At 60.7% G+C, this 115,343-nt stretch carries 90 protein-coding genes, 10 tRNA genes, 3 pseudogenes and 3 riboswitches (2 of these 106 running past the window's edge); of the genes and pseudogenes, 56 read left to right on the forward strand and 47 right to left on the reverse strand.

Annotated elements, in window-relative coordinates; genetic code table 11:
* Positions 1-1,202 carry the 3' portion of a bifunctional UDP-sugar hydrolase/5'-nucleotidase gene (locus tag FSY45_RS16610; RefSeq protein ID WP_046460344.1) on the forward strand. It extends 634 nt beyond the left edge of the window, so only the last 1,202 of its 1,836 coding nucleotides appear in the window; its start codon lies beyond the left edge, outside the window; the stop codon is at positions 1,200-1,202.
* Positions 1,203-1,347: 145 nt separating this feature from the next.
* On the opposite strand, the gene nrdR is transcribed toward FSY45_RS16610, so the two are convergent.
* The 3 genes from nrdR to FSY45_RS16625 all read right to left on the reverse strand — a co-directional run bounded on the left by nrdR (position 1,348) and on the right by FSY45_RS16625 (position 4,232).
* Positions 1,348-1,824, reverse strand: a complete 477-nt coding sequence (nrdR, locus tag FSY45_RS16615; RefSeq protein WP_003053388.1) for a transcriptional regulator NrdR — start codon at positions 1,822-1,824, stop codon at positions 1,348-1,350.
* A 21-nt stretch (positions 1,825-1,845) separates the two neighbouring features.
* Entirely contained in the window at positions 1,846-3,093 is a 1,248-nt protein-coding gene (gene glyA, locus FSY45_RS16620; RefSeq protein WP_003063740.1) for a serine hydroxymethyltransferase, read from the reverse strand.
* A gap of 35 nt (positions 3,094-3,128) precedes the next feature.
* A riboswitch (ZMP/ZTP riboswitch) is annotated at positions 3,129-3,283 on the reverse strand.
* A 115-nt stretch (positions 3,284-3,398) separates the two neighbouring features.
* The gene (locus FSY45_RS16625) at positions 3,399-4,232 is read right to left on the reverse strand and encodes a lytic transglycosylase domain-containing protein (RefSeq protein ID WP_039048810.1); all 834 of its coding nucleotides are present in this window, start codon (positions 4,230-4,232) and stop codon (positions 3,399-3,401) included.
* Between the two features lie 869 nt (positions 4,233-5,101).
* Here FSY45_RS16625 and FSY45_RS16630 point away from each other — a divergent pair.
* Together FSY45_RS16630 and FSY45_RS16635 are read left to right on the forward strand one after the other, a co-directional pair.
* On the forward strand, positions 5,102-8,998 hold the full coding sequence (locus FSY45_RS16630; protein ID WP_046460343.1) for a DUF748 domain-containing protein: 3,897 nt from the start codon (positions 5,102-5,104) through the stop codon (positions 8,996-8,998).
* 215 nt (positions 8,999-9,213) lie between these two features.
* A complete protein-coding gene (locus FSY45_RS16635) occupies positions 9,214-11,874 on the forward strand; it encodes a DUF349 domain-containing protein (RefSeq protein ID WP_003063734.1) in 2,661 nt (886 codons plus the stop codon).
* A 146-nt stretch (positions 11,875-12,020) separates the two neighbouring features.
* On the opposite strand, the gene FSY45_RS16640 is transcribed toward FSY45_RS16635, so the two are convergent.
* The 5 genes from FSY45_RS16640 to FSY45_RS16660 form a co-directional block, all read right to left on the reverse strand.
* A tRNA-Leu gene (locus tag FSY45_RS16640) sits at positions 12,021-12,105 on the reverse strand.
* Positions 12,106-12,473: 368 nt separating this feature from the next.
* Positions 12,474-12,558, reverse strand: a tRNA-Leu gene (locus FSY45_RS16645).
* Positions 12,559-12,701: 143 nt separating this feature from the next.
* A tRNA-Leu gene (locus tag FSY45_RS16650) sits at positions 12,702-12,786 on the reverse strand.
* A gap of 141 nt (positions 12,787-12,927) precedes the next feature.
* Positions 12,928-13,012: transfer RNA gene (locus tag FSY45_RS16655), tRNA-Leu, on the reverse strand.
* A gap of 145 nt (positions 13,013-13,157) precedes the next feature.
* Positions 13,158-13,242 (reverse strand) — tRNA-Leu (locus FSY45_RS16660).
* A 34-nt stretch (positions 13,243-13,276) separates the two neighbouring features.
* Between FSY45_RS16660 and rnr the strand changes: the two genes are divergently transcribed.
* Positions 13,277-15,910, forward strand: a complete 2,634-nt coding sequence (rnr, locus tag FSY45_RS16665; RefSeq protein ID WP_034362627.1) for a ribonuclease R — start codon at positions 13,277-13,279, stop codon at positions 15,908-15,910.
* Positions 15,911-15,974: 64 nt separating this feature from the next.
* On the opposite strand, the gene FSY45_RS16670 is transcribed toward rnr, so the two are convergent.
* On the reverse strand, positions 15,975-17,570 hold the full coding sequence (locus FSY45_RS16670) for an NAD(P)H-hydrate dehydratase (RefSeq protein ID WP_046462533.1): 1,596 nt from the start codon (positions 17,568-17,570) through the stop codon (positions 15,975-15,977).
* A gap of 97 nt (positions 17,571-17,667) precedes the next feature.
* Complete coding sequence (locus FSY45_RS16675) at positions 17,668-19,056, reverse strand: amidase (RefSeq protein ID WP_046462532.1); 1,389 nt, start codon at positions 19,054-19,056, stop codon at positions 17,668-17,670.
* Positions 19,057-19,283: 227 nt separating this feature from the next.
* Here FSY45_RS16675 and rpsB point away from each other — a divergent pair, with 227 nt between their 5' ends.
* The 22 genes from rpsB (at position 19,284) to FSY45_RS16790 (ending at position 44,298) form a co-directional block, all read left to right on the forward strand.
* On the forward strand, positions 19,284-20,036 hold the full coding sequence (gene rpsB, locus FSY45_RS16680) for a 30S ribosomal protein S2 (protein WP_003067383.1): 753 nt from the start codon (positions 19,284-19,286) through the stop codon (positions 20,034-20,036).
* A 108-nt stretch (positions 20,037-20,144) separates the two neighbouring features.
* Positions 20,145-21,038: a translation elongation factor Ts gene (gene tsf, locus FSY45_RS16685; protein ID WP_003067381.1), complete on the forward strand. Its 894-nt coding sequence runs from the start codon at positions 20,145-20,147 to the stop codon at positions 21,036-21,038.
* 93 nt (positions 21,039-21,131) lie between these two features.
* Positions 21,132-21,854 carry a UMP kinase gene (gene pyrH / locus FSY45_RS16690; protein WP_003053409.1) on the forward strand — a complete coding sequence of 241 codons (723 nt, stop codon included), beginning with the start codon at positions 21,132-21,134 and terminating at the stop codon, positions 21,852-21,854.
* A 37-nt stretch (positions 21,855-21,891) separates the two neighbouring features.
* A complete protein-coding gene (gene frr, locus FSY45_RS16695) occupies positions 21,892-22,452 on the forward strand; it encodes a ribosome recycling factor (protein ID WP_003067379.1) in 561 nt (186 codons plus the stop codon).
* A 23-nt stretch (positions 22,453-22,475) separates the two neighbouring features.
* Positions 22,476-23,213: a polyprenyl diphosphate synthase gene (gene uppS / locus FSY45_RS16700; protein WP_003067377.1), complete on the forward strand. Its 738-nt coding sequence runs from the start codon at positions 22,476-22,478 to the stop codon at positions 23,211-23,213.
* 14 nt (positions 23,214-23,227) lie between these two features.
* Complete coding sequence (locus FSY45_RS16705; protein ID WP_046462531.1) at positions 23,228-24,085, forward strand: phosphatidate cytidylyltransferase; 858 nt, start codon at positions 23,228-23,230, stop codon at positions 24,083-24,085.
* A complete protein-coding gene (ispC, locus tag FSY45_RS16710) occupies positions 24,082-25,260 on the forward strand; it encodes a 1-deoxy-D-xylulose-5-phosphate reductoisomerase (RefSeq protein WP_148748118.1) in 1,179 nt (392 codons plus the stop codon). The genes FSY45_RS16705 and ispC overlap by 4 nt, the downstream gene beginning before the upstream one ends.
* A 91-nt stretch (positions 25,261-25,351) precedes the next feature.
* Positions 25,352-26,722: an RIP metalloprotease RseP gene (rseP, locus tag FSY45_RS16715; protein ID WP_148748119.1), complete on the forward strand. Its 1,371-nt coding sequence runs from the start codon at positions 25,352-25,354 to the stop codon at positions 26,720-26,722.
* Between the two features lie 43 nt (positions 26,723-26,765).
* Positions 26,766-29,081, forward strand: a complete 2,316-nt coding sequence (gene bamA, locus FSY45_RS16720; protein WP_003067368.1) for an outer membrane protein assembly factor BamA — start codon at positions 26,766-26,768, stop codon at positions 29,079-29,081.
* The gene (locus FSY45_RS16725) at positions 29,081-29,587 is read left to right on the forward strand and encodes an OmpH family outer membrane protein (RefSeq protein WP_012839124.1); all 507 of its coding nucleotides are present in this window, start codon (positions 29,081-29,083) and stop codon (positions 29,585-29,587) included. The genes bamA and FSY45_RS16725 overlap by 1 nt, the downstream gene beginning before the upstream one ends.
* 16 nt (positions 29,588-29,603) lie before the next feature.
* Positions 29,604-30,605, forward strand: a complete 1,002-nt coding sequence (gene lpxD, locus FSY45_RS16730; RefSeq protein WP_034362610.1) for a UDP-3-O-(3-hydroxymyristoyl)glucosamine N-acyltransferase — start codon at positions 29,604-29,606, stop codon at positions 30,603-30,605.
* Positions 30,605-31,045 carry a 3-hydroxyacyl-ACP dehydratase FabZ gene (gene fabZ, locus FSY45_RS16735; RefSeq protein ID WP_003053425.1) on the forward strand — a complete coding sequence of 147 codons (441 nt, stop codon included), beginning with the start codon at positions 30,605-30,607 and terminating at the stop codon, positions 31,043-31,045. The genes lpxD and fabZ overlap by 1 nt, the downstream gene beginning before the upstream one ends.
* A gap of 15 nt (positions 31,046-31,060) precedes the next feature.
* Entirely contained in the window at positions 31,061-31,849 is a 789-nt protein-coding gene (gene lpxA / locus FSY45_RS16740; protein ID WP_187427565.1) for an acyl-ACP--UDP-N-acetylglucosamine O-acyltransferase, read from the forward strand.
* Positions 31,850-31,899: 50 nt separating this feature from the next.
* Positions 31,900-33,096 carry a lipid-A-disaccharide synthase gene (lpxB, locus tag FSY45_RS16745; protein WP_012839121.1) on the forward strand — a complete coding sequence of 399 codons (1,197 nt, stop codon included), beginning with the start codon at positions 31,900-31,902 and terminating at the stop codon, positions 33,094-33,096.
* Positions 33,059-33,790 carry a ribonuclease HII gene (gene rnhB / locus FSY45_RS16750; RefSeq protein WP_034362608.1) on the forward strand — a complete coding sequence of 244 codons (732 nt, stop codon included), beginning with the start codon at positions 33,059-33,061 and terminating at the stop codon, positions 33,788-33,790. The genes lpxB and rnhB overlap by 38 nt, the downstream gene beginning before the upstream one ends.
* A gap of 128 nt (positions 33,791-33,918) precedes the next feature.
* A complete protein-coding gene (locus tag FSY45_RS16755; RefSeq protein ID WP_046462538.1) occupies positions 33,919-34,710 on the forward strand; it encodes an RNA methyltransferase in 792 nt (263 codons plus the stop codon).
* Between the two features lie 1,028 nt (positions 34,711-35,738).
* Positions 35,739-37,442, forward strand: a complete 1,704-nt coding sequence (gene ltrA / locus FSY45_RS16765; protein ID WP_148748122.1) for a group II intron reverse transcriptase/maturase — start codon at positions 35,739-35,741, stop codon at positions 37,440-37,442.
* Between the two features lie 263 nt (positions 37,443-37,705).
* A complete protein-coding gene (carA, locus tag FSY45_RS16770) occupies positions 37,706-38,878 on the forward strand; it encodes a glutamine-hydrolyzing carbamoyl-phosphate synthase small subunit (RefSeq protein ID WP_046462529.1) in 1,173 nt (390 codons plus the stop codon).
* Positions 38,871-42,122: a carbamoyl-phosphate synthase large subunit gene (gene carB, locus FSY45_RS16775; RefSeq protein WP_046462528.1), complete on the forward strand. Its 3,252-nt coding sequence runs from the start codon at positions 38,871-38,873 to the stop codon at positions 42,120-42,122. Before carA ends, carB begins: the two co-directional genes overlap by 8 nt.
* Positions 42,123-42,342: 220 nt before the next feature.
* Entirely contained in the window at positions 42,343-42,819 is a 477-nt protein-coding gene (greA, locus tag FSY45_RS16780) for a transcription elongation factor GreA (RefSeq protein WP_003067350.1), read from the forward strand.
* A gap of 128 nt (positions 42,820-42,947) precedes the next feature.
* Positions 42,948-43,367, forward strand: coding sequence for a DUF4149 domain-containing protein (locus FSY45_RS16785; protein WP_046462537.1), 420 nt, complete (start codon positions 42,948-42,950; stop codon positions 43,365-43,367).
* A 46-nt stretch (positions 43,368-43,413) separates the two neighbouring features.
* A complete protein-coding gene (locus FSY45_RS16790; protein WP_003067346.1) occupies positions 43,414-44,298 on the forward strand; it encodes a Kdo hydroxylase family protein in 885 nt (294 codons plus the stop codon).
* Positions 44,299-44,382: 84 nt separating this feature from the next.
* Here the strand turns inward: FSY45_RS16790 and FSY45_RS16795 are convergent, their stop codons facing one another.
* Together FSY45_RS16795 and FSY45_RS16800 are read right to left on the reverse strand one after the other, a co-directional pair.
* Entirely contained in the window at positions 44,383-45,141 is a 759-nt protein-coding gene (locus FSY45_RS16795; RefSeq protein ID WP_012839116.1) for a glycosyl transferase, read from the reverse strand.
* A 62-nt stretch (positions 45,142-45,203) separates the two neighbouring features.
* Positions 45,204-45,674: a YhbY family RNA-binding protein gene (locus tag FSY45_RS16800; RefSeq protein ID WP_003067342.1), complete on the reverse strand. Its 471-nt coding sequence runs from the start codon at positions 45,672-45,674 to the stop codon at positions 45,204-45,206.
* Positions 45,675-45,706: 32 nt separating this feature from the next.
* Here FSY45_RS16800 and FSY45_RS16805 point away from each other — a divergent pair, with 32 nt between their 5' ends.
* The 5 genes from FSY45_RS16805 (at position 45,707) to ppk1 (ending at position 53,358) form a co-directional block, all read left to right on the forward strand.
* Positions 45,707-46,369 carry an RlmE family RNA methyltransferase gene (locus FSY45_RS16805; protein ID WP_003053442.1) on the forward strand — a complete coding sequence of 221 codons (663 nt, stop codon included), beginning with the start codon at positions 45,707-45,709 and terminating at the stop codon, positions 46,367-46,369.
* A 246-nt stretch (positions 46,370-46,615) separates the two neighbouring features.
* Entirely contained in the window at positions 46,616-48,538 is a 1,923-nt protein-coding gene (gene ftsH / locus FSY45_RS16810; protein ID WP_046462527.1) for an ATP-dependent zinc metalloprotease FtsH, read from the forward strand.
* Positions 48,539-48,609: 71 nt separating this feature from the next.
* A complete protein-coding gene (gene folP / locus FSY45_RS16815) occupies positions 48,610-49,458 on the forward strand; it encodes a dihydropteroate synthase (RefSeq protein WP_046462526.1) in 849 nt (282 codons plus the stop codon).
* Between the two features lie 36 nt (positions 49,459-49,494).
* Positions 49,495-50,829 (forward strand): phosphoglucosamine mutase, encoded by a 1,335-nt coding sequence (gene glmM / locus FSY45_RS16820; protein WP_003067335.1) that lies wholly within the window; start codon positions 49,495-49,497, stop codon positions 50,827-50,829.
* Positions 50,830-51,291: 462 nt separating this feature from the next.
* On the forward strand, positions 51,292-53,358 hold the full coding sequence (gene ppk1 / locus FSY45_RS16825) for a polyphosphate kinase 1 (protein WP_046462536.1): 2,067 nt from the start codon (positions 51,292-51,294) through the stop codon (positions 53,356-53,358).
* Between the two features lie 180 nt (positions 53,359-53,538).
* Here the strand turns inward: ppk1 and FSY45_RS16830 are convergent, their stop codons facing one another.
* A complete protein-coding gene (locus FSY45_RS16830) occupies positions 53,539-55,020 on the reverse strand; it encodes a Ppx/GppA phosphatase family protein (protein ID WP_046462525.1) in 1,482 nt (493 codons plus the stop codon).
* A gap of 440 nt (positions 55,021-55,460) precedes the next feature.
* On the opposite strand from FSY45_RS16830, the pseudogene pstS reads away from it, so the two are divergent.
* The 7 genes and pseudogenes from pstS to phoR all read left to right on the forward strand — a co-directional run bounded on the left by pstS (position 55,461) and on the right by phoR (position 62,175).
* A pseudogene (gene pstS, locus FSY45_RS16835) lies at positions 55,461-56,492 on the forward strand (phosphate ABC transporter substrate-binding protein PstS).
* A gap of 173 nt (positions 56,493-56,665) precedes the next feature.
* On the forward strand, positions 56,666-57,604 hold the full coding sequence (gene pstC / locus FSY45_RS16840; protein ID WP_046462524.1) for a phosphate ABC transporter permease PstC: 939 nt from the start codon (positions 56,666-56,668) through the stop codon (positions 57,602-57,604).
* On the forward strand, positions 57,601-58,491 hold the full coding sequence (gene pstA / locus FSY45_RS16845; protein ID WP_003067325.1) for a phosphate ABC transporter permease PstA: 891 nt from the start codon (positions 57,601-57,603) through the stop codon (positions 58,489-58,491). Before pstC ends, pstA begins: the two co-directional genes overlap by 4 nt.
* A 17-nt stretch (positions 58,492-58,508) precedes the next feature.
* Positions 58,509-59,285: a phosphate ABC transporter ATP-binding protein PstB gene (gene pstB, locus FSY45_RS16850; protein ID WP_003067324.1), complete on the forward strand. Its 777-nt coding sequence runs from the start codon at positions 58,509-58,511 to the stop codon at positions 59,283-59,285.
* Positions 59,286-59,295: 10 nt separating this feature from the next.
* The gene (gene phoU, locus FSY45_RS16855; protein WP_003067322.1) at positions 59,296-59,997 is read left to right on the forward strand and encodes a phosphate signaling complex protein PhoU; all 702 of its coding nucleotides are present in this window, start codon (positions 59,296-59,298) and stop codon (positions 59,995-59,997) included.
* Between the two features lie 18 nt (positions 59,998-60,015).
* Positions 60,016-60,711 (forward strand): phosphate regulon transcriptional regulator PhoB, encoded by a 696-nt coding sequence (phoB, locus tag FSY45_RS16860; protein WP_003053455.1) that lies wholly within the window; start codon positions 60,016-60,018, stop codon positions 60,709-60,711.
* Between the two features lie 87 nt (positions 60,712-60,798).
* Positions 60,799-62,175, forward strand: a complete 1,377-nt coding sequence (phoR, locus tag FSY45_RS16865; protein ID WP_046462523.1) for a phosphate regulon sensor histidine kinase PhoR — start codon at positions 60,799-60,801, stop codon at positions 62,173-62,175.
* Here phoR and FSY45_RS16870 read toward each other — a convergent pair.
* The 3 genes from FSY45_RS16870 to FSY45_RS16880 all read right to left on the reverse strand — a co-directional run bounded on the left by FSY45_RS16870 (position 62,172) and on the right by FSY45_RS16880 (position 65,687).
* Positions 62,172-63,545, reverse strand: a complete 1,374-nt coding sequence (locus tag FSY45_RS16870; RefSeq protein ID WP_046462522.1) for an MATE family efflux transporter — start codon at positions 63,543-63,545, stop codon at positions 62,172-62,174. The genes phoR and FSY45_RS16870 overlap by 4 nt on opposite strands.
* Positions 63,542-65,266: a hypothetical protein gene (locus FSY45_RS16875; RefSeq protein WP_046462521.1), complete on the reverse strand. Its 1,725-nt coding sequence runs from the start codon at positions 65,264-65,266 to the stop codon at positions 63,542-63,544. Before FSY45_RS16875 ends, FSY45_RS16870 begins: the two co-directional genes overlap by 4 nt.
* Positions 65,267-65,441: 175 nt before the next feature.
* On the reverse strand, positions 65,442-65,687 hold the full coding sequence (locus FSY45_RS16880; protein WP_003053459.1) for a type B 50S ribosomal protein L31: 246 nt from the start codon (positions 65,685-65,687) through the stop codon (positions 65,442-65,444).
* A 343-nt stretch (positions 65,688-66,030) separates the two neighbouring features.
* Here FSY45_RS16880 and FSY45_RS16885 point away from each other — a divergent pair, with 343 nt between their 5' ends.
* The 5 genes from FSY45_RS16885 (at position 66,031) to FSY45_RS16905 (ending at position 73,182) form a co-directional block, all read left to right on the forward strand.
* Complete coding sequence (locus tag FSY45_RS16885; RefSeq protein WP_046462520.1) at positions 66,031-67,734, forward strand: alpha/beta hydrolase; 1,704 nt, start codon at positions 66,031-66,033, stop codon at positions 67,732-67,734.
* An 87-nt stretch (positions 67,735-67,821) separates the two neighbouring features.
* Positions 67,822-68,295 (forward strand): phasin family protein, encoded by a 474-nt coding sequence (locus tag FSY45_RS16890; RefSeq protein ID WP_003067311.1) that lies wholly within the window; start codon positions 67,822-67,824, stop codon positions 68,293-68,295.
* Positions 68,296-68,477: 182 nt separating this feature from the next.
* Entirely contained in the window at positions 68,478-70,796 is a 2,319-nt protein-coding gene (locus FSY45_RS16895) for a DUF3141 domain-containing protein (protein ID WP_046462519.1), read from the forward strand.
* A complete protein-coding gene (locus FSY45_RS16900) occupies positions 70,793-71,914 on the forward strand; it encodes a bifunctional enoyl-CoA hydratase/phosphate acetyltransferase (protein WP_080944571.1) in 1,122 nt (373 codons plus the stop codon). The genes FSY45_RS16895 and FSY45_RS16900 overlap by 4 nt, the downstream gene beginning before the upstream one ends.
* Positions 71,915-71,985: 71 nt before the next feature.
* Positions 71,986-73,182 carry an acetate/propionate family kinase gene (locus FSY45_RS16905; protein ID WP_046462534.1) on the forward strand — a complete coding sequence of 399 codons (1,197 nt, stop codon included), beginning with the start codon at positions 71,986-71,988 and terminating at the stop codon, positions 73,180-73,182.
* 92 nt (positions 73,183-73,274) lie between these two features.
* On the opposite strand, the gene FSY45_RS16910 is transcribed toward FSY45_RS16905, so the two are convergent.
* The 7 genes from FSY45_RS16910 to trxA all read right to left on the reverse strand — a co-directional run bounded on the left by FSY45_RS16910 (position 73,275) and on the right by trxA (position 82,375).
* Complete coding sequence (locus FSY45_RS16910; RefSeq protein WP_046462518.1) at positions 73,275-73,535, reverse strand: Pathogenicity locus; 261 nt, start codon at positions 73,533-73,535, stop codon at positions 73,275-73,277.
* 89 nt (positions 73,536-73,624) lie between these two features.
* Positions 73,625-74,752 carry an ABC transporter permease gene (locus FSY45_RS16915; protein ID WP_046462517.1) on the reverse strand — a complete coding sequence of 376 codons (1,128 nt, stop codon included), beginning with the start codon at positions 74,750-74,752 and terminating at the stop codon, positions 73,625-73,627.
* A gap of 171 nt (positions 74,753-74,923) precedes the next feature.
* Entirely contained in the window at positions 74,924-77,710 is a 2,787-nt protein-coding gene (gene rbbA, locus FSY45_RS16920; protein ID WP_046462515.1) for a ribosome-associated ATPase/putative transporter RbbA, read from the reverse strand.
* 20 nt (positions 77,711-77,730) lie between these two features.
* The gene (locus FSY45_RS16925) at positions 77,731-78,810 is read right to left on the reverse strand and encodes an HlyD family secretion protein (protein ID WP_034362613.1); all 1,080 of its coding nucleotides are present in this window, start codon (positions 78,808-78,810) and stop codon (positions 77,731-77,733) included.
* An 11-nt stretch (positions 78,811-78,821) separates the two neighbouring features.
* Complete coding sequence (locus FSY45_RS16930) at positions 78,822-80,264, reverse strand: efflux transporter outer membrane subunit (protein ID WP_046462514.1); 1,443 nt, start codon at positions 80,262-80,264, stop codon at positions 78,822-78,824.
* A 232-nt stretch (positions 80,265-80,496) separates the two neighbouring features.
* On the reverse strand, positions 80,497-81,759 hold the full coding sequence (gene rho, locus FSY45_RS16935; RefSeq protein ID WP_012839098.1) for a transcription termination factor Rho: 1,263 nt from the start codon (positions 81,757-81,759) through the stop codon (positions 80,497-80,499).
* Between the two features lie 286 nt (positions 81,760-82,045).
* Positions 82,046-82,375, reverse strand: coding sequence for a thioredoxin TrxA (gene trxA / locus FSY45_RS16940; protein WP_003053480.1), 330 nt, complete (start codon positions 82,373-82,375; stop codon positions 82,046-82,048).
* A 213-nt stretch (positions 82,376-82,588) separates the two neighbouring features.
* Between trxA and FSY45_RS16945 the strand changes: the two genes are divergently transcribed.
* A complete protein-coding gene (locus tag FSY45_RS16945; RefSeq protein WP_080554195.1) occupies positions 82,589-83,875 on the forward strand; it encodes a TIGR03862 family flavoprotein in 1,287 nt (428 codons plus the stop codon).
* A gap of 441 nt (positions 83,876-84,316) precedes the next feature.
* On the forward strand, positions 84,317-84,631 hold the full coding sequence (locus tag FSY45_RS16950) for a hypothetical protein (protein ID WP_003067300.1): 315 nt from the start codon (positions 84,317-84,319) through the stop codon (positions 84,629-84,631).
* Positions 84,632-84,677: 46 nt separating this feature from the next.
* Here FSY45_RS16950 and FSY45_RS16955 read toward each other — a convergent pair.
* The 5 genes from FSY45_RS16955 to FSY45_RS16975 form a co-directional block, all read right to left on the reverse strand.
* Positions 84,678-84,753, reverse strand: a tRNA-Asn gene (locus tag FSY45_RS16955).
* Positions 84,754-84,800: 47 nt separating this feature from the next.
* A tRNA-Asn gene (locus FSY45_RS16960) sits at positions 84,801-84,876 on the reverse strand.
* Between the two features lie 47 nt (positions 84,877-84,923).
* Positions 84,924-84,999: transfer RNA gene (locus FSY45_RS16965), tRNA-Asn, on the reverse strand.
* A gap of 47 nt (positions 85,000-85,046) precedes the next feature.
* Positions 85,047-85,122: transfer RNA gene (locus FSY45_RS16970), tRNA-Asn, on the reverse strand.
* 45 nt (positions 85,123-85,167) lie between these two features.
* A tRNA-Asn gene (locus FSY45_RS16975) sits at positions 85,168-85,243 on the reverse strand.
* Positions 85,244-85,423: 180 nt separating this feature from the next.
* On the opposite strand from FSY45_RS16975, the gene def reads away from it, so the two are divergent.
* Positions 85,424-85,963: a peptide deformylase gene (gene def, locus FSY45_RS16980; protein WP_039050848.1), complete on the forward strand. Its 540-nt coding sequence runs from the start codon at positions 85,424-85,426 to the stop codon at positions 85,961-85,963.
* A gap of 519 nt (positions 85,964-86,482) precedes the next feature.
* Positions 86,483-87,973 carry a nucleobase:cation symporter-2 family protein gene (locus FSY45_RS16985; RefSeq protein ID WP_046462212.1) on the forward strand — a complete coding sequence of 497 codons (1,491 nt, stop codon included), beginning with the start codon at positions 86,483-86,485 and terminating at the stop codon, positions 87,971-87,973.
* Between the two features lie 136 nt (positions 87,974-88,109).
* On the opposite strand, the gene FSY45_RS16990 is transcribed toward FSY45_RS16985, so the two are convergent.
* The 7 genes from FSY45_RS16990 to FSY45_RS17020 form a co-directional block, all read right to left on the reverse strand.
* On the reverse strand, positions 88,110-89,177 hold the full coding sequence (locus FSY45_RS16990) for an NAD(P)/FAD-dependent oxidoreductase (protein WP_046462211.1): 1,068 nt from the start codon (positions 89,175-89,177) through the stop codon (positions 88,110-88,112).
* A gap of 36 nt (positions 89,178-89,213) precedes the next feature.
* Positions 89,214-89,543 carry a ferredoxin FdxA gene (fdxA, locus tag FSY45_RS16995; protein ID WP_003053491.1) on the reverse strand — a complete coding sequence of 110 codons (330 nt, stop codon included), beginning with the start codon at positions 89,541-89,543 and terminating at the stop codon, positions 89,214-89,216.
* A 145-nt stretch (positions 89,544-89,688) separates the two neighbouring features.
* On the reverse strand, positions 89,689-91,062 hold the full coding sequence (locus FSY45_RS17000) for a sulfate adenylyltransferase subunit 1 (RefSeq protein ID WP_046462210.1): 1,374 nt from the start codon (positions 91,060-91,062) through the stop codon (positions 89,689-89,691).
* A gap of 161 nt (positions 91,063-91,223) precedes the next feature.
* Complete coding sequence (gene cysD, locus FSY45_RS17005) at positions 91,224-92,156, reverse strand: sulfate adenylyltransferase subunit CysD (RefSeq protein ID WP_003069699.1); 933 nt, start codon at positions 92,154-92,156, stop codon at positions 91,224-91,226.
* A gap of 188 nt (positions 92,157-92,344) precedes the next feature.
* Entirely contained in the window at positions 92,345-92,992 is a 648-nt protein-coding gene (locus FSY45_RS17010; protein WP_046462209.1) for a phosphoadenosine phosphosulfate reductase family protein, read from the reverse strand.
* The gene (locus FSY45_RS17015; RefSeq protein WP_003080160.1) at positions 92,989-93,375 is read right to left on the reverse strand and encodes a DUF934 domain-containing protein; all 387 of its coding nucleotides are present in this window, start codon (positions 93,373-93,375) and stop codon (positions 92,989-92,991) included. The genes FSY45_RS17010 and FSY45_RS17015 overlap by 4 nt, the downstream gene beginning before the upstream one ends.
* A 24-nt stretch (positions 93,376-93,399) precedes the next feature.
* Positions 93,400-95,184 (reverse strand): nitrite/sulfite reductase, encoded by a 1,785-nt coding sequence (locus FSY45_RS17020; protein WP_012839091.1) that lies wholly within the window; start codon positions 95,182-95,184, stop codon positions 93,400-93,402.
* Between the two features lie 284 nt (positions 95,185-95,468).
* On the opposite strand from FSY45_RS17020, the gene FSY45_RS17025 reads away from it, so the two are divergent.
* Positions 95,469-96,788 carry a hemolysin family protein gene (locus tag FSY45_RS17025; RefSeq protein ID WP_003069691.1) on the forward strand — a complete coding sequence of 440 codons (1,320 nt, stop codon included), beginning with the start codon at positions 95,469-95,471 and terminating at the stop codon, positions 96,786-96,788.
* An 80-nt stretch (positions 96,789-96,868) separates the two neighbouring features.
* Here FSY45_RS17025 and mnmC read toward each other — a convergent pair whose 3' ends face one another.
* Both mnmC and FSY45_RS17035 read right to left on the reverse strand, forming a co-directional pair.
* Positions 96,869-98,815, reverse strand: coding sequence for an FAD-dependent 5-carboxymethylaminomethyl-2-thiouridine(34) oxidoreductase MnmC (gene mnmC / locus FSY45_RS17030; RefSeq protein WP_080944536.1), 1,947 nt, complete (start codon positions 98,813-98,815; stop codon positions 96,869-96,871).
* A 165-nt stretch (positions 98,816-98,980) separates the two neighbouring features.
* On the reverse strand, positions 98,981-99,646 hold the full coding sequence (locus FSY45_RS17035; protein WP_003069687.1) for a trimeric intracellular cation channel family protein: 666 nt from the start codon (positions 99,644-99,646) through the stop codon (positions 98,981-98,983).
* A gap of 52 nt (positions 99,647-99,698) precedes the next feature.
* Positions 99,699-99,818, reverse strand: a riboswitch (glycine riboswitch).
* Between the two features lie 13 nt (positions 99,819-99,831).
* A riboswitch (glycine riboswitch) is annotated at positions 99,832-99,924 on the reverse strand.
* 243 nt (positions 99,925-100,167) lie between these two features.
* On the opposite strand from FSY45_RS17035, the gene FSY45_RS28275 reads away from it, so the two are divergent.
* The 5 genes from FSY45_RS28275 (at position 100,168) to FSY45_RS17055 (ending at position 104,679) form a co-directional block, all read left to right on the forward strand.
* Positions 100,168-100,296 carry a hypothetical protein gene (locus FSY45_RS28275; protein WP_255443341.1) on the forward strand — a complete coding sequence of 43 codons (129 nt, stop codon included), beginning with the start codon at positions 100,168-100,170 and terminating at the stop codon, positions 100,294-100,296.
* 157 nt (positions 100,297-100,453) lie between these two features.
* Complete coding sequence (locus tag FSY45_RS17040) at positions 100,454-101,488, forward strand: fimbrial protein (RefSeq protein WP_080944535.1); 1,035 nt, start codon at positions 100,454-100,456, stop codon at positions 101,486-101,488.
* 349 nt (positions 101,489-101,837) lie between these two features.
* On the forward strand, positions 101,838-102,542 hold the full coding sequence (locus tag FSY45_RS17045) for a hypothetical protein (protein WP_131667135.1): 705 nt from the start codon (positions 101,838-101,840) through the stop codon (positions 102,540-102,542).
* Positions 102,543-102,921: 379 nt separating this feature from the next.
* Complete coding sequence (locus FSY45_RS17050; RefSeq protein WP_003066680.1) at positions 102,922-103,545, forward strand: sugar O-acetyltransferase; 624 nt, start codon at positions 102,922-102,924, stop codon at positions 103,543-103,545.
* Between the two features lie 408 nt (positions 103,546-103,953).
* Positions 103,954-104,679 carry an FAD-dependent oxidoreductase gene (locus FSY45_RS17055; RefSeq protein WP_046462207.1) on the forward strand — a complete coding sequence of 242 codons (726 nt, stop codon included), beginning with the start codon at positions 103,954-103,956 and terminating at the stop codon, positions 104,677-104,679.
* 81 nt (positions 104,680-104,760) lie between these two features.
* On the opposite strand, the gene FSY45_RS17060 is transcribed toward FSY45_RS17055, so the two are convergent.
* From FSY45_RS17060 to FSY45_RS17080, 5 genes and pseudogenes are all read right to left on the reverse strand, one after another.
* Positions 104,761-105,201, reverse strand: coding sequence for a CopD family copper resistance protein (locus tag FSY45_RS17060; RefSeq protein ID WP_003066676.1), 441 nt, complete (start codon positions 105,199-105,201; stop codon positions 104,761-104,763).
* Positions 105,198-105,659 carry an Rrf2 family transcriptional regulator gene (locus FSY45_RS17065; protein WP_046462206.1) on the reverse strand — a complete coding sequence of 154 codons (462 nt, stop codon included), beginning with the start codon at positions 105,657-105,659 and terminating at the stop codon, positions 105,198-105,200. Before FSY45_RS17065 ends, FSY45_RS17060 begins: the two co-directional genes overlap by 4 nt.
* 13 nt (positions 105,660-105,672) lie before the next feature.
* Positions 105,673-106,938, reverse strand: coding sequence for an NnrS family protein (locus FSY45_RS17070; protein WP_046462205.1), 1,266 nt, complete (start codon positions 106,936-106,938; stop codon positions 105,673-105,675).
* A complete protein-coding gene (locus FSY45_RS17075; protein WP_003066669.1) occupies positions 106,931-107,335 on the reverse strand; it encodes a group III truncated hemoglobin in 405 nt (134 codons plus the stop codon). Before FSY45_RS17075 ends, FSY45_RS17070 begins: the two co-directional genes overlap by 8 nt.
* A 136-nt stretch (positions 107,336-107,471) precedes the next feature.
* Positions 107,472-107,708, reverse strand: a pseudogene (locus FSY45_RS17080) (IS5/IS1182 family transposase); the annotation flags it as partial.
* Between the two features lie 772 nt (positions 107,709-108,480).
* Here FSY45_RS17080 and FSY45_RS17085 point away from each other — a divergent pair.
* Complete coding sequence (locus FSY45_RS17085; protein ID WP_034362322.1) at positions 108,481-109,347, forward strand: hypothetical protein; 867 nt, start codon at positions 108,481-108,483, stop codon at positions 109,345-109,347.
* Positions 109,348-109,379: 32 nt separating this feature from the next.
* On the opposite strand, the pseudogene FSY45_RS17090 reads toward FSY45_RS17085, so the two are convergent.
* Both FSY45_RS17090 and FSY45_RS17095 read right to left on the reverse strand, forming a co-directional pair.
* A pseudogene (locus tag FSY45_RS17090) lies at positions 109,380-109,547 on the reverse strand (integrase core domain-containing protein); the annotation flags it as partial.
* A 156-nt stretch (positions 109,548-109,703) separates the two neighbouring features.
* On the reverse strand, positions 109,704-110,237 hold the full coding sequence (locus tag FSY45_RS17095; RefSeq protein ID WP_223305730.1) for a DUF2938 domain-containing protein: 534 nt from the start codon (positions 110,235-110,237) through the stop codon (positions 109,704-109,706).
* Positions 110,238-110,275: 38 nt separating this feature from the next.
* On the opposite strand from FSY45_RS17095, the gene FSY45_RS17100 reads away from it, so the two are divergent.
* The gene (locus FSY45_RS17100; RefSeq protein ID WP_046462204.1) at positions 110,276-110,704 is read left to right on the forward strand and encodes a helix-turn-helix domain-containing protein; all 429 of its coding nucleotides are present in this window, start codon (positions 110,276-110,278) and stop codon (positions 110,702-110,704) included.
* Positions 110,705-110,805: 101 nt separating this feature from the next.
* Here FSY45_RS17100 and FSY45_RS17105 read toward each other — a convergent pair whose 3' ends face one another.
* Complete coding sequence (locus FSY45_RS17105) at positions 110,806-112,131, reverse strand: MFS transporter (protein ID WP_080944533.1); 1,326 nt, start codon at positions 112,129-112,131, stop codon at positions 110,806-110,808.
* A 26-nt stretch (positions 112,132-112,157) separates the two neighbouring features.
* Here FSY45_RS17105 and FSY45_RS17110 point away from each other — a divergent pair, with 26 nt between their 5' ends.
* Positions 112,158-112,931 (forward strand): helix-turn-helix transcriptional regulator, encoded by a 774-nt coding sequence (locus FSY45_RS17110; RefSeq protein ID WP_046462203.1) that lies wholly within the window; start codon positions 112,158-112,160, stop codon positions 112,929-112,931.
* Between the two features lie 311 nt (positions 112,932-113,242).
* Here the strand turns inward: FSY45_RS17110 and FSY45_RS17115 are convergent, their stop codons facing one another.
* A complete protein-coding gene (locus FSY45_RS17115) occupies positions 113,243-113,995 on the reverse strand; it encodes a GntR family transcriptional regulator (protein WP_046462202.1) in 753 nt (250 codons plus the stop codon).
* A 4-nt stretch (positions 113,996-113,999) separates the two neighbouring features.
* Positions 114,000-115,343, reverse strand: partial view of a sigma-54-dependent Fis family transcriptional regulator gene (locus tag FSY45_RS17120; RefSeq protein WP_148748123.1) — the 3' portion only. 360 nt of this gene lie beyond the right edge of the window; 1,344 of the gene's 1,704 nt are visible here — the last part of the coding sequence; its start codon lies beyond the right edge, outside the window; the stop codon is at positions 114,000-114,002.

Below are 115,343 nucleotides of genomic sequence, written 5' to 3' on the forward strand. Positions count from 1 at the left end.
AAGACGGTCTGCGCATAGGCGTGGGCTTCATCGGCATGACGCTCAGGAACACGCCGCATATGGTGCGGCCCAGCGGGGTCAGGGGGCTGAGGTTTGCCGACGAGGCACAGACGGCCAATGCGCTGATTCCACAGCTGCGTGCGCAGGGCGCCGATGTGATCGTGCTGCTGATCCATGAGGGCGGGGCCACCACTTCGGGCCTGCAGGACGATAGCTGCCAAGGTCTGTCCGGTGCCATCGTGCCGATTCTGGAGCAGCTCTCCAGCGAGGTCGATGTGGTGATTTCCGGTCACACCCATCGCTCCTATATCTGCGATTACGCCAGGGTGAATCCCCGCAAGCCCTTTTTGCTGACCAGCGCCGGCCAGTACGGCACGCTGCTGACCGAAATCCGGCTCTCGGTGGATGCGCGCACCGGCCGCGTCAGCCGCAAGTCGGCGCACCAGACCATCGTGCAGGGCGAGGGCTATCGCAGCGTTGGCGGCATGGTGAGCTTGCAGCCCGAGTTTGTAGTCTTTGATGCCGATGCCGAAGTGGCGGCGCTGGTTGCTCGTTACAAGGCTGCGGCCCGGCCGCTGGCCGAGGCCGTTGCAGGGCGGCTGGCCGGACCTGTCAGCCGCATGACGCAAGCCAATGGCGAAAGCGTGATGGGGCGCATCGTGGCCGACGCCATACTCGCGGCCACGCGCGATGCCTCAGCGGGTGGGGCACAACTGGCCTTTGTGAACCCCGGCGGTGTGCGCGCCGACCTGCTGCCTGCGGCTGACGGCAGCGTGAACTATGGACAGTTGTTCAGCGTTCAGCCGTTCGGCAATACGCTGATGGTGATGGGCCTGACGGGCGAGCAGATTCGCCAGGCGCTGGAGCAGCAGTTCGACAGCGGCAGCAACACCGTGAATGCGCCGCGCATTCTGCAGGTGTCCGAGGGCTTCAGCTACCGCTTTGACCGCAGCCAGCCCGCGGGTCGGCGCGTGAGCGAGCTGCGCCTCAACGGTCGATTGCTCGAGATGTCACAGCGCTACCGCGTGGGACTGCAAAGCTATCTGGGCAGCGGCGGCGACAACTTCAGTATCTTCACGCAAGGCATCGACGTGGTGGGTGGCATGCCGGATCTGGATGCCCTGGCCGAGCATGTACGCGAACAAAGCCGCAGCGGGCCGATGGCGCTACCTTTAAAGGAGCGTATTACGCGCGTTCATTAAGGAAACAAGATAGATATCTATTTGATTTCCTTTGAAATAATGCGCATGAAGCTCATGATTTCATAGCAAATGCTTGCCGTCAATCGCGCAAAACAAAAGCCACCCGAGGGTGGCTTTTGGCATGGCATGGCGGTCAGGGCCAGGCCTAGGGCTTTTTGGCGGCCTTGGCCTTGGGGCTGCGAACCTCATCCATGATGTTCTTGAAGTCGTCCACATCCTCGAAGCTGCGGTAGACGCTGGCAAAGCGGATATAGCCGACCTTGTCCAGGCCCTTGAGTTCATCCATCACCAGCTCGCCGAGGCGGCTGGAATCGATTTCACGCTGGCCCAGATTGAGCAACCTGTCCTCGATTCGCTCTATGGCGGCATCTATGAGTTCGGTGCTCACGGGGCGCTTGCGCAGCGCGATCTGAAAAGAGCCTTGCAGCTTGGCGCGCTCGTATTCGATACGGCGGCCGTCTCTCTTGACCACGGTCGGAAAGCTGACCTCGGGGCGCTCGTAGGTCGTGAAGCGCTTGTCGCAGCCGCCGCAGCGGCGGCGGCGGCGAATGAAGCCCCCGTCCTCGGACTCGCGGGTTTCAACCACTTGCGTGTCCGGATGGTTGCAGAAGGGGCACTTCATGACAGCTCAGCGCAGCAGGAATTACTTGCTGTAGACAGGGAACTTGGCGGTCAGCGCGGCCACCTTGGCGCGCACGGCGGCCAGATTGGCTTCGTCTTCGGGCTTGTCCAGCACGTCAGCCACCAGATTGGCAGTGATGCGGGCTTCTTCCTCGCCGAAACCACGGGTGGTCATGGCGGGCGTGCCGATACGGATGCCGCTGGTCACGAAAGGCTTCTCGGGGTCGTTGGGGATGGCGTTCTTGTTCACGGTGATGTGAGCCAGACCCAGGGCCGCTTCGGCAGCCTTGCCGGTAATGCCCTTGGCGCGCAGGTCCACCAGCATCACGTGGCTTTCGGTGCGGCCGGAGACGATGCGCAGACCGCGCTCGGTCAGCGTTTCGGCAAACACCTTGGCGTTGTTCACGACCTGTTCCTGGTAGGCCTTGAACTCGGGAGTCAGGGCTTCCTTGAAGGCCACGGCCTTGCCTGCGATGACATGCATCAGGGGGCCGCCTTGCAGGCCGGGGAAGATGGCGCTGTTGATGGCCTTCTCGTGCTCGGCCTTCATCAGGATCACGCCGCCACGAGGGCCGCGCAGGCTCTTGTGGGTTGTGGTGGTGACCACGTCGGCGTGGGGCACGGGGTTGGGGTACACGCCTGCGGCGATCAGGCCGGCATAGTGGGCCATGTCCACCCAGAAGATGGCGCCGACTTCCTTGGCTATTCTTGCGAAGCGCTCGAAGTCGATGCGCAGGGCATAGGCGGAAGCACCAGCCACGATGATGCGAGGCTTGTGCTCGCGGGCCAGCTCTTCGAGCTTGTCGTAGTCGATGGCTTCGTCGGCATTCAGACCGTAGGAGACGGCCTTGAACCATTTGCCGGACATGTTCAGCGCCATGCCGTGGGTCAGGTGACCGCCTTCGGCCAGGCTCATGCCCAGAATGGTGTCGCCTGGCTTGGCGAAAGCCATCAGCACAGCCTGGTTGGCCTGAGAGCCGGAATTGGGTTGCACATTGGCGGCTTCGGCGCCAAAGATCTGCTTGATGCGGTCAATGGCCAGTTGCTCGACCACGTCCACATGCTCGCAGCCACCGTAGTAGCGCTTGCCGGGGTAGCCTTCGGCGTACTTGTTGGTCAGCTGGGAGCCCTGGGCTTCCATCACGGCGGGCGAGCAGTAGTTCTCGCTGGCAATCAGCTCGATGTGCTCTTGCTGGCGATGGTTTTCAGCTTCAATAGCTGCAAACAGTTCGGGGTCGACTTTCGCGACGGTATCGGTGCGTTGAAACATGGCAGTCCTGTGAACTTAGAAATTCCCTTGAGGCCAAGGGCTGCCCAGGCGAACGGCTGAAACGCTTGCAGGCTGCAGTCGCTGCGGCTCTGGGCGGTACGCTCCCCGGTGGTTCACAGACCTTGCAGTCTGCCGGATTCCACGTCAGCGGCAGAAAATTCTGCGCCTATCGCCAGTTGCGTACACCCGCTAGTGTAGCTGAGCTGGCATGGCTGAAGAACCTATGCCCGTTTTTCCCGCAGGACCTGGCCGGGGCATAAAAAAAGCTGGCCGGAGCCAGCTTGAAAAATGCAGGGGTCTGTCGCTTAGAGGTTGGAATTGGCCAGTGCCACTTGCTGAGCGTGAGAGACCTTGGTGGCTTCGTCGGACTTGGCCGTCATCAGCGGGCTGGCCTGCAGGCCCACGCCCTGGCGCAGGCGCTGGTGTTCGGCAAGCACCTTGGCAGCATAGCCGCCGTCCGAAGGAAGATTGGCTGCACCCACGTAGTAGCGCAGGCCACCCTCGATGGAGCCGGCGCGGGCAATGCATTCCTTGAGCACCTTGACGCCGACCTTGAGATTGGTCACTGGGTCGAAGGCCGCGTGCTGGCCGCCAAAGCTTTCGTACTTGTCGGTGTGCACGGAAGTCATCACCTGCATCAGGCCCTGGGCACCGACCGAACTTTGGGCAAACGGGTTGAAGCTCGATTCAATGGCCATGATGGCCAGAATCAGCGTCGGATCCAGCTTGTTGGCTTTGCCCTGGACATAGGCTTCGCTGACCAGGGCTGCAATCGGCTCGGGCGCCACCCGGTATTTTTTGCTGAGCCAGTAGGCCACAGCCGCCTGCTCCTTGGGCAGGTTTTTGGGGTTGACGGCCGTGGCGCGGTCGCTGGCGACGACGATGTTGGCGGAAGCAGGGGCTTCCTCCACTTCGGCGGTAGCCACCACGGTGCTGGCGGGCAGGCGTGTGTCGAGCCACTCGCGCAGCTCGGTTGCACCGGCCAGACGCAGGTCCGGACGAGAGATCAGAATCAGGGCCGAAATGGCCACGGCCAAGCCCAGCAGGGCGAAACCGTTGTGAGTAAGAGCAAGAAAACCGTGGGCCGTCTTATGGCCCAACGTTCGCGCAGAGGCGATTAATTTTCCTGACGCTGGCATAGCTTGTCCTTTCTTGGCTATCGCCCGAGGTCGCACCGGATCAATCTCGCAGTGCAACCAGGACAACTGGCCGATGAGGTTTGCTGCGGGCCGATTAAAAGCGCCCCTTGGGGCGCCGATCGGTCTGCTCAGTCGTGAGGCAGCGGAAACAAAAAACGCTCATTTCGAGCGCTGGCGGATTCTAGAAGCGCTCTAAATATTCAGTCAACACTAACAAAAATACTTTTTAGATTTTAAAATTATATAAAAACTGTATGAATGTACAGCTTTCTCAAAAAATTACAGCAAAAAATCACGGATTCAAGAGGTGTATACGCTCACATCGTTTTATTTGTCATCAAGGCGAAATAAAGTGCAAAAAGCCTGGTAGCCCTACGCGAGCACAGATATAGTGAATCTGCCTGCACGTTGCAGGTGCTTGCCAAAGGAAAGGAAAAGCAAACTCCGCCGAGGCCTTTGATTCCATGGGTTGTTGGCACTTGCTCTTTATCTTCGCTTGAGGCACAAAAGGGAGCAATCGTTGCTTCCAGCGGCAAGGACCACACCCTCCTTGATCCGCGAAAAACGGCCCGGTCTGGTACCGGCCGTAAAGCCCGGAAGTCGGTTTCGCCACTTCCGGGCTTTGTCATTTCCAGCGTTGTCTTTTTCCTGTAGCGCATTGTTTGCATTTTTCGCGCGCATCTGCCTCTGGTCGGCATTCCTATGGCGCAAACTTCTCCCTGGAAACGCCTCTTGCATCTATCTATATATAGAGCGCAATCTAGATACACCAGGTGCGCTCAAGGTACAGTGGTGTTCCGGGCGCGCGGCGGGTCCCGCCCCTGAGAGTCTTGGAAGGCTTTCAATCTCTGCATCAATAACAATTGCCCATGTCCTTGCTCACATCGAATCGCTGGCTTCGTCGGCTGATCTGGTCTGTTCTTGCTCTTTTGCTGTTATGGCTGTTGCTGTGGGCGGTAGTGCCCTGGGTGGCCAAAAGCCAGCTGGAAAAACGGGCCGCCGAGAAGCTGGGGCGCGGCGTCCATGTGGGCAAGATCGAGTTTGCGCCCTGGGCCATGTCCATCACCTTGCACGAACTGGTGATCGATAAGGCTATAAAAAAAGTAGCTGAAACTGCGCATCCAGAGGGCTCGGCGGCTCAGAAAGATCTGAAGTCTGCCGCCGAGCCACAGCTGCAGATCAAGCGCATCTTCATCAATGCCAGCGCGCAGTCCTTGTTCAGGCTCGCTCCTGTGCTGGATGCGATCGAGGTCGATGCGCCGGTGGTGCGACTGACCCAGCATTCACTGGGCAAGCTCGATATCGACGATGTGATTGCCAGGCTCTCCGAGCCTGAGGACGAAGAGCCGTCCAAGCCCCTGAGCTTTGCGCTCTACAACATTGCAGTGCGCGACGGCCGTATCGAGCTCAATGACGAGTTTGTGCAGCGCAAGCACGAGCTCAAGGACTTGCAACTGAGCATTCCTTTCATCAGCAATCTGGCCTCCAAGCGCGAGATCAAGGTGCTGCCGCATCTGGCTTTCGATCTCAACGGCAGCAAGTTCGACACATCGGGCGAGAGCACGCCGTTCACCGACACCCGCCAGACGGCGATGCAACTCAAATGGGAGCACATCGATCTGGCCCCTTATCTGGGCTATGTGCCTGCCAGCGTTCCCGTGCAGCCTCTGTCTGGCGTGCTGGACACGGATCTGCAGATCAGCTTCGAGCAAAAAGATCAGCCTGTGGTCAGCATCAGCGGCAAGCTGGCCTTGAGCAATGTCGCGGTGCAGGACCGCCAGAGCGCGCCGCTGCTGAACTTTGATACGCTGGAGGTGCAGCTCAAGAATGTTCAGCCTCTGCAGAACCAGGTTGCGCTCGAATCGGTGCGCTGGGTCAAGCCCGAGGTTCATGCCAGCCGCAATGCGCAGGGCGTGATCAACTGGTTGGGTTTGAATGCGCCGGCCGGTGCCCCCGCAGCGCCGCTCGAGAAGGCCGTGCCTGAGCCCGCCTCCGCCGAGGCCAGCACTCCGGCCCAGGCAGATGCGAAGGCCGAAAAGCCTGGCAAGCCCCTGGTCGTCGGCGTGCAGCAGTTCGATATTGAAGGCGGCATCGTGCATTGGCAGGATGCCGCAACAGGCGCGGCGCCTGCGGCGCTGACCCTGGCTCCTTTGGTGCTGCAGGCCAAGAATCTGGCCTGGCCCATGAATGCGCCTTTGCAACTGACGGCCACTGCAGGTTTGCAAGCGGCTGAGCAGGCCCGGGTGGAGGGGGCAGCCAGGCTGGCTTTGGATGGAGAAGCCACGGACAAGGCGGGCAATCTCAATCTCAAGCTCGAGCAGATGCCGCTGCAATGGGTGCAGCCCTATATGCAAGCGCATTTCAAGCCGCAGCTCAGCGCCATGCTCAATACCGATGCCCGGATTTCCTGGGGTGAGGGCGGAGTCGTGGCAGAGGTGGCCGAGCTGACTGCCGACAAGCTGCAGCTGCAGGACAAGCAGGCCCCTGTCAATATCGAACAGATCAAGGTCAGCGGCGTTCAGGTCGATCTTGCTGCCCGGCAGGTGCAGGTGGAGGCCATTGCCGTGCAGAAGCCGCAGCTCGCGGCTCTGCGTGACGCACAAGGGCACTGGATGTACGAGCGTTGGTTGCCCGTGGCAGCGCCTGCAGCCAAGCCGGCAACGCAGGGCAGCAAGGCGGAGCCGGGCAAGCCCTGGTCGGTCAAGCTGGCAGCGATTGCCGTGGATGGCGGTGCGCTGCAGTTTCGCGATGCAGCACCTGTGCAAGGCGGGAATGCACGGCCCGTGCAGCTGGATGTGAGCGCCTTGCGCATACGCATGGGTGCTTTCGAGCCTCTGGCGGCCAAGGCAGCGCCGACTCCGCTGGAGGTCTCGGCTCAGCTAGCTGCCAGTCGCCGTGTGCAGGCTGGTCATATTCAGTTCAAGGGGCAGCTGGGTCTGACCCCTGTTTCGGCTCAGGGGCAGTTGCAGGCCCGTGCCGTGCCCTTGCATGCGCTGGAGCCGTATTTCGGTCACAAGCTCAATGTGGATCTGGTGCGTGCCGACGGCAACTTCCGGGGCAAGCTTAACTATCTGGCCCATGCCAAGGGGCCGCAGCTGTCTGTGTCGGGTGATGTGGAGCTCAACGACCTGCGCGTGCGCTCCACGCTTGCGGCTCCTGTGCAGGAGGAAGTGGGCAAGCCCAGTACTGCCAAGGGTGCGCTGACAGCGGTGCTCAATGACTCCACGGCAGACCGTGCCAAGGCACTGGCTGCGCGCACAGGCCTGGGTCTTGGCGATGATTTGCTGGCCTGGAAAACACTGGTGGTGCGCGGCCTGGACCTGAATATGCAACCGGCTCAGCCGCTGCGGGTGAGCGTGCGCGAAACCGCGCTGAGCGACTTTTTTGCGCGCGTCATCGTGCAGCGCAACGGCCGCATCAATCTGCAGGACATCGTGAAGACCGAAAGGTCCGAGCAGTCCGTCGCACAGAACGAAGAGGCGAACGCCCAGGCGGCTGCTGGCGAGAAGCCCGAGCTCAGCAGACCCGTGGCTGAGCCCGCAAAGCCCGAAGATGTCGGCCCCGCGCCCATCATCAAGGTCGGGCCCATTGTGCTGACGGGCGGCAAGGTGCAGTTTTCCGACTATTTCATTCAGCCCAACTACTCGGCCGATCTGAGTGAGCTGAACGGCCGTCTGAGCGCCTTCTCTTCGCAGGCTCCTGCAGGCCAGGTCGAGCCGCAAATGGCCGATCTTGAAATCAAGGGCAAGGCCCAGGGTACGGCGAAGCTCGATATCAGCGGCAAGGTCAACCCGCTGGCCAAGCCTCTGGCACTGGATGTGCGTGCCCAGATGAATGACCTGGAGCTGTCGCCGCTGTCGCCATATTCCATCAAGTACGCGGGCTATGGCATAGAGCGCGGCAAGCTCTATATGGATGTGAACTACAAGGTGCAGCCTGATGGGCAGCTCACGGCATCGAACAAGCTGGTGCTGCGCCAATTGACCTTTGGCGACAAGGTGGAGGGCGCGCCCGCATCGCTGCCCGTCAAGCTGGCGGTGGCCCTGCTGTCCGACCGCAACGGCGTGATCGATCTCGATGTGCCTCTGAGCGGCTCGCTCAACGACCCGCAGTTCCGTCTGGCGCCCATCATCTTCAAGGTGATCGGCAACATCATCATGAAGGCCGTGACCGCGCCGTTTGCGCTGTTGTCGGGAGCGTTCTCGGGTGGCGACGAGTCGGGCGCAGTCAACTTTGCGCCGGGCAGCGCCAAGCTCGACGGCAAGGCCAGGGAGCAACTGACCAAGATCGTCAAGGCACTCAACGACCGCCCCGCACTCAAGATGACGGTGGTGGGGGAGTCGCGTGAGGCCGAAGACAAGGAGGCCTGGAAGACTGAAGAGTTGGATCGTCTGCTGCTGGCCCAAAAGCGCCGCAACGTGATTCGCGAAGGCAAGAGTGGCGACGAGGTGATGGAGTTCAGCGATGCCGAGCGTCCGGCTCTGCTCAAGGCCGTTTACGGTCGTGCCGACATCAAAAAGCCCCGCAACATGGTCGGAATGGCCAAGGATCTGCCTGCAGACCAGATGACGGCGCTGCTGGTGGCCAGCATCAAGGTGCCTGACGATGCCATGCGCGAGCTGGCGCTGGCGCGCGGTGTGGCTGTGAGGGACTATCTGGCCACGCAACAGCTGCCGCTGGAACGCCTGTTCCTGGGCGCTCCCAAGCTGGATGTGCAGGACAAGGACTGGACGCCACGTGCCCAGTTGAGCCTGTCTGCGCAGTGATGAAAGTGCTGCGAAACACCTTGCGATTTCGCATTTTTTGGCTTGCCTTTAAATAAAGGCGAAAATACCGGTTTGCCCAGGTGCTCATGTGCCTGGGCTTGCGCTTGGAAAGTCTGCCCTCATGTGGGCTGGCACTGGCCAGTTGCAGCGTTGACTGCGCTGGCTGCCAAGCATTTTCTGACCCTTACATGACATCTATTTCTCCTAGCAGCACCATGTCTGATGCATCTGAAGTGAACCCGGCCTCTGCCAAGAATACTGAGCAACATCCGCTGGATGCATTGACGGGTGGTGCTTTCTCCGCCGAGACGTCGGGTGATCGCGCCGCGCGCATTCGCGACTGGTTGGCGACTCAGCCCACGGTCGAGCAACTCCAGGACGTTCACAAGGAACTGAGCAAGGGCGACAAGAGTGCTGCCCGTGCCGTGCGCGAACGCCTTGACGAGATCCGTCGCACCGCGAATCAGGAAAAAATCTCCGTGGAATGGGCCGAGAAGGCTCAGGCACTGCTGGCAGCAGAGCCCTTCGATGCGGCGGCTGCGGCTGCCTGGCAGCGTGATGCCGCCAAGGCCGGTGCCGCGCTGTCGCGCGAGCCTCTGTCGCAGTTCAAGGCCCGATTGGGCGAGCGCGTGAAGGCGGTGGAGGACCTGCAGCATCGCACCCAGGTGCAGCGCGAAGTGGCGCTGCTGCTGGCGCAGCGCATCGAAGTGCTGTCCACCAAGTCCTGGAAGGATGCCAAGGCGGTGCTGGAAGCCCTGGGAGTCGATGTTGCGCGTTGGCAGGAGCAGGCCAAGGAGCTGACCGGTGACGCCAGCTGGGGCAGCGTGGACGGCCGTTTCCCGCCTCAGCTGGAAGCAGCCTCTGCACAACTGGCGCTGGTTTGGGATGCTTTCCAGTCTGCACTGGCACAGACCGAGGCTGCTGCCGCCGACGAGGCAGCGCCGTTGCCCACGGTCCCCGTCTGGGCCGACGAAATCCGCGTGGCCCGTGGTCTGCCTCCCGAAGCCGCTGCTGTGGAAGTGGCCAAGCCCGCCGCACCGCGCGCAGCCGCCGCTGGCCGTGGCAAGCCCACGCCCGAGCAGGTGGAAGCAGCCAAGGCTGGCCTGGGTCAGGCTCTGCAGGCGCTGAAGGCAGAAACTGCAGCTGGCAACAGCCAGGCCGGCTCCGAAGCCGTGCAAGCCATGCGCGCAGCCATCAAGGCCCATGGACGCTTTGTGGACGAAGCGCTGGTGGGCGAAGTGCATGAAGCCCTGTTGGCCGCCGGTGAGGCCGAGGGTTGGCAGCGTCAACTGGCCGAGAAACTGCGCGAAGACCTGGTGGCCAAGGCCGAAGCCTTGCTCAACCGTCCCGAAGGCCAGGCACTGGGTGGTCGCAAGATCCAGGAAACCCTGCGCAGCCTGCGCGAACAATGGAAGCAGGCCGACCAAGGTGCCATGGCCAATCATGCGCTGTGGAAGAAGTTTGACGAGGCCTGCAACGCAGCCTACAAGGTGGTCGAGTCCTGGCACGACAAGATTCGTCAGGACAGCACGCAGGCCAAGGCCCAACGTCTGGCGCTGATCGAAGAAATCAAGGCCTGGGCTGCAAGCAATGCGGCCAGCCAGGACTGGAAGAACATGTTGCGCGCGCTGCGCCAGTTCGGCGAGCGCTGGCGTGAAAGCGGCCATATCGGCGAAAAGCTGTTTGCCGAACTGCAGCCCCTGTTCAAGCAGGCCATGGCTGCTGCCGAAGCGCCCCTGCAGGCTGCACAAAAGGCCAGCTTGGAGCGTCGCCATGCCATGATCGACGAAGCCACGGCCTTGGGGGCAGCCCCCAGCCTGCGCATCGACGCCGTGAAGGCGCTGCAGCAGCGCTGGCAGGCCGAAGCCCAGGTGGTGCCGCTGGATCGCAAGCACGAGCAAAAGCTCTGGGATGCATTCCGCAAGCCGCTGGACGATGCCTTCAATCGCAAGAGCGTGGAGCGTGGTGGTCGCAGCCAGGTGGCGGTTGAGTTGTCCGAGCATGATCGCCGCGTGCTGGATGCGTCCAAGGCGGTCGAGGCGGCCAATGCCAGCGGCGATGCGCAAAAGATCCATGCAGCGCTGGCCGAGCTCGAAGCAGCCATCAAGGCTCAGCCCGCCAAGGCTGATGAAAACCAGCCCCAGGGCCAGACAGAGCAAGCGTCTGAAGCTGTTGAGGCGCAAGCGAGCGAAGCCGCTGCAGTGGCCAAGCCGGCACGCCCCGTGGTGGCCGTGCGTGGCGATGACCGCCCTGGAATGAGGAAGGAAGCGGCAACTGCTGCAGGTGGTCGTCCTGGCGATCGCAAGGATGGCGGCCGTGGCCGCGATGCAGCGCGTGGCGAGCGCGGTGGTCGTGATGGTCGCGACAGCCGCGATGCCGGCCGTGGCCGTCGCGAGTTCACGCGCGAGGAGCGCGGACCGCGTCTGGCCGATCCAGCCTTCCGTGCCCAGCGTGATGCCGTGGAGCATGCCCAGGAGGCTCTGCGCAAGCTGGCAGCCCAGGCGCACGGCGAGGCGCTGACTCAACTACTCGGTGCCTGGCAGGCTCGTGATGCTGCGCAGCTGCCATCGGCTCAGCAACTGGGCAGCAAGGTGACGGCGCCTGTGCGCTCTTCCTGGTCCGGTGCTGTGGCTGCTGCGCCCAAGGGCAATGCTGCAGAGGCCCTGCTGCGCCTGGAAATGGCTGCCGATGTGCACACTCCTGCCGATCAACTGGCGGCACGCCGTGCGTTGCAGCTGCAGATGCTGACCCGCCGCAACGATCCTTCGCCCCAGCAGACCTGGGGTCAGGACGTGGCCACTGTGCTGGGCAGTGCCAGCGATGAGGCATCTGCCCGTCGCCTGCAGACCGCACTCAAGCAATTGCTGCGCAAGTAAGCGACATATCGCCCCGATGGGAGGCGTTGCTCAAGAAAAAGGGAGCCGTTGGGCTCCCTTTTTTCGTATGTGCTGCGTACTGTCAGAGGGAGTCGGGGGCGCCAACGAAAAAGCCGCTGCATTTGCATGCAACGGCTTGTCGTGTTTGGTGCCCAGGAGAGGACTCGAACCTCCACGGAGTTACCCGCTAGTACCTGAAACTAGTGCGTCTACCAATTCCGCCACCTGGGCTTTCAGAGTGGATCGAATTATATAGCGTTCAAAGTAGCCGCCAGGCGAGTTGAGGCACTTTTTTGTGCAAGTTGCCGGCAGAGTGTTCTAGGGCTTGAGCTATTTTCCTCGACCCGCAGGATTGGGGGGGGCAGACGAGGGGCCAGCTTGCGCCAGTGTCTCGCTCCTGGTGTACGTGGTTCAAAGGCGCGGTGCAAAAACGAAAAAGCCGCTGCATTTGCATGCAACGGCTTGTCGTATTTGGTGCCCAGGAGAGGACTCGAACCTCCACGGAGTTACCCGCTAGTACCTGAAACTAGTGCGTCTACCAATTCCGCCACCTGAAAACGAAAAAGCCGCTGCATTTGCATGCAACGGCTTGTCGTATTTGGTGCCCAGGAGAGGACTCGAACCTCCACGGAGTTACCCGCTAGTACCTGAAACTAGTGCGTCTACCAATTCCGCCACCTGGGCATTTCAGAGTGAGTGAATTATATAGCGGCTTGAGTACTGCTCATGCCGGTTTGCGCGGATTTTTCAGAAAACTTTGTGTGGCAGCCGAGATGGCTGCCAAAACGAAAAAGCCGCTGCATTTGCATGCAACGGCTTGTCGTATTTGGTGCCCAGGAGAGGACTCGAACCTCCACGGAGTTACCCGCTAGTACCTGAAACTAGTGCGTCTACCAATTCCGCCACCTGGGCATTTCAGAGTGAATGAATTATATAGCGGCTTGAGTACTGCTCATGTTGGTTTGCGCGGATTTTTCAGAAAACTTTGCGCGGCGGCTGAAGGGCGGTAAAACGAAAAAGCCGCTGCATTTGCATGCAACGGCTTGTCGTGTTTGGTGCCCAGGAGAGGACTCGAACCTCCACGGAGTTACCCGCTAGTACCTGAAACTAGTGCGTCTACCAATTCCGCCACCTGGGCTTTCAGGGAATCTTCGTATTGTAATGCATTTTTTCTGCATTCAATCCGAATCTTCAAATTTTCTAAGATGCCGTCTGGCTTGCGAACATTCCCTTGAGGAATGTTTCCCAAGTTTGTTTCAACCCTTGCAGGTTGTCGTTAAACTTGGTGCCCAGGAGAGGACTCGAACCTCCACGGAGTTACCCGCTAGTACCTGAAACTAGTGCGTCTACCAATTCCGCCACCTGGGCATCTCAGGAAAGACATAGATTGTATATCAAGAAAATGAACCCTCGCGCAAAAGTTGCCGATATGAACGAAGAAATTTTGGGCACTGTGCAGGGCCACCGCGACGGACACGGCTTTGTCGTCCGTGACGATGGTGAGCGTGACATCTACCTTCCCCCCAATGAAATGCGAGCGGTGCTGCACAAGGACAAGGTCCAGGTGCGTATCGCCCGTCATGACCATCGCGGTCGCCCCGAAGGCCGTGTGGTGGAAATCGTGGAGCGTCCAGACCAGCCCATCATTGGTCGCTTTCTGCAAGAAAGCGGTGTGTGGCTTGTGGCCCCTGAAGACAAGCGCTACGGCCAGGATGTTCTGATTCCTTCCAACGCCACAGGTGCGGCCAAGCCGGGGCAGGTGGTGGTGGTCGAATTGACCGAGGCGCCGGCGCTGTTCGGCCAGCCTGTGGGCCGCATCACCGAAGTGCTGGGTGAGGTGGATGACCCAGGCATGGAAATCGAGATTGCGGTGCGCAAGTATGGCGTGCCGCATATCTTCTCCGACGCCTGTCTCGAGCAAGCCAAGGCGCTGCCCGAAAAAGTCCGACCCGCAGACTACAAGCACCGCATTGATCTGACCGATATTCCTCTGGTCACCATTGACGGCGAAGATGCGCGCGACTTTGACGATGCCGTGTATTGCGAGCCCGCCAAGGTGGGGCGCAGCAAGGGCTGGCGCCTGCTTGTTGCGATTGCCGACGTGAGTCACTATGTGACCACAGGCAGCGCCATTGATGTGGATGCTTACGACCGCGCCACCAGCGTGTACTTCCCGCGCCGAGTGATTCCCATGCTGCCGGAAAAGCTCAGCAACGGGCTGTGCTCCTTGAACCCCGACGTCGATCGGCTGTGCATGGTCTGCGACATGCTGATCACGGCGCAAGGTGAGATTCACGCCTATCAGTTCTACCCAGCGGTAATGCATAGCCATGCGCGCTTCACCTATACCGAGGTGGCTGCAATCCTGGCCAATACGCGCGGTCCTGAAGCAGCCAAGCGCAAGGAGCGCGTGCAGGATTTGCTGAATCTGTATGGCGTCTTCCAGTCCCTGCTCAAGGCTCGTGAGGCGCGCGGTGCCGTGGACTTTGAGACGACCGAGACGCAAATCGTCTGCGACGACAACGGACGCATCGAAAAAATCGTGCCGCGCACTCGCAATGATGCGCACAAGTTGATTGAAGAAGCCATGCTGGCGGCGAATGTCTGCAGCGCAGATTTCATCGACCAAAGCGGGCAGCTTGGCCTGTTCCGCGTGCACGACAAGCCTTCGCTGGAAAAGCAGGAAATTCTGCGCAATTACCTCAAGGCCATGGGTGTGAGCATGAGCATCAGCGAAAACCCTTCGACCAAGGAGTTTCAGCAGATTGCCAATGCCACCAAGGACCGTCCTGACTCGCAGCAGATTCACACCATGCTGTTGCGCTCCATGATGCAGGCTTTCTATACGCCGGAAGGCTCGGGGCACTTCGGTCTGGCCTTTGAGGCCTATACCCACTTCACCAGCCCGATTCGTCGTTATCCAGACTTGCTGGTGCACCGCGTGATCAAGGCTGAGCTGAACGGCACACACTACAAGCTGCCCAGCCTGCCCACGCCGGGTGAAGCCGAAGCCAAGATGGCCAAGCGCCTCTCTTCGCGTGTGGTCGAGCCGGGGCAAAAGCCGCGCAAGCGCTCGGCGGCCAAGGAATTCCAGGCCTGGGAGGCTGCCGGCCTGCACTGCAGTGCCAACGAGCGCCGTGCCGACGAGGCCAGCCGCGATGTGGAGGCCTGGCTCAAATGCAAATACATGCGCGAGCATCTGGGTGAGGAGTTCGCGGGCACGGTTTCCTCGGTCACGACCTTCGGAGTCTTTGTGACGCTGGATGCCATGTATGTGGAAGGGCTGGTGCATATCACCGAGCTGGGCGGCGACTACTTCCGCTTCGACGAAGCCCGGCAGGAGCTGCGTGGCGAGCGCTCGGGTGTTCGCTATGGCATCGGCGCACGAGTGCGGGTGCAGGTCAGTCGCGTGGATCTGGACGGACGTCGCATCGACTTCCGCCTGGTTCGCGATGGCGAGGACGGCTTGGTACAAACACCACGCAGCGGTCGTGGCCAAGCCAAGGATGAGGGGCGTGGCCGTCGCGAGTCGCGTGACGAGCGCAGTGCGGGCGGCTATGCCGACAAGTGGAGTCGTCGCGATGCCAAGGCCAATCGCGCGCAGCGCAATGCTGCTACGGGCCCTGCTTCTGCACCTGAGCCCGATCGCGCCAAGCAGGGGCGAAAGGCAGCCAAGAAAGCCATGCTGAAAAGCGTGAATCTGGCCGCACTGGAAGCAGAGTACGCACAAGAGCAAGCCGCGCCCAAGCCTGAGCCTGTGATGGAGTCCGTCATCGAGGTGCAACAAGCCAAGCCTCGCAAGGCGGCAGGCAGGAAAAAGGTTGCAGCTCTGCTTGCGCCTGATGCTCCGGCCGTCTCTGTTGTCAAGGCTGCGGTCAAGCCTGAATCAAGGTCGGTCGCAAAGCCCGCAACCAAGGTCTCAACGAAGTCTGTGGCGAAGTCGGCTCCCAAAGCCGTAAAGGCTGCTGCCAAGCCTGCGGCGGGTACCAAGGCTGCACCGGCAAGCAAAACCAGCAAGCGCAAGACCGAGCGCTGATTGCTCTCCTATCAAGAGCTGAAAGGCCTTGCCCGATAATGGCAAGGCCTTTGTTTTTTGCAGTTTATTGATTGCCCAGACGCAGAGCCAGTGCACTGGCGCTGAATGGGAGATCTGCTGGCCAGCAATCTGCAATGTGGCCATGGCGGAAGGCTGCCTGAGTCGCTGCCATATCGGCACTTTGACCCTGTGCCCATAGCGCCGCTATCAATCCGGCCAGCACATCGCCCGTGCCGCCCGTGGCCAGGCGGGCATTGCCGCTGGCATTGATCCAGACTTGCTGCTGTGGATTGGCAACGACCGTGCCCGAGCCCTTGAGCAGCACCGTGCACTGAAATTTGCTGGCAAGCTGCAGGCAGGATTGAAGGCGGTTGGCTTGTATTTGAGCAGTGCTGGTCTGCAGCAGGCGCGCGGCCTCCAGCGGGTGGGGGGTCAAGACCGTGGTCTGCTGGCGTGCGGCGCGCTGGCTCAGCTGTTGTGCCAGTGCCGGGCTGGCCGCAACGGCGTTGAGTGCGTCTGCATCCAGCACCAGTTGCGGAGCTTGTGCCAGTATGTGAGGCAACCAGGCCTGTACGGCTTCGCCGCCACCGCAGCCGCAGACCGCGGTGGCCTGGCTCCAGTCCTGCGCGGCGGGCCGGCGCAACATGATTTCCGGCCAGGGCGCAATGCCTTGCGGTGATTGCTCGTCCAGCAAGGCCAGCATGACGCGGCCGGCTCCTGCGTGCAGTGCCGCCAGTGCCGCCAGCCAGGCAGCGCCCGTCATCGACAAGCCGCGCATGCCCAGGCCTTCGCCACCGAGCACGGCCACATCGCCAAAGCTGCCTTTGTGACTGGCGTGCGGGCGTGCTCTTGAGGAGGCAAGGCCTGGGCTGATCAGATGTGCCGTGGGCTGTGCTGCAGCGGTTGGGGCGGGCGAGTTGGGTGCATCGGGAGCGCTGGCAATGCCGCAGCCCAGGTCGTCCCACCAGATTTGTCCGCAGGCATCGCGGCCCTGACCGGTGAACAGGCCGGGTTGCAGGGTCAGCAAGGCAAGCGTGTGGCGTCGTTGGTCGGTGGCGATATGGCCAGGCGCGAATTCCCTCAGATATTGACCGGTATCGGCATCGAGGCCTGAGGCAACGTCTACACAGAGTACGTTGCAGGTGCAATGCTGAACCTGGGTCAGCAACTGCAGCAGGCGCTGATCGGCAGCCGAGGTCTTGCCGGAAGTGCGCGAGCTCAGTCCTATGCCCAGCAGTGCATCGACGCACAGGTCTTGTGGTTCCAGATCGGGGGGGGCGTCATCGAGCCATTGCACGCCAGCCTGCAAGGCTTTATTCCGGGAAATCTGTGCATCGGACGGAAGCTCGGCAGCCGCCCGCACTTCGCTGACCATGATTCGCGCATGGGGCAGCATGGCCCTGAGCTGAGCTGCCGCCTCAAAGCCGTCGCCGCCGTTGTTGCCCGGGCCGCAGGCAATCCAGATGCGTTGCGCGTGCGGGGCTATTGCCGTTGTCAGCCTGGCGATGGCAAGGCCTGCGCGTTCCATCAGCCTGTGAGGCGGCAGGCGCTCGGCGCAAGCCTTCTCAATCTGACGCGTGGCGGCAGTGCTGAACAGCGGCCAGCCTTGACCAGCGGAAATGGAGGCGGGCGGGGTGTCGGAGGGAGAAATGCGCAGCATGGTCCGAGGATAGCCTCCGGCTGCGCATTTGTGGGTTTTGATGATTTTTGCCTTGTGGTCCAGTAACCATAAGCGGTTATAGCTGCAAAAATGGAAGTCAGTCGCGATTGAGTATGGCTTCGATGCCCGCGCTGATATTCAGGATGGCATCGTCGTGCAGGGCGGCATGCCAGATCATCAGGCCCATGGGGAGCTCGTTCGGGTTGTGGCACGGCAGTGACAGGGCGCAGCCGTCCAGCATATTGACCACGCTGGTATTGCGCAGCAGCAGGCCGTTGACGCGGAAAAATTCTTCGTCACGCCTGAGGTCGGCTGCAGCATCGAAGCCGTTGGCCGGAGCGACGGATGCAATCGTGGGTGCCGTGATCGGCGTGGTGGGCGAGAGCAGGGCGTCATAGCCAGCAATGGCGCTCTCCATCTTGGCAATCCAGCGCTTGCGCGCGGCCAGCAGATCCAGATAGTCGGCAGCGCTCATGCTCGCGCCGCGCTCTATGCGCGAGCGCACCCGGGGATCGTAGAGCGCGGCTTTGGCGGGATCCTGCAGATGGCGCCGGTGCCAGGCATAGCTTTCGGTGGGCGAGAAGCCGCCGATGGTGTTGACGCCGTCCAGCTCCTCCAGCTCGGGCAGGTCAATCCACTCGATCTGCGCGCCGCCGGCCTGCAGCTTGGCGATGCTGCGTTCGAAGGCGTTGCGAACGGCGGGCTCGATCTGATCGAAGAAGAGGGGGCGCGGCACTGCCAGGCACCACTGGCTCAGGCTGCGTTCATCCCTGGCGACTTTGCGCCCGGCCAGAATCTCGTGCAGCAGCACGGCATCGCGCACGCTGCGGGTGATGGCGCAGGCGGTATCCAGTGTGGGTGATAGAGGCACTGTTCCTTCGGTGGGTACCAGTCTGGCCGTGCTTTTGAAGCCAACCAGGCCATTGAGTGCAGCGGGAATGCGGATGGAGCCGCCGGTGTCCGAGCCCAGTGCCGCCCAGGCGGCGCCGCTGGCGACGGAAACAGCAGCGCCTGACGAGGATCCGCCGGGAATACGCGCCGGCCACGTGGGCGCCAGCTGAGGGTTGGCGGGGTGGCGCGCGTCCAGCGCGGCGGGGGTGCCGAAATGCGGGTTCACGCCAACGCCGGAAAAAGCGAACTCGACCATATGGGTGCGGCCGATGATGGCCGCGCCTGCCGCGCGCAGGCGGGCAACGGCCGTGGCGTCTGTGCGGGCGAGGGGCGCATCCTGCAGCACCAGGGAGCTGGCGGCACTGCGCGCGCCTTGCGTGTCGAACAGGTCCTTGACCGAGATGGCCAAGCCGGCCAGGGGGGTAGTGGATGGCGTTTCTGCAGCCGCCCAGCGTGCCTCGTCAAAAAAAGTCTGGCTGAAAACGTTGGCGCACAAGGGGCTTTGCGCGGCAGCAATGCTCATTTGCATGAGGTTTGCAGCGCTTTGGCGGCCTTCGCGGATCTCAAGAGCGACGTGACTGAGGTCGAGTTGCATGGCAGTGTGCTAAAATTTTGCGGCTTTGCTAAGGGTTAGTCCGTGAGGATTGACTTGAAAAGCTCTGAAAGTGGTTGATGCGATGGCGTTTTTGTGTGTTGCAGCAATTGCTTTTAAGTCGGCAAGGCAAATAGCAAACCGGCCTATTCAAGGTGTTGCGATCGCTTTTTTCAAGGCGGCTGCAATCGTTGGGCCGGATTTTAGACCCAACCTTTGAGGTAATTAACATGGCAGTAACAATGCGCGAGATGCTGGAAGCCGGCGTCCACTTCGGTCACCAAACTCGTTTCTGGAATCCCAAGATGGCTCCGTTCATCTTCGGTGCCCGCAACAAGATCCACATCATCAACCTGGAAAAGTCCCTGCCGATGTTCCAGGAAGCCCAGAAGTTCGCCAAGCAGCTGACTGCTAACGGCGGCACCATCCTGATGGTGGGTACAAAGCGTCAAGCCCGTGAGCTGGTGGCTGAAGAAGCCAAGCGCGCTGGCGTGCCCTTCGTTGACCAGCGCTGGCTGGGCGGCATGCTGACCAACTTCAAGACCGTCAAGACCTCCATCAAGCGTCTGAAGGACATGAAGGCTCAGCAAGAAGCCGGTCTGGAATCCATGTCCAAGAAGGAACAGCTGATGTTCGTTCGCGAACTGGAAAAGCTGGAAAAGGACATCGGCGGCATTCAGGACATGAACGGTCTGCCCGACGCCATTTTCGTGATCGACGTGGGCTTCCACAAGATCGCTATCGCTGAAGCCAAGAAGCTGGGCATTCCTCTGATCGGCGTGGTTGACACCAACCACAACCCCGATGGCATCGACTACGTGATCCCTGGTAACGACGACTCCGCCAAGGCTGTGCAGCTGTACGCCCAAGGCATTGCCGACGCAATCCTGGAAGGCCGTGAAGCTCGTCTGAACGACGTGGTGAAGGCCGCTGCCGGTGAGAACGGCGACGAGTTCGTGGAAGTGGAAGAATCCGCCGCCTAAGCGAAGTCCGGCTGCGCGACCGCATCGCGAGAAAAAGCGGGGCTCTAGGTAGCCCCGTTTTTTTAGCCGGAATCCTGTAACGAATCGAACTGATACTGGAGAAATACGATGGCAATTACTGCAAGCATGGTCGCCGAACTGCGCGCCAAGACCGACGCCCCCATGATGGAATGCAAGAAGGCTCTGACCGAAGCTGATGGCGATATGGCCAAGGCTGAAGAGCTGCTGCGCGTCAAGCTGGGTACCAAGGCTGGCAAGGCCGCTTCCCGTGTGACTGCTGAAGGCGTTGTGGCTGCTTTCATCGACGGCGGCAAGGGCGGCCTGATCGAAGTGAACAGCGAAACCGACTTCGTGTCCAAGAACGACAGCTTCCTGGCCATGGCCAATGCCGCTGCCAAGCTGGTCGCCGAGCACAACCCTGCTGACCTGGACGCTCTGGGCGCTCTGGCCTACGAACAAGACGGCTACGGCCCCACTCTGGAAGACGTGCGCAAGGGTCTGATCGGCAAGATCGGCGAAAACATGTCCTTCCGTCGCTTCAAGGCTTTCAGCGGCGCTGGCCTGGCTGCCTACGTGCACGGCACCCGCATTGGCGTGGTGGTCGAGTTCGACGGCGACGCTGCTGCTGCCAAGGACGTGGCAATGCATGTGGCCGCCATGAAGCCCGTGGCTCTGACTTCCGCTGACGTGCCTGCTGACCTGATCGCCAAGGAACGCGCTGTGGCCGAAGGCAAGGCAGCCGAATCCGGCAAGCCCGCCGACATCGTCTCCAAGATGGTGGAAGGCTCCGTGCAGAAGTACCTGAAGGAAGTGTCCCTGGCCGACCAGGTCTTCGTGAAGGCTGCTGACGGCAAGCAAACCGTGGCTCAGATGCTCAAGGCTGCCAACACCAATGTGAAGGCGTTCACGATGTATGTCGTGGGTGAAGGCATTGAGAAGAAGACTGATGACTTCGCCGCTGAAGTGGCTGCCCAGGTGGCAGCAGCCAAGGCTGGTGCTTAAACCTAAGCCTTAGCAACAATCGCGGCCTAGAGCCGCGATTGATTTATTCCCCTCCCGTTTTCATACTCATTCAACTTCCATCGGAGAAACACCATGTCCAACGCCATTCCAGCCCACAAGCGCATCTTGCTCAAGCTGTCGGGGGAGGCGTTAATGGGAGATGACCAGTTCGGCATCAACCGTGCAACCATCGAGCGCATGGTGGCTGAGATCGTGGAAGTGACCAAGGTGGGTGTGCAGGTTGCCGTGGTGATCGGCGGCGGCAACATCTTCCGCGGCGTGGCAGGTGGCTCGGTCGGCATGGACCGTGCGACTGCCGACTATATGGGCATGCTGGCCACGGTGATGAATGCCCTGGCTCTGGCAGATGCCATGGACAAGCAGGGCCTGACGGCGCGCGTGATGTCGGCTATCGGTATCGAGCAGGTGGTCGAGCCCTATGTGCGTCCCAAGGCGCTGCAGTACCTGGAAGAGGGTAAGGTCGTGGTGTTCGCTGCCGGTACGGGTAATCCCTTCTTCACCACCGACACGGCCGCTGCGCTGCGTGGTGCTGAAATTGGCGCCGAAGTCGTGCTCAAGGCCACCAAGGTGGATGGCGTCTACACGGCCGACCCGGTCAAGGATCCTTCGGCCACGCGTTACGACAAGCTGGCTTTCGATGAGGCCATCTCGCGCAATCTGGGCATCATGGATGCCACCGCTTTCGCGCTGTGCCGCGATCAGAAGCTGCCGATTCGCGTGTTCTCCATCGTCAAGCCCGGCGCACTCAAGCGCGTGGTCATGGGTGAAGACGAAGGCACTCTGGTGTACGCTTGAGCGTTTTGCCGCCACATGCCCGCAAAGGAACAAGAACATGACGATCGCTGAAATCAAAAAGAACACCGAAACCAAGATGGGTCAGTCCATCGAGGCTCTGAAGAACAACCTGGCTCGCGTGCGTACCGGCCGGGCGAATCCCGCGCTGCTGGATGCCATCCATGTCGAGTACTACGGCTCCATGGTGCCTCTGTCCCAGGTGGCCAATGTGTCTTTGCTGGATTCCCGCACCATCAGCGTGCAGCCCTGGGAAAAGAACATGGCCGCCAAGGTGGAAAAGGCCATTCGCGAGAGCGATCTGGGTCTGAATCCCGCTTCCATGGGCGACCTGATCCGCGTGCCCATGCCTCCCATGAGCGAAGAGCGCCGCAAGGAAATGACCAAGCTGGCGCGCAACGAAGGCGAGAACGCCAAGATTGCCGTTCGCAACCTGCGTCGCGATGCCAATGAAGGCGTGAAGAAGCTGGTCAAGGACAAGGAAGCCTCTGAAGACGATCAGAAGCGCTCCGAAGCCGAAATCCAGAAGATCACCGACAAGCATATTGCCGAGGTCGATACGCTGGTGGCGGCCAAGGAACAGGACATCATGGCGGTCTGAGTCTTTCCAAAGGACTTGCACTTTTGACATCCAAGAAAAACGGCGCGGTTCCGCGCCATATCGCCGTCATCATGGACGGCAACGGACGGTGGGCCAAGCGCCGTCTGCTTCCACGTCTTGCCGGTCACAAGCAGGGAGTGGAGTCCCTGCGCCGCTGCGCTCGCGCCTGCGTCGAGCGTGGTGTGCAGGTGCTCACGGTGTTTGCGTTTTCCTCCGAGAACTGGAACAGACCTCAGGAAGAGGTCTCGGGGCTCATGAGCCTGCTGGCCAATGCCCTGGCCAAGGAAGTCGCTCAACTCAGCCGCGACGGCGTGCGCCTGTACTTTGTCGGCGACCGCCAGGGGCTGAGCGACAAGGTTCGGGAGGGCTTGGCAGAGGCCGAGCGCATCACCGCTCACAACACACGTCTGGTTCTCAACGTCTGCTTCAACTACGGTGGCCGCTGGGATATAGCCCAGGCTGCACAGAAGCTGGTGGCCCAGGGGCTGGAGCTGACTCCCGAGAATCTGGACAGGGCCATGGCCTTGGCTCATGTGCCGGATCCTGATCTCATGATCCGCACTGGCGGTGAAACTCGCATCAGCAATTTCCTGCTCTGGCAGGCTGCTTATACAGAGCTTTTTTTCAGCAATGCCCTGTGGCCTGATTTCGACGAGGCGGCTCTTGACGAGGCCATTGCCGTGTTTGGCGGTCGTGAGCGCCGCTTCGGCCAGACTTCCGAGCAGATTCAACCATCATCCACCGTCACCTTGACGGCTTAACCATAAGAGGTGCCATGCTCAAGCAGCGCGTCATTACCGCCTTGATTTTGCTGGCTATTTTGTTGCCGGCACTGTTTTATACGGCCAGCACCGTGCCCTTTGCCGCACTGATGCTGTTGTTCATGGCGGCTGGTGCCTGGGAGTGGGGGCGACTCAATGGTTTTGGACAGGTAGGCTCACTGGGCCTGGGGGCTGTTTGTACAGCGCTGTGCGCAGGATCCTGGTGGGCCGGCTGGGTGGATCAGCCTCTGCCCACGGTGTGGCTGATTGCAGGTTCCCTCTGGGTGCTGGGGGGCGTTTTGCTGCTGCGCGCTGGCGTGGCGGGCTGGCCGCATATTCCGGCAGCAGTGCGTCTGGTCGGCGGCGTGCTGGCATTGTGGCTGGCCTGGCTGGCCGTGGTGCAGGCGCGTAATATCGGCATCAACTTCCTGCTGTCGGTGCTGGTGCTGGTCTGGGTGGCTGATGTCTTTGCCTATTTTGCAGGCCGCACTTTCGGCCTGAAGTTCACCAGGAACAAGCTGGCTCCTTCCATCAGTCCCGGCAAGAGCTGGGAAGGTGTCTGGGGCGGCATGCTGGGGGTGATTGTGCTGGCTCTGGTCTGGAGCTGGGCAGATCGTCACTACGGCGCCGGTGTTCTCAGTTTCTATTCGGTGCTGCAGTCGCGCGGACTTTGGTTCCTGCTGCTGGCTGCGGTGTTTATGGCTGCGATGAGTGTGGTGGGCGACCTGGTCGAATCCCTCATCAAGCGCAGCGTCGGTGTCAAGGACAGCAGCGGCTTGCTGCCCGGCCATGGTGGTGTCCTGGATCGCATTGATGCCCTCCTGCCCACACTGCCGTTGGCGATGATGCTCTCATCCTTTGTGCATCCATGAAGCAGAAAATCACGGTTCTGGGTTCTACCGGTTCCATCGGAACCAATACCCTGGATGTGGTGGCGCGCCACCCTGAACAATACGAAATCTTCGCGCTGAGCGCAGCCACGCAGGTGGATCTGATGCTCAGGCAATGCGCGCAGTTCAAGCCGCAGTTCGCTGTGATGGCCAGTGCGCCTCATGCTCGTCAACTGTCTGAGGCAATCAAGCAAAACGGGCTTCAGACACAGGTTCTCCAGGAGCGGGATGCTCTTGAAGTGATTGCGTCGCACCCTGATGTGGATGCCGCCATGGGGGCGATTGTCGGAGCGGCCGGACTGGCACCCTGTTTGGCGGCCGCCAGGGCCGGCAAGCGTCTGCTGCTGGCCAACAAGGAGGCCCTGGTGGTGGGCGGCGCGCTGTTCATGGATACGGTCAAGCGCCATGGTGCCACCTTGCTGCCCATCGACAGCGAGCACTCGGCCATCTTCCAGTGCTTGCCCGAAGACAGCAGCACCTGGGCTGATCGCGTTGACTCCTTGCTGTTGACGGCATCGGGCGGACCGTTCCGCCAACGCGACCCGGCGACACTGTCCGAAATCACGCCCGAGCAGGCTTGCTCGCATCCCAATTTTTCCATGGGGCGCAAGATCTCGGTGGACTCGGCCACCATGATGAACAAGGCGCTGGAGGTGATCGAGGCGCGCTGGCTGTTCGATATGGCGCCCGAGAAGATCAAGGTGGTGATCCATCCGCAGCAGATCGTGCATTCCATGGTGCAGTTCAAGGATGCGTCCGTGCTCGCTCAGCTGGGCACGCCCGATATGCGTGTGCCGATTGCCTGCGGTCTGGCCTGGCCAGAGCGCATCGAGAGCGGCGCACCTGTGCTGGATTTCGCCAAGCTGGCGGCGCTGACCTTCGAGGAGGCGGATGCGTATCGCTTTCCGGGCCTGCATCTGTCCTGGCAGGCGCTGCGCGCGCCCGAGGGTACGACCACGGTGCTCAACGCAGCGAACGAAGTGGCTGTCGCCGCATTTCTGGAGCGTCGCCTGTCGTTTGACCGCATTCATGCCGTCAATCTGCAGACGCTGGAATCCGTGCAACCCGGTGTCGTGGGCAGTCTGGAAGAGTTGATGGCGCTCGATGAGCGAGCGCGCGAGCGTGCGGCTGACATAGTCAGGCTGTGGGCGCGCTGATCTGGCACCGAGTTTGGTGGCTTGAGGGCTTGCGGTTGAACTTGCGGCCTGCTGCACGCTCCAAGCATTGATTGGCATTAAGGAGTTTCAGGTGTTGCTGACGGTTGTGGCTTTCATCGTGGCGCTCGGCGTTCTGATTGCGGTGCATGAGTGGGGCCACTATCGCGTTGCCGTGGCCTGTGGCGTCAAGGTGCTGCGCTACTCCGTGGGCTTTGGCAAGCCGCTGTTGCGCTGGGTCGGCAAGAAGTCGGGCACCGAATATGTGATCGCGGCGCTGCCTCTGGGCGGCTATGTGCGCATGCTTGACGAACGCGAGGGCGAGGTCAGACCCGAGGAAAAACACCTGGCCTTCAACAATCAGCCCCTGCGCTCACGTGCAGCGATTGTTGCGGCGGGACCTGCGGCCAATCTGTTGCTGGCCGTGGCGCTGCTGGCGGTGGTCAACTGGGTGGGCACCAACGAGCCTGCAGCCCGGCTTGCGGCTCCTCCGGAAGGCACGTTGCTGCATCAGGCCGGTATTCAAAGCGGCGACTGGGTGCAGCGTGCCTCTGTGGGTGGCAAGGAATGGCAGCCTGTGCGTGCCCTGGGTGATTTGCGCTGGCTGGTGACGACAGCTGCCATTGAAGGTGAAACCTTGCAGTTGGAGGTGGCGGCACAAGAACATGGCGCAGCGCGTGTCGTGCCGCTCGATCTCGCTTCTTTGCAACAAAAGGAACCGGATGCAGCTTTCTTTGACAAGGTCGGGCTGCAGGGTGCCTGGAGTCGTCCGGTCATAGAAGAGGTTGTTGCAGGTGGCCCGGCGGAAAAGGCGGGTCTGCAAAAAGGCGATGTGCTGCTCAGCATCGATGGCCAGGCAGCTCAGGATGGTGCTCAGGCGCGTGCCGCGATTCGTGCCTCGGGTGCATCCGGTCGAGTCGAGCCGCAGGCCTGGGCTGTGGAGCGTGCGGGCCGGCGTCTGAACCTGCGGGTGCAGCCGGAAATAGTACCTGGCAAGGATGGACAAGCAGCAACTGCACGTGTGAACGCCTTTATTGGCAGCCAGCCCGAGATGGTGCTGGTGCGCCATGGCTTTTGGGATGGCTTGAGCGCCGGTGTGCACAAGACCTGGGAGCTGTCCTCCATGACGCTGCGCATGATGGGGCGCATGCTGATCGGTCAGGCCTCGCTCAAGAATATCAGCGGTCCTTTGACGATCGCAGACTATGCAGGCAAGTCCGCCAGCATGGGGCTGGTGCAATACCTGTCGTTCCTCGCGCTGATCAGCATCAGCCTGGGCGTTCTCAACCTGCTACCATTGCCCGTTCTGGATGGTGGGCACCTGATGTATTATCTTTGGGAAGGTTTGACGGGGCGCAGTGTCTCTGATGTCTGGGCTGAAAGACTGCAGCGTGCAGGCGTCGCAGTCATATTGCTGATGATGTCAGTCGCCTTTTTCAACGATATCAACCGGCTCTGGGGCTAATTTTTACCGCTACGGTAGGCCGCATTCGCGGCGATTTCCACTCATGAAAAAACATTTCAATCGCTTGGGCGTGCGCTCTGCAACGGCCCTGGCTGCTATGGTTTTAGCTGCGCAAGCGGCATGGGCATTGGAGCCCTTCAAAGTTCAAGATATCCGCGTCGAGGGTTTGCAGCGAGTGGAGCCCGGTACGGTGTTCGCTTCCATGCCTTTGCGTGTGGGCGATGACTACAACGACGAGAAGGGCGCGGCTGCCATTCGTTCGTTGTTTGCCCTGGGTCTGTTCAAGGACGTGCGCCTCGAAGCCAATGGCAATGTGCTGGTGGTGGTTGTGGAAGAGCGTCCCACCATTGCCGAGGTGAACTTTGCCGGCACCAAGGAGTTCGACAAGGACACTCTGCTCAAGGCCATGCGTGACGTGGGCCTGGCCGATGGCCGCCCTTTCGACAAGGCACTGGCTGATCGCGCCGAGCAGGAGCTCAAGCGCCAGTACATCAACCGCAGTCTGTATGGCGCTGAAGTGGTGACCACGGTGACGCCTATCGAGCGCAACCGAGTGAACCTGACCTTCACCGTCTCCGAAGGTGAGCCGGCCAAGATCAACGAAATCCACATTGTGGGCAACAAGGCCTTCAAGGAATCGACGCTCAAGGACCTGTTCGACCAGGACACAGGCAACTGGATGAGCTGGTACACCAAGTCTGACCGCTACGCCCGCAACAAGCTCAATGCCGACCTGGAGTCGCTGCGCTCCTACTATCTGCAGCGCGGCTATCTGGAGTTCCGTGTGGAGTCCACACAGGTCGCCATCTCTCCGGACAAGCAAAGCATCGGCCTGACCGTGAATATTCACGAAGGCAATCAGTATGTGGTCTCCGGCGTGAAGCTCGAAGGCAACTACCTGGATCGTGACGACGAGTTCAAGTCGCTGGTCAAGATCAAGCCCGGTGAGCCCTATAACGCCGACCAGGTTTCCGAGACCATCAAGGCTTTTACCGACTATTACAGCAATTTCGGTTTTGCTTTCGCCAAGGTGGAAGCCGTGCCCGAAATCGATCGTGCCAACAACCGTGTGTCCCTGGTGCTGCAGGCTCAGCCTTCGCGCCGCGCCTATATCCGTCGCATCAGCGTCAGCGGCAACAACAAGACCCGCGACGAAGTGATTCGCCGCGAGTTCCGCCAGTTCGAGGCATCCTGGTATGACGGCCAGAAGATCAAGCTGTCGCGCGACCGTGTCGACCGTCTGGGCTTCTTTACCCAGGTTGAAATCGAAACCCAGGAAGTGCCAGGCTCTCCCGACCAGGTCGATCTGATGATCAATGTGGTGGAAAAGCCCACGGGCTCGATTCAACTGGGTGCCGGTTTCTCCAGCGCAGAAAAGGTCTCGCTGTCCTTCGGTATCAAGCAGGAAAACGTGTTCGGCTCGGGCAACTATCTGGGCCTGGACATCAACACCAGCAAGTACAACCGCACCATGGTGGTGTCGACCACGAATCCGTACTTCACGGATACGGGTATTTCGCGCACCTATGACCTGTACTATCGCACCATCCGTCCCTACTATGACGATGGCGCCTACAAGATCATCACCAAGGGTGCCAGCGTGCGTTTCGGCGTGCCCTTCAGCGAAGTGGACACCATCTTCTTCGGTGCCGGTGTCGAAGGCAACGAGATCAAGCCCGGCACCTATATGCCGGCGGTCTATAACGAGTATTGCGGTGGTCTGGCTGGCGAAAACATTGGTTGCTCCAAGACCGGCATCCCTCTGACGCTGGGATGGTCTCGTGATAACCGCGACAGTGCACTGGCACCCAATGCCGGTCGCTATCAGCGTGTGAATCTGGAAGCTTCGTTCATGAGCGATATGCGCTATGCGAAGGCCAACTACCAGATTCAGCAATATATTCCGCTGAACAAGAAGTACACGATTGCCCTGAACGGCGAGCTGGGCTGGGGCAAGGGCCTGGGCGGTAATTCCTATCCCATTTTCAAGAATTTCTATTCGGGTGGTTTGGGCTCGGTGCGTGGCTTTGAGCAAGGCTCTCTGGGGCGTCGTGACACGGTGAACACCAATCTGGCCTTGGGCGGTACGCGCAAGCTGACCTTGAATGGCGAATTCATGGTCCCATTCCCGGGTGCCGGTAATGACAGAACACTGCGTCTGTTCGGCTTTGTGGACGTGGGTAATGTGTGGGCGGAAGGTGAAAGCATGGATCTGGGAACCTTGCGTGCTTCCACCGGTATCGGTATTAGTTGGATTTCGCCGCTGGGTCCTCTGCGTTTGGCGTATGCTCAGCCAATCCGTAAGGAAACCGGCGATAGAATCCAGAAACTGCAATTCCAAATCGGAACATCTTTCTAATGAAATCTCTCTCTAGCCATCTTTCTTTGGCTGTGCTGCTTGGCGCCATGGCCGTCTCTGCGCATGCACAGGAATTCAAGGCCGGTTTTGTGAACACGGATCGTATCTTCCGTGAGGCATCCGCTGCCAAGGCTGCCCAAGCCAAGCTTGAGCAGGAGTTTTCTAAGCGTGAAAAGGATTTGGTCGATCAGGGCAACTCCTTGAAGAACGCCTCGGACAAGTTCGAACGTGAAGCTACCACCATGTCCGAGAGCCAGCGTGCTTCGCGCCAGCGTCAGCTGGTGGATCAGGATCGTGAATTCCAGCGCAAGCGCCGTGAATTCCAGGAAGACCTGAATGCTCGCAAGAACGAAGAACTGGCCACCGTGCTGGATCGTGCGAACAAGGTTGTCAAGCAAGTGGCCGAGACTGAAAAGTACGATGTCATCCTGCAAGAGGCCGTGTATATCAATCCCAAGTTTGATATCACCGACAAGGTCATCAAGGCCCTGAACGGCACAAAGTAATCCCAAGGATACTTTTGTGAGCGTTCTATTGGGACAGATTCTCGATGCGCTCGGTGGAGAACTGGTAGGTGGCGAGCGCGAGATGCCTATCTCGCGCATCGCTCCACTGGACTCTGCGGGCCACGGTGATCTGAGCTTTTTAAGCAATCCCCGCTATCGCCAGCAACTGGCCGCCTCACAGGCGGCCTGTGTCATTGTGGCGCCGATGATGCGCGATGAAGCGGCGCAGCGTGGTGCCTGCATTGTCACGGCCGATCCTTATGCCTATTTCGCGCGTGCCACCCAGTGGTGGAAGGCGCACCAGCAGGGCGGCAGGCCGCGCGGCATTCATGCCAGCGCAGTGGTGGATGCCACGGCCCAGGTGCATGAAAGTGCTTATGTGGGGCCGCAGTGTGTGGTGGAGGCCGGCGCGGTCATCGGTGCCGATACGGTGCTGAAATCGCGCGTCACCATCAGCCAGGGCTGTGTGCTGGGCGAGCGTTGCATTCTGCATCCCGGTGTGGTCATCGGTGCCGACGGCTTCGGCTTCGCGCCTTCGGCGGGCCAATGGGAAAAGATAGAGCAGCTGGGGGCCGTGCGCATCGGCAACGATGTGGAAATCGGCGCCAACACCTGCGTGGATCGTGGGGCACTTGATGACACAGTCATTGAAGATGGCGTCAAGATCGATAATCTGGTGCAGATTGCCCACAATGTGCACATTGGTGCGCATACGGTGATTGCCGGCAATACCGGTATTGCCGGCAGTGCGCGCATCGGCAAGCGCTGCCAGATTGGTGGAGCTGCCAATATTCTGGGGCATTTGACGATTGCGGATGGCACGGTGATTTCGCCGACCTCCATGGTCACTCGCTCTTTGCCCAAGGCAGGTTTTTATACAGGCATCTTTCCGTTGCAAGAGAACGAGCAATGGGAAAAGAACGCTGCAACCTTCAGGCAGTTGTACACGCTCCGGGAGCGGGTCAAGAAGCTTGAACAAGCGCTGGCTGAGGGCCGGCAAAGCAACAACGGAAATTGATGATGGATATTCAAGAAATTCTCAAGCAACTGCCTCACCGCTATCCCTTTCTTCTGGTGGACCGGGTGCTGGAGCTTGAGCGCAACACGCGCATCAAGGCGATCAAGAACGTCACCTTCAACGAGCCGTTCTTCACCGGGCATTTCCCCGGTCGTCCGGTCATGCCCGGCGTGCTGATTCTTGAAGCCCTGGCCCAGGCTGCCGGCCTGCTGGCCTTCGATGCCATGGGCCAGGTGCCCGATGAAAACAATATCTACTACTTCGTGGGCATCGACTCTGCTCGCTTCAAGCGCCCCGTGGTGCCGGGAGACCAGCTGGCCCTGGAGATCACCATCGACCGCGTGCGTGGCGGCATCTGGAAGTTCAACGCCGTCGCCAGCGTGGATGGCGAAGTGGCCGCTGAAGCTCAGCTGATGTGCACCATGCGTCACGTGGGATAAGCGTTGATGGCGGCTGTGAGCTTGATTCATCCCACCGCCTTGGTGGACCCGGCGGCCCAGCTTGACACCTCGGTGTCGGTGGGGCCGTATGCGGTCATCGGCCCCAGGGTGCGCATTGGCGCCGGCAGCAAGGTGGGGGCGCATTGCGTGATCGAAGGCGACACCACCATTGGTGAAGGCAACCACATCTTCCAGTTTGCATCGCTGGGTGCGCAGCCCCAGGACAAGAAGTACGCGGGCGAGCCCACACGTCTGGTGATCGGCGATCGCAACACGGTGCGCGAGTTCTGTACCTTCAATACGGGGACCACGCAGGATCGTGGCGAGACGACCATCGGCAATGACAACTGGATCATGGCCTATGTGCATATCGCGCATGACTGCATCATTGGCAACCAGACCACACTGGCGAACAACACCACGCTGGCAGGCCATGTGCATGTCGGCGACTGGGTGACGATTGGTGGCCTGACCGGTGTGCTGCAGCGCATGCGCATAGGTGCACATGCCATGGTGGGCTTTCAGGCCCATGTGAACAAGGATGTGCCGCCCTTCATGACGGTGGATGGCAATCCGCTGGCCGCTCGCAGCGTGAATCTGATCGGTCTCAAGCGTCGTGGCTTCTCGGATGCGCGCATTGCCGCCGTGCGTGAAATGCACAAGCTGCTGTACCGCCAGGGTCTGACGCTGGAACATGCCATTGCGGCCATGGATGCGATCAAATCGGCAACGCCTGAAGCCGTGCAGGACGTGGACTTCATGCAGTCCTTTCTGGCATCGGCAAGCAACGGCATTACACGTTGATAGCGACTCGCGCTGTCCCTATCTGAGTTTGAGACGTGAATAGCTCTGAAATGACTAATAAGCAAGCGCAAGCTGCTCCAGATTCCATAGCGCCCAGCATTGCCATGGTGGCAGGCGAGGCCTCGGGCGATCTGCTGGCTTCGCTGTTGCTGGACGGTCTTCGTCAGCGCTGGCCCGATGCGAGCTCCATGGGCATAGGCGGCGACAGAATGCAGGAGCGCGGCTTTGACGCCTGGTGGCAGTCAGAGCGCCTGGCCGTGCATGGTTACAGCTGGGAAGTGCTGGCGCGCGTGGCCGAGTTGCTCGGTATTCGCAAAAAGCTGCGCCAGCGCCTGATTGCGCATCCACCCTCGGTCTTCGTCGGTGTGGATGCCCCCGACTTCAACCTGGGGCTGGAAACCGGCTTGCGTGAAGCCGGCATCAAGACCGTGCACTTTGTCTGTCCGTCGATCTGGGCCTGGCGTGCCGATCGCGTGGAGAAAATCCGTCGCGCGGCCGACCATGTGCTGTGCATCTTCCCGTTCGAGCCCGAACTGCTGGCCCAGCATGGCATCGAAGCCACCTACGTCGGTCATCCGCTGGCGCAGGTGATTCCGCTGCACCCCGATAGAGCGGCCGCGCGTGCGCGCCTGGGCCTGGCCGAAGAGGGGCTGGTGCTGGCCTTGCTGCCCGGCAGCCGCCGCTCCGAGGTGCGCTACATTGCCTCAGGCTTTTTCAAGGCGGCGGCGCTAGTCCAGAAGGCGTTGCCTCAGACCCGGATCGTGGTGCCGGCCGTGCCTTCGCTGTACGAAGAGGTGCAGCGCATTGCGGCCGAGGCCGGCATGCAGGGCAAATGCCTCATCGTCAAGGGCCAGTCCCACGATGTGCTGGCAGCCTGCGACTGCACGCTGATTGCCAGCGGCACCGCCACGCTGGAGGCGGCGCTCTACAAGCGCCCCATGGTCATCAGCTACAGCATGCATCCCTGGAGCTGGCGCCTGATGAAGCGCAAACAGCTGCAGCCCTGGGTGGGCCTGCCCAATATTCTGTGCGGCGATTTTGTCGTGCCCGAGCTGCTGCAGGATGCGGCAACACCCGAGGCGCTGGCCCAGGCCGCACTGGGCTGGCTCAGAGCCAGCCAGGATTCTCCTGCCACCATTGAAGCGCTGGTTGAGCGCTTCACCGCGCTACATCACGAACTGCGCCGCGATACCGCCGAACTGGCTGCCCATGCGATCCAAAAAATCATTGCCACCCCCGCTGCTTGAGCAAGGCTGCCTGCCTTGGCATCCGCCCGGGCTGGTTGCCGGGGTGGATGAGGCAGGGCGCGGCCCACTGGCCGGTCCGGTGGTGGCTGCCGCCGTCATCCTGGACGATCTGAAGCCCATTGCTGGGCTTAATGACTCCAAGAAGCTCACGGCCAACCGCCGCGAGGTGCTCTACGACGAGATCCGTGCCAAGGCGCTGTGCTTTTGCATAGCTCAGGCTTCGGTGCAGGAGATCGACGAGATCAACATCCTCAAGGCCACGCTGCTGGCCATGCGTCGCGCGGTGATGGGCCTGCGTCTCAAGCCCGTGCTGGTGCTGGTGGACGGCAACCAGCTGCCGCAGATCGATGTGCAGGCCGAGGCCATCGTCAAGGGGGACTCGCTGGTGCAGGCCATTTCCGCAGCTTCGATCCTGGCCAAGGTCACGCGTGACCGCTGGTGCGAACGCCTGGATGCCCAGTACCCGCAGTACGGCTTTGCCGGACACAAGGGCTATGGCACGGCCGCGCATCTGCAGGCCTTGCGCGCCCATGGTGCGACGGCAGAGCACAGGCGCTCCTTTGCGCCCGTGGCCCAGGTGCTGCAAGCCGGCCAGGTGTGTGCAGGCGGCATGGCGCAGCCTGTGCTGTGCGAGACCGGGCTGTCGGGTGTGACGTCCAGCCTGCTGATGTCGCAGGCATCGCTCTACGTCTGATGCGCGCCTGATCGACATTGTCTGCATTCCCGAGTGCGGCGCAGGGCCGCCTCGGGCGTTCTATCTTCTTGTTTCAAGCCCGGCCAGGCGCTTGCATGCCGGGTTTTTGTTTTTTCTCAGAGGTCGACATGGCTGCACGCCCCCAGGTCACGGACATTCATTCGCGCGACAACGCTTTCGTCAAAGAACTGCGCCGTCTGTCCCAGGACAGCACGGCCTATCGCAAACAGGGGCAGGTCTGGCTTGAAGGCGATCATCTTTGCCGTGCGGCCCTGGTGCGGGGTCTGAAACCAAAGCTTGCCGTTTTTGCGCAGTCTTTCTGGCCTCAGGCGCCCGAGGAGTGGGTGCAGGCTGCCGGCAAGGTCGTGGTGCTGGCAGATGCCTTGTTCGACGAGATCAGCGCTCTGGAATCTCCTGCCCGCATGGGCTATGTGATGGACTGGGATGCGGGTGTGCAGGTGCAGCCGGGCGTTGCCACCGTGGTGCTGGACCGCGTCCAGGATGCCGGCAATGTGGGCAGCATCCTGCGCAGCGCGTCGGCCTTCGGCTTCACCCAGATCCTGGCGCTCAAGGGCACGGCCGCACTGTGGAGTCAGAAGGTGCTGCGTGCCGGCATGGGTGCTCACTTCGGCCTGCATCTGGTCGAGGCGGCCTCGGTCGATGAGGTGCAAGGCCTGCAAGTGCCTCTGGTAGTGACCAGCTCCCATCAGGGGACATTGATCCATGAGGCAGATCTGCCATGGCCCTGTGCCTGGGCCATGGGTCATGAAGGGCAGGGTGTGGGCGATGCGCTGATGGAGATGGCGCGGCACCGCATCAGCATTGCGCAGCCCGGAGGTGAGGAGTCACTCAATGTGGCTGCTGCGGCCGCGATCTGCCTGCATGCGAGCAGCGTAAGCATGCTACGCCGTAGAGGGTAATCCCGGGGCGCTTCAAAGGGGTGAAGCGGACAGAGCCTATAATGGGCGGCTTTGTGCGACACGTTAGTGTTGCTCTGAGTGAGGTAGCTGGCCTCCAAAAACAAACAGCATTTTTTAACAGGTCACGCGGCATAGCCAAACGAACCTAACTTGAATTGAGTCGGGACCATTCCCGACAAACACAACAAGTCTCGACAAGAGACTTTATGAAAAGCAGCTTGCTGCTTGTGGCGTACGTGCTTTCTGCACAACCTCTGCCACAAGCAGAGTTGTGCTGTAGACATTCGTTCATCAACGGATGCTTTTAGCACGTGCGTATTCAAGACTTCAGAGCAATCAACTCTGATCTGCCTTGTCGCACGCCTGTGAAGGTTGCTGTGACCTCGTGTACGACCACGAGTAGCCTAGGAAGGCATGCAGGAGCAGTAATGACCCTGTGTGAAGCCCTTCTGACAATGTGCTCCCGCATAGCGGCGCTCCGGCTTGTGAAAGCTGGAGTAGATACTGGCAGCAGAGAAGCTGGTAGAGAGGCTAGGCTAGTTCCGCATGGGCAATGTAATGTGAATCATCGCTTGAACCCGGGTAACCATTGAATGGCCAAATCTGCTGATAGGCCATAACCAAAAGGTATGTTGATGGCTGTGCTTGTAGAGCCTAAGCACACGTCGTTATTTATCAACTCCGGGAGAGATGAGCCCTAAACGGACAGGCAAAGAAGCGAAAGCAATCTTTGTCGGTAGGTCAGGGAACGTGGTAAGCCCCACTGTCCGCCAGCATGCGTAAGTGTGCTGGCAGGGAAGCCGCAAGGCGACCTGATGGGTGAGGGGGTATGGGATATTGGAAAAAGCAAACGGCTGCGTGTAATACGCGGCATAGGGGCTGGTGCCCTGACGTGAAAGCGTGCCCACTTCCAATTGGTACAACCGTCGCTTGCGACTGTTGAAGTTCATTTAGAGCCCCGAAGGGATGCATGTTCCCCTTCGGGGAGATATGCATCCTCCGAAGGGCCAACCCTGAAAGAGGAAAGCATGAGAAAAATCATTGATTCAAGTGATTCTGCGTCCTCACGCGAACCGCAAGACTGGCACGCCATTGATTGGCACCGGGTTGAGCAGTTTGTGAGAACGACGCAGCAACGTATAGCGAAGGCTACGTTGGAAAAAGATTGGCGCAGAGTGAAAGCCCTGCAACGGTCTTTGATCCACTCGTTTTCCGCAAGGTCACTTGCGGTACGACGAGTTACCGAAAACCAAGGCAAGCGAACGGCGGGAGTCGATCGCCAGCTTTGGGATTCTCCTGCCCTGAAACGGGCGGCGATTGGTCGGTTAAAGCAGCAGCGGGGATACAGGCCCAAGCTTTTGAGGCGGGTCTACATCCCTAAAGCCAACGGGAAGGAGCGCCCTCTGGGTATTCCGACGATGTTGGATCGGGCCATGCAGGCGTTACACCTGCTTGGACTGGAACCTGTGGCAGAAACCACGAGCGATCCGAATAGCTATGGCTTCAGGAGAAATCGCTCGACGGCAGATGCAATGGGCCAGATATATGTCACCACCGCACAGAAGACGGCGTCTTCTTGGGTGCTGGAGGCAGATATCCGAGGTTGTTTTGACCACATCAACCACGAGTGGCTGGTGCGCTACGTTCCCATGAACAAGGCAATCCTGCGCAAATGGTTGAAGGCCGGGGTAGTCCACCGAGGACGCCTATCGCCAACCGAAGAAGGGACGCCGCAAGGCGGCATCGTCTCGCCAACACTGGCGAATATGTGTTTGAACGGACTTGAATCTGACCTGAAGTCGCATTTGCTTGCGAAATACGGGAAGACAAAAGCTAAGGGGCTCAAAGTCCATGTGATTCGGTACGCCGACGATTTTGTGGTGACCGGCATCTCGCGAGAGTTGCTGGAAAACGAGATCAGGCCGTGGATAGAAGCATTCCTCGCACAACGAGGTCTGCAACTGTCGCCGGAAAAGACCAAGGTCGTGCACATGGATGAGGGTTTCGATTTCCTGGGGTGGAACTTCCGCAAGTACAAGGGGAAGTTGCTCATCAAACCGAGCAAGAAGAACGTGAAAGCGTTCTATCGCAAGGTCAGTGAAATCGTGAAAACACACTTATCGACGAAGCAGGAGGATCTCATTGCCAAACTGAACCCAATCCTTCGGGGATGGGCGAGGTACCACCAACCGGTGGTGGCGAAAGAAGCCTTCAGTCGGATGGATAACCTGATCTACTGGCGCCTCGTGCGCTGGACGAGACGGCGACATCCGAATAAGTCTCGATCTTGGTGCGAACGCCGTTACTGGCAACGGATTAGGGAAAGAGACGAGTTTGCTGCAACCGTGAAAACGGCAGATGGCCCGCTCGCGACAAGACTGTTGAAGCTTGCTGACACAGCTATCGTGAGACACGAAAAAATCAAGGGGGAGTACAACCCTTTTGACCCGGCTTGGGAGGTATATGGTGAGGAGTTAAGGACGAAGCGCATGTTGAAAAACATCGCGTACCAGTACGAAACTTCTATGCTGTATATCAGCCAAAACGGGCGTTGCGTACTTTGTGCGGAGCCGTTGGAGGAAGGGGAGCGCTGGCACGACCACCACATTGTTTACAAGGTGATGGGCGGGTCGGACAACCTCTCCAATCGGGTGCTGCTGCACCCGGTTTGCCACAGACGACTGCATGCTCTTGGTTTGCAGGTAGCAAAGCCGGCTCATAGAAAGGCTTAGGGTTCACCCCGGATTAGGTGTACTGAGTTAGAATGGTGCGCTTTTAACGGGGCTGAATTTGTTGTGCTTGAGCCGGATGCGGTGAAAGTCGCAAGTCCGGTTCTTAGGGGGGGATGGTTCAGCAATGAACTGTCCCTACCCTCCCAAGCATTCCTTCATACGCCTAGCGACGCTTCCTCGCCATTCCCTGCAGACACAAATGTCCCAGCGCACACGCCGGGGCTTCGTTGGGCGTAACCGTAATTAAAAAACCGGAGAACCCAGTGCTTTTGTCTCTCAAGGGAAATTTCCCATCCGCCATTCTGGCGCTCGCAGACGGCACGGTCTTTATTGGCAACTCGATTGGTGCGCAAGGCACCACTGTTGGCGAAGTCGTTTTCAACACCTCGCTGACCGGCTACCAGGAAATCCTCACCGACCCCAGCTATTGCCAGCAGATCGTGACGCTCACGTATCCGCACATTGGCAACTACGGTGTCAATCCTGAAGACGTCGAAGCTGACAAGATCCATGCCGCAGGTCTCATCATCAAGAACCTGCCCCTGCTGGCCAGCAACTTCCGAAGCACCCAGACGCTGTCCGAGTACCTGACCGAAGGTAAGACCGTCGCCATCGCCAACATCGACACCCGCAAGCTCACGCGACTGCTGCGTGACCAAGGCGCGCAGAACGGCGCAATCGTGGGTCTGGCCGCTGGTGAAGAAGTCACCCAGGCCAGGATCGACGAGGCCATCGCCGCCGCCAAGGCCGCACCCAGCATGAAGGGTCTGGATCTGGCCAAGGTCGTGTCCACCGACAAGTCCTACCCATGGACCGAGACCGAGTGGAAGCTGGGCGAAGGCTACGGCAAGCTCGAATCGCCCAAGTTCAAGGTTGTGGCCTATGACTTCGGCGTGAAGAAGAACATTCTGCGCATGCTGGCCGAGCGCGGCTGCGACGTGACCGTCGTGCCCGCCCAGACTCCAGCCAAGGATGTGTTGGCCCTGAACCCCGACGGCGTGTTCCTGTCCAACGGCCCTGGCGACCCAGAGCCTTGCGACTACGCCATTGCCGCTGTGCAAGAGATCATGGCAGCCAAGATGCCGGTGTTCGGTATCTGCCTGGGCCACCAGATCATGGCTCTGGCCTCCGGTGCCAAGACCTTCAAGATGCAGAACAGCCATCACGGTGCCAACCACCCCGTCAAGGACCTGGACACCGGCCACGTCAGCATCACCAGCCAGAACCACGGCTTTGCGGTGGAGCTGGAGTCGCTGCCCGCCAATGCCCGCGCCACGCACATCAGCCTGTTTGACGGCACGCTGCAAGGTCTGGAGCGCACCGATGTGCCTGCCTTCTGCTTCCAGGGTCACCCCGAAGCATCGCCCGGCCCCAACGATATCGGCTATCTGTTTGACCGCTTCACAGCGCTGATGGAGAAACACAAAAATGCCTAAGCGCAACGACCTAAAAAGCATTCTGATCATTGGCGCCGGTCCCATCGTGATCGGTCAGGCCTGCGAGTTCGACTACTCCGGCGTGCAGGCCTGCAAGGCCCTGCGTGAAGAGGGTTACAAGGTCATCCTGATCAACAGCAACCCTGCCACGATCATGACCGACCCGGCCACCGCCGACGTCACCTACATCGAGCCCATCACCTGGCAGACGGTCGAGAAGATCATCGCCAAGGAACGCCCCGATGCCATCCTGCCAACCATGGGCGGCCAGACCGCGCTGAACTGCGCGCTGGACCTGTGGAAGAACGGCGTGCTGGACAAGTACAAGGTCGAGCTGATCGGCGCCAAGCCCGAAGCCATCGACAAGGCCGAAGACCGTCTGAAGTTCAAGGACGCCATGACCAAGATCGGTCTGGGCTCCGCGCGCTCCGGCATCGCCCACTCCATGGACGAAGCCTGGGCTGTGCAAAAGCAGATGGGCTTCCCCACCGTCATCCGCCCCAGCTTCACGCTGGGCGGCACCGGCGGCGGCATTGCCTACAACCCCGAGGAATTCGAAACCATCTGCAAGCGCGGTCTGGAGGCTTCGCCCACCAACGAGCTGCTGATCGAAGAATCCCTGCTGGGCTGGAAAGAGTACGAGATGGAGGTGGTGCGCGACACCGCGGACAACTGCATCATCGTCTGCTCCATCGAAAACCTGGATCCCATGGGTGTGCACACCGGTGACTCCATCACCGTGGCGCCGGCCCAGACACTGACCGACAAGGAATACCAGATCATGCGTAATGCATCTCTGGCCGTTCTGCGCGAGATCGGTGTGGACACGGGCGGCTCCAACGTGCAGTTCTCGGTGAATCCCAAGGACGGTCGCATGATCGTCATCGAGATGAACCCCCGCGTCTCGCGTTCCTCGGCACTGGCTTCCAAGGCCACGGGCTTCCCCATCGCCAAGATCGCGGCCAAGCTGGCCGTGGGCTTCACGCTGGATGAGCTCAAGAACGAAATCACCGGTGGCAAGACCCCCGCTTCGTTCGAGCCCTCGATCGACTACGTAGTCACCAAGATCCCGCGTTTCGCCTTCGAGAAGTTCCCTGCTGCCGACAACCGCCTGACCACGCAGATGAAGTCCGTGGGCGAAGTGATGGCCATCGGCCGTACCTTCCAGGAATCCTTCCAGAAGGCCTTGCGCGGTCTGGAAGTGGGCGTGGACGGCATGAACGAAAAGACTCAGGACCGCGAAATCCTGGAAAAGGAACTGGGCGAGCCCGGTCCCGACCGCATCTGGTATGTGGGTGACGCTTTCGCTGCCGGCTGGTCGCTGGACGAAGTGCACAACATCACCAAGATCGACAAGTGGTTCCTGGTGCAGATCGAAGAGATCGTCAAGATCGAACTCGAGCTGGACGAACTGTACGAAGAAAAGGGTGAAGGCGCTCTGGCGGCTCTGGATGCGCAGACCCTGCGCAGCCTCAAGCAAAAGGGCTTCTCTGACCGCCGCCTGGCCAAGCTGCTGCACACCAGCGACAAGGCCGTGCGCGAAGCGCGCAAGGCGCTGAAGGTGCGTCCCGTGTTCAAGCGTGTGGACACCTGTGCGGCGGAGTTCGCTTCCAACACCGCATACATGTACTCCACGTATGACGAAGAGTGCGAAGCCGCTCCCACGGACAAGAAGAAGATCATGGTGCTGGGCGGTGGCCCGAACCGTATCGGCCAGGGCATCGAGTTCGACTATTGCTGCGTGCACGCCGCCATGGCCATGCGCGAAGATGGTTACGAAACCATCATGGTCAACTGCAACCCCGAGACCGTGTCCACCGACTACGACACTTCCGATCGCCTGTACTTCGAGCCTCTGACGCTGGAAGACGTGCTGGAAATCGTGGACGTGGAGCAGCCCGAAGGCGTGATCGTGCAGTACGGCGGCCAGACGCCTCTGAAGCTGGCACTGGGCCTGGAGCGCGAAGGCGTGAAGATCATCGGCACCACGCCCGACATGATCGACGCCGCCGAGGACCGCGAGCGCTTCCAGAAGCTGCTCAACGAACTGGGTCTGCGCCAGCCTCCCAACGCCACTGCGCGTACCGAAGCCGAAGCCCTGGAAAAGGCTGCCGGCCTGGGTTACCCCCTGGTGGTGCGTCCTTCCTATGTGCTGGGCGGCCGTGCCATGGAAATCGTGCACGAGCAGCGTGACCTTGAGCGCTACATGCGCGAAGCCGTGAAGGTCTCCAACGACTCTCCCGTGCTGCTGGACCACTTCCTGTCCAACGCCATCGAGTGCGACGTGGACTGCGTGCGCGACAAGACCGGTGCCGTGTACATCGGCGGCGTGATGGAGCACATCGAGCAAGCCGGCGTTCACTCCGGTGATTCCGCCTGCTCATTGCCTCCTTACTACCTGAAGGCCGAGACCGTCGCTGAGATCAAGCGCCAGACCGCAGCCATGGCCGAAGGCCTGCATGTGGTGGGCCTGATGAATGTGCAGTTCGCCATCAAGGAAGCGGACGGTCAGGACGTGATCTACGTGCTGGAAGTGAACCCTCGTGCCTCGCGCACCGTGCCCTTCGTCTCCAAGGCCACCGGCGTGCAACTGGCCAAGGTGGCTGCACGCTGCATGGCCGGCGACACGCTGGCCGAGCAGGGCATCACCAAGGAAGTCACACCGCCTTACTTCAGCGTCAAGGAAGCCGTGTTCCCGTTCGTGAAGTTCCCTGGTGTGGACACCATTCTCGGCCCCGAGATGAAGTCCACCGGTGAAGTCATGGGCGTGGGCAAGACCTTTGGCGAAGCCTTTGTGAAGAGCCAGATGGGTGCCGGCGTGCACCTGCCCGCCGAAGGCAAGGTCTTCCTGTCGGTGAAGAACAACGACAAGACCCGTGCCGTGGCCGTGGCCAAGGAACTGGTTGCCATGGGCTACAGCCTGTGCGCTACACGCGGTACAGCTGCAGCGATTGCTGAGGCTGGCCTGGAAGTGCAGGCGGTCAACAAGGTGACTGAAGGCCGTCCTCACATCGTGGACATGATCAAGAACGGCGAAATTGCCCTGGTCATCAACACCGTGGAAGAGCGTCGCAACGCCATCGCCGACTCGCGCCAGATCCGTACCAGCGCGCTGCTGGCACGTGTGACCACCTTCACCACCATCTTCGGCGCGGAAGCGGCCGTGGAAGGCATGAAGGCCATGCGCGGCAATCTGGACGTGCACTCGGTGCAAGAGCTGCATGCCATGCTGACCAAGGCCTGAAAAGCCTGACGCCCGAAGCAGCCCGCAAGGGCTGCCGGGTTTTTACCGCACTTGTGCCGCGGCAAACACGGCATAATCTGCGGTAATGTATTTGAACCGCCGCGCGGCAACGTGCGGCGGTTTGCTTTTGGGGCACAGGCCCCTGTTTGACGTTGTCACTCAGGACTGTGCGAGAGGTGCCGCGCTTGGCGCGGCGTTTGCTGAATTTGGAGACTCGATCATGGCCACCATCCCAATCACCAAGCGCGGAGCAGAAAAGCTCAAAGTGGAACTGCAACGCCTGAAGACTGTGGATCGTCCCGCGGTCATTCAAGCCATTGCAGAGGCCCGTGCTCAGGGTGACCTGAGCGAAAACGCCGAATATGAATCCGCGAAGGAGCAGCAGGGCTTCATCGAAGGCCGCATCCTCGAGGTCGAGGGCAAGCTGTCCGCCGCGCAGGTCATCGACCCGACCGAGCTGGATGCCGGCGGTCGCGTGGTGTTCGGCGCGACCGTGGACCTGGAAGATGAAGACAGCGGCTCGCCCGTGACCTACCAGATCGTGGGCGAGGACGAGGCCGATCTCAAGCACGGCCTGATCAATGTGTCCAGCCCCATTGCCCGTGCCCTGATCGGCAAGGAAGAGGGCGACACCGCCGTGGTGCAGGCACCGGGCGGCGAGCGTCGCTATGAAATCGTTGGCGTAAAGTACGTGTAAGCACCCCCTGAGGCGCTGCGCGCCTTCCCGCTCTCTGCCTCGCGGAGGGGGCAACATCTTCGCTGCGGGGCTGCCCTTGCTTGATGTTTCTGGCCTGGGCGCTGCGCCGCGTTCAAGGATTCGTGACTATGTACGAGCGTTTGCCTGTTTTCCTGGCCGCTTTATGGTGGGGCAGTCTGTGCTCCATTGGCTTTGTGGCCGTGCCGATGCTGTTTGCCCATCTGCCCACGCCGGCTCTGGCGGGCTTTATGGCGGCCAAGCTGTTCGCCGCGCAGACCTGGATTTCCATAGCATGTTGCGCTCTTCTGCTGGTGTTTTCAAAGCGAAAACATGCTGAAAAGATTGAGCAATGGGCGCAAGCAGCTATCGGTTTTGTTATCGCCGGCATGTTGCTGGCGCTGCTGGTGCAGTACGGCGTGTCGCCCAAGATCGTGGCGCGCGAGAACCTCAGGCTCTGGCACAGCGTAGGCACCGGCATGTATGCGCTGCAGTGGCTGTGCGCCGCCATCGTGCTGTGGCGTGTGGCGGGCACGCGCAAGCCGGCTTGATCCAGTGCAAGCCCGCGCCAGCTGTGGGGAGTACACTGCCGAAGCCATGGAATCTCAAATCGTAAAAATCGACGCGACCGACTGGAGCCAGGTCCAGGGGCGCGATGAATGGACTGCTGCCGTCGAAGCCGGCAAGGTGCTGTACTTTCCGCAACTGAGCTTTCAGCTGACCGAGCAGGAAAAAGCGCTGCTGCGCCCCGATGTGCGCGATCCCAAGACGCGCAATATCAGCCTCAATGTGGATGGTTCGATCAAGGGTGTGGCAGGCGACGAGGCCACGCAGGCCCAGGTGGCGGGCATGGTCAGGCGCTTTCGCGACCAGGCCACGGCGCTGATCGCCGGCCTGTTTCCCGCCTATATGCCGGTGGTGCGCATGGCACCCACCAGCTACCGACCTTCGCAGGTGGAGACGCGGGCGCAGTCCTGGCGTGCCGACGACAAGCGCATGCATGTGGATGCCTTTCCTTCGCGGCCCAACTATGGCGAGCGCATTCTGCGCGTCTTCACCAATGTTAACCCGGATGGCCAGCCCCGGGTCTGGCGAGTGGGCGAGCCCTTCACCGATGTGGCCAAGCGTTTTGTGCCGCGTGCCAAGCCCTACAGCGCCTGGCAGGCCAAGGCGCTGGAGCTGCTGCATGTGACCAAGTCCTATCGCAGCGAATACGACCATTTGATGCTACAGCTGCATGACGGCATGAAGGGCGATCCCGACTATCAGAAAAATGCTCCCCAGGAAACCGTGCCTTTCGCGGCAGGTTCCACCTGGGTGTGTTTCTCCGATCAGGCAGTGCATGCCGTCATGTCGGGGCAGTACATGCTGGAGCAGACCTTGTTCCTGCCGCCAGGCAGCGAATACAACCCGGCGGCCAGCCCGCTGTCCATCCTCTCGCGCATGAAGGGGCATCCGCTGGTCGATGCCAAATATCGCTGATCCATCGGTCAGGCGAGCACAAAAAAGGCGTTGAACCTCGCGGTCAACGCCTTTTGTTTTTGAGGCTGCAACTGCAGCCGTCCTTCAGCCCCAGGCCTTCTCGATCCACCTGGCGGGCTCGATATGGCGAAAGCGCTTGTTGCGACGGCCTTCCAGCGCGTCGGGCGGGTTCACTTCGCCGTGGAAGATCACGATGCGCGCATCGGCCGGCGGCACCGGCTCCTTCCAGTAGTTGCTGGGCCAGGTCGGAATGCAGTAGTACTTGAAGCTGGGGCACCAGGCGGCAGGCCAGTAGTCCAGCTTGCCCTGCTTGTGCAGAAAGTGCGACAGATACTCCTGCTCGTTGCGGTACTTGCCGCGCATCTCTTCGGTGTGCGCGCGGAAATGCTCCAGCACATCGGCATGGGCACCCAGCTCGAAGCGGTAGACCGAGGAGTTGCCGACAATGCGTTCGCCAAAGCGCCAGAAACGCGGGTAGTCGTGAATGATGCGGAAGTCGCCGGGCAGCGTGAAGAACTCGTCGAGGCTGCCCACAATCACCACGTCCAGGTCCAGGAACAGCGCCTGACCCTTGAGGCCATGCAGGTCGCGCTCGAAGGTGGTGAGCTTCTTCCAGGCGCCGTCACGCTGGCCGGGCGCCAGATGGATGTTCAGGTCGGGGATGGGAAAGCACTCCACTTCGGAGCGAATCCCCTCTGTGCTGTCGGTCAGGCAGACAAAGCGAAAATCTCCGCTGAGATGGCGGCGCACCATGGCATAGAGTCGGTTGACGTACTCCGGGCCGTATTTGGTGCCCCATTTCATGCAAAGAATGTGGCGTTGCTGCTGTGTGGTCTGAACCATGGGTTGGCGGTCTCGGCGAGGAAATAAGGCAATGGGGCGGGCAGACAGGGCGGATCGGCAGATCAGTCCTGACGGCCTTTCTTGACCGACTTCTGCTTGGGCTTGGCGCGCTTGATGGTGCCGCCGGCGGTCAGGCGCTGGTTGCCGAGCACGCGCAGCTGCTTGACTTCGGGCTTCTGGCCGGCGCGGCCGAACTTGAGCACCTTGACGTCGCGAGGACCGGGCATGCGGTCTTCGTCAAAGGCCTTTTCCTTTTCGGGAATAGGGCGCCACAGCACCAGCAGCTTGCCGATGTGCTGGATGGGAGCCGCGTTCAGCTCGTCGCAGAGTTGTTGATAGATTTGCTCGCGGGCTGCACGGTCGTCGCCGAAAACGCGGACCTTGATCAGACCATGGGCATTGAGTGCGGCGTCCACTTCCTTTTGAACGGCAGTGGTCAGACCATCGCCACCGATGAGGACGACGGGGTCCAGATGGTGGGCTTCGGCGCGGTGTTCCCGGCGCTGCGCGGGAGTTAATTCAATTTGGGGCATACCCGTATTATCAAGGCTGCGAGAATTCAGGCATGAAAACGAAAACCAAAAGCAAGAAGGTCAATAAGAATTGGCTGCACGATCACATCAATGACCCGTATGTGAAAGCTGCCCAAAAGGACGGCTATCGTGCGCGCGCGGCCTACAAGCTCAAGGAAATTGACGAGTCGCTCAAGCTGATTCAGCCCGGCCACACCGTGGTGGACCTGGGTTGCGCGCCCGGCGCCTGGAGCCAGTATGTGCGCCGTCGTCTCTCGCCCAGCGGTGCGGCCGTGGGCGAGCTCAATGGCCGCATCATCTCGCTGGACCTGCTGCCCATGGAGCCCATCGAGGGCGTGCATTACATCCAGGGCGACTTTCGTGAAGAGGCGGTGCTGGCGCAGTTGGAAGAGGCCATGGGCGGCGGCAAGGCCGATGTGGTGGTCTCGGACATGGCGCCCAATCTGTCGGGCCATGGTGCCACGGACGGGGCGCGGGTTGCGGTGCTCATCGAGATGGCCGTCGATTTTGCGATCAACAACATGAAGCCCGAGGGCGCGCTGGTGGTCAAGCTTTTTCACGGCAGCGGCTATAACGAGCTGGTGGATCTGTTCAAGCAGACCTTCAAGGTGGTCAAGCCCATCAAGCCCAAGGCATCGCGCGACCGGTCTGCCGAGATTTTCCTGGTGGGGATGGGTCTCAAGCAGGGCTCTTGACGGAGTTGCCGGCTCGCATAGGGGCATTTGACCTCATGCCTTGCTGCAGCAAACCAGTGAAACTGATAGCGCAAAGCCTTGATAAAACACAGGCTTAGGGCCGATTGCCTGCTGGGCCGTACCTTGCCTATGGCCGCTATAGGGGGAAATAGGCGTCTTTGGCGCTTGAAACACCTAAAATGAACCTCAACTAGGTCTGGAGTCCCCTCCGGGCCTTTACGTCTGAATATTCCATTGGAGCCCCGCTTGAACAATCAGTGGTTTTCAAAAGTCGCCGTCTGGCTGGTCATCGCCATGGTGCTGTTTACGGTGTTCAAACAGTTTGACACCCGAGGTGCTGGCGGTGCCTCTCATGTTGGCTACTCGGAATTCCTGGAGCAAGTGCGCAACAACCGTATCAAGAGCGCCACCATTCAGGAAGGTGCTGGCGGTACCGAGGTCGTAGCCACCACCACCGATGACCGCAAGATCCGCACTACGGCCACCTACCTCGATCGCGGTCTGGTGGGCGACCTGATCAACAACAACGTCAAGTTCGACGTCAAGCCACGTGAAGAAGGCTCGCTGCTCATGACGCTGCTCGTGAGCTGGGGCCCCATGCTGCTGTTGATCGGCGTATGGGTGTACTTCATGCGCCAGATGCAGGGTGGCGGCAAGGGCGGCGCCTTCAGCTTCGGCAAGTCCAAGGCGCGCATGCTCGACGAGAACAGCAATACCGTCACCTTTGCCGACGTGGCTGGTGCCGATGAGGCCAAGGAAGAAGTCAAGGAAGTCGTGGACTTCCTCAAGGACCCCAACAAGTTCCAGAAGCTCGGCGGCCGCATTCCCCGCGGTCTGCTGCTGGTCGGCCCTCCCGGTACCGGCAAGACGCTGCTGGCCAAGTCCATCGCGGGCGAAGCCAAGGTGCCTTTCTTCTCGATCTCGGGTTCCGATTTCGTTGAAATGTTCGTCGGCGTGGGCGCGGCCCGCGTGCGCGACATGTTCGAGAACGCCAAGAAGAATGCGCCTTGCATCATCTTCATCGACGAAATCGACGCCGTCGGTCGCCAGCGCGGTGCCGGCATGGGCGGCGGCAACGACGAGCGCGAGCAGACACTGAATCAGATGCTGGTCGAGATGGACGGTTTCGAGACCAACCTCGGTGTGATCGTGGTGGCGGCAACCAACCGCCCCGACATTCTGGATGCGGCCTTGCTGCGCCCCGGTCGTTTCGACCGTCAGGTCTATGTGACGCTGCCCGATATCCGCGGCCGCGAGCAGATCCTGAACGTGCACATGCGCAAGATTCCCGTGGGCCAGGACGTGAACCCCGCCATCATCGCGCGCGGCACGCCCGGCATGTCGGGCGCCGATCTGGCCAACCTCTGCAACGAAGCGGCTCTGATGGCGGCACGCCGCAATGCGCGCACTGTGGAGATGCAGGACTTCGAGAAGGCCAAGGACAAGATCATCATGGGCCCCGAGCGCAAGACCATGGTCATGCCCGAGGAAGAGCGCCGCAACACGGCCTACCATGAAGCCGGCCATGCCCTCATCGGCAAGCTGCTGCCCAAGTGCGATCCCGTGCACAAGGTCACCATCATCCCGCGCGGCCGTGCGCTGGGCGTGACCATGAGCCTGCCCGAGAAGGACCGCTACTCCTATGACAAGGAGTACATGCTCAACCAGATCGCCATGCTGTTTGGTGGCCGTATCGCCGAAGAAGTGTTCATGAACCAGATGACGACTGGTGCGTCCAACGACTTCGAGCGCGCGACCCAGATCGCCCGTGACATGGTGACGCGCTACGGCATGAGCGATGCCCTGGGCACCATGGTCTATTCCGAGCAGGAAGGCGAACCTTTCCTGGGCCGTACCTTCAGCCGTGGCTCCAATCTGTCCGAGTCCACCATGCAGAAGGTGGACGACGAAGTGCGTCGCATCATCGACGAGCAATATGCTCTGGCGCGCAAGCTGATCGAAGACAACAGCGACAAGATGCATGCCATGGCCAAGGCCATGCTGGACTGGGAGACGATCGACGCCGAGCAGCTCAACGACATCATGGCAGGCAAGGAGCCTCGTCCTCCCAAGGACTGGACGCCTCGCAACCCACCCTCGTCGGATGGTGGCAATTCCTCGGGAGGCAATCCCGCATCGAATGCCGAGCCCACGCCGACTACGGCTTGAGCGCCAAGCCTCATACACAAAAGGTCCCTCAGGGGCCTTTTGTTTTTGCACTCTCAGATATCGGAAGATTTATGTCGCAACAGTGGCAAACCTCGCGTTTTCTCTTGCAGCTCGACAAGCCTCAGGTCATGGGCATCGTGAATGTGACCCCGGATTCCTTTTCGGACGGAGGCAGGCATGCCGGTGTATCCCAGGCCATGGCCCATGCGGAGCTGCTTCTGGAGCAAGGGGCGCATATTCTGGATATAGGTGGCGAGTCCACCAGGCCGGGGTCGCCCGCTGTGAGTCTCGAAGACGAGCTGGCTCGCGTTCTGCCCGTGCTGCGTGAAGCCGTCAAGCTCAACGTGCCCATCTCCATCGATACCTACAAGCCCGAAGTCATGGCCGCGTCTCTGGATTTGGGGGCGGACATCATCAACGACATCTGGGCGCTGCGCCAGCCCGGTGCCTTCGAGGTGGTGAGCAGGCACGCCAGCTGTGGCGCGTGCCTGATGCATATGCACAAGACCCCGCAAGACATGCACCTGGAGCATATGCAGGGCGATGCCGTGGCTCAAGTTCGGGACTTTCTGCTGCAGGTGACTCAGCCTTTGCTCGATGCAGGCGTTGCACGCTCGCGCATCGCCTGGGATTACGGTATTGGGTTCGGCAAGAGCGTGGTACAAAATTTTGCCTTGCTTGCACATCAGCGTGAGCTGCTGGGCCTAGACTTCCCCTTGCTGGTGGGTTGGTCGCGCAAGGGCTCGCTGGGGCAGGTGACCGGCCTGCCTGTGGATCAGCGCATGGTGCCCAGCGTCGCGGCGGCATTGCTGGCGGTCGAGCGTGGGGCCAAAATTGTGCGTGTCCACGATGTGAAGGATACGGTGGCTGCGCTGGCAGTCTGGCAGGCCATGCATGATGCGCAAGCGCTGCAGGCCTGATGACTGAGTATTGAATCTAAAAAGGACAACGAGAATATGGCACGACAGTATTTCGGCACCGACGGGATTCGCGGCACGGTGGGCAAGTCGCCCATTACGCCTGACTTTGCCCTGCGCCTGGCACATGCCGTGGGGCGCGTGTTGCGTCGCACGCAAGAGCGCCCTCTGGTGCTGATCGGCAAGGACACCCGCATCTCTGGCTACATGCTGGAGAGCGCGCTCGAGTCGGGCTTCAACTCTGCCGGTGTCGATGTCATGTTGCTTGGCCCCTTGCCGACACCGGGCGTGGCCTATCTGACGCGTGCCCAGCGCGCCAGCCTGGGGGTGGTGATCAGCGCCAGCCACAACCCGTTTTATGACAACGGCATCAAGTTCTTCAGTGCCGAGGGCACCAAGCTGCCTGATTCCTGGGAAGAGGATGTGGAAGCCGCTCTCAAGGAAGACCCCGTCTGGGTGGATTCAGCCTCTTTGGGCAAGGCGCGACGTCTGGCCGATGCCGCCGGCCGTTATATCGAGTTCTGCAAAAGCACTTTCGATCACAGCCTGTCGTTGCGGGGCCTGAAGATCGTAGTGGATGCGGCCCATGGCGCGGCCTATCAGATTGCTCCCAAGGTCTTTCACGAGCTGGGTGCCAATGTGGTGGAAATCGGCTGCTCCCCGGACGGCCTGAACATCAACGAGGGAGTTGGCGCGACCCATCCCGAAGCGCTGGTGAGGGCCGTGCGAGCCAACAATGCCGACTATGGCGTGGCGCTGGACGGCGATGCCGACCGTCTGCAACTGGTCGATGCGCAAGGCCGTCTCTACAACGGCGACGAGCTGCTCTATCTCATGGCGGCCGATCGTCTGGCTCGCGGCGACGTAGTCAGCGGCGTGGCGGGAACCCTGATGACCAATATGGCGGTGGAGCAGGCGCTCAAGGAGCAGGGCGTGGGTTTTGTCCGTGCCAAGGTGGGAGACCGCTATGTGCTGGAGGCGCTCAATGCCAAGGGCTGGCAGCTGGGCGGCGAAAGCTCGGGCCACCTGCTGGCGCTGGACAAGCACACGACCGGTGACGGCCTGGTCAGTGCACTGCAGGTGCTGCAAGCCTGCGTGCGCTCGAAGAAGACCATTGCCCAGTGGCTGGAGTCCGTGAAGCTGTTCCCCCAGGTCATGATCAATGTGCGCTTGCAGCCTGGCCAGGACTGGAAGAGCAACGCCAAGCTGCCAGGTGAGCAGGCAGCGGTTGAAAAGCTGCTGGGCAGCGACGGCCGTGTGCTGATCCGTCCCAGCGGTACCGAGCCCCTGGTGCGAGTCATGGTCGAGGCCAGGAGTGCGGACATGGCCAGCAACTGTGCCGAGCGTCTGGCCGAGGTGGTCAGGGCCAGCTGAAGCTGCGCAAACCCTGATGGCTGTCATGAACAACGATGACAGTCATCTTTTGGTCATCTAATTGTCATAAACCATGGGCAGACTGCGGACATGCCCTCAGGGGCGCTTCAAGCTTTCGCAGGCTGCTGCCACATGTCCCAATCCGTATCTGGTTCTGACTCTTTTTTTTCCACTTCCATCACTTCATCTTCAGGGCAGGATCCGGCTGCAGTTTCCCCAGTGACCTCGCAGACCGATAGTCAGGCGCATGAGGCGGGACCTGCATCCCTGGGTCTGGCGCATATCTCGCTTGTGCCTCCCGTCACGACAGCGGTCGACAACTGCGCGAGCGAGCCGGCTGCAGTTGCGCAAGCCGGGGCGGCCGGGCACCATGGTGTGCCCGGTGCCGTTTCTGACGCTGCGACACCGGCCCCTGCAAAAGCGCCGCGCCGACGCCGAGCGGCGTCCAAGAACGAGGTAGCCATGCCGCCTGTGATCGAGCCGACTCTGGAGCTGCTGGACCGCGATCAAAGCATTCTGGTCTTCAATGAGCGCGTGCTGAACTGGGCCGAGCGCGAGGATGTGCCGCTGCTCGAGCGCCTGCGCTATCTGTGCATCGTGTCTTCCAATCTCGACGAGTGGTTCGAGGTGCGCTGTGCACCTCATGTCTCGGCCGCCAAGGTCGGTGATGAACAGGGGCCGTACTCGCGCGCCAGCTTCGAGCGACTGATGACCACGGCCCACGGCCTGGTGGCCAAGCAGTACCTGCTCTATAACCAGTCCATCATTCCCGCGTTCGACAAGCATGCGATTCGCCTGGTTTCTCACGGCGAGCGCAGCGTGGCGCAGCGCAAATGGGTGCGCGAGTACTTCATGCGCGAGGTGCAGCCCCTGCTGATGCCGGTGGGGCTGGATCCGTCGCATCCCTTCCCGCAGGTCGCCAACAAGGCCTTGAATTTCATCGTGCGCCTCAATGGCGTGGATGCCTTCGGGAGGGCCAATGAAGTGGCCATCGTCAAGGTGCCGCGTGCCTTGCCGCGCCTGATCCGTCTGCCCGAGAAGATCTCGGGCAAGCAAAAGCTGTTTGTCAGCATCTCCAGCGTGGTGCGTGCCCATCTGGCCGAGCTGTTCCCGGGGCGCGAAGTGTCGGAGTTCTCGCAGTTCCGTGTCACCCGCCACTCCGATCTGGCCGTGGACGAGGACGATGTGGTGGATCTGCGCATGGCCCTGCGCCAGGGCCTGCACCATCGCCATTACGGTCAGGCCGTGCGTCTGGAGGTGTCCTCGTCCTGCTCTGTGGTGCTCTCTGACCTGCTGCTGGAGCAATACGGCCTGCCGGCCGAGGCGCTGTTCCGCGTCAAGGGGCCGGTGAATCTGGTGCGCCAGATGCAGCTGATCGATCTGGTCGACGACCCGGCCCTGCTGTTTCCCAAGTGGAAGCCGGCCTGGCCCACGCAGCTCGTGCCAGGCCGATCCATCCTGGCGCAGATGCGCAAGAGCGACATCATCATCCATCAGCCATTCGAGAGCTTCGATGGCGTGCTGGAGTTGCTGCGCGAGGCCGTGAACGATCCGCAAGTGCTGGCCATCAAGCAGACCATCTACCGCACGGGCACCGACTCCGAGATCATGAGCCTGCTGGCCGAGGCCGTGAGCCGCGGCAAAGAGGTGCTGGCCGTGCTGGAGCTCAAGGCGCGCTTTGATGAAGAGGCCAATATCAACTGGGCGGAAAAGCTGGAGTCGCTGGGCGTGCAGGTGGTGTATGGCGTGGTCGGCCTCAAGACCCATGCCAAGATGCTGCTCATCACGCGCCGTGAAAAGCGCAACAACCAGCTCAAGCGCTATGCCCATCTGTCCACGGGCAACTACAACGCCCGCAGCGCGCGCCTTTACACCGACATCAGCCAGCTGACCTGCGATGACGAGATCACGGCCGATATGGATGCGGTATTTCGCCACCTGTCCAGCCATAACACCATGCCCAAGCTGCAAAAGCTGGTCATGGCGCCGTTCCATCTGCAAAACCGCATGTTGGAGCTGATCGGCCTGGTGGCCGCCGCAGCGGCGCGGGGCGAGAAGGCACGCATGGTGCTCAAGATGAATGCGCTGACCGACGAGCCCCTGATTCGCGCCCTGGTCGAGGCCGGCCGCAAGGGCGCACAGATCGATCTCATCGTGCGCGGCTCATGCATGTTGCCGGCGCAGCGCCCGGGCGTGACGGACAATATCCGCGTGCGCTCCATCATCGGCCGTTTTCTGGAGCATTCACGCGTCTTCTACTTTGCCTGGGGCCAGGAAGAAGAGCTGCTGCTGTCCAGTGCCGACTGGATGAATCGCAATATGCTCAGCCGCGTGGAGCTGGCCTGGCCGGTGCTTGACAAAAAGCTGCGCCAGCGTGTGATCGACGAGTGCCTGGTGGCCTATCTGGGCGACGACCGCGATGCCTGGACGCTGGATGCCTCGGGCGTTTACCAGAAGCCCGTGCGTCCGCTGGAGGGCAAGGGCGCCCAGCAGGCCCTGATGGTGCGCTATGGCGGCAAGAGCGTTTGAATACTCTGAAAAGAGGAGCGCCTTGCGCCTGATATGCAATGTTTTCAGATATTTTTAGTATTGAAATCAATGTTTGACAGGTGCTTGCAGCTATCTTTTTGAAGGGCTTTCAGAGCAAAAAAAGGGACTGCCTCGCAGTCCCTTTACCTTTTGCAGGCCGCGGCGGCCTGGCAGGTGATATCAGCGCAGCTGCAGCTTGAGGCTCCAGGGCGTCTTGCTCCAGGCCATGGCTTCCTCCTCGAGCAGGCGGGCGGATTGCGGGTAGGTCAGCATCCAGCCCGAAGGTGTGGAGAGCTTGCATTCCGAGCCCGAACGCTTGATCTGCATGCCCTGCATGTCAGGGTCGCGGCGGGTATGGCTCAACTGCACGGCAATGCGCAGTGCCATCAGCGGCAGGGCCAGCTGCGGCTCTTCGATGGCGTCCTCCAGCTTGCGCAGCTTGCCCTGGTGACCCAGCACCAGCTGGCAGATGCGCTGGCGTAGCTCGGGCTCCCAGGTGGCCAGACCGCAATGCTCGACAATGTAGGCGCCGTGGCGGTGATAGTCGCTCAGGGCCACGCGCATGCCCACCTCATGCAGTTGCGCGGCAATGGCCAGGGCCTGAGTGCTCAGCGGCGCGGTTTCTGCGGGCAGGATTTGCTGACACAGCTGGGTGGCAATGCGCTGAACGCGCTGGGCATGGGGTACGTCCACGCCGAAGTCCAGCTGCAGTGCGCCGACTTCCGCGGCTTCCTTGTCGGCAGGGGGCTCATGGTCGAGCAGGTCGTGCAAAGCTCCCTGGCGCAGTGCGCCCTGTGCGACTTCCAGCTCGGTAATGCCCAGCAGGTCGACCACGGCCATCATCACGCTGATGCCGCCAGCGACCACCGGGCGGCGATCTTCCTTGAGGCCCGGCATGCGCAGGCGCTCCACATGACCGATGTCCAGCAGCAGCTCGTAGAGGTAGCGCAGCTTGGCGGGCGTGATCACCTGCCCGTCCAGGCCCTGGGCCGTGAGAGCGTCCGCCACGGCGTTGGCCGTGCCGGAGGAGGCATAGGCGCAGTCCCAGGCCGTGCCCGGGTAGGCGAACTGGGCCTGGGTCAGGCATTGCTTGGCGGCGGCAACGGCGGCCTGGAAGTTGGCCTTGTTCAGTGCGCCGTCGCTGAAGAAGCGGCTGCTCCAGGAGACGCTGCCCAGTGCGAACGATGCCACTTGCAGAGGCTGGCTGTGCTGGCCGATGATGATTTCGGTGGAGCGTCCGCCAATGTCGATGACCAGGCGTTTTTGCTGGCTGGGCGGCAGCGAACTGGCCACGCCGCGATAGATCAGCCGGGCTTCCTCCTCGCCGGCAATGACTTCGATGGGAAAGCCCAGCAACTGGCTTCCACGCGTCACGAATTCGTCGGCATTCAGTGCCTCGCGCAGGGTCTGGGTGGCTACAGCGCGGACATGCGAGGCATCAAAGCCCCTGAGGCGTTCGCCAAAGCGAGCCAGGCACTCCCAGCCGCGCTCCATGGCTTCGCGGGAGAGTTCCTGGCGCGAGTTCAGGCCATTGCCCTGGCGCACGGTTTCCTTGAGGTATTCCACACGCTCGATGCGTTGATGCGAGCCGATGCGGCCTATTTCAAGGCGAAAGCTATTGGAACCAAGGTCTACGGCGGCAAGCAGCGATTCAGGAGCCATTTCTGAGCCAATCAATGCGTTGTTGTTATGCGGGTTGGGGCACGGGCAGAGCATGAGCGTGATGGAACAGGCGACACATGCACCGGGCAGTGGAATATGCAATACGGGCCGTCATCGAGCTTGCGGGGCGTGGGGTTCAACCTCTGCCAAGTCAGGTATTTGCAGGTATTTGCCGGGTTGGGCCGCCGGAGTGCGCTCACGCTGTGTGACAGACTATGTCATACATTGCCGGTGATCAGACTCCAGCCTTGCGACAAGCTGTTACCCGGGCCGGGTCTGCGGGTCAAGGCTCAGCAGTTTGCGAATGAAATATGACACTCGCATGACCGCTTTGGAGCTCTTTCACTCGGTTGCGCCTTGAAATTTTCATGTCACGACCTTGTCATAAAAGGTTTTTAAAGTTCACTCCATCGAATCTTTCAACCCTAAGAGGTCGTTTCATGAAGTTGTCCTTGATTCACGTTCTGGTGGCTGGTGCTCTGTCTGCAGCGGGTATTGCCAACGCCAGCCAGGAAGCCACAGGTGCCGGTGCGAGCTTCCCGGCTCCTCTGTATTCCAAGTGGGCTGCCGACTATCACAAGGCTACCGGCGTCAAGATTAACTATCAGTCCGTGGGTTCCAGTGCCGGTGTCAAGCAGATCGAAGCCAAGACCGTGGACTTCGGTGCTTCCGATGAACCCCTGAAGGATGACGAACTGGCCAAGAAGGGTCTGGTTCAGTTTCCCACCGTGATCGGCGGCATTGTTCCCGTGGTCAACATCAAGGGCGTGGCTCCCGGCCAGCTGAAGCTGTCGGGCCAGGTGCTGGGCGATATCTACCTGGGCAAGATCTCCAAGTGGAATGACCCCGCCATCACGGCGCTGAACCCCGGTGTGGCGCTGCCTGACGCCGCTATCGCTCCCGTGCGCCGCGCTGACGGCTCCGGCACCACCTTCGGCTTCACCAACTACCTCTCCAAGGTCAATGCCGAGTGGAAGGAAAAAGTGGGCGAGGGCAAGGCCGTGAACTGGCCCACCGGTGCCGGCGGCAAGGGTAACGAAGGCGTTGCCGCCTTCGTGGGGCGCCTGCCCAACTCCATCGGCTATGTCGAGTACGCCTATGTGAAGCAGAACAAGCTGACCTACACACAGCTGCAGAACAAGGAAGGCGCTTTTGTCTCTCCTGACGACGAGACCTTCAAGGCAGCTGCTGCTGGCGCTGACTGGGCCAAGAGCTTCTACCAGATTCTGACCAACCAGCCCGGCAAGAACGCCTGGCCCATCACCTCGGCAACCTTCATCCTGATGCACAAGACTCAGGAAAAGCCTGCTCAGGCCGCCACCTCGCTGAAGTTCTTCGACTGGGCTTACAAGCAAGGTGACTAGACTGCCGCCGACCTGGACTATGTGCCCATGCCCGACGCAGTCAAGAACGTGATCTACAAGTCCTGGAACGACATCAAGGACGCTTCGGGCAAGGTTGTTTCCAAGTAATTTCGTGTCATCAGTGAGCAGCGGGCTGCCGTGCCGGACGGTATGTTCGCTGCTTGTTTCAACCCTTTGCGAATAAAGGCGCTCACGTGTCCACTACGTCGCCCTCCAGTTCGCTGGCTGCAGCCCCCACCGATGCCGCCAAGCGACGCTCTCCCTCTCCGCCACGTGCTCCGATGATCTCGGGACGTATGGCGGATCGTTTGTTTGGTGGCCTGGCACGCAGCGCAGCAATTTTGACGCTGGTGCTGCTGCTGGCCATCATGGTTTCGCTGATCTTCGGCGCCTGGCCCGCCATCTCCGAATATGGTCTGAGCTTTCTGGCCAGCAGTGTCTGGGACCCCGTGCAGGATCAATACGGCGGTCTGGTCATGATTTACGGCACGCTGGCCACTTCGGCCATCGCGCTCATCATTGCAGTGCCCGTGAGCTTCGGCATTGCCCTGTTTCTGACGGAACTCTCGCCCGCCTGGCTCAAGCGCCCTCTGGGCACTGCCATCGAGTTGCTGGCCGCAGTTCCCTCCATTGTTTACGGCATGTGGGGCCTGATGGTGTTCGGCCCCGTGCTGGCCACCTATGTGCAGCAGCCCCTGCAGAACCTGCTGACCGGTGTGCCCTATCTGGGCGCTTTTGTTTCCGGCCCTCCCGTGGGTATCGGTATTTTGTCGGCCGGCATCATTCTGGCCATCATGATCATCCCCTTCATCGCCTCCGTGATGCGCGATGTGTTCGAAGTCACGCCGGCGCTGCTCAAGGAGTCGGCCTACGGTCTGGGCTCCACGACCTGGGAAGTGGTCTGGAAAGTGGTGCTGCCCTATACCAAGACCGGCGTGCTGGGCGGCGTCATGCTGGGCCTGGGCCGTGCACTGGGCGAGACCATGGCCGTGACCTTTGTGATCGGCAACATGAACCAGCTCAATTCCCTGTCCGTGTTCGAGGCTGCGAACAGCATCACCTCGGCGCTGGCCAATGAGTTTGCCGAAGCGGGCGAGGGCCTGCATCAGGCGTCGCTGATCTATCTGGGTCTGGTGCTGTTCTTCATCACCTTCGTGGTGCTGGCCTGCTCCAAGCTGCTGCTCAACCGTCTGCAGAAGAACGAAGGAGCCCGCTCATGAGCCCGACCTCCACCTCCACCAAAATGCTCGACGCAGCCGATCTGGCTGCGGTGCGTCAGGCCAAGTACAACAAGCGCAAGCGCCTCAATCAGGTCGCGCTGACCCTGTCCATGGCAGCCATGCTGTTTGGCGTGTTCTGGCTGGTCTGGATTCTCTGGGAAACCATTCGCCAGGGCCTGGGCGGTCTGAACTTCGCACTGTTCTCGCAGATGACGCCTCCTCCCAACGAGGAGGGCGGTATTGCCAATGCCATCTGGGGCTCGCTGATGATGGTGGCGCTGGCCACTTTCGTGGGCACGCCTATCGGCGTGATGGCCGGGGTCTATCTGGCCGAGTACGACAAAAAAGGCTGGCTGGCTTCCACCACCCGCTTCGTCAACGACATTCTGCTGTCGGCACCCTCCATCGTCATCGGTCTGTTTGTCTATACCGTGGTGGTGGTGCGCTTCAAGAGCTTCTCCGGCATGGCCGGCGTGATCGCGCTGGCGCTGATCGTGATTCCCGTGGTCATCCGCACCACGGAAAACATGCTGGTGCTGGTTCCCGCCAGCCTGCGTGAAGCAGCTTATGCGCTGGGTACGCCCAAGTGGAAGGTCATCATCATGGTGACCTTGCGCGCAGCCCGCGCCGGCGTGATCACCGGTGTGCTGCTGGCAGTGGCCCGTATTGCAGGAGAGACCGCTCCGCTGCTGTTCACGGCGCTGAACAACCAGTTCTGGAATGCCGACATGAGCAAGCCCATGGCCAGCCTACCGGTCACCATCTTCAAATTTGCCATGAGCCCGTATGAGAACTGGCAGCAACTGGCCTGGGCCGGTGTCTTCCTCATCACTGTGGCTGTGCTGGGTCTGAATATCCTGGCGCGTTTCATCACCCGCCAGAAATAATTCGAAAGTTCAAGATCATGACTGCAATCACTGCTCCCGCCAACATCAAGCTGGCCGTGCGCGACCTGAACTTCTACTACGGCAAGTTTCACGCGCTGAAGAACATCAATCTCGATATTCCCGAGAAGAAGGTCACGGCCTTCATCGGTCCCTCGGGCTGCGGCAAGTCCACGCTGCTGCGCACCTTCAACCGCATGTTCGAGCTCTATCCCGAGCAGCGCGCCGAAGGTCAGATCATGCTGGACGGCGACAATCTGCTGACCAGCAAGCAGGATGTGGCACTGATTCGTGCCAAGGTCGGCATGGTGTTCCAGAAGCCCACGCCGTTCCCCATGTCCATTTATGACAACATCGCTTTCGGCGTGAAGCTGTTCGAGAATCTCAACGCCTCGGACATGGACGACCGCGTGGAGTGGGCGCTGCGCAAGGCAGCACTGTGGAACGAAGTCAAGGACAAGCTGCAGCAAAGCGGCTCGGGTCTGTCGGGCGGTCAGCAGCAGCGTCTGTGCATCGCTCGCGGCATTGCCATCAAGCCCGAAGTGCTGCTGCTGGACGAGCCCTGCTCGGCGCTGGACCCCATCTCCACGGCCAAGATCGAGGAGCTGATCGCGGAGCTGAAGAACGACTACACCGTGGTCATCGTGACACACAACATGCAGCAGGCCGCCCGTTGCAGCGACTACACGGCCTATATGTATCTGGGGGATCTGGTGGAGTTTGGCGACACCGAAAAAATGTTCTTCAAGCCCCAGCGCAAGGAAACGGAAGACTACATCACAGGCCGCTTCGGCTAAGGACTTAAAAATGACAGAAAAACATTTGTCCACGCAGTTCGACTCCGAACTCAATCGTGTCTCGGCACGCGTCATGGAGCTGGGCGGTCTGGTCGAGTCGCAGATCAGCAATGCCGTCTACGCACTGACCAGCTTCAGCACCGAAGCGGTTGAGCAGGTCATCAGCACCGAGCAGCGCGTCAACGCCATGGAGGTCGAGATCGACCATGAGCTGTCGTCCATCATTGCGCGCCGCCAGCCCACGGCCCGCGACCTGCGCCTGCTGATCGCCTTCTCCAAGGCCACGGCCAACCTGGAGCGCATGGGCGACGAAGCCTGCAAGATGGCGCGCATGGTCAAGTCCATCATCGAAAGCGGCGCTGCCCGTTCGCTGCCCAGCGGCGAATTGCGCATGGCGGCACAGATGGCTTCCGAGCTGCTGCGCAAGACCCTGGATGCCTTCGCACGACTGGACACCAAGGCGGCAGTGGCCATCTTGCGTGAAGACGACCTGATCGACGAAGAGTTCGACGGCTTTGTGCGCAAGCTCATCACCTACATGATGGAAGATCCGCGCACCATCTCCGCCAGCCTGGACCTGCTGTTCCTGGCCAAGGCCATCGAGCGTATCGGCGACCACTCCAAGAACGTGGCCGAGCTGATCATCTACCTGGTCGAGGGCAAGGATGTGCGCCATCAGACCATGGCTGAAATCGAATCTGCGGTGTTGTAAGACGGAGGCTACTCAGGGATGAAGAAGATGCCCATGGTCCTCATCGTGGAGGACGAACCTGCGATTGCAGAGTTGATCGCGGTCAATTTGAGGCATAACGGCTTCCAGCCCGTCTGGGCGGAAGACGGCGTTTCGGCGCAGCGCGAGCTTGATGCCGTGCTGCCCGACGTGATTTTGCTCGACTGGATGCTGCCCGGGGCCAGCGGTCTGTCTCTGGCTCGCAAATGGCGTGCCGACAGCCGCACCAAGGCCGTGCCCATTCTCATGCTGACGGCGCGTGGCGACGAGCCCGACAAGGTGGCGGGACTGGATGCCGGTGCGGATGACTACATCACCAAGCCTTTCTCCACCCAGGAGCTGCTGGCCCGCATTCGTGCCGTGCTGCGCCGCCGTGCGCCTGAACAGGTGCAGGACAAGGTCAGCATTGGCGAGCTGGTGCTGGATGCCGCGGCCCACCGCGTGAGCTGGCAGGGCGATCTGCTCAAGATCGGTCCCACCGAGTTCAAGCTGCTCAACTATCTGATGAAGCACCCCGAGCGCGTGCACAGCCGTGCGCAGTTGCTCGACAAGGTCTGGGGCGATCATGTCTTCATTGAAGAGCGCACCGTGGACGTGCACGTCAAGCGCTTGCGAGAATCGCTGGGCGTGGCGGGTGTTCTGATTGAGACCGTGCGCGGTGCGGGCTACCGTTTCAGCGCCCAGGCCATGGCCTGACAGCATTTCCCCCCGAACCTCGGCCCGGCCTGGCTGGGTCGTCAAAAATCACAACTGAAAGCAAATATGGGGTGGCGTGGTTTTCGATTGTTGGCTTCTCAGGTCGCGGCAGCCGTGGTGGTATGGCTGCTGTGGGCCTATCTCGTTGCACCCGGTGCGACGGTGCTGCAGCAATGCGTGGCGGCCATGACGGGCGCCTTGATCGGCGGCTGGATATGGTGGCTGGTGGACAGCTGGAATGGCGCGCGGCTGCTGCACTGGCTGCGCCAGTCGGAGCTGGGCGCAGTGCCCAATCTGGCAGGGATCTGGGGCGAGGCCAGCGTGCGCATGCGCCGCTGGATTCGCCAGAGCGTGCAGCAGGTGCAGCAGGGCGACCAGCGGCTCAATGACATTCTGTCTGCCTTGCAGGCCAGTCCCAATGGCGTGGTCCTGCTCGATGCACAGGGCCGCATCGAATGGTGCAATCAGATTTCCGCCAAGCAGTTCGGCTTTGATGCCGAGCGCGATGTGCTGCAAAGCATCGGTAATCTGGTGCGAGATCCTCAGTTCAGTGCCTATTTTGCAGCGCAGGACTTCAGTCATGATCTGGTCATGCAGGGGCGCGAAAGCACACCTTCGCGGCCGGTCAAGCTGTCGGTGCAGCTCTACGGCTACGGTGAAGGGCGCAAGCTGCTGCTGGCGCGCGATGTGACGGCGCTGGAGCAGGCCGAGGCCATGCGCCGCGACTTCGTGGCCAATGTCTCGCACGAAATCCGCACGCCTCTGACCGTGCTGGCCGGTTTTGTCGAGACCCTGCAGAACCTGCCGCTCGAGGAAGACGAGCGCAGGCGCTATCTGGAGCTGATGGCCCAGCAGGCCGAGCGCATGCAGCATCTGGTGGAAGACTTGCTGACCCTGTCGCGCCTGGAGGGAAGCCCGCTGCCCAGCAACAATGACTGGGTGTCGGTGGCGCAACTGCTCAATCGCTGTGAGAACGAGGCTCGTGGCCTGTCCAATGCCTTGACGCGCAAGCAGGCCAAACCCCATGTGCTGAACTTTCCTGATGAGCAGGCGCTGCGGCAGGCCGGAGATCTGGCAGGCGCGAGTGCAGAGCTGCACAGTGCGTTTTCTAATCTGCTGGCCAATGCCATGCGCTACACGCCGGCTGGCGGGCAGATCGATGTGCGCTGGCAACTGCTGCCCGATGGATCGGCCCGCTTTGCCGTCAAGGACTCCGGCCCTGGCATCGACGAAAAGCATGTGTCGCGCCTGACGGAGCGCTTTTATCGCGTGGATCGCAGCCGCTCACGTGACACGGGCGGCACCGGCCTGGGGCTGGCCATCGTCAAGCATGTGCTGCAGCGGCATGGCGCAAGGCTCAGTATTGAGAGTGAGCTGGGCAAGGGTTCGGAATTCGCCGTCACCTTCCCGCCCAGCCGTGTGCGGGCAGTTGCTGAAGCGCCTGCCAAGGCACTTTCTCACTAGGAGGCTCCAGGCTGGGTCTGCGGCTTAGGAGGTCGTATGGCTCTGTGCAAAATGCTGCTGAAGGCCATGGCCGTGACAAACAGGGCTGCCGCGCTGCAAACCCAGAAGGGCATGGGCGTGGCCTGCCAGTCCAGCCAGCCTTCGGCTGCTTGCCATCGGTAGGTCAGCCAGTAGCCAAGGCCCAGGCCGCCGCCCCACAGCAGCAGGCAATAGATCACCAGAGGCGCCACGGTCACGCGATAGCAGCGCAGCACGAAAATGCAATAGGTCTGCACGCAGTCCGCCACATGGTATGCAGCCACGCAGATCAGCAGCCAGGACGTCATTGCCAGCACCCGCGGGGAGTCGGTGTAGATGTCTGCAATCCAGGTGCGAGCGATCAAGAGCGTAGCTGCTGTCGCAATACCGATGAACAGAGCAAGCTTGAAACACTGTTGAATCAGCGTCCTGGCCTGGGCTTCGTCACCGGCGCCGCGCCAATAGCTGACGCGGGCGCTGGTCGCAATGGCCAGAGACAGCGGCACCATATAGCAGATGGCGGCCAGATTGGCGGCGATCTGGTGGCTGGCGGACGAGAGCGAGCCCTGCCTTGCCACATACAGGGCCATGAGGGTGAAGGAGGTGACTTCCACCAGAATGGCCAGGCCTGCAGGAATGCCGAGGCGGCAGAAATGGCCCAGTTGCCGCCAGTCAGGGCGCTCCAGCTTCTGCCAAAGCGCCAGCGGAGCATAGAAATCCTGAGTGCGCATCAGCCACAGAGCCACGGCAAACATGGTGTAGTTGACCAGCAGCGTGGCCAGTGCGCAGCCCACTGCTCCCAGGGGCGCAAGCCCCAGCCCGCCAAAGGTGAACCAGATGGACAAGGGGATCTTGATCAGCAGCGAGATGAGTTGCAGCCAGGTGACCAGCTTGGGGTGGCCTAGCGCCTGGTTGAGCGCGCTGTAGATGCGAAACAGCAGCGCCGGTGGCAAGCCCCAGGCCAGTACGGCGAGATAGCGCTTGACCTCCAGTTGCAGCGCATCGGGCACGCCCGTCCAGTGCAGCAGTGCACCGGGCATGAGCAGCACCGCCATGCCGAGCACGCAGGCCATGGCGCACAGATACATGGACTGGCGCAGCGATTGACCTATGGCCAGGGGCTGACCGGCGCCGCGCTGCTCGGACCACAAGGGCAGAAGAGCCTGAAAAATGCCCATCAGCGAGGCATAGACGCTGATGAAAATGGCCGACCCTACGGAGAGGGCGGCCACGGCATCGTTGGAATAGCGGCTGGCCACGATGGTGTCGGTGGTACCAAAGGCCATGACGGCCAGCTGTCCGGCCAGCACGGTGCCCGCATGCCGTCCTATGTACTGCAATTCGCCCTTCATGGGGCTTTGGGGCCGGTGTACTTGAGCAGTACCAGGACTTCCTTTTGGCCTGCCAGACGGGTGATGCGGCTGACCTCGCTCCAGCCCTGGCGCAGCTTGCGATTGTGATCGCCCGCCCAGCGGTCTGCGTCGACCAGCGCCCAGCCGCAGTCGCCGGGATTGCTGCGACGCAATAGTGCCGTATCCACATGGGTGTAGTAGCGCACGGCCGCAATCTGCGAACGGCCCAGGCCGTAGGTCAGCACGCAGCTTGTGGCGCCGTTCTGCTTGAGTTCGCCACCCAGCTGTGTCATCTGGAATTCATAGCTGCGAGCATGATCCAGCGGCTCCATCCAGAGTGTGGACAGCAGCACCCAGCTCAGTGTGGCGCCGCCGGCAGGAAGCACCAGGCTCTTCCAGATGGCTGCACGATTGCGCGAGGTGCGCCAGATCACCAGCACAAACCAGCCGGCAGTGGCGATCAACGCCACGATGACCGTGGGCCAGGAGATGCTGGCCTCGAATTGCGGAGCCAGACGCGCAATATTGGCGGCGATCTTGGGCGGGAATCCGGTCTGAAACGCCAGCCAGACCACCCAGATGGCAATCGCGGATGCCGTAAAGAACAGCAGCGTGAACCAGTCGATCAGCGCGCTGATGCTGCGGCGGAAAGTGGGCAGGGCGAAGGCGGCCAGGGTGGCAATGGCGGGAAGTCCCAGCAGCAGTGCCCGATCGGCCGGGGTGCTGCTCAGGCAGGCAGCCACCGGGACTGTGGCAAACAGCAGGGCGATGGACAGATGCGGGTTGTGGCCGGGGTAGGCAATCTGGCGGCGCCAGACCCACAGCGTCCACAAAGCCAGGGGCCAGGCAGGCCAGCAGAACCACAGCAGCAGTTGCAGCAGGGCATCCCAGTCCTTGAACGAGTCCACCAGATGCCAGACCCATTGATCCAGAGCCGTGGTCAGGCTTGCTGCGAGCACCGTGGCGGCCAGCCAGGCTGCGGCCCAGGCGCGGGCCTGACGGTGAGCGCGGCCGGGATTGTCGCCCCAGCTGCGCTGTGTGAAGGCGATCACGCTGCCACCCAGTCCGAACAGCACGGAAAGAGTGGGGGCGCCGCTCAGGGCCAATCCCAGCAGGCCGAATAGCAGTGCCGCGGCTGACTTCCTGGGGTGATAGGCCATGGCCGCCGCTGCAAAAAACAGCAGCGCCGTGCAGCCCAGCTGCGTGACATAGCTGGTGGTTTCATGCGAGAGCTGCGCCAGGCCCAGGCAGGCAACCAGGGCCAGCAAAGCCGCATCGGCCATGGCGCGGGCATAGTCGATCAGCTGGGCTTCCCCGCCAAAGGCAAAGGCCACGGGCTGCGCCCCAGGGGTGCGTGCAAGGTAATAGGCTCCCCACCAGGTGGCGCCCAGGGTCACGATCAGCAAGGCGATGAAGGGCAGGCGCGCCGCCATCTCGGCGCCAAGCAGCCACTCGAAACCCTGCAAGGACAAGGCACCCAGCCAGTAGGGCAGCAGGCCGTCCATGCTGGGAGCCAGGCCCGAGAGCTTGGGGGCCAGCCACTCGGTCTTGCCCAGCGCCAGCTCGCGCATATAGCCAAAGGCCTCCATATCGTTGGAGCGCCAGGGGCCACGCATGACAAAGCCGGGAATCACATAGGCCAGGCACAGCAAAAGCAGGGCCCAGCGCGGCAGGCGGCGTACAGCGCTTTGGGCAACGATGGCAGGTGTGGGCTGGTTCACGCAGTCAATCCGGTAGCGGCTGTGCGAATTTGCACGGCCAGATCAGGCGAAAGCGCTTGAAGTCAAAGCGCTTGGTGCTCCGATGATAGGAGCATTGGGATTCCGTGGGGCGGCACCCAAAAAAGAAAAAGGCAGCACGGTTGCCCGGGCTGCCTTTTCAGCAAAAAAGTAAGAATTACTTCTTGCCGAAGCGGTTGCGGAACTTCTCCACGCGGCCACCCATGTTGTCCACCGACTTTTGTGTGCCAGTGTAGAAGGGGTGCGATTCAGAAGTGGTATCCAGCTTGAACAGAGGGTACTCTTTACCTTCGAAGTTTTCGGTTTCCTTGGTGGAAACGCAAGAACGTGTCACGAACTTGAAGCCGTTGGACATGTCAACGAACAGAACTTCGCGGTAATTGGGGTGAATGCCTTCTTTCATGATCTTTCCTTTGGTCAAGTGCGGGAGCCGCACCAGCCTGTCCGGTGTACTTTCCGCATAAAAGCTCTCCATTATTGCACACAATGAGAAAACAGTACCGCATGCGTCAGCAGGCGGTGGTGTGCGTTCAGCTTGCAAACCATGGCCGATAGCTTCGGCGGAAGGCCTGATCCAGGCAAGGCTGCGGAGTTCTTCTAGCTGTAGCAGCCTGGTGTTTGGAGCCGGTTTCGCTTCCGGCTGCGGGAGCTTGATGTGGCTCAACTCCCGGCAGGGCGTGACTATGCAACAACTTCTGCAGCGCATAAGATGTTGCGTTATTGCCATGCAGCAAAAAGGGGCCGCTATGGTTGACCGCGAGGCCGAAGCTCAGTTCAGTTCCAGCCAGCAGCTTGATCAAGCTGTGCGTGCGATGTGGGCGCAGCAGTGGCTGTCGGTTTCCCCCGAGTCCCAATGGCAGGCCTGGATGGATTGGGCCGGCAATCTTGCCATCAGCCCGGGAAAGCGTCTGGATCTGGCAGGGCTGGCGCTGGAGGAATGGGCCAGACTTTGCTATGGCGGGCCACAGACGCAGGAGGCGGAGCGTCTCTTTCAGGCTCCTGAATGGGGGCAATGGCCGTTCAATGTCATCAGTGCGGGCTTTGCTGCTCAGCAGCGCTGGTGGCAGGCCGCCGTCCAAGGTGTTCCGGGTGTTGAAAGACATCACGAGCGTCTGGTCGGGTTCTGGAGCAGGCAGTGGCTGGATATGCTTTCGCCCGCGAATTTTTTTGCCACCAACCCGATAGTTCTGGAACGTACCGTCAAAGAGGGCGGGGCGAATCTGGTGCGTGGCTTCCAGTACCTGATGGAAGATGTGCATGCGCAGCTGGCAAACAAGCCGCCTGCAGGTTGCGAGGGGTATCAGGTGGGGCGCGATGTGGCCGTCACCGCAGGCAAGGTGGTGGTGCGCAACCAACTGATGGAGCTGATCCAGTACGCGCCGACAACCGACAAGGTCCATCCCGAGCCGGTATTGATCATGCCGGCCTGGATCATGAAGTACTACATCCTGGATCTTTCGCCACACAATTCGCTGATCAAGTATCTGGTCGATCAGGGGCATACGGTGTTCTGCGTCTCCTGGAAGAACCCTGATGCCGGCGATCGAGATCTGGGCATGGACGACTATATCGAGCTGGGCTGGCGCGCGGCGCTGGATGTCGTCACGGCCATCGTGCCGGGGCAGAAGGTGCATGCCGCAGGCTATTGTCTGGGCGGAACCTTGCTGGCCATTGCGGCAGCCGCGATGGCGCGCGATGGAGACGAGCGTCTGGCATCGATGACCTTGCTGGCCGCGCAGACCGATTTCACCGAACCCGGCGAGCTGGCGCTGTTCATCGACGAAGCGCAGGTCAGCCTGCTTGAGGCCCAGATGGCCCAGCAAGGCTATCTGCGCGCCGATCAGATGGCGGGCGCATTCCTGATGCTGCGCTCCCATGATCTGCTGTGGTCGCGCATGGTCAATCAATACCTGCTGGGCGAGCGGGCACCGATGAGCGATCTCATGGCCTGGAATGCCGACGCCACGCGCATGCCTGCCAGGATGCACTCGCAATACCTGCGCCGTCTGTTTCTGAATAACGATCTCAGTGAAAGCCGCTATCCGGTCGATGGCAAGCCGGTCTCGCTTCTCAATCTGCAAGTGCCCATCTTCTGCGTGGGAACGCTCACCGATCATGTAGCGCCTTGGCAATCGGTATTCAAGCTGCACCACCACACTGCGGCTGAAGTCACCTTTGTGCTGACGAGTGGCGGCCACAACGCCGGCATTGTCAGCGAGCCCGGCCATCCGCGACGCCGCTATCAGTTGCTCACTCGGGCTGTCGGCGCTCAGGACATTGTCGCCCAGCAGTGGCAGCAAGAGGCCGAGCAGAGCCAGGGCTCCTGGTGGCCGGCATGGGACGAGTGGCTCAAAAACAGATCCGGCACACCGACAGCCCCGCCGCGCATGGGCGGCACGAGCGGTGGGCCCTTGTATGACGCTCCGGGCCAGTACGTGCTCGGGCATTGAGTTTTCAAAAGCCGTTTGGTCACGGTGATATGCCGGACGGTCCGCCAGCCTCTCGATAGGCACCACCATCACCATAGGGAGAACGATATGAGCATTCAAGCGACCCCCCTGAATCTGTTCAAGGCCAATGCCGAGCTGCAACTGCGCATCGCTCAGCTTATGCGTGAAAGTGGCCATCGCTGGCTGGCAGCCGCGCAGCAGACCAGTGCTGCAGGCATCAGTGAAACCACGGCGGAACTGCAAAGCCTGCTGCGTGCCGAAGACTGGCAATCACTGGCCAGCCTGCCCGCCGAGGCTTTCATGCGCAGGCTCGAAGACCGCATGAGCGATGCCAAGAGCGCCAGCGATATCGCGATCAAGAACCAGCAGGCTTTTGCCAGCGGTCTGCAGCAGGCCCTGGAGGCCTGGCAAAAATCTGTGGCCGAGGCCCTGCGTGCAGACGGCGCGTCCAATCTGCCCGCTTTGCCGCTGCAGGACATCTTCAAGCAATGGCTGTCGGCCTGGACGCCGGCAACTCAGGACCCCGCTCAGGCCAAGAGCGGCAAAGCGCCGCAGAAGTAGGCAACAGGCTGGCGCAGCTTCAGCTAAAGACGGCGGCGCTGCAGCCTGCGGGCCGGCTGGTCAGCTGGCCCTCCATTGCAAAAATCCGATGTTTTCGGCGTTTTGTGGTGAACCATAAAGCGCTGGGAGCTATTGTTTTTGAATCTTCTTGAGCGAGAAGATTGTGACTTCGGGAGCACGACATGAGCAAACCCAGCGGGGCCGGTCCGTCGACCAACGGGTCTGTTGATCCTTTTGCGTGGTGGAGGGCTGCCGGGGCCTATGCGGTGGACGCCGCTCAACGTGCCGTGCTGTATGCCGACATCGAGCGGCAGGTGGGCGACCAGTACCGGGCCCAGCGTGAGGCCAGGATGCCGAACGTGCTGCATTTCCCCGCGGAACTCGTGATGTCGGGGCTGGACCTCCCAAGACCTGTCAACTATGGCCTGGTGCGCATTCAGGCGTCCGAAGACCGGCCTGCCGACCCCGCCAAGCGTCCATTCGTCGTGATAGATCCGCGTGCCGGGCATGGCCCGGGCATTGGTGGCTTCAAGCCCCACAGCGAGATCGGTGCTGCGCTGGAGGCTGGTCACCCTTGCTACTTCGTCGGTTTTCTGCCTGATCCCGTACCTGGTCAAACGGTGGAAGATGTGATGCGTGCCGAGGCCGCGTTCATGCGTCGCGTGGCCGAGCGTCACCCCGAGAGTGAGGGCAAGCCGGCGGTCATCGGCAACTGCCAGGCGGGCTGGCAGATCCTGATGACGGCCGCTGTCTGGCCCGAGCTGTTCGGGCCCATCATTGTTGCCGGAGCGCCCCTGTCGTACTGGGCCGGTGACAATCCCATGCGTTATTCGGGCGGACTTCTCGGGGGCAGCTGGATGACGGCTCTGGCCAGCGATCTGGGTCACGGCCGCTTCGACGGCGCCCATCTGGTGCAGAACTTCGAGCAGCTCGATCCGGCCAACACGCTCTGGAGCAAGCAGTACAAGGTCTATGCGAATGTCGACACCGAAGCCGAGCGCTATATAGACTTCGAGAAATACTGGGGCGGCTATGTCTTCCTCAACGATGTGGAGATGCAGTACATCGTCGACAACCTGTTCATAGGCAACAGGCTGTCGACGGCCCAGTTGCTGACATCGGACGGGGTACGCATCGATCTGCGCAATATCCGCTCGCCCATCCTCGTGTTCTGCTCCTATGGCGACAACATCACGCCGCCGGCCCAGGCTCTGGGCTGGATCACCGATTTGTACGCCAGTGACGACGACGTGCGCGGCCACGACCAGACCATCATCTTCAGCACGCACGACAGCATCGGCCACCTGGGCATCTTTGTTTCGGGCGCCGTCGGCAGCAAGCAGCACCGCAAGTTCGCCAGTGCCATCGAGCAGATCAATCTGCTGCCGGCAGGCATTTATCGCGCCAGCGTTGACGATGCCACGAAGCAGGAGCAAAAGCTGCTCCATGATCCTTATCTGTTGAGCATCCGTGCCAGCGGCATCGATGAAGTGCGCGATATCGTCAAGCTCGATCCCGAGTCCGATCGCCGTTTCGACGCGGCGGCCCGGGTATCCGACATCAACCTGGCTCTGTATCGCAGCATGTGGCAACCCTGGGTGCGTGCGCTGAGCACTTCCCAATCGGCACACTGGTTGCAGACCTTGCATCCCATGCGCCTGCAATTTGAAGCCTGGAGCAGCCTGCACCCCCTGGCTTGCCTGATACGCAGCAGCGCCGAATACATACGCGAACATCGCCAGCCCGTGGATGAGGCCAATCCCTGGTTGCAGATGCAGCAGCGGTGCTCGGCCGCACTGGATCGCGCTCTCGATGATTTCCGCGACCGGCGCGACCATATCTACGCCCTGTGGTTCGACATGCTCTATGGCTCGCCGCTCATGCAGGCGCTGGCTGGACATGCTTATGGCGAGAGCGCGGCAGTGCGCCAGCATCCTGGCTCCACCCCCGAGCATCTGGCGCTGATGGCGGGCAGGCAGCGACAGATCGAGAGCAGTGTGGATCAGGGCGGCGTGCTCGAAGCCACGCTGCGCGGCTTGCTGAGCGTGCTCTCCCGGCGTCGCGCGGTGGACGAGCGCTACTACCACCTGGCTGCGCAATTGCTGGAGCAGCAAGCGCCTGGGCGCTGGAGTCTGGCCGAGCTGCGAGCCGCCATCCGCGAGCAGACCCTGGTGATGAGGCAATGCGGCAGCGCCGCCATTGAAGCCATTCCAGGCCTGCTGAAGAACACGCCTGCCGACACCATCCGCAAGGCCGGCGAAGCCATCACCCAGATGGCAGCCATCGATAAGGAGCCCGGCGCAGAGGATGATGCCGTGAGACATGCCTTGCAGCAGGTGCAGGCCTTGTTCGAGCAGGCCGTGCTGGCGCAGCAGCCCCGGATCCAGGAGCCTCTCGAGCTGGTGCCGGCTTCGGTACAGACTCCTGCAGCTCCCCAGCGGGCTGCAGCTGCTGCGCGACGTAAACCGGCCGCACCACGCGGCAAGAAAGGAGTGCGATGAGTCAACCGAGCCCAGACATGACGCTGCAGCCGTTTGAGGGCATAAACGTCGGCGACAGCCTGCGCGTCACCGTTGCCTCCCGTGACGCGAGCACGCTGACGCTGCTCTGCGCCCACGATGCGCAGCCCCGGCAGCCAGCCTCGCAGCAAGCGGTTTCCATGCCATCAGGCGGCGCGGCACAGCCGCTTGACGTTACCTCGCATCACGGCCTGACCCGGCTGCTGGCGGCTGTCAAGGAACTGCCGCCGGTTCGCGTGGGGGTCGTCCATCCCTGCGATGCCACCAGCCTGTCCGCCGCGCTTGATGCGCATCGGCTGGGGCTGATCGAGCCGGTCCTGATCGCTCCGCGCGCCAGGCTCGAAGCGATTGCGCTGGCGCAGGGTTTCGAGCTGCAGGGCCTGCGCATCGAGGACGTGCCGCACAGTCATGCAGCAGCCGAGCGTGGTGCCAGACTTGCCGCCAGCGGCGAAGTCGAGGCACTGATGAAAGGCAGCCTGCACACCGACGAGCTGATGGCGGCTGTTGTTGCCGGCAGTGCCGGGTTGCGCACCAAGAGGCGTGTCAGCCATTGCTTTGTGTTGCAGACGGCCAGCTACCCACGCCCCTTCATCGTCACCGACGCTGCCATCAATCTGGCCCCCGATCTGTTGCAGAAGGCCGATATCGCGCGCAATGCCATCGAGCTGGCACAGGTTCTGGGTGTGGCAAGGCCCAGGCTCGCCATCCTCGCCGCCGTCGAGACGGTCAACCCCAACATGCCCGCGACACTGGATGCTGCTGCACTGTGCAAGATGGCCGACCGGGGCCAGATCACCGGAGGCGTGCTGGACGGACCGCTGGCTTTCGACAATGCAGTCTCCATCGAGGCCGCGCGTACCAAGGGCATCGCTTCGCCAGTGGCCGGTCAGGCCGACATCCTGCTGGTGCCCGATCTGGAAAGCGGCAATATGCTGGCCAAGCAGCTCATGTACCTGGGCGGCGCTGCCAGCGCAGGCATCGTGCTTGGCGCCAAGGTGCCCATCGTGCTGACCAGCCGGGCGGACTCGCGCGAATCCCGCATTGCATCCTGTGCGATTGCGCTGCTGCTCGCTCATCACTACCGGCAGACGCCGCCCTGAAAATCATGGCCGATGGCACCGGACTGGCAAGCGCAGCAGTCTCTGTCACGTCGGCAGGCAAAGGTCCTGACATGAGCAATTCCGTCATCATCGTCCTGAACTGCGGCTCATCGAGCATCAAGTTCGCCGTCTTCGAGGCCGCCAGTCCCCTGCCGCGCAAACCCCTGTGGAACGGCAAGGTGCAGGGCATTGGCGGGCCCGCTCCCGACTTCGGCGAAACCGGCGTCCAGCCCTTTGCCATCGAGCTGGGTGCAGAGCATCCGTATCGCGATGCGCTGCGCATCATCCGCGAGCGCATCACGGCCCGGCTTGAGGGCCGGCCCGTGGCGGCGATCGCCCATCGGGTGGTGCATGGCGGCAGCAAATATTTCGAGTCCACCCGCATCGATGCAGGCGTGTTGCGAGACTTGCGCAGCTATGTGCCGCTGGCACCGCTGCATCAGCCGTTTGCGCTGGAGGCCATCGAGATCCTGCTGCGCGAGCGCCCCGACATCGTGCAGATTGCCTGCTTCGATACAGGCTTTCATTACAGCTTGCCCAAGGTGGAGCAGATCCTGCCACTGCCCTACGAATGGTGGCAGCGCGGCGTGCGCCGCTATGGCTTTCACGGGCTCTCGTATGCCTATATGGCAACCGCGCTGGCCGAGCGTCATGGCGACAGGGCCAGGGGCCGCACCATCGTCGCCCATCTGGGCAGCGGCGCCAGCCTGTGCGGCATGCACCAGCTGCAAAGCATGGCGACCACCATGGGCTTCTCGGCCCTGGACGGATTGATGATGGGCACCCGTACAGGGGCGCTGGACCCGGGGGCCGTGCTCTATCTGATGGAGATCGAGAAGCTGACGCTTCAGGAGGTGGGGCATCTGCTCTATCACGACTCGGGGCTGCTGGGTGTGTCGGGCATCTCGTCCGAGCCGCGCGTGATCCTGCGCCATGTCCGGGATTCAGGTGAGGCTGGCGAGCGGGCGCGCATCGCGCTGGACCTCTTTGTGCGCCGCATCGTGCGCGAGATCGGCTCTCTGGTCGCTGCGCTGGGCGGGCTGGACATGCTGGTGTTCACGGCGGGCATTGGCGAGCACAGCGAGGAGATTCGCGGCTGCGTCTGCGCCGATCTGGCATGGCTGGGCCTGGGGCTGGATGACCAGGCCAATGCAGCCCATGCACCGGTCATTTCATCTGCAGACAGCCGGGTACTGGTGGGAGTTGAGCCCACGAATGAGGAGTGGGTGGCCGCCCGCGATACGGTGCGGCTTCTCGCGCACTCATAGTCTTTTTGACGCGCATCGAGTGGCGGCCGGGCTTGAAGGCGCCATGTGGATATTCATGGCGGCCCAGAGCAGACGCTGGGCGGTTGCGAATCTTACCGAATGGCTTCGCTCTCTTGCGCCGGATGCTGCCTGGCCGCATCGATGCTCGCCTGGATGGCCGCGCGTGCCTGAGGGCTGTTCTTCCAGCAGCTGGAGCCTGTGAGGGCCGAGGCCTTGGCGACAATGTCCAGGGCGTTGGCCTGACGCAACTGCGCAAATGAGCCGTAGCCCAGGGATTCCAGCCGGCTCAGTACCGTCGGGCCCACGCCCTTGAGGGCAAGCAGTGATTGGCGTTCTTCAATGGTGAATGGCATGGGTCGAGGCCTTGAAGTTGGAAGGAAAAAGACTTTCAGCAGAAACAGGCGATACGCCCGCCATGGTTGCCGTGGTGCCCGGCCAGAACTCAGGCCATGCTCGACAAGGTTTTTCTGAACCGCATCAGCGACAGCCAGAACAGCACGGCGCCGATTCCCGCCAGCCACAGAAAAGGCTTCCATACGGTTTCTATGCCGGCGCCGCGATACAGAATCGCCTGACCCAGCTCCACAAAATGCGTGGTGGGGGCGAACAGCATCACATCCTGCACCAGCTGGGGCATGGATTCGCGGGGTGTCATGCCGCCGGACAGCAATTGCAGCGGCAGCAGCGTCAACACCATCAGCAGGCCGAACTGCGGCATGCTGCGCGCCACCGTGGCCAGAAAGATGCCCATGGCCGTAGTTGCGAACAGGCACAGGGCCGAGCCTGCCATGAACAGCAGCAGACTGCCTTCGATGGGCACCTTGAGCGCGCCGCGCACGACCAGATTGAGCGAGACGCCTGCCGCCAGCAGCACCACGGCGCCCATGGACCAGACCTTGGCCAGCATGATCTCGGTAGGCGTCACGGGCATGACCAGCAGATGCTCGATGGTGCCATGCTCGCGTTCGCGGATCAGCGCCGCGCCCGTGAGGATGATGGAGAGCATGGTGACGTTGTTGATGATCTGCATCAGCCCGCCGAACCAGAGCTTGTTCAGTCCGGGGTTGAAGCGGGCGCGCAGCTCCAGGTCCACGGGCAGTGCGCTGCCTCCCCGGTGACGCTGCACGAACTCGTTGACTTCGGCCAGCACGATCTGCTGCACATATCCGCTGCCGGAGAACGCCTGGCTCATGCGGGTGGCATCCACATTCAGCTGCAGCTCGGCCTTTTTGCCGGCCAGCACATCGCGCTGGAAGTTGGGAGGAATGGTCAGCGAGAAGGTGAAGTCACCTGCATCTAGCCCGGGATCCACATGGCTGAAATCCACCATCTGCGGCGGCATGAACTGAGGTGGGTAGAACGCCGAGGTGATGCGTGCGGACAGTGGCGACTGGTCTTCGTCGACGATGGCAATCGGCGCCTTGTGCAGCGTATCGGGCATGGCCGTGGCCGCGGTGTACACCGAGGCCGTGAAGGTGTAGACGATGAGCACCAGCATCACCGGATCGCGCCACAGGCTCCACAACTCCTTGACGCCCAGGCGCCAGATATTTTTCAGGCTATGCCACATGGTGTTTCTCCATGACGAAAACGAGGGGCTGTTGCTGAAATTGGCGCTGGCCAACCGCCAGGACAGCGAGCAAGGGCCGCCCCGTAGCGAGGCTGTCGTCGGTTGCCCGCATGCCCCCCTCCCGCGCAGCGAGAGAGGGGGAAGCTGCGCAGCAGCTCAGGGGGGGCATCTTCACTTCTCCTGCTTGGGCAAGGCCCAGATGGCCACGCCCATGATCACGGGAACGGCAATCAGCAGCGGCACCAAGGTAGGCGCCAGATCGTGCAGGCCCAGCGCCTTGTTGAAGACGCCGCGGCTGATGGCGAACATATAGGTGGCCGGGTAGATCTCGCCGATCCAGCGGCCGGCGCCTTCGAGCGAGGACACCGGATCGGTCAGCCCCGAGAACTGCGTGGCCGGAATCAGCGTGCCCAGCATGGCAAAGAACATGGCGGCAATCTGGCTGCTGGTGACGGCAGAGGCCAGCAGCCCCATGCCCGTGGCAATGACGCTGAAGAGCAGGGCGGCTATGACGAGCAGGGGGAAGCTGCCGGTCATGGGCACGCCGAACACGAATACCGCCATGGCACACATCAGAAAGAAGTTCAGCATGGCCAGCACCACATAAGGCAGCTGCTTGCCCAGCAGAAACTCGATGCGGGTCACAGGAGTGACGTACAGATTCACGATGGAGCCCAGCTCCTTTTCCCGCACCACGGCCAGGGCCGTGAGCATGGCGGGCAGCATCATCAGCAGCAGCGGAATCACGGCCGGCACCATGGCGGGCAGGCTTTTCACATCGGGGTTGTAGCGAAAGCGGGTTTCCAGGCTGACCTGGCTGCCGAGCTGCACGCCCAGTCGCTCGCGCGCCTGCTGCACCAGCCACAGCTGGTGCATGGCCTGGACATAGCCTTTGACGGTCTCGCCGCGCTGGGGCATGGCGCCGTCGAACCAGGCGCCCACGGCTACCTTCGAGCCGCGCAGCACATCACGGCCAAAGCCGGGCGGTATCTCGATGGCCAGCGCCAGCTCGCCGCTCTTCATGCGCCGGTCCAGGTCCGCGTAGTCCTGGATGGGGCGCATTTCAATGAAATAGCGCGAGCCTGCGAGATTGTTCACATAGTTCTGGCTGATAGTGCTCTGATCGCGGTCGAGCACGGCAAACTTCAGGTCTTCGACGTCCATGCTGATGCCGAAGCCGATCACCACCATCAGCACCAGCGAGCCCACCAGAGCCAGCGTGGCGCGCACGGGATCGCGCTGCAGCTCCAGCGACTCGCGCCACAGATAGCTCCACAAGCGTTGCAGGCTGAAGCCAGGGCCTTTGTGTGCTTCTGAAATAGGAGCTTGCTGCGCTTTATCTGTATTGATATCAGATACTTTTGATGCTGAGGATAAGGCTGAGTCAGCGGTAGTAGCTTCTTTTTTAATATCAAGCACGGGCGCTGCCTCGCCCGAGGCCTCCACCAGATAGCCGATGAAGGCCTCCTCCAGTGTGGCCGCGCCGCGCTTGGCGGTCAGGGCTGCGGGCCGGTCGCTGTCCAACACCTTGCCCGCATGCATCATGGACATGCGGTCGCAGCGCTCGGCCTCGTTCATGAAGTGCGTGGAGATGAAGATCGTCACCCGGTCGCGGCGCGAGAGCTCGATCAGCAAGCGCCAGAACTGGTCGCGCGCCACGGGGTCCACGCCCGAGGTGGGCTCGTCGAGAATCAGCAGCTCCGGCTTGTGCACCATGGCCACGGCCAGCGACAGGCGCTGGCGCATGCCCAGCGGGATATTGCCGGGCAGCGTCTCGCGCACTTCTGTGAGCCCGAAGCGGGTGAGCATCTCCTCGACCCGCGCGGGGATCTCGGCCGGATCCACGTGGAAGAGTTCGGCGTGCAGCACCAGGTTCTGCAGCACGGTCAGCTCGCCGTAGAGCGAGAAGGCCTGCGACATATAGCCCACGCGCCGGCGCGTGGCCACATCATGCGGATCGATCTTCTTGCCAAACAGCCAGGCATCGCCCTCGCTGGCGGGCAGCAGCCCGGTCAGCATCTTCATGGTGGTCGATTTGCCGCAGCCGTTGGAGCCCAGAAAGCCGAAGATCTCGCCGCGACGAATGCGGAAATTCACATGGTCCACGGCCACAAAGTCGCCAAAGCGCATGGTGAGATCACGCGCCTCGATGGCGATGTCGTCATCGCTGGTCTGCAGCGGCGGGATCACCACGGCGGCATGGCCGCGCTTTTTTTCCTCGGGCAGCAGGGCGATGAAGGCGGCCTCCAGCGCCGGCATGCCGGTGCGCTCCAGCAACTCGGCGGGGGTGCCGGTGGCCAGAATCAGGCCATCATCCATGGCAGCCAGCCAATCGAATCGCTGGGCCTCGTCCATATAGGCCGTGGCCACGATCACGCTCATCTGCGGGCGCTGGCCGCGGATGCGGTTGATCAGATCCCAGAACTGCGCGCGTGCCAGCGGGTCCACGCCGGTCGTGGGCTCATCGAGAATCAGCAGGTCGGGGTCGTGGATGAGGGCACAGCACAGCGCCAGCTTCTGCTTCATGCCGCCCGAGAGCTTGCCGGCAGGGCGGGAGAGGAATTTCTGCAGTCCGGTGCTCTGGGTCAGATCGTCGATGCGCGCCCGGCGCTCGGCCGCGTCATGGCCGAAAAGGCGGCCGAAGAACTGCAGATTCTCTTCCACCGACAGTGTGGGGTAGAGGTTCTTGCCCAGGCCCTGAGGCATGTAGGCAATGCGGGGGCAGACGGCATCGCGGTGTTTTTTGCTGCGCAGGTCGCCGTCAAGCACCTGTATCTCGCCGCCCTGCAGGGCACGCGCGCCGGCAATCAAAGACAACAGGCTTGACTTGCCCACGCCGTCAGGGCCGATCAGGCCGACCATGATGCCTGCAGGAATCTCCAGGCTCAGTCCGCGCAGCGCCTGCGTCTTGCCGTAGGCGAGCGTCACATTGCGCAAGGTGGCTACATGCTGGGTCATGGCAAATGGGGACGCAACGTTCAAGAGGCAGAAGCGTCGCCGGTGCGCAGTTCCAGCTTGGCCGGCCATTCGCGCTCTTTATCGAGCTTGATCCAGGCCACGCCGGGCAGGCCTGTCTTGACTTGAGTCAGGTGCTTTTGCAGCAGATCCGGTGCAATACGTGCCTTGACGCGGAACATCAGCTTCTGTCTTTCGCTGGCCGTCTCCACAGTCTTGGGTGTGAACTGGGCGGTGCTGGCGACAAAGGACACCTGAGCCGGAATCACATATTGCGGAGCCGCATCCAGCACGATGCGCACCTCGGTGCCAAGGGCCACTCGGCCTGCCACGGTCTCGGGCAGGAAGAAGCTGATGTAGACGTCCGAGACATCCACCATGTTCAGCACCTTGCCGCCTGCGCCGATCACCTCGCCGGGCTGGGCCAGTCGGTATTGCACGCGGCCATCGCGCGGGGCGGTGAGTTCGCTGTCCTTCACATCGGCGTCGATGCGCTGGACGGTGGCGGCAGCGGCCGTCACCGCCGATTCCGCACCTATGGTCTGGGCCTTGGCAGCATCGATCGCTGCCTTGGCGGCCGTGGCCTGTGCCTGGGCAGCCTTGAGCGCAGCCTGGGCGCCACGCACGCGGGCCCGGTCGTCGTCCAGTTCCTGCTCCGATGAAGCACCTTCGCGGGCCAGTGTCTCGGAGCGTTTGACGCGGCGCAGCGCTGCATCCAGCTCGGCTTCGCGCTGGGCCACGGTGGCCATGGTGGCAGCGTACTGGCTTTCGCGTAGCGCGATTTCGGCACGCGCCGAGGTCACTGCATGAGAGGCGCGCTCGCGGCCCGCAATGGCTTCGCGCTGCTGGGCCTGCAGGCTCTCGATCTGCATGCGCGCCAGTGGCTGACCGGCTTTCACGAACTCGCCTTCCTGCACCAGGATTTCTGCGATGCGGCCGGCGTATTTGGTGGCGACGTCGATTTCGGTGGCTTCGATGCGGCCGTTGCCGCTGACCAGGCCTTCGGATGCCTGTGCGCTGCGCCATTGCTGCCAGCCATAAGCGCCAAGGGCGGCGGCGGCAACGATGAGCGCGGCGATGGTCAATTTCTTGTTCATGGACATGGATTCGCAGGTCAAGGTTGGAGGGCTGCAGGGCTGGGGGGGCTGCTCTGGCCTTGAGCAAAGTAGCCTCCACCCAAAGCGGCATAGAGAGCGACCTGGGTGGACAACAGGGCTTCGCGGCCCTGAACCAGTTGCTGCTCGGCACTGAGCAGGTCGCGTTCGGCATCCAGCACATCGAGATAGGGCGAGGCTCCCTGGTCATAGCGCAGCCGGGCCAGTCGGGCGCGTTCCTTGAGTGCAGCGCGCTGATCGGTCAGAACCACGAGCTGCTGCTCGAGCATGGTGCGGCTGGATAGCGCGTCCAGCACTTCGCGCATTGCTGTCTCAATGGTTTTTTCGTACTGGACAACCGCCATGTTCTGTCGCACGGCCTGCAGATTCAGGTTGGCCTGGCGCTGGCCGCCGTCAAAGATCGGTAGCGAAATCGTGGGAGCAAACTGCCAGGCACGGCTGCCGCTTCTGAACAGGCCGTCGAGCTCCGCACTGGCCGTGCCCCAGCTGCCGGTCAGGGCGATGCGAGGCAAAAACGCAGCGCGCGCTGCAGACACATTGGCCTTGGTTGCCTGCAGGCCGTACTCGGCGGCAATGATGTCGGGGCGCTGTGTCAGCAGATCGGACGGCAGGCCTTCGGGAATCGGGTTCAGGATCACGGCGGTGGAGCTGCTTTGCGGCAAGCGGTCTGCATCCATTCCCGTGAGCTGCTGCAGTGCATTGGCCTGCAGCGCGCGCTGCTGTGCCAGCTGAGTGCCTATGGCCTTGGCCTGGTGAACCAGAGTCTGTACCTGCGTGAGCGCATAGCGTGAAGTGGAGCCCACCTCGGTGCGGCGCTTGAAGATGCGCAGCGATTCCTCGCGGCTGGCAATCGTGCGCTGGGTCAGGGTCAGGCGCTCATCCAGACTGCGCAGAGCCAGATAATTCAGCGCTACCTGCTTGACGAGACTGGATTGAACCGCATGCTGCGTGGCATCCAGCGCCAGATAATTGCCCAAAGCAGCCTCGCTGAGACTTTTGACACGGCCCCAGAGATCGAGCTCCCAGCTGTTGAGGCCGACAAAGACTTGCTGATCGCCGGCGACGACGGAGCGGCCACTGGCGTTGAGGTCGGCAGGAACACGTGCTCTGCCATGACTGCTGCCCAGGCCGATCGTCGGCAGTCGCGCAGCACTCTGTATGTCATAGGCAGCCTGGGCCTCCTGCACACGCAGCAATGCAAGGCGCTGGTCCTGATTGTGGGCAAGCGCTGCGCGAATCAGCTCCTGCAGGTTTTGGTCAAGGTAGAAGTCTTGCCAGGCAATCGATGCCGTATTTGCTGCCGCAGCGTTCTCTTGTTTTTTTGTCCACTCCTGAGGCCACTTGTCCGGTAGCTTGGCCTGGGCCTGTGGCTGCAGCATCGGCACCGTCGGGCTGCAGGCTGCCAGCGCTGTCAGCAATGTGGCTGCTGCCAGCAGGCGCATCGGTGTGGTGTTGTAGGGTGGTGTGCGATTTGCTGAAGGGGCCATGAATGCAGAACCTGCGACTTGAAAGCTTTTGGCTTCCGGTTATCGCAAGATTTGTATAGATGTATATCCCTAGTATTGAGGGGCGGCTTGCAAGTCAGTTTGAGCTATGTCAATTAATGGGGTCAAGCGCCAGAAACAACAAAGCCCCGCAAGGCGGGGCTTTGTTGTTTCGATGCACGAAGAGGCCTTAGCCGCCGCGACGCATCATGTCGAAGAACTCCACGTTGTTCTTGGTGGCCTTCATGTTCTTGATCATGAGTTCCATGGACTCGATCTCGTCCATGTTGTACATGAACTGACGCAGGATGCGGGTCTTCTGCAGGATCTCGGGAGGCAGCAGCAACTCTTCACGGCGGGTGCCGCTCTTGTTGAGCTCGATGGCCGGGAAGACGCGCTTCTCGTAGAGGCGACGATTCAGGTGCAGTTCGCTGTTGCCCGTGCCCTTGAATTCTTCAAAGATCACTTCGTCCATGCGGCTGCCGGTGTCGACCAGTGCAGTGGCGATGATGGTCAGGGAGCCACCTTCTTCCACATTGCGGGCGGCGCCGAAGAAGCGCTTGGGGCGCTGCAGGGCGTTGGAGTCCACACCGCCGGACAGCACCTTGCCCGACGAGGGCACGACGTTGTTGTAGGCGCGGGCCAGACGGGTGATGGAGTCCAGCAGGATGACCACATCCTTGCCCAGTTCCACCAGGCGCTTGGCGCGCTCGATCACCATTTCGGCCACGTGCACATGACGGGTAGCTGGCTCGTCAAAGGTGGAGGCAATGATTTCGCCCTTCACCGAGCGCTGCATTTCCGTCACTTCTTCGGGGCGCTCGTCCACCAGCAGCACCATCAGGTGCACATCGGGGTGATTGGCGGTGATGGCGTGCGCAATGCTCTGCATCATCATGGTCTTGCCGCTCTTGGGCGGCGCCACGATCAGCGCGCGCTGGCCGCGGCCGATGGGGGCGATGATGTCGATGATGCGGCCGGTGATGTTCTCTTCGCCCTTGATGTCGCGCTCCAGGCGCATCTGTTCCTTGGGGAACAGAGGGGTCAGGTTTTCAAACAGCACCTTGTGCTTGTTTTGCTCGGGCGAATTGCCATTGACCTTGTCGAGCTTGGTCAGTGCGAAGTAGCGCTCGCCATCCTTGGGGATGCGCACTTCGCCTTCGATCATGTCGCCGGTGTGCAGATTGAAGCGGCGCACCTGGCTGGGCGAGATATAGATGTCGTCGGTGCTGGCGGTGTAGCTGGTATCGGGGCTACGCAGAAAGCCGAAGCCATCGGGCAGGATTTCCAGCACGCCGTCGGCAAAGACCTGTTCACCGGCCTTGGCGCGCTTTTTGATGATGGCGAACATCAGTTCCTGCTTGCGCATGCGACCGACGTTTTCGATCTCAAGCGCTTCGGCCTGCTTCAAGACTTCAGACACGTGCAGTGCCTTGAGTTCATTAAGGTGCATGAAATGACTCCAAGCGTGGAGTGAGAATAACCAGGGGGGGAGGCGTAGAGCCTAACGAGACACTGTGAAAGTGGGCAGGCTTGCCTGAAGAAAAATCCAGCGCGGTCCCATGCGGTGGCCGGCGGTTCATACATTATGACAGGAAAACTGGCGCAGCTTGCAAGCAATTTATCGAGGACTTGTCATCTGCAACCTGTGCCGGGTCTGTAGCAGATGCAAATGGGGGAGGGCAGCGGGTGCCCAGAAGTAAACAGAGCTCCATTGGGAGCTCTGTTTTTTGAATGCATTAGATGTGCTGGTCGAGGAAGGCGGACAGTTGCGTCTTGTTCAGCGCGCCAACCTTGGTGGCGGCCAGCTGGCCGTCCTTGAACAACATCAGTGTGGGAATGCCGCGAATGCCGAACTTGGCAGGGATCTCACGGTTTTCGTCCACATTCATCTTGGCGATCTGCACCTTGCCTTTGTAGCCTTCGGCCACATCGTCCAAGATGGGGGCGATCATCTTGCAAGGGCCGCACCATTCAGCCCAGTAATCCACCAGCACGGTCGTGCCGGGTTGCAGTACGTCAGACTCAAAGCTTGCATCCGTGATGTGCTTGATCAATTCGCTGGCCATTTGTAGTCCTGGATTTTCTTGAATCAAAAAGGTAGGCGGTCTATTCGCCTAGTGAGTTGATTGTGACAGAAACTCATCTCCCGCCACGGTGTGTGGCTGGTTGTTTGCAGCTATCGCGCTAATAGTGCCCGCAATATTGCAGAAATGCCGTCGGTGGTATTCTGCGCACCCTTTGGCGGCCGGTGGCTGCCGGCAGATTGAGGTGGTAGAAGTATGAGTGTCTCGGAGCCCTTGATGGCCGATTCCGAATGGGTCTGTGATGTGGCTGTGATCGGTGCCGGGCCTGCGGGCTTGATGGCAGCCGAGCAATTGGCAAAGGCCGGCTTGTCGGTCAGGGTGTTCGAGGCGAAAGCCTCGGCGGCTCGCAAATTCCTCATGGCCGGCAAAGGCGGCCTCAATCTTACGCACTCCGAGGAGTTCTCGAGCTTTGTCACTCGCTATGGCTGCCGCTCTGCAGATTTGACTCCCTGGCTCGAAAAGTGGGGTGCGAGCGAGCTTCAGGCCTGGGTCAAGGAGCTGGGTTTTGATACCTTTGTGGGGACATCCGGAAGAGTGTTCCCTGCGGATATGAAGGCAGCGCCGCTGCTGCGTGCCTGGCTGGTGCGTATGAAGTCGCAGGGCGTGCAGTTTCATATGCGTCACCGCTGGATCGGCTGGGCAGAGGATGGCAAGCCGGTTCTTCAGACAGAAAGTGCCAGGGTCAAGATTGGCTGCAAGGCTTTGGTGCTGGCGACGGGCGGCGGCAGCTGGGCGCGTCTGGGCTCGGACGGCGCTTGGGTTTCGCTGCTGCAGGACAAGGGGGTGGGCATTGCCCCGTTGCAGGCGGCCAACTGTGGCTTTGATGTGGGCTGGCCGCAAGGGCGTGAAGCCGGCTGGAGCGAGGTCTTTGCTCAGCGCTTTGCCGGGCAGCCGTTCAAGTCGGTGGTCTTGAAGTTTGCGGACGAGCAAAGTGCCGGCTTTGAACGTCAAGGTGAATTTGTTGCGACGCAGACCGGGGTGGAGGGGAGCCTGATCTATGCTGTCTCCTCCCTGTTGCGGGACTGCATTGCCCGCCAGGGCACTGCGCGCTTCGAGCTGGACCTGTTGCCGCAGTGGAGTGTGGAGCGTGTGCAGCAGGAGGTGATGCGGCCGCGCGGCTCGCGCAGCCTCAGCAGTCATCTCAAGGGGCGTCTGGGGCTTGATGGCATCAAGGCGGGTTTGCTGTATGAGGTGCTTGGCAAGGATGGCATGGCGGACATGAAGCGCCTGGCATCCACGATCAAGGCGGTGCCTTTGACGGTGATCGCACCGCGCCCCATCGATGAGGCCATCAGCACGGCAGGCGGAGTTCGTCTGGAGGCTCTGGATGCGCGGGGGATGTGTGCCGCTCTGCCTGGCGTCTTCTGTGCGGGAGAAATGCTGGACTGGGAGGCCCCCACGGGCGGCTATCTGCTCACGGCCTGTATGTCCTCTGGTGTTCATGTGGCCGAAGGGGTGCAGAACTTCCTGCGGGGCAACTGACTCGCTGGGTTGTGCCTGTCTGTGCGGCAGGGATGCTGCATTGAATTCTGTAGCGATCCAGTCTTGATGGCGGGTGCTCTTGCCTGCCGCAGCGCATGGGCAGGCCGGGATTGGCAGCGGTTCGCGGCGGGAGTCCTGCGTGTTTGCCCTTGCTTGAATCGCCGGCAAGCCCTTGCTCGCCGGGCGATGTGGGGGCGGAAATACCCGAACAATGTGTCTGATTGATTCCCGAGTTGGGCTTTGTGACAGGAAAGCAGTGTTTCAGGCCCTGCCTGGAGCCGGCTTTGGGCGGGCGGCCGCAAGTGGCGGGTGCCCCTCCTACGAGGCGAACTCTTGCTGTGGGACAGATGTCTTGAAACGGAGACATTACGCTGGCAACATTGCTCCATCAGTTGAGGAGTCGTGACGGATTTGCGTTGTTACCGGAAAAGGAGGCTGGTCATGTTTTTCGGCAAGATCTTCGGTTTTGGACGTTCCGAACCGCGCTATATCCGCCGTACGCGTGCCTATCTGCAAGAGGCGCGCATGGCTGTTCTGGAGCACACTATCGCGGCGGAGTACTACCAGTCCTCCGCTCAGATGTATGCCGAACGTGCTGCTCGACTGGAAGATGAATTGCGAGCTTGGGAGCAGGGCGAGCAGCATATTCCCGTGGTGCCGCATCACTATCCCTATGTCCCTCACTCTGCACACAAGGCCGTCGCTGTAGATGCGCCACCCGTGGGTGCTTCGGTGGGCGTGGTGAGAGCCGCCTGAGCAGATAAAAGAAAAAGCCTGTATGACTTGCATACAGGCTTTTGAATGGCTCCTCAACCTGGGCTCGAACCAGGGACCTACGGATTAACAGTCCGGCGCTCTACCGACTGAGCTATTGAGGAATATGTCGGTGTGACATGCCTTGAGCGATTGCAAGGCGACTAAATTTTGGCTCCTCAACCTGGGCTCGAACCAGGGACCTACGGATTAACAGTCCGGCGCTCTACCGACTGAGCTATTGAGGAATGTGTCGGTGTGACATGCCTTGAGCGATTGCAAGGCGATTAAATTTTGGCTCCTCAACCTGGGCTCGAACCAGGGACCTACGGATTAACAGTCCGGCGCTCTACCGACTGAGCTATTGAGGAATGTGTCGGTGTGACATGCCTTGAGCGATTGCAAGGCAACTAAATTTTGGCTCCTCAACCTGGGCTCGAACCAGGGACCTACGGATTAACAGTCCGGCGCTCTACCGACTGAGCTATTGAGGAATATGTCGGTGTGATGCTTTGATATCCGCAAAGCATCGAAATTCTTGGCTCCTCAACCTGGGCTCGAACCAGGGACCTACGGATTAACAGTCCGGCGCTCTACCGACTGAGCTATTGAGGAAGAAGACCTAGATTATAGGGTGTAAAAATGGGCTCGCAGGAAGTTCATCACAATTTCATTAAATTCTCTGTGCCTGATGCCCGAACTGGCCGCACCGTTCACGTGGATTGGTGGCGACGCTATGCTTTTGATGATTGAACAGTGCGGTGACCCGGTGGTTGCTGCACGCTGTATTGATATATGACTGTACGTACCATTTTGAAGATGGGTGATCCCCGTCTGCTGAGGCTTGCCAAGCCGGTGACTGAATTTGATACGGATGCGCTGCATCTGCTTCTCAAGGATTTGCTGGACACCATGCATGCTGCCAACGGTGCCGGCCTGGCGGCGCCGCAGATCGGCGAGGATTTGCAGATGGTGGTGTTTGGCTCGGGTGAGCCCAATCCCCGTTATCCGGATGCCCCCATAGTGCCCCGCACCGTGCTGATCAATCCAGTCATCACACCCATCGGTGAAGAGGAGCAGCTGGATTGGGAAGGCTGTCTGTCAGTTCCCGGTCTGCGAGCCATGGTGCCACGCTGGAACAAGGTGCGCTACACCGGCTTTGATATCTACGGCGACCCGATTGACCGCACGGTCGATGGCTTTCACGCGCGCGTGGTCCAGCATGAGTGCGACCACCTCTGGGGCAAGCTCTATCCGATGAGGGTGCGCGATTTCAGCCGTTTCGGCTTTACCGATGTACTGTTTCCCGGCATCGCTCAGGCCGAGGAAGACTGATCAGCGCTCCAGATTTCTCTTTTCTCTTCTCTGCTGGATGCAGGACACAACTGGGAATGTGTCTTGCATCCTTTTGTTCTTTATAGAGGGCATGAATGCCTTGACGGGCATGATCTGCATCAATTTCCGGCGCCCGATCGCAGCCAATGCGTGTGCTTTTTTGCTTTGGAAAGGTTCTGGTCAGCACTTTGTATACAAAACTGTAGACAATTTTGGTCTTCTGGCAACGTAAAGTCTCGACTCATGCCCTTCTGGGTATGGCTTTGATTGCGTAATGGAATAGTCCGTCCGGCGGATGTCCTGCAATCAAAGGAGATTGAAAGACTGACTTGGGTGAATGAAAGAGTGGTTTGCTCTTTTCCATAGGTCGGATCGCTCTCGAAGAAGAGCGACTGGCTGCAGCACAAGGCCTCGCCGGGGCGATCGGAAAAGATCGCTGCCGAAAGAGTTGCTGCAAGTCGACCGGACAGAGCGAAAGGCCTCTAGAGCCTTGGTGAGTAGGTAATTTAGGAGACAAAGATGAACGATCAGACCGGAGCATCCAGGGATGCGGCCGTCAAGCGCCCCGAAGATGAGAATCTTGGCGTTACCGCCAACCTCATGTATGGCTTGCAACATGTGCTGACCATGTACGGCGGCATCGTGGCGGTGCCTCTGATTGTGGCTGAAGCGGCTGGCATGTCTGCTGCCGATGCCGGTCTGCTGGTGACTGCCTGCCTGTTCATGGGCGGTGTGGCAACCTTGCTGCAGACGCTGGGCATCCCTTTCTTCGGCTGCCGTCTGCCTCTGGTTCAGGGCGTTTCGTTCGCAGGCGTGGCCACCATGGTCAGCATTCTGCACACCGGTGGTGGCATGCAGGGCGTGCTGGGTGCCGTCATGTACTCCTCGATCCTGGGCCTGATCATTGCGCCGGTGTTCTCGCGCATCACCAAATTCTTCCCGCCGCTGGTCAATGGCTGCGTGATCACGGTGATCGGCATGTCGCTGATGCCCGTGGCCGCGCACTGGGCCATGGGCGGCAATGCCAAGTCTGCCGACTACGGCAGCATGGGCAATATCGGTCTGGCCGGTCTGTCGCTGTTCATGGTTCTGCTGTTCAGCAAGCTGGGCAATGCCATGCTGTCGCGCCTGTCGATTCTGGTGGCGATCGTGGTGGGCACCATCACGGCCGTGTTCATCGGCAAGGCCGATTTCTCGCAAGTGTTCAACGGCCCCATCTTTGCGGTGCCCACGCCTTTGCATTTCGGCTGGCCCACTTTCGACATGGCGGCCACTATTTCCATGTTCATCGTGATTCTGGTGATCCTGGTGGAAACCTCGGCCGACGTGCTGGCCGTGGGCGAAATCGTGGACAGCCCCGTGGACGGTCGCCGTCTGGGTGATGGTCTGCGCGCCGACATGCTCTCCAGCATCGTGGCCCCCATCTTTGGCGGCTTCACGCAAAGCGCTTTTGCACAGAACGTGGGTCTGGTGGCCGTGACCGGCATCAAGAGCCGCTTCGTGGTGGCTTTCTCCGGTCTGATCCTGATCGTGTTTGGCGTGCTGCCGGTGATGGGCCGCATCGTGGCCTGCGTGCCTCCCTCCGTGCTGGGCGGCGCCGGCCTGGTGCTGTTCGGTACCGTGGCTGCCAGCGGCATCCGTACCCTGGCCAAGGTGGAATACAACAACAATATGAATCTGATCATTGTTGCCACCTCGGTGAGCGCGGGCCTGCTGCCGGTGGTGGCTCCCAAGTTCTATGACCAGTTCCCCGCATGGTTTGCCACGATCTTTCACTCGGGCATCAGTGCAACGGCCCTGGTTGCCGTGACCCTGAACCTGCTCTACAACCACTTCAAGCAAGGCAATTCCGATCAGCCTTCCGTCTTTGAAGCCGGCTATGGCCGCGCCCTGAGCCAGCATGTGCTGGAAGCCCTGGCCGATGGCGACCGCGTCGAAGGTGGCAAGGTCTACGACAAGGAAGGCAAGGAAGTGCCCATCATTCCGGTCAAGCCGGCACATGGTCATTGAGCCGAGATCAAAGTGCGCGCGGTGGGGTCTGACCCCGTCGTGATTTACACCGCTATCCCGAGGGATAGCGGTTTTTTTATGCCTGCCTCAGAAGCTGCAGACTCCAAAGAGTCCGAGACAAGGCACTGGTGGCTCTTCAGTGAGACACACCCAGGATGGCATGCAGGCGCGCGCTGGTCGTCGTGTACTCCAGCAAAGGCTTGCTGCCTTGCAGGTATTCGGCGGCTGCAAACGCGGCCATGGTGGCCTCGTGGAAGGCGCAGAGGATCAGCCGTTTCTTGCCGCTGTAGCTGACGATGTCGCCAATGGCATAAATCCCCGGGGCGCTGGTGGCAAGCGTTGCCGGATCCACCGCCAGTTGTTTGCGCTCCAGTGCCAGTCCCCAGTCCGTCAAAGGGCCCAGCTTGGGTGAAATGCCCTGATAGACCAGCAACTGCTCGATAGGCAGCAGATGTTCATTGCCTTCGCCGTCCATCCATTGCACGGCCTCCAGCCGGCCATCGCCGTGCCGCACTTCGGTGATCTGGCCGATCAGTACTTCGACAACGCCAGACTCGCGCAACTGCTGAAGCCGGGTCAGTTGCGCCGGCTCGGCATTGAAGCTGTCACGGCGATGCATGAGAACGGTTCTGGCCGCGCTTGAACTGCAGTCAATGGCTGCAGCTACGGCTTCCTCATCGCCGCCATAGACCAGCGCCTGGCGGCCTGCAGCCATATCCAGCTGCTGCGGGTGATAGTGCAACTGGCCCGTGCCGAGCTCATCAACTCCTGGCGCCTTGAGGGCCTTGGGCACGAACGCGCCGACGCCTGCGGCGATGAAGACGGTGCGGGTATGGAACAGCACTCCTGCCGTGGTGCCGACCTGCCAGCGCCCGTCGTCAAGGGCCTGCAGGGTCTGTACTTGCTGGGACAGATGGCAGGTCACCTGCATGGGCGCGATCTGCTTCTCCAGCAGTTGCACCAGCTCCAGGCCCGTGCAGACCGGAATGCCGGGGATGTCGTAGATGGGCTTGTGTGCGTAGAGCTGGCTGCACTGGCCGCCCACATGGGGCAGGGCATCGATCAAATGGGCTTGAATGCCCTGCAGGCCAAGCTGAAAGGCCTGAAACAAACCCGCCGGACCTGCGCCAATGATGATGGCGTCGGTTTCCACGGCGGGTTGTAGTGAGAGAGAAGCGTTGGTCGTTGCGTTGGACAGGCTCATGCAGGCAAGCGTAGCGCAGTCCGCGCCCAGACTGGCTTAGCGCTCCAGCAAATCCACTTTGTTCGGCTTGCCATTCCACTCGTCGGCGTCGGGCAGCGAAGCCTTGCGCTTGGTGATGCTCTTCCAGCTCTTGAGCTGGGACAGATCCACGTTCAGCTTGATGAAGGCCAGTTGATCGGCAGGCACATCTTCTTCGGCAAAGATGGCATTGGCCGGGCACTCGGGAATGCAGACGGCGCAGTCAATGCATTCATCGGGATCGATCACCAGAAAGTTGGGGCCTTCACGGAAGCAGTCCACGGGGCAAACGTCCACGCAATCGGTGTACTTGCACTTGATGCAGTTTTCGGTAACGACGTGAGTCATTGAGAATCTTCTTCTTGGGTGGGGATTGGTAAAACCCCGTGATTTTAGGTTTTTTCCCGCGCAGCGCCAGTGCCTGGCTGGATAAGGCCGTATGGAGATCTGGTTTGACGGTCAGATCGCCGTTGCGGCCCTGTCTTCATTGGCTTCAGTTCACCAGCGCAGCACCGGCTGTCGCATTGCTGGCAGTGTCCACCAGAATCAGCGAGCCCAGCTGGCGAGCTTGGGTAAAGGGGGCGGCCGGGATGGCTTCCTGCAGCACCAGCTCCACCTGGCCGATGGCATTGGCCTCGAGCTGCTGGGCGTCTTCCTTGTCCAGTGTATTGATATTGAGGCGGTGCACCAAGCGGCGCGCCTTGGCCTTGACCCAGCGATGGCCATGCAGCGCCCAGTAAACGCGACCGGGCACCAGGGGTTCGGTGTCCATCCAGGCCACGGTGGCGGTGATCTCGCGGCTGCTGGGCCATGGGCTTGCGGCAGCAGGGGCATCAAAGTCGTCCTCGGCCACTTCGGCTTGCACGGGGGCGGCAATGATCCAGTCGCCGCGCGAGACATCGACCTCGCGGTCCAGCGTGATGCCGGCGGACAGGCCGGCAGCCACTTCCTTGGGCACGCGGGCATGGTCTATGACCTGGGCCACGGTCGCGAGCTGGCCGCTGGGCAGAATCTGCACCTGGGCACCGACTTGGGCCACCCCTGTGGCGACACGGCCCCAGAACACGCGGCGGCCCTGGCTGGTGTCGGACGAAGAAGAGAACTTCTCCACCCACTGCACGGGGAAGGCCAGCGCCAGATCGCTGTCGGTCGGCGTGTTGGGCAGTTGTTCCAGCAGTTGCAGCAGGCTGGGGCCGTGGTAGCCGGCCCAGCCGTCAGTGCTGTTGACCACGTTGTAGCCCTTGAGCGCGGACACGGGCACGGTGGCCGTGATCTTGATGTCTGCGGAGGCAGTGAACTTCTGCAGCGCCGCGCTGATATGGGAAAAGGCCAGGGCCGGGTCTTCCACGGCATCGAGCTTGTTGACGGCAAACACCAGCGAATTCACGCGCAGCAGATGGGCCAGCAGGCTGTGGCGGCGGGTCTGGGGCAGCAGCTCCAGATCGGCATTCTTCCAGTCCAGCTTGGTGGCATCGACCAGCACCACGGCGGCATCGGCGCTCGATGCGGCCGTCACCATATTGCGTGTGTACTGCTCGTGACCGGGAGCATCGCCGATGATGAACTTGCGCGACTCGGTGGCGAAGTAGCGGTAGGCCACATCGATCGTGATGCCCTGTTCGCGCTCGGCGGCCAGGCCGTCGGTCAGCAGGGCCAGATCCGTCTCGCCGGACTTGGTGACGCCGGCCAGCTGATCCTGCAGCACGGCGCGGGTGTCCACCAGCAGACGACCGATCAGCGTGCTCTTGCCGTCATCGACCGAGCCGCAGGTGATAAAGCGCAGTGCGCTGCTGTTATGTGCATCAAATTGGCCTGAAGCGCTTGATGGGTTTGCGCTAGCAGCTACGGAATTAATAGTTTCAGTCATCGCATTCTTTCTTCGATCAAGCCTGGGCGTGATCCTTGAACAGGCATGGCCCAACCCCGGACACCGCGCAAGGGCCGTCCCGCCGCGCTGGTGTCGTCCCCCTCCCGAAGGCGAAGCCTGATGAGAGAGGGGGAAGGCGCGATAGCGCCACAGGGGGAGCGTTAGAAGTAACCGTCTTTCTTGCGCTTTTCCATGGACGCTTCGCTGGTCTTGTCGTCCATGCGCGTCGCGCCACGTTCGCTGACCTCGGCGGCCAGGGTTTCGATCACGATGTCTTCGGCCGTTGCTGCCGTGCTTTCCACGGGGCAGGTGCAGGTGATGTCGCCCACGGTACGGAAACGCACATCGCGCTGCACGACTTCCTCGCCCTCACGCGGCGGGGTCAGTTCGGTCACGGGCACCAGTAGGCCCTTGCGCTCCACGACATCGCGCTTGTGGGTGTAGTAGATCGATGGCAGGGCTATGTTTTCACGGGCGATGTACTGCCACACATCCAGCTCGGTCCAGTTGCTGATGGGGAAGACGCGGAAATGCTCGCCTTGTGCAATGCGGGTGTTGAACAGCGTCCACAGCTCGGGGCGCTGGGCCTTGGGCTGCCACTGGCCGAAGCTGTCGCGGTGGCTGAAGATACGCTCCTTGGCGCGGGCCTTTTCCTCGTCGCGGCGCGCGCCGCCGATCAGGGCATCGAAGCGGAACTCGTCAATCGCCTCCAGCAGCGTCACCGACTGGTGCACATTGCGCGATTCGCCGGGATGTGCCAGACGCACGGTGCCGCGCGCCATGGAGTCTTCCACGCTGCGCACGATCAGCTCGGCGCCCAGTTCCTTGGCTCGCTGGTCGCGGAAATCGGTCACTTCGGGGAAGTTGTGGCCGGTGTCGATCATCAGCAAGGGATAGGGAATGCGGCCAGCGCCAAAGGCCTTTTCGGCGCAGCGCAGCATGACCAGCGAATCCTTGCCGCCCGAAAACAGCAGGGTGGGGCGTTCAAAAGTCGCGGCCACTTCGCGCAGGATGAAAATGGTTTCTTCTTCCAGTGCATCCAGGTGGCGGTTGCTGAGATGGCTCAACACGGAAGTATCCACACGAGCGTTCATTTTTTATCCAATCAAATAATGCTGTAGCGCTTATGGATATTTGGCTAGCAGCTATCTTTTTATTAAGCAAGACCTAAAAGCTGGCGCAACCTGAACAAGAGGCAGCGAGCAAGGGCCGCCCCGCCGCGATGCTGTCGTCCCCCTTCCGCACAGCGAGAAAGGGGGAAGCCGCAAAGCGGCTCAGGGGGTCAGTGAGATATATGAAGTCCGCATTCGCGGTTGTCTTCACCCTTGGTCGGGTCCACATAGTCAAAGTTGTTGGGCAGGCCGTGCTTTTCGCAGTACTCGTACAGGTCCTTGGACGACCAGTGCAGCAGAGGCGCAACCTTGATCAGACCGTCGGGATTGATGCTCACGGGCTCCATCTGTGCTCGCACGGCGGTGTCGGTGGCGCGCAGGGCGGTGAACCAGACCTTGGGTGCGGTTTCGCGCAGGGCGCGGGCAAAAGGCTCCAGCTTCACTTCTTCGGTGAAGGCCGCATGGCGCGGATCGTCCAGCGCCGGCGTGGCGCCTTCCACGGCCTCGCGGTGGGCGCGTGAGCGCAGCGGCAGGTAGATCTTGAGGTTGAGCCCAAGCTGCTTGGTCACCGCATCGGCAAATTGATAGGTGGCTTCGGTGTTGTAGCCGTTGTCCATCCAGACCACGGGCACGTCGGGGTTGGCGCGCGTCACCATGTGCAGGATCACCGCCTCGAAGGGGCGGAAGTTGGTCGTGACTATGGTGGGCTGACCCAGGCCCACGGCCCAGTTCACCAGCGCCTGGGCGTCGCGGCCCAGTTCGGCATTGATTGGTGCCAGATCCAGGTCGAGGGTGCTTACGGGGGCGAGCTGGCTCATGCTTGCACCTCTACGAAATGGGGCTGTGTGTGCACGGCATCGGCCTGGTAGAAACCGCCAAAGCGCTCGAACTGGCGCTGGGCATCGGCGGCGTCCACGCCTTCGCGCAGCACGGCGCTGCTGAAGCCCGTGCGCTCCATTTGAACCAGCTGGTCGATCAGCACATCGCCGGTGGCACGGATGTCGCCCGCAAACTTCAGACGGCGGCGCAGCAGATAGGCCTGGCTGAAGGCGCGGCCGTCGGTGAAGTTAGGAAAATGCAGATCCACCTGCGTGATGCCGTCCAGATTCACCTCAAGGGCGTTCACATCGTTGGCCAGCACCAGCACATTGCCGGTGCTCTCGCTGGGGGCCTGGTATTCGTTGCTTGCCAGAATTTTCATGACTCTATCCTTGTTCTTATGGCTTCAGGCCAGCGCTTCTTCTTCGGCTTCCACAGGGTGGCGGGCTGCCTTGCCGGCTTCCTTGAAGGGGTCCAGGCCGATGCGGCGCACGGCGTCGATGAAGTGCTCGCCGGGCTGGCGCAGGTCGCGATAGGTGCTGAGCACGGCTTCGATCACATCGGGCACCTCGGCTGCGCTGAACGAGGGGCCGATGACCTTGCCGGCCACGGCCTGGCCGGACAGGGTCGAGCCGTCGGAGCCGCCCAGCGTGACCTGATACCACTCCTTGCCGTCTTTATCTACGCCCAGAATGCCGATATGGCCGCTGTGGTGGTGGCCGCAGCTGTTGATGCAACCGCTGATATGCAGATCGATCTCGCCGATGTCGTCCAGCTCGTCCAGATCCTGGTAGCGGGCCGTGATGGCGTCGGCAATCGGCAGGCTGCGGGCATTGGCCAGCGCGCAGAAGTCGCCGCCGGGGCAGGCGATCATGTCGGTGAGCAGCGCCACATTGGTGCTGGCCAGACCCAGGGCCTTGGCCTCGGTCCACAGCGCATGCAGCTGGCCGACCTGTACCCAGGGAAGCATCACGTTCTGGTCGTGCGTCACGCGGGCTTCGCCGGCAGAGAACTTGTCCACCAGATGAGCCAGTGCGTCGAGCTGTTCGCTTTGTGCATCGCCGGGGGCCTGGCCCACACGCTTGAAGGACAGGGTCACGGCGCGCAGACCGGCCACGCGGTGGGCGTGGACGTTGCGGGCAATCCAGCGTGCAAAGGCGGGTTCCTTGGCAGTCTGGGCAATCAGGGCCTGCTCATCGCCTGCGACATCGGCCACCACGGGCAGAGCGGGCGTGGTGAACATGGCAGACACGCGATCGAACTCGGCCTGGGGCACGGTGTGAGGGCCGCCGTCCACTTCGACGATCTGGCGGAATTCCTCTTCCACGGCATCGATATAGGCCTGGCCTTCGGCCTTGACCAGAATCTTGATACGGGCCTTGTACTTGTTGTCGCGGCGGCCCAGCTCGTTGTAGACGCGGACGATGGCCTCGATGTAATTCATGATCTGGTTCCAGGGCAGGAACTCGCGGATCACGGTGCCGATCACGGGCGTGCGGCCCATGCCGCCGCCCACGAAGACCTTGAAGCCGATCTCGCCGGCTTCGTTCTTGACCATGTGCAGGCCCACGTCATGCCAGCCCGTGGCGGCGCGGTCTTCGCTGGCGCCGGTGATGGCGATCTTGAACTTGCGTGGCAGAAACGCGAACTCGGGGTGCAGCGTGGTCCACTGACGCAGAATTTCTGCGTAGGGACGGGGGTCGATGATCTCGTCGGGTGCGATACCGGCCAGCGCATCGGTGGTGGTGTTGCGGATGCAGTTGCCGCTGGTCTGGATGCCGTGCAGGTTCACGGATGCCAGCAGATCCATCACGTCGGCGGACTTGCTCAGCGGAATCCAGTTGAACTGCACATTGGTGCGGGTGGTGAAGTGGGCGCAGTTCTTGGGCAGATAGGTCGTGCCCAGCTTGCCCTGGCCTTCCAGGGCCTGTTTGAAGACTTCGGCCTCGGGCTCGTCGTACTCGCGGGCCACTTTGGCCAGCACGCGGATCTGGGCCGAGTTGATTTCGCCGTAGGGCACGGCCACGCGCAGCATGGGGGCATAGCGCTGCACATACCAGCCGTTTTGCAGGCGCAGCGGGCGGAAGTCGTCTTCCGTGAGCTTGCCTGCCTGCCAGCGTTGGAGCTGGTCACGGAACTGGTCGGCGCGTTGCTTGACGAACGCTTTGTCGAAATCGGTGTATTGATACATGTCTTCAGTTCTTCCGTGGAGCGGATGCCTTGCCTCGGGTGGCATTGCACTTGGATCGTTGGACTGAACTGTAGAGAGGCTTTATATAAAAACAAACGATTATTTAGTGCTTCATATATATCTGAATGAATATGTGAAGAGCTGCCAGAACGCTCTTACGGAGCTCCTGAACCAATTTCCTTTCTGCGCGCTTGCATTTTGTGAGCGCCCCTGTGCCGGGCATTCTCTAGAATCAAGGCTTGTTCAATGATTGAGGCGCCTGGATTGAAAGCGGGTGCCTGACTATGGAAATAGCCATACTTTTCGCTCTCATCTGTCTGAACGGCGTCTTCGCCATGTCGGAAATTGCGCTGGTCACCGCCCGCAAGACCCGCATGCAGAAACTGGTGGATGAGGGCGACAGCGGCGCGGCAGCTGCTATCAAATTGGGAGAGGATCCGACGCGTTTCCTCTCCACCATCCAGATCGGTATCACCTCCATCGGCGTGCTCAACGGCATCGTCGGCGAGGCGGCTCTGGCCGGCCCGCTGGAGAACTGGCTGATCACCCTGGGCATGACCCAGAAATACGCCGACTACCTCTCCACCGGCCTGGTGGTGGTGCTGATCACCTACTTCTCCATCGTCGTGGGCGAGCTGGTTCCCAAGCGCCTGGGTCAGACCCATCCCGAGGCCCTGGCGCGCCTGATCTCGCGTCCCATCAACTTCCTGGCCCTGGCCACCAAACCCTTTGTCTGGTTGCTGTCGGCATCGACGCGCGGCCTGCTCAAGGTCCTGGGCGTCAAGGAAAGCAATGGCAGCGTGGTGACCGAAGAGGAAATCCAGGCCATTTTGGTGGAAGGCCACACAGCCGGCGTGATCGAGTCGCAGGAGCACACCATGGTGCGCAATGTGTTCCGTCTGGACGATCGCCAGATCGGCTCGCTGATGGTGCCGCGCAGCGATGTCATCTGCCTCGATATCGACGAGAGCCTGGAAGAGACTCTGGCCCGTGTCGAACAGGCCGACCATGCGCGCTTCCCCGTCGTGCGCGGCGATATGAACAATATCGTGGGCGTGCTCAATGCCCGCCAGTGGCTGACGCAGGCCTTGCTCAACAAGGGCAGGCAGGCGCTCAAGGACCAGCCTCTGCAGGCTGCCCTCTATGTGCCCGAGACCATTACCGGCATGGAGTTGCTGGACAACTTCCGCACCTCCGATCTGCATATGGCCTTTGTGATCGACGAGTACGGCGAGGTGCAGGGCATTGTCACGCTGCAGGACCTGATCGAGGCGATTACCGGCGAATTCCAGCCGCGTGATCCCGAAACCAGCTGGGCCGTGCAGCGCGAAGACGGCAGCTGGCTGCTGGACGGCCATATTCCCGTGCCCGAACTCAAGGACCGCCTGAGCCTGCATACCGTGCCCGAGGAAGAGCGCGGCCGCTATCACACCTTGAGCGGCATGATCATGCTGCTGCTGGGCCGCGTGCCCACCGAGGCCGACGTGGTGGAGTGGGAAGACTGGCGCTTTGAAGTCGTGGACATGGACGGCAAGACGCTGGACAAGGTGCTGGCGACCAGACTGGAGCCCCTGGTCACCGTGGCATCGTTAAGCAGCGAATAAACCCGGCTTCAGAATCAGGGCCGAAACGGCACGCAGCACTTACTTCTCCGTAAGCGCTGCGTGCTTTTTTTGCGAGTGGCCTACCTGGGCTGCTGCAGAGAGCGGCTCCACAGGCGCTGCGTACCCAGGGCCTGAGCCAGCCTGGCATCGAGCGGCAGCGGCTCGCCATGCAGGCGTGCCGCCAGCAGCTCGCCGCAAAGCATGGACAGCGTCAGCCCGCGTGAGCCCAGCCCCGTCAGCACCCACAGGCCCGGTAGATCGGCTGCCGACTGCCCGGCAGGGCCTGCCAGCGGCAGACGGTCATAGGCCGCGCAACGCAGGCGCGCCCAGGTGGCAGGGCGCTGCTCAGCATCGAAGAAAGAGCGCAGCGCCTGCCTGCAGCCCGGCAGCAAAGCGGCCAGCTTTTCGCCATTGCTGGCATGGGCGGCCTGCTGGTCGGCAGCCGTGGGCGGCAGCTCGGTCACATCGCGCTCGAAGGTCGATCCCATGATCCACTGGTGCGCGCCGGCCCGGTCGGCCGAGGGGAAGTCCGGCACCAGATTGCCATGACCGTTGACGGGGAAGGGCGGCATGGCCGCCAGCGTCCCTGCATCATGCTCGGCCACGCTGACCTGGCCGCGTATGGCTTGCAGCTCCCATTGTCCTGCTGCCAGGCCGCTGGCTTGCAACAAGGGCTTGGTGTCCGGGCCAAGGGCCAGCACCAGCATGGGGGCTTCGGCCAGGGTCTGGCCCTGCGCATCCAGCACCTGCCAGATATTGCGCACTTCATCGCGCACCAGGCTCGAAGCTCGGGCATGGCCCTGCCAATGAATCCCGGGGGCTTGCAGCAGCGCGCGCACCAGTTGTGCGGGGCGTACCCAGCCAGCCTGCTCATGCCATACGGCGTGGCTGTCTGCAGGCAGCTGTGCCGCAGCCAGCTGAGCCGGCAGCGCAGGCGCACTCCAGTGCAGGCCCCAGGGGCTGTTCTCGCTGCCGGGTTGCAGCCATGACCTGGGCAGATGGGAGGGCTCGTTCAGGTCATGCTCCAGCACGCCGCCATGGGCCCAGTCCTGGGCTGGATACAACTTTTGCGCTTGGCTCAGTTGCTGCAGATTTTGTAGCGTTGTGCGTACGCCGCTTCTGGACAGGCGCGATAGAACACTGTCATCGGGCGAAATATGCGGGCAAAACAAGCCGGCTGGCAGGCCTGATGCTCCTGCCGCAGGCTCGGCCGCAGCATCCAGGACCGTCACTTCCCAGCCGCGTCTTGCCAGGCTGGCGGCAGCGGCGGCACCAGCCAGGCCTGCACCCAGCACCAGGCAGCGGCCGGCCTGGCCCACGGGCGCAGGCAGGCCGTCAGGGCGATGGCGTGGCTCCCAGGCCGGGTTGTAGGCTGCGTGCAGGTTATGGCGCTTGGGCGGCACGCCAGCGTGCTTCTTGACTTCAAAACCCTGAGCCTTGAGCGCCAGGCGCACATGGCCGGCCACGCACCAGGTGGCAAGCTGCGTGCCCCGGCGGCAATGGCGGGCAATGTTCTTCATGGCATCTTCATCCCACATCTCGGGGTTGAGCTGGGGGGAGAAGCCATCCAGATACACGCTGTCCGCCGTCATCTGCTGCTTGCGCAGCATGGTCCTGGCATCGCCTATATAGAGCGTCAGCAGCACCTGGCCGTCATCAAAGGAAAGGCGATGCACGCCCGGCAGCAGTCCCCACCATTGCTCGGCCAGTTGTTCGCCAAGCGCGCGCAGTACCTCATCGGCCGGCAAAAACGCGAGCAGATCCTCGCGCGAGACAGGGTAGGCCTCCACCGAGACAAAATGCAGAATGCGCGGGCGTCTGGGATCGGCCTTCCATGCCGCCCAGGTGACCAGGAAATTCAGGCCGAAGCCAAAGCCGGTCTCCAGAATGCGCCACTGCGCTGCATCGGCCCAGGCTGCTGGCAGGTTGCAGCCACCGAGAAAAACCTGGCTGGCCTGGTCGAGGCCGCCGAACTCGCTGTGATAGCGATCGCCGAATCTGGAGCTATAGGGGGTGCCATCCGGCATCCATGTGATCGGTTCAGACATGGAAAGTGAAACTACATGGGTAATGCATGGCGCAGTCTAGGTCAGAGCAGCCAGGCAAGGGCCGCCCCGCAGCGATGACTGCGTCCCCCCTCCTGCGTAGCAAGAGAGGGGAAAGGCGCGCAGCGCCACAGGGGGAGCTCGATCTTATTCCCAGCGCTGCTGGTACGAAAAAACCGGCAGGCGCCATTTGAAACGAATGGCGGCCAGACGGAAGGCCAGACCGCCGGCAAAACACACGATGGTGCTGATATTGGGGCTGACATCCAGATAGCGCAGGCCCAGGAACATCAGGCATACCGACAGCGACACGCTGGCATACAGCTCGCGGCGGAACACCACGGGGACCTGGTTGCAGAGCACATCGCGCAAGATGCCGCCGCTGATGCCGGTAATCATGCCGGCCATGATGATGACGATGGTGGGGTAGCCCAGCTCCAGCGCGGTATTGCAGCCGATCAGCGAAAAGGCGATCAGACCCATGGCGTCCAGCAGCAGAAACACCTGCTTGAGCCTGTGCATATGGCGTGCAATCACGGTGGTCAGCAGACCGAAGCTGATGACCAGATACACATACTCAGGGTGCTGGGTCCAGCCGATGGGGTAGTGGCCCAGCACCATGTCGCGGATGGTGCCGCCTCCCAGGGCAGTGACAAAGGCGATGACGACGACGCCGAAGATATCCATATTGCGCCGGCCTGCGGCGAGTGCGCCGGACATGGCTTCGGCGGTAATGGCCACCAGATAGATGACCAGCATGACGGTGAAGTTGGAGGCCTGGAACGAGTCCAGCAAAGAGACGGAAGGAAGCATGAAGGCACTTGAAAATAGACCAGCCACTCACATCGGCGGGAGTGTCCGGCTTGCCTCTCCCGCTGTCCTTTTACCTGAGAGTTGCGCATGAGCACCTTCGCGGTGGACATGCTTGCCCCTTCGGTGAGCCCTGCAGACTTGTGGTTGCGGGCTGCTCTCCAGTTGGCGATATCCGGGTCTTGTCAGACCCACCTGCGGTACTTATTGCCTGAGCGATTATGGGAGTTTGCGCCTTCGGCGGGAACCCTCTAAAGGCTCCGCTCTCCCGCGGGATGGGCGCGATTTTAGCCAGTTTCAGCGACTTTATTCGGGTTAATACCTGTATTGGTGTGCTTCTGCGGCCGCCGGCGCAGGGTGCGCAAGGCCGGTCCGACCCCGCCATGGCTCGCGCAAGCCCGCGTTTTCGTCTGTGAAGCCGCCCGCCATAACACGCGGTGCTCTCGAAGGCTCGCTCATTCTTCAGGCGTTGACAGACTGCTTAGGGACGACACGAACCTGTCGCGGCATGCAGAAACGGCCCTTTGAACCGTTACGTGGCGGTCATGCAATTCGAACAGCTTGTGTGGAGCGTAAAACAGCTGTTAAAGACAGGCGGCGTGCAGCAACTGGTGTTGGCGATTGCTGCCGCTTCGGCATGGGGCTGTGAGTGACTCAGGTCAGCCTGAGGCCGACCTGATTGCAAGCCTGAGTGGGGGGAAGTTCAAACCTCGGTGAGAGCCGGCTCACGCCAAACTTTTGAGAAAAATCCTAGAAATCGCCATATGAACCGCAAATACCATCCTCAGAAAAGATATTTGTGGAATTTCAATGGCAAATCAACGATTTCGAAAACGCAAATTGATGCCAGTCATTTTGCGATTCTTGTGCACCTCGTTTCTTGTGGCTGCACCCATGGCTGCACAGGCTCAAGACATCTGTTCTATCAGGCTGGACGACGACCGAGTTGTTCCAACAGTTGACTTGAAGGTTCAGCCGTGGGAGACCGGGGATTTTGATCCATCGGTCCCAGAGGGAACAGTTATTAGTTTGAAGTACACTCAGGCCTCGGGCATTGGTGGGTATATTCAGTGCAAAAAGAAAATGGGTACAACGCTTTACACCGTTTCGACCAGTAGCCAGTCGGACGGTTATGGTACTTTCAAGACTTCCATCGCTGGCGTGGGTATCAGAATCAGAGGGGGCATAAATGCCGAGAATTGGTGGCCTCAATCGCGATATGACGAGCGCACCAACTATTTTCTCGCGCCAGCTCAAGAGTTTGTCGTGGAATTGGTAAAAACGGGGCCCATCACGGCAGGGGGATATATTAGTGGACTGATTGGTGAGTCCAGATATGTTGACCTGCAACATACCTATAGAAGAATCTATATGGAAGGACGCGGAATCGTGGTTGAGCCTAGAGTGCCGACATGCAAGCTCAATACCCCACTGGTTCCGGTATCTCTCGATAGCATCAGTGCTTCCGACCTGATGGATAACGGAAAAGGGCCGTGGAAGGATTTCAGCCTGAGCCTTGCATGCGCTGGGGGTGATACCGGAACAAGTACCAGAATGTTTGTTGTATTTTCGGATGCGCAGAACCCGGCGAATCGATCAACGACTCTGTCCCTTTCTGAGGATTCGGTGGCCAAAAACGTAGGTATCGAGATTCAACGAGAAAATGAAGAGCTCGTGAGCTTCGGGCCCGAATCGGGGGAGGTCAATCAGTGGATGGTTGGCGAATTTGGCAATGAGCCGGTGAATATCAAACTGAAGGCCCGTTATACCTGGACGTCGCTCGTACAGAAGCCGACGCCCGGCAGCGCGAATGCCGATGCCACCTTTGTCATCAGCTACAAATAAAGTGTGGCTGGCACGGCCCAGCAAACCGAAGGTTTGCGGTTGAGACGAGGTGCTGTCCCCCGCAGGAAAGCCACTTTTCTCTAATGAGAGAGACCAGGTGGCGGGATACAGGCTCCCCGCAACTTTCTCTTGGAAGAGAGCAGGTTTGCGCATCCGCCCTTCCATTTATTCAGAGCCAAGGCGGCCAGGGCCTTAAGTGCCGCAAGTCTGCGCTGCACCAAAACGGTGTGTATGCCGTTTGGCACTTGCCTGCAGATGCCAGAGTAAAAATCGCAGCGGACAAGCTTAGATTGAATTTCGGAATCCACTCGGTCTGTCCGAGCGGAATGAGTGTCCGGCAGCGGAGAAAATGAAAAATACGTCCAACGTTGTCAGAGTTTGCAGAGTATTCGACTTCGACGAAAGTCCTTCTGAAATCTACGCAAAGCTATGCAAGAGCTTGTCTTTGCTTCCCGCACCTTGGGGGCTGGCAGATGTGGATATCATCACATTTGAAGACCGATCGGATTGGCCTGTCAATGAAGTGAGCTATCGACTTCACGAGGAGGTCAGTCGCCTTGAAATTGGACTTCTGAGCCGGAGGTATCGGCGACATTCAGAGGTGGCTCCATGCCTTGAAGACTACATGACTGTCGAATTTAATTCTGCAAAAAATGGAGCCGACCTGAAGTATGTCTTCGACCAGGTGATCCCCCTCTATATACGCAGCTTTGGTGCATTCTTCGCTGCGGTGGAGGACATGGATGTGTTGGCCGAAGAGGAAGATGAATTCTGGAAATCCAGCGATGAAGAACGTATGCATGCCCGGGCTCAAGCCGGTCCACGCAGACAAGAGTGCCTTCACATCAGGCAGGTGAACTACTGGGCCAGAGAACAGTGCAACAACTACTTCGGACTTGCGCCAGAGCAGGTGGTAGGCATACTCGGCGACCACGTCGCCCGTGCGGATGTGCTGGAGGAGGGCGCCTATATTGTTGTCTCGTACGACCCGCTGACCTCGGAGCAGGCGCAGGCAATCACTCCTGCATTGATGCCTTTGCTGAAGACGCGGTGAACTACTTGAAAGGGGCATTGTCTTCGCTGCGATGCAGGGAGCTTGGGGCGGGTATCGCACGCGATTCATCCAAACCTGCGGTGCATTTTCTACCGTGGTTGCCCACTTTCCCCTGGGTACCTATCGCGGTATGGCAGCAAGGTCGTGTACGAGTCGAATTGCCCTATCTTCCCGATACAGATGCTGTGCAAATACTCCGACTTGGCAGCCACCAATTCGCGCGACTAATACAAGCGGATGCCTCACTTGAGAGGTAGATCCGGACAAATTGCCGCATTGAGTGAGTGGCTCTGAGACGGTCGCTTGTGGCCAGGAGTTGCCGTAGGAGTGTCAGCGATGCGCTATGGTTATCGCCTTCCTAAAAAACTAGTCGCACCCAATGTCAAAGCTCGAAACGCAACTTGCTCATATTTGTTCTGGGCAAATGTATAACGACCTCTCGCCTGAATTGGTGGCGGCGAGGCAGAGTGCGGTGCTGCTGACCAATGAGTACAACAACTCCTTCTCGAAACCAGCTAGTGAGCGGGAGGCGATCCTCAGGTCTCTGCTAGGGCATCTAGGTCGAAACGTACACTTCGAACCGACCTTCCGTTGTGAGTTCGGGCGGAATATCCACATTGGCGACAATTTCTATGCCAACTTCGATTGCATCATGCTTGATGGCGGTGGCATATACATCGGTGACGATGTGCTCCTTGCGCCGCGAGTCGGTATCTATACGTCTAATCACGCAATTGACCCCATGGAGCGCGCCGCAGGTGGATGCTTCGCAAAGCCCGTAAAGATTGGCAATCGAGTCTGGGTTGGAGCAGGTGTGCACATCAATCCCGGGGTAGCGATTGGAGATGGTTCGATCATTGGCTCCGGCAGTGTTGTGACATCAGATATTCCGTCAGGTGTCATCGCTGCCGGAGTCCCATGCAAAGTCATCCGACTGATTTCCGAACAGGACAAAACTGGATTTAAGCCTCAATTCATGTCGAATGGCTTGTCTAACTTATAGATTCAGTAGTTCGATGAAACCCTCGGAACGACTGCACTGGGTCGGCAGCATCAGTTCGCAGTTCACGAGAGCTGTCGTTCAATTGTCTTGTGCACTGCGCCCAGCCAGTTTTCGGTTTGAGGCGCACAGCGGAAGTCTGGCCAGGTAGCAGGTCAACGTCTGGTATCTGAGGTAGCGGTCGCAGACTTGCCGCATCTCTGCGTCTGTAACCAGCCTAGACCCCCCATTCGCGGCCTCGTGCTGAACGGGGCTGCTTCTGGCCGAACGCTGCCATAACAGGCTGAGGTGGTCGACTCAATGAGAACGCCCAATTCGACCCGTTTCTCACGGTGGGTATCGATTGACGGGAATATTTGCTCCATTGGACACATCCAATGTGTAGATCCATTGATTGCGAAGGAGTGAATCATGGGCATAGAGCACAGCAAAATCCTCGAACGCGAGGAGGTTGCACAGGGTACGATGGCATTCCATCTCGCCAAACCGGCGGGGTTTGATTTCCGCCCTGGACAGGCGTTTGAAATCCAGCTGCCGGGCGCGGTCCCTGGGGAGAGCAAAGAGGAGCGATGTCACGCATTCTCCATCGTCAGCGCGCCGCACGAGAGTGAATTAGTGTTTGCCACGCGGATGAGGGACAGTGTTTACAAACGCGCTTTGGCAGCTCTGCCCGTAGGTGCTGAGTTGGATATCGATGGCCCATTTGGTTCGCTTACCTTGCACAAAAACACAGCGCGAGCGGGTGTGCTCATCGCCGGTGGGATTGGCGTGACGCCGTTCATGAGCATGCTGAGAAATGCTGCAATGCAGCAGTCACAGCAGGATTTGCTTCTGCTGTATTCCAATCGTCGTCCAGAAGATTCGGCGTTTCTCTCTGAGCTTCAAGCTCTCGAAAAGAAGAATCCCAAATTCCGGCTCAAGGCCACCATGACGGATATGGCGCACTCTGCCGTGGATTGGAGTGGTGATACACAAACGATCGATAGAGCGTGGCTCCAGCAGGCCATTGTGGGCTTGGCTGATCCGATCTTTTATGTTGCTGGTCCACCTTCCATGGTTGCGGCAATGCAGCAGTTGCTGTTATCAGCCGGTATTGATGAGGACGATGTGCGTAGTGAGGAGTTCTTTGGATATTGAATTGGCAGACTCACCCTGATCAAGGGGAAAGTCTGCCATGACGCATTTGGATGCAGCCGCTTGGCATACCTCGCATGGCTCTTACCAGTGCAGATAGAACATGGCCTTGGCCAGCAAGACAATGACCAGCACATGGCAGAACACGCTCAGGTGCAATCGGTGCGAGCGTCGTCCATTAAGTTGTCCTTGGCGGCGCCACCACATGGCGCTGGCGAAGTGCGCAAGCACGCTAAGCGCCAGCGCAATCTTGAGCACCATCAGCATGCCTGTGCTGCTGGCCAATGGGTGCGCCAGTACCGAGCGGTGCTGCCAGGCCAAGCCTGCTCCCGCAGAATACAGCACTAGCAACACCCAGGGCATGACGGCGGTGGCGCGTGTCCCCAGCGCCTGCTCCACGGGGAGCATGTGCTGCTGCGGCACTCGGCTGTGCACGTTGGCCAGCAGCACGACTTCGAAGAACACTGTGCCTGCAAACGCCACGGCGGCCAGCAGGTGTAGTGTGATCAGCAGGCCATAGCTCATGTCTGGGCCTTCTCTCTTGACAGTCGTATGGCAGGAATCAACGGCACTGCGCTGACAGAGGTTGGTGGTATCAGGTCTGCAAGAGTGAAGCCATCCAGATGCGCCATGAAGCTGTGCAAAGCTCCTTGCAACATGCCAGCGAGGCGGCAGTCGCCGGTCAGCGTGCACCGGTTGTCGTTGCCAAAGCATTCCACCAGCGTGAAGTCGGACTCTAGTCCCCGTATCACTGTACCGATATGGATCTGCTTAGGTTCACGGGCGAGGCGCATGCCGCCTCCCTTGCCACGTACCGTCTCTATCCAACCCTGCAGGGCCAGTTGATGCGTCACTTTCATCAGATTTGCCTCGGAAATGCTATAAGCCTGCGCAACCTCCGAAATCGTGCACAGGCGATCTGGCCGCTGGGCCACATGCATGAGCAGCCGCAGCGCATAGTCGGTCATCAGGGTTAGACGCATTGAGTGATCTCGTTCAAACAGATTTTCTGGACTTGCGGACGACATGTCCTGAGGGCTGAGCCGCTGAGAGTCCAGCAGGTGGCAGGCGCGGCCGAATCAGCAAGGGCACAAATCGCCAAAGGTACAAAGCAAAGGCCAGCACCCATGCAAGCGCCGATGCATGCAGCGCGGCTTGAGGGAGCCCTGCAGGCAGAAGTGCCAGCAGGCGCAGCAAAGCGGCGGCGAGCACCAGCACATACATGACCACGATGCTCCCATCGGCGCGCAATGGTCGCCCCAGATGGCCCAAAGCCGTACGTGTCACCATGCCGATTATCAGCACCGCAAAGCCGGCCACGCCGATCACATGGACCGGCCAGGCCAGGCGCAGTACCCAGCTGCTCGCCTGGAGCGCTGCCACCAGCAGGCCCGTGCCCAAGGCCGCATGACCCAGATACAGAATCCACAGCAACGGCACCTGACGCACAGCCCAGGGTTTCCAGGCCAACACCTGCCATAGGGTGATGAGTCCCGTGACAGCCAATGCGGTCACCATACCCGGCACCCAGCCCAGCAACAGGCAGACAATGCCAAGCCCGCCAGCCCAGAGTTGCCACTGCCCGCTGGCCATATGCATGGGAATCTGCAGATCCGTCACCGCCCGCATAGCGAAGAATGGAATAACGCGCCGCGCCACCAGTAGTGCAATCACAGCCATGCACAGCAGCCCTGCATAGAGGTAGTGCATCAGCGTTGCGTAGTCGCTGCCTTGCCATACCGAGAGCAGAAAGAGTGCATCGGCCACGCCCAGGCCTGACACCAGCAGCGGCAGGCCGTAATTGCGTCGGCTGCGTGCTGCATAGATCACCCGGCCCAGCACTATGGCAGCGGCGGCGAAAAACAGCAGTTCACACACTACGGCAAAAGCAAAAGCTGTATCACCCACCACCAGAAAACCAACGCGCGCCAGCAGCCACAGTACGCACAACCCGCCCAGCGCCCGGCCCTGAATAGGGTTGCTTCCAGTCCAGTTACTAGCCGCCGTGAGCAGAAAGCCCACGGCAATCGTCGCCACAAAGGCCCACAACATCTCGTGCGCATGCCACAGCACGCCGCCCAAACGCCCCGCAAGCCACTGTGGCGCGAACACCCACAGCGCGACCGACACCGCCGCCCACAGACAACCGGCCATGTACAAGGGCCTGAAGCCAAGCTCCAGTAAGGCTTTCCACTGGGGCGCAGGAGGCTTGGGTTGGGGCGCAGACCTCATCGGCTCCTCGATCTGCAGCAGCTCAGACATGGCTCACCACCGCCGGTAGTGCCTTGGGATCACGGCTCATCTGGTAGCCCGACCACAGGCTCTGTGCAATACGGCGCGCCGCCTGCCACGCTTGATCGGCCATGGCGCGGTTGGGTTGCTCGGCCAGTGTGATCTCGAACAGGCCCAGCCAGCGCTCAAACAGCTCTTGGCTTAGACCTGGTAGCGCAGCATGTTTGGGCATAGGGGCCCCTGAAAAGCGTGCTGTGCGTCGCAAAATGGCCGACCAGAAATCCACCAGCTTGGTCAGATGATGGTCCCAGTCCGCTATACGTGCATCGAAGATGGGGCCAAGCACCTCGTCCTGGCGTATTCGCGCATAGAAGGAGTGCACCAAGCTGACGACCTCCTCTTCAGTGCAAAGCTCATGAATCCTCATCGCACAATTCCTTTCGCTGTCGTTGCTGCACATAAGATTCATCAATTATGTATCTTATAACTGGGCATGTCTCTAGGCGCATGGTGTTGTTGCAAAAATCAGCGCCGGGCCAGACTGCCCCTGACCCCGGGCGTGGCTATGCCAAAGCCACTGTTTGCGGGCAGCCCAGCTCAGTGAACCGATTGAAAAGAGCGGCCCGGATATGAAGCTCTTTGGCCTGCCGCTCGAGCGAACGTGACATCACCTGTTCACCGAGTCGCTTGATGCAGTGGCTCTTGGTCTACACCAGGCTGCATCGGTGATACCCACTCTGGCTCTTGCATCGTTTGCGCCCGAAGCGCCTGCAGGCGGCGATAGTCGCATTGCGGTAAGCGCCTGTTTCCTTCCCTTCTGGCATAAGTACCCAAAGGTCGGTTAATTAGTACTTTGCGACTGAAGAAGGCTCTTTTGGAAGCGGTTTGATTGCGTTTGAATTCAGCTTCCCCTGTAGGTCAGCTGGTGAGCTTGAAGTATTGAGGGGCGGTCGGCTTGGAAAAATCTCTGACCGACTGCTCTTGGCCGGGAGCGTGGGGTCTACATGAGTCCCCGGAGCAGGCACTCGATGTGAACGGCAAGTCATCCAGTGACTGTTATTGGTGCATGAGTGAATTGGAACTCTTGGCCAAAAGCGGACTGTGAAGTGAAGGACAAGTGGCCACTAAAGCACCGTTCATATCATCCGACTGGCAACCGCACGATGACAATTTTCTCGATGCGCTCATTTTTGTAAACGACCCATATCGTAGGCAACACACGTAACGCTTCATGTTGAGGGCTCACCCACGTTACCCAGGCTGGCACATCAACTCTGGCAATCAACTCATTGACTGGTAGCTGCCGCAAAGCAATGAGCGCGCCAACAAGGGCCGAGGGCTGTGAGCTCGATATGTGCATTGGCTCATGGAACGCATTTCGTTTCATTTAGCCACTGTTAGCCAAATTTCATGCACTAAAGTCGCCCGTTTAGCTAATTATCGAGAGTCAACTGAGGGTCGGTCTGAGCTGGTGCTACCAGCTGGAACCAGTCACATCCTACCCTTGCCATGCCTCGATTCATATTGATCCAAGTGAAAAAACTCATTGAACCCTTCATTGGGGGATACCGCATGAAAGCGTTTATCCCATTCTGCATTGCCTCCCTGTGCTCCGTAGTATCTGCTCAGACCAACGTACCCTCGGGCCGCATAGTCCCGACTCCCATCTACGGTGTCACCGTGGATGATGTGAGTAGGCTTGGCGACATCACGCGCAGCCTGTCGTCTCTGGCCTACCGGCCTACCACGCGTATCGTCTTCGATGAGTTCGTGAACCCGGACTATTACCGCAAGCCAGCAGTGGAAATCTCCAAGGTTTCCTATGTGATGGGTGAGATATTGGACTCGTACTACGTCAAGCAGTACAGCGTGGATGCATACATCCAACGGACTAATCAATACCTCAATGCGTTGTCGGATGTAGTGGATATCTGGGAAGTAGCCAACGAGGTAAACGGCGAATGGCTGGGGGCCAATGCCGATGTGGTGGCGAAGATGACCAATGCCTACAACATCGTGAAGGCACAGAACAAGACGGCCGCGATCACGCTCTACTACAACCAGGGCTGCTGGTCTCAATCCTCCAATGAAATGTTCAAGTGGGCCGAGACCAATGTCCCTGCCTACATGAAGCAGGGTCTGGATTACGTCTGGATTTCCTACTATGAGGATGACTGCAATGGACTCAAGCCCAACTGGCAGCAGGTGTTCGACAAGCTGCGCGTGATGTTCCCCAATTCCAAGATCGGGTTCGGGGAGGTGGGTACCTCACGCAAAACCAAGAAGGCCGAGTACCTGACCCGCTATTACACGATGAAGATCACTACCCCGAATTACGTGGGCGGTCACTTCTGGTGGTACTTCAGGCAGGACATGGTGCCCGTCACCAAGGAGCTGTGGACTACCTTGAATACGGCGATCAAGGCGGCGCCCCGGTAGGTCAGTGAAGTCTCCTCGTTTTCCTGCGCCACCTAAAAGCAGAGGTTGGGGAAACGTTTGACACGATACGCGACCGGAGGAATCCGGCCTGGCGATTCATGTGGGCGAGGGTGGTTGTAGCGATGCAGCCAGCCCTCGGTCATCGAGCGCACTTCCTGCAACGATTCAAAGACATAGTAGTCGAGCACCTCCGTTCTGCAGGTTCGATTGAAATGGGTGAGTCGGCAACATTGATCATCTGTACCAAATGCTCGCTATCAGTGCACCGACAGCTTCGATCAAGGATTGACTGAGGATGATCATCCCTGGCTACCGAGGTCGCTCCCTGGCAGGCGCCTTTCGGCCGGGAGCAGTCGTTAAAGTGCCGTGAAGGCTCTGGCGCAAAGGTATAAGCTGGCTCCAAAAACCAGATGCGTCGCCAGACTCACTACGCGACTGAGCCATGGACGAGGTGTTTTCGCGCTTGCGAATCCAGCCCCTAGCGCTGGTTGCAAGACGGTCCACGGGAAAAGCACTGTCGCCGCACCAAAAATCAGCGCTGGAGCCAAGGCGGGCACTTCTATCCACTGGCGCCCTGTAACGAGCACAAACACCTGCGCGAAAGCAATTCCTGTCAGATAGTGCAGCGTCCAGCCAACGACATTTTCGCCGCCCATTGGTTGAGCCTCTTTGATTGACTTGTGAAACCAGATACCACTGCGCCAGTGAAGGCACCAGCGCCCAAGCATTGCGTAGTTCAAGGTGGCTATTCCCATGCGACGGAGCACGGCAGACCACAAGTCCATCAGTAATGTTGCGCCAACGCCGAGACCAAAAATCAGCATCCAACCGTTTGTAAGCTTAGTCATTTTTTCGTATTGCTTCTGGTGATTTACAGTGATGTGAAACACTGTAAAAGCTCAAGTGCACTTGAGCGCAAGGCGTGAATATGGACATCACAGAAGTAGCAAAACGAACAGGACTATCTGCACCAACACTTCGTTTCTATGAAGAGAAGGGGTTGATCCGCTCTATCGGAAGACATGGGCAGCGGCGACTGTTTGATGCTCAAGTTCTAGAGCACTTATCGGTCATCGCTCTTGGACGGGCTGCTGGGTTCTCACTCGACGAGATTAGAGCAATGTTGCCTCTTGATGGGAACATTCAGGTACCTAGAGAAATGATGCTCGCCAAGGCCGATCTAGTAGAGAGATCCATCAAGCAATTAAAGGCTGTGCGTGACGGCTTACGACATGCGGCCAACTGCCCCGAGAAGAACCATCTCGATTGCCCAACGTTTCAACGGCTAATGCATGCAGCCTTGGCTGGGAAAATTCAGCCACTTACAGTTGCAGCCAGTAAGGCCAAGTCAACTTGAATACATGCTTTGGGCCGAACAGCGACAGCCGCAACCGGCCGCAACCTGCCATTCGGCACTTTTGAGGGAAGCGGACATAGGCGTATAGCGATGTAGCAGTTTTAGAGCTTCTTTCGCTGAGTTTCTGGAAGAAACGCTGTGGCGAAGCCAAGGAGCGGCAGAAATGAGGTCACGCCATAGACCCACACAATGCCGTGTACATCTGCCAACTCACCCAGTCCGGCTGCGCCAATTCCGCCGACGCCGAACATCAGCCCAAACATCAGCCCAGATACCAGTCCCACGCGACCGGGGACGGCCTCCTGTGCGTAGACCACCAGAGCGGCAAAGGCAGATGACATTACCAAGCCTATGACAATGGCGAGGATGGCTGTCCCGGCAAGACCGACATAAGGCAGCGCAAGAGCGAACGGGGCGACGCCAAGAAACGAAATCCAGATGACAGCCTTGCGGCCAATGCGGTCTCCAACAGGTCCTCCTACGAAGGTTCCTGCGGCCACAGCTGTGAGGAACATGAAGAGAAACAGCTGGCTCGTCTGCACGCTGAGCTGAAAGCGCTCGATCAGATAGAACGTGAAGTAGTTGGTGAATGATGCGATGTAGACGAACTTCGCAAACATCAGCACACAGATAACGGAAATCGCACGTATCACGCCAGAGCGGTCCAGCCCCTCGCCATGGCCTTTCGACAGGACCTTGGCTTTAGCTGTTCCGTGATGACGTACCCAGATCGTGAGGCGATACAAAACGAAGATCGCAACCAGTGCGACCACCATGAACCATGCTACGGCTGGCTGACCATGCGGGATAACGATGGCCGCAGTCAGCAAGGGGCCGATGGCTGAGCCGGTGTTACCACCTACCTGAAAAGTGGATTGCGCTGTTCCAAACCTGCCACCCGACGCCAGCCTGGCAATCCGCGAGGCCTCTGGGTGAAAAGTAGCAGAGCCGACGCCCACCACCGCTGCCGCAACCAACAGCATCTCGTAGCTGCTGGCCGTAGCCAAGAGCGCGATTCCGATGAAGGTCATCCCCATGCCCGAAGGAAGCAGGTATGGCTTGGGGTGCTTGTCTGTGTACAGGCCGATCCAGGGCTGGAGCAGCGAAGCCGTGACTTGATAGATCAGTGCGATGATTCCGATCTGCCCAAAGCTCAAGGAGAAGCTCTGTTTGAGCATGGGAAAGATCGAAGGCAGCATGGCCTGGATCATGTCGTTGAGAAGGTGGGCAAAGGCAGCGCCCACGACGATAGGGAGAAGGAATCCCTGTGGCTTGGCGTCGGGCACCGCGATGCAAGGTGCTTCCGATGTAGAGAGAGTGGCAGTTCTGACGGTCATGGAAATACAGAGGCAAGTGCGTTGGACCTGAGCCGTTGAACGGCTGAACTTGGAGATTACGTCCTTGCCGATTGGCTGTCGCACGCTCATCTGCCAATACCTGTAGAGTTTCTGCCATGGCAACGCATCCATCCCATAAACACAAGCAGTACGACAGCCTGGCCTGGCCGGTCGTCGTCATGGAGAGCAGGTGGCCGGTCGGTATGTCCACGGGTTGGCATTCCCACCCCAAAGGCCAGCTTCTCTACGCTACAGAGGGCGTTATGGTGGTGCACACCGACGCGGGGTCTTGGATCGTCCCTCCCAATCGCGCGCTCTGGATAACCACGGGCCTGCGGCATACCGTCACGATGGCCGGTGACGTGCTTATGCGCACGGCGTACATCGATGCCGCGAAGGTAACGACCTTGCCGCATGAGAGCAGCGTCATCAACGTCTCACCCCTGCTGCGCGAACTGCTCGTGGAGGCGGTCCGCATTGCGTTCCACACCGAGCCGAAAGGCCGCGACGCACGGCTTCTGGAATTGCTCATTGATGAGATTCGCGTCTCGACAACCCTTCCGCTTCATCTGCCAATGCCCAAGGATGGGCGGCTTCGCAGCATCTGCGACCAACTTAGCGCAACCCCCTCAGATTCGTCGAATGCCGCGGAATGGGCAGCGTCAATCCATGTGGGAGAGCGAACGTTGCACCGGCTATTTGCCAAGGAGACTGGCATGACGTTCGCTCAGTGGCGTGAGCAGGCTAGGCTGCTTCACGCGCTGCGCGGGATTGCTGCAGGTAACAAGGTCATCGAAGTAGCGCTCGACTGCGGCTACGGCAGTGCCAGCGCGTTTGCTGCGATGTTCCGTCGACATTTCGGGGTCTCGCCCTCCAGCTTCTATCAATAGCAAGGCCAGGCTGCGAAGCCCTCAATTCGGCGCGTCCTTTTAACTGACTGCAATTGATGTGTGCGAACGGCGGCTATGGGGCGTGAGCAGCCCTCGGTGGCTGGCTACTAGCGGTCAAAAGCGGAAGTCAGCTTGATTCATGCAAACCTCTGACGAAAGCTGGCCTACAGAGCTATTCTGGTCAGTGGCCTGGATGGCAGCGGCAATCGAGTGATGGACTGCCATTGGACAGGTAGATATACCCTGTCTATCCTCTGGCACTTTCCCATCCAGCACAGACAGCTATCAAAATGATAAAGCTGTGCTGCAGTTCATACCTCCGCTTCCGGCCGGGTGCCAGGCAACACCAGCTTGCCTTCGCGCATGGCTTGCAGCAGCAGATGGGGGGTGGTGCAAATATGGGCTTCCAGGGCCAGTGCCGCGCGGGCTTCTTGGCCAGCCATGGCGAGCTCGAAGATTTCCTGGTGCTCGGCATGCACATCACGGGTGAGCGCGGGTTGCTCCATGGCATAGCAGCGGTAGCGCTCGCTATGGCGCGCCAGCAGGCGCAGCACCTTCAATGTCCAAGGGGATGCATAGCCGGAGAGCAGGGTCTCGTGAAAGCGCAGGTTCAAGGCCTCCCACTGGCGGCGGTTGTCGCTGGATAGCGGTTGCTCGGCCGCCGAGAGTTCGTCATAGCTGGCCTGCAACTGGGCCCGCCAGGCCGCGTCGCCATGGCGTATGGATTCACGAAGCGCATGGGTTTCGATATGTACCCGCAGGCGGGTGATGTCCTGCAGGTCGTCCATGGCGATGGTGGAGACGCGAAAGCCGCGCTGGCCTTCGGTTGTGACCAGGGCATCACTGACCAGGCGCGTCAACGCCTCCCGCAAGGTGCCTGCGCCGACCTCGTAGGCCTGGCGCAGATGCTCTATGCGCAGCTTGCTGCCAGGCAGCAGGCGGCCTTCGACAATGTCGGTGCGCAGCCGGGCATAGGTTTGCTCGGTCAGGGTGCGCGATGCTTCGCCGCCGCTGGATTCAGTCTCGGGCAGGGCCAGGCATTGCATAAAGGATTTCTTGGCCAAGCGTTTACTCCTCGGTGCCTGTGGTGCGTTCGCGGATGCGTGAGAGCCGGTAGCTGAGTTGGGGGCGGGTCATGCCCAGGGCGCGGGCCGCTGCGGCCAGATTGCCGCTGGCGCGGCGCACGGCTTCTTGCAGCAGCCCGTCTTCCAAGGCATCCAGCGAAAGTCCCTGGTGCTGCATGCTGTCGTACACCCCGGCCGTGTGCAGATCGCCATCTGCGCCGCAGGCCTGGGCCAGATGGCCTTGGTCGTCTATGGTGCTTTGGCCGTTGTCGCTCCACTGGGGGAACAGGCAAGCCACATCGATGGGTTCGCCGGCCGGCGTGAGGATGAGGCCGCGTTCTACTAGGTTCTCCAGCTCGCGCACATTGCCGGGCCAGCTGTGGCCGCGCAGCGCGGTCAGCGCCCGGTCGCTGAAGCCCGGGGCCGGCTTGCCGTGCAAGGCCGAGTATTTCTGCAACAAATGCATGGCCAGCAGCTCGATATCGTCCACGCGCTCGCGCAGCGCGGGGATGCGTATGGGGTAGACATTGAGACGGTAAAGCAGGTCGCGCCGAAAGCGCCCCTGCTCCACGGCTTTTTCCAGGTCCACATTGGTGGCGGCGATCACGCGCACATCGACCTGGGTGCTGCGGTGGCCGCCCAGGCGCTCCACCTCGCCGCTTTGCAGCACGCGCAGCAGCTTGGCTTGGGCGGCCAGGGGCAGCTCGCCCAGCTCGTCCAGCATCAGCGTGCCGCCATGGGCGCGTTCAAAGCGCCCTATGCGCGTGGCCGTGGCGCCGGTGAACGCTCCTTTTTCGGCGCCGAACAGCTCGCTCTCTATCAGGTCGGCGGGCAAGGCCGCGCAGTTCACGGCCACAAAGGGTTTGTCGGCGCGCGGGCTCATGGCATGCAGGGCGCGCGCAAAGCGTTCCTTGCCCACGCCGGTCTCACCCGTGAGCAACACCGTGACCTGGGTGGGAGCAGCCTTGGACAGCAGCTCCAGCGCGGCTTGAAAGGCGCGTGAATGGCCCAGCAAAGGGCCTTGGCTGTCGCAAGGGGCCAGGCCGGTGCGCAAGGCTTCGACCTGGGACTGCAGCTCATCCAGGCGTACCAGCATGGAGTCGGGGTCGTAGTCGCGTGCGATCTGTTCGCCATCGGGCCACTCATGCTGAAACCGGCCCTCTATCAGGCAGTGTGCGTGGCCGCAGGTGGAGCACTGCATTTCCTTGAAAAACACCGGGCGACGGAAGAAAGCGCTGGAGTAACCCGAGGCATAGCCCTGCAGCATCCAGCACGAGGGCTGGTCCTGGGGGCCCCATTCGCGCAAATGGATTTCCGCTTCCCAGCTGTGTTCCCAGCGCACCACGCA

Origin of the sequence: Comamonas sp. Z1 (genome assembly GCF_008121555.1) — a bacterium.
GTDB classification, from domain to species: Bacteria; Pseudomonadota; Gammaproteobacteria; order Burkholderiales; family Burkholderiaceae_C; genus Comamonas; species Comamonas thiooxydans.

Coding starts and splice junctions, on each gene's coding strand:
- FSY45_RS16795 (WP_012839116.1), bottom strand. CDS start 45,141: ATGGTTCAGACCACACAGCAGCAACGCCACATTCTTTGCATGAAATGG.
- FSY45_RS16755 (WP_046462538.1), top strand. CDS start 33,919: ATGGCTGCACGCCCCCAGGTCACGGACATTCATTCGCGCGACAACGCT.
- FSY45_RS17075 (WP_003066669.1), bottom strand. CDS start 107,335: ATGAGGATTCATGAGCTTTGCACTGAAGAGGAGGTCGTCAGCTTGGTG.
- FSY45_RS16915 (WP_046462517.1), bottom strand. CDS start 74,752: ATGTGGCATAGCCTGAAAAATATCTGGCGCCTGGGCGTCAAGGAGTTG.
- FSY45_RS16945 (WP_080554195.1), top strand. CDS start 82,589: ATGAGTGTCTCGGAGCCCTTGATGGCCGATTCCGAATGGGTCTGTGAT.
- pstB (WP_003067324.1), top strand. CDS start 58,509: ATGACTGCAATCACTGCTCCCGCCAACATCAAGCTGGCCGTGCGCGAC.
- FSY45_RS16925 (WP_034362613.1), bottom strand. CDS start 78,810: ATGTCCATGAACAAGAAATTGACCATCGCCGCGCTCATCGTTGCCGCC.
- FSY45_RS16885 (WP_046462520.1), top strand. CDS start 66,031: ATGGTTGACCGCGAGGCCGAAGCTCAGTTCAGTTCCAGCCAGCAGCTT.
- FSY45_RS17060 (WP_003066676.1), bottom strand. CDS start 105,201: ATGAGCTATGGCCTGCTGATCACACTACACCTGCTGGCCGCCGTGGCG.
- bamA (WP_003067368.1), top strand. CDS start 26,766: ATGAAAAAACATTTCAATCGCTTGGGCGTGCGCTCTGCAACGGCCCTG.
- fdxA (WP_003053491.1), bottom strand. CDS start 89,543: ATGACTCACGTCGTTACCGAAAACTGCATCAAGTGCAAGTACACCGAT.
- trxA (WP_003053480.1), bottom strand. CDS start 82,375: ATGGCCAGCGAATTGATCAAGCACATCACGGATGCAAGCTTTGAGTCT.
- folP (WP_046462526.1), top strand. CDS start 48,610: ATGTCGCAACAGTGGCAAACCTCGCGTTTTCTCTTGCAGCTCGACAAG.
- FSY45_RS17085 (WP_034362322.1), top strand. CDS start 108,481: ATGAAAGCGTTTATCCCATTCTGCATTGCCTCCCTGTGCTCCGTAGTA.
- FSY45_RS17100 (WP_046462204.1), top strand. CDS start 110,276: ATGGACATCACAGAAGTAGCAAAACGAACAGGACTATCTGCACCAACA.
- FSY45_RS16880 (WP_003053459.1), bottom strand. CDS start 65,687: ATGAAAGAAGGCATTCACCCCAATTACCGCGAAGTTCTGTTCGTTGAC.
- FSY45_RS17045 (WP_131667135.1), top strand. CDS start 101,838: ATGAAAAATACGTCCAACGTTGTCAGAGTTTGCAGAGTATTCGACTTC.
- glmM (WP_003067335.1), top strand. CDS start 49,495: ATGGCACGACAGTATTTCGGCACCGACGGGATTCGCGGCACGGTGGGC.
- carB (WP_046462528.1), top strand. CDS start 38,871: ATGCCTAAGCGCAACGACCTAAAAAGCATTCTGATCATTGGCGCCGGT.
- FSY45_RS17010 (WP_046462209.1), bottom strand. CDS start 92,992: ATGAGCCAGCTCGCCCCCGTAAGCACCCTCGACCTGGATCTGGCACCA.
- FSY45_RS17040 (WP_080944535.1), top strand. CDS start 100,454: ATGGCAAATCAACGATTTCGAAAACGCAAATTGATGCCAGTCATTTTG.
- FSY45_RS17065 (WP_046462206.1), bottom strand. CDS start 105,659: ATGCGTCTAACCCTGATGACCGACTATGCGCTGCGGCTGCTCATGCAT.
- cysD (WP_003069699.1), bottom strand. CDS start 92,156: ATGAACGCTCGTGTGGATACTTCCGTGTTGAGCCATCTCAGCAACCGC.
- FSY45_RS16905 (WP_046462534.1), top strand. CDS start 71,986: ATGAGCAATTCCGTCATCATCGTCCTGAACTGCGGCTCATCGAGCATC.
- FSY45_RS17050 (WP_003066680.1), top strand. CDS start 102,922: ATGTCAAAGCTCGAAACGCAACTTGCTCATATTTGTTCTGGGCAAATG.
- FSY45_RS16930 (WP_046462514.1), bottom strand. CDS start 80,264: ATGCGCCTGCTGGCAGCAGCCACATTGCTGACAGCGCTGGCAGCCTGC.
- FSY45_RS16990 (WP_046462211.1), bottom strand. CDS start 89,177: ATGAGCCTGTCCAACGCAACGACCAACGCTTCTCTCTCACTACAACCC.
- pstA (WP_003067325.1), top strand. CDS start 57,601: ATGAGCCCGACCTCCACCTCCACCAAAATGCTCGACGCAGCCGATCTG.
- FSY45_RS17070 (WP_046462205.1), bottom strand. CDS start 106,938: ATGTCTGAGCTGCTGCAGATCGAGGAGCCGATGAGGTCTGCGCCCCAA.
- FSY45_RS16705 (WP_046462531.1), top strand. CDS start 23,228: ATGCTCAAGCAGCGCGTCATTACCGCCTTGATTTTGCTGGCTATTTTG.
- FSY45_RS16630 (WP_046460343.1), top strand. CDS start 5,102: ATGTCCTTGCTCACATCGAATCGCTGGCTTCGTCGGCTGATCTGGTCT.
- FSY45_RS16830 (WP_046462525.1), bottom strand. CDS start 55,020: ATGGCTCCTGAATCGCTGCTTGCCGCCGTAGACCTTGGTTCCAATAGC.
- rho (WP_012839098.1), bottom strand. CDS start 81,759: ATGCACCTTAATGAACTCAAGGCACTGCACGTGTCTGAAGTCTTGAAG.
- phoB (WP_003053455.1), top strand. CDS start 60,016: ATGAAGAAGATGCCCATGGTCCTCATCGTGGAGGACGAACCTGCGATT.
- FSY45_RS16950 (WP_003067300.1), top strand. CDS start 84,317: ATGTTTTTCGGCAAGATCTTCGGTTTTGGACGTTCCGAACCGCGCTAT.
- FSY45_RS16725 (WP_012839124.1), top strand. CDS start 29,081: ATGAAATCTCTCTCTAGCCATCTTTCTTTGGCTGTGCTGCTTGGCGCC.
- mnmC (WP_080944536.1), bottom strand. CDS start 98,815: ATGCCGGATGGCACCCCCTATAGCTCCAGATTCGGCGATCGCTATCAC.
- pstC (WP_046462524.1), top strand. CDS start 56,666: ATGATCTCGGGACGTATGGCGGATCGTTTGTTTGGTGGCCTGGCACGC.
- rbbA (WP_046462515.1), bottom strand. CDS start 77,710: ATGACCCAGCATGTAGCCACCTTGCGCAATGTGACGCTCGCCTACGGC.
- FSY45_RS16900 (WP_080944571.1), top strand. CDS start 70,793: ATGAGTCAACCGAGCCCAGACATGACGCTGCAGCCGTTTGAGGGCATA.
- fabZ (WP_003053425.1), top strand. CDS start 30,605: ATGATGGATATTCAAGAAATTCTCAAGCAACTGCCTCACCGCTATCCC.
- greA (WP_003067350.1), top strand. CDS start 42,343: ATGGCCACCATCCCAATCACCAAGCGCGGAGCAGAAAAGCTCAAAGTG.
- FSY45_RS16790 (WP_003067346.1), top strand. CDS start 43,414: ATGGAATCTCAAATCGTAAAAATCGACGCGACCGACTGGAGCCAGGTC.
- FSY45_RS17035 (WP_003069687.1), bottom strand. CDS start 99,646: ATGCTTCCTTCCGTCTCTTTGCTGGACTCGTTCCAGGCCTCCAACTTC.
- FSY45_RS16870 (WP_046462522.1), bottom strand. CDS start 63,545: ATGAAGGGCGAATTGCAGTACATAGGACGGCATGCGGGCACCGTGCTG.
- FSY45_RS17105 (WP_080944533.1), bottom strand. CDS start 112,131: ATGAGCGTGCGACAGCCAATCGGCAAGGACGTAATCTCCAAGTTCAGC.
- rnr (WP_034362627.1), top strand. CDS start 13,277: ATGAACCCTCGCGCAAAAGTTGCCGATATGAACGAAGAAATTTTGGGC.
- tsf (WP_003067381.1), top strand. CDS start 20,145: ATGGCAATTACTGCAAGCATGGTCGCCGAACTGCGCGCCAAGACCGAC.
- FSY45_RS16895 (WP_046462519.1), top strand. CDS start 68,478: ATGAGCAAACCCAGCGGGGCCGGTCCGTCGACCAACGGGTCTGTTGAT.
- FSY45_RS16635 (WP_003063734.1), top strand. CDS start 9,214: ATGTCTGATGCATCTGAAGTGAACCCGGCCTCTGCCAAGAATACTGAG.
- phoU (WP_003067322.1), top strand. CDS start 59,296: ATGACAGAAAAACATTTGTCCACGCAGTTCGACTCCGAACTCAATCGT.
- FSY45_RS17020 (WP_012839091.1), bottom strand. CDS start 95,184: ATGTATCAATACACCGATTTCGACAAAGCGTTCGTCAAGCAACGCGCC.
- lpxB (WP_012839121.1), top strand. CDS start 31,900: ATGACTAATAAGCAAGCGCAAGCTGCTCCAGATTCCATAGCGCCCAGC.
- FSY45_RS17000 (WP_046462210.1), bottom strand. CDS start 91,062: ATGACTGAAACTATTAATTCCGTAGCTGCTAGCGCAAACCCATCAAGC.
- FSY45_RS16670 (WP_046462533.1), bottom strand. CDS start 17,570: ATGCTGCGCATTTCTCCCTCCGACACCCCGCCCGCCTCCATTTCCGCT.
- FSY45_RS16785 (WP_046462537.1), top strand. CDS start 42,948: ATGTACGAGCGTTTGCCTGTTTTCCTGGCCGCTTTATGGTGGGGCAGT.
- frr (WP_003067379.1), top strand. CDS start 21,892: ATGACGATCGCTGAAATCAAAAAGAACACCGAAACCAAGATGGGTCAG.
- pyrH (WP_003053409.1), top strand. CDS start 21,132: ATGTCCAACGCCATTCCAGCCCACAAGCGCATCTTGCTCAAGCTGTCG.
- ltrA (WP_148748122.1), top strand. CDS start 35,739: ATGAGAAAAATCATTGATTCAAGTGATTCTGCGTCCTCACGCGAACCG.
- FSY45_RS17055 (WP_046462207.1), top strand. CDS start 103,954: ATGGGCATAGAGCACAGCAAAATCCTCGAACGCGAGGAGGTTGCACAG.
- FSY45_RS16800 (WP_003067342.1), bottom strand. CDS start 45,674: ATGCCCCAAATTGAATTAACTCCCGCGCAGCGCCGGGAACACCGCGCC.
- nrdR (WP_003053388.1), bottom strand. CDS start 1,824: ATGAAGTGCCCCTTCTGCAACCATCCGGACACGCAAGTGGTTGAAACC.
- def (WP_039050848.1), top strand. CDS start 85,424: ATGACTGTACGTACCATTTTGAAGATGGGTGATCCCCGTCTGCTGAGG.
- FSY45_RS17015 (WP_003080160.1), bottom strand. CDS start 93,375: ATGAAAATTCTGGCAAGCAACGAATACCAGGCCCCCAGCGAGAGCACC.
- FSY45_RS16910 (WP_046462518.1), bottom strand. CDS start 73,535: ATGCCATTCACCATTGAAGAACGCCAATCACTGCTTGCCCTCAAGGGC.
- FSY45_RS17110 (WP_046462203.1), top strand. CDS start 112,158: ATGGCAACGCATCCATCCCATAAACACAAGCAGTACGACAGCCTGGCC.
- ispC (WP_148748118.1), top strand. CDS start 24,082: ATGAAGCAGAAAATCACGGTTCTGGGTTCTACCGGTTCCATCGGAACC.
- FSY45_RS16675 (WP_046462532.1), bottom strand. CDS start 19,056: ATGCAACTCGACCTCAGTCACGTCGCTCTTGAGATCCGCGAAGGCCGC.
- ppk1 (WP_046462536.1), top strand. CDS start 51,292: ATGCCGCCTGTGATCGAGCCGACTCTGGAGCTGCTGGACCGCGATCAA.
- rnhB (WP_034362608.1), top strand. CDS start 33,059: ATGCGATCCAAAAAATCATTGCCACCCCCGCTGCTTGAGCAAGGCTGC.
- FSY45_RS16805 (WP_003053442.1), top strand. CDS start 45,707: ATGAAAACGAAAACCAAAAGCAAGAAGGTCAATAAGAATTGGCTGCAC.
- glyA (WP_003063740.1), bottom strand. CDS start 3,093: ATGTTTCAACGCACCGATACCGTCGCGAAAGTCGACCCCGAACTGTTT.
- FSY45_RS17025 (WP_003069691.1), top strand. CDS start 95,469: ATGGAAATAGCCATACTTTTCGCTCTCATCTGTCTGAACGGCGTCTTC.
- rpsB (WP_003067383.1), top strand. CDS start 19,284: ATGGCAGTAACAATGCGCGAGATGCTGGAAGCCGGCGTCCACTTCGGT.
- FSY45_RS16985 (WP_046462212.1), top strand. CDS start 86,483: ATGAACGATCAGACCGGAGCATCCAGGGATGCGGCCGTCAAGCGCCCC.
- FSY45_RS16890 (WP_003067311.1), top strand. CDS start 67,822: ATGAGCATTCAAGCGACCCCCCTGAATCTGTTCAAGGCCAATGCCGAG.
- FSY45_RS16625 (WP_039048810.1), bottom strand. CDS start 4,232: ATGCCAGCGTCAGGAAAATTAATCGCCTCTGCGCGAACGTTGGGCCAT.